Annotated in this window: 117 protein-coding genes and 1 pseudogene (1 of these 118 running past the window's edge); 82 read left to right on the forward strand and 36 right to left on the reverse strand. The window is 42.8% G+C overall.

The features are described from left to right. Positions 1-354 precede the first annotated feature (354 nt). The 15 genes from DBX26_RS00815 to DBX26_RS00885 all read left to right on the forward strand — a co-directional run bounded on the left by DBX26_RS00815 (position 355) and on the right by DBX26_RS00885 (position 16,766). Positions 355-873: a porin family protein gene (locus tag DBX26_RS00815; protein ID WP_162889649.1), complete on the forward strand. Its 519-nt coding sequence runs from the start codon at positions 355-357 to the stop codon at positions 871-873. A 68-nt stretch (positions 874-941) separates the two neighbouring features. Next, complete coding sequence (locus DBX26_RS00820; protein ID WP_118117495.1) at positions 942-3,620, forward strand: SLBB domain-containing protein; 2,679 nt, start codon at positions 942-944, stop codon at positions 3,618-3,620. A gap of 142 nt (positions 3,621-3,762) precedes the next feature. Beyond that, on the forward strand, positions 3,763-4,746 hold the full coding sequence (locus DBX26_RS00825) for a Wzz/FepE/Etk N-terminal domain-containing protein (protein WP_118117497.1): 984 nt from the start codon (positions 3,763-3,765) through the stop codon (positions 4,744-4,746). Between the two features lie 96 nt (positions 4,747-4,842). Continuing rightward, positions 4,843-5,751 (forward strand): sulfate adenylyltransferase subunit CysD, encoded by a 909-nt coding sequence (gene cysD / locus DBX26_RS00830; RefSeq protein ID WP_118119727.1) that lies wholly within the window; start codon positions 4,843-4,845, stop codon positions 5,749-5,751. A 43-nt stretch (positions 5,752-5,794) separates the two neighbouring features. Next, positions 5,795-7,525, forward strand: coding sequence for an SLC13 family permease (locus DBX26_RS00835; protein ID WP_118117499.1), 1,731 nt, complete (start codon positions 5,795-5,797; stop codon positions 7,523-7,525). 19 nt (positions 7,526-7,544) lie between these two features. Then, the gene (cysC, locus tag DBX26_RS00840; protein ID WP_118117501.1) at positions 7,545-8,192 is read left to right on the forward strand and encodes an adenylyl-sulfate kinase; all 648 of its coding nucleotides are present in this window, start codon (positions 7,545-7,547) and stop codon (positions 8,190-8,192) included. A 357-nt stretch (positions 8,193-8,549) separates the two neighbouring features. Next, on the forward strand, positions 8,550-8,780 hold the full coding sequence (locus tag DBX26_RS00845) for a hypothetical protein (RefSeq protein ID WP_118117503.1): 231 nt from the start codon (positions 8,550-8,552) through the stop codon (positions 8,778-8,780). Positions 8,781-8,807: 27 nt separating this feature from the next. After that, the gene (locus tag DBX26_RS00850) at positions 8,808-9,470 is read left to right on the forward strand and encodes a hypothetical protein (protein WP_118117505.1); all 663 of its coding nucleotides are present in this window, start codon (positions 8,808-8,810) and stop codon (positions 9,468-9,470) included. Positions 9,471-9,475: 5 nt separating this feature from the next. Further along, positions 9,476-10,888 (forward strand): sulfate adenylyltransferase subunit CysN, encoded by a 1,413-nt coding sequence (cysN, locus tag DBX26_RS00855; protein WP_118117507.1) that lies wholly within the window; start codon positions 9,476-9,478, stop codon positions 10,886-10,888. Between the two features lie 18 nt (positions 10,889-10,906). Beyond that, positions 10,907-12,178, forward strand: a complete 1,272-nt coding sequence (locus tag DBX26_RS00860; RefSeq protein ID WP_118117509.1) for a flippase — start codon at positions 10,907-10,909, stop codon at positions 12,176-12,178. A 135-nt stretch (positions 12,179-12,313) separates the two neighbouring features. Further along, a complete protein-coding gene (locus tag DBX26_RS00865) occupies positions 12,314-13,465 on the forward strand; it encodes a hypothetical protein (protein WP_118117511.1) in 1,152 nt (383 codons plus the stop codon). Then, positions 13,455-14,234 (forward strand): hypothetical protein, encoded by a 780-nt coding sequence (locus DBX26_RS00870; protein ID WP_118117513.1) that lies wholly within the window; start codon positions 13,455-13,457, stop codon positions 14,232-14,234. The genes DBX26_RS00865 and DBX26_RS00870 overlap by 11 nt, the downstream gene beginning before the upstream one ends. Continuing rightward, a complete protein-coding gene (locus tag DBX26_RS00875) occupies positions 14,235-14,888 on the forward strand; it encodes a sulfotransferase family 2 domain-containing protein (RefSeq protein WP_118117515.1) in 654 nt (217 codons plus the stop codon). 133 nt (positions 14,889-15,021) lie between these two features. Further along, the gene (locus DBX26_RS00880; RefSeq protein ID WP_118117517.1) at positions 15,022-15,906 is read left to right on the forward strand and encodes a glycosyltransferase family A protein; all 885 of its coding nucleotides are present in this window, start codon (positions 15,022-15,024) and stop codon (positions 15,904-15,906) included. Further along, positions 15,903-16,766, forward strand: a complete 864-nt coding sequence (locus DBX26_RS00885; protein WP_118117518.1) for a beta-1,6-N-acetylglucosaminyltransferase — start codon at positions 15,903-15,905, stop codon at positions 16,764-16,766. The genes DBX26_RS00880 and DBX26_RS00885 overlap by 4 nt, the downstream gene beginning before the upstream one ends. 40 nt (positions 16,767-16,806) lie before the next feature. Here the strand turns inward: DBX26_RS00885 and DBX26_RS00890 are convergent, their stop codons facing one another. Both DBX26_RS00890 and DBX26_RS00895 read right to left on the reverse strand, forming a co-directional pair. Next, positions 16,807-17,616, reverse strand: a complete 810-nt coding sequence (locus DBX26_RS00890) for a glycosyltransferase (protein ID WP_118117520.1) — start codon at positions 17,614-17,616, stop codon at positions 16,807-16,809. Position 17,617: 1 nt separating this feature from the next. Beyond that, positions 17,618-18,625, reverse strand: coding sequence for a sugar transferase (locus DBX26_RS00895; protein WP_118117522.1), 1,008 nt, complete (start codon positions 18,623-18,625; stop codon positions 17,618-17,620). Positions 18,626-19,599: 974 nt separating this feature from the next. On the opposite strand from DBX26_RS00895, the gene DBX26_RS00900 reads away from it, so the two are divergent. The 18 genes and pseudogenes from DBX26_RS00900 to galU (DBX26_RS00985) all read left to right on the forward strand — a co-directional run bounded on the left by DBX26_RS00900 (position 19,600) and on the right by galU (DBX26_RS00985) (position 41,017). Further along, positions 19,600-20,736 (forward strand): polysaccharide export protein, encoded by a 1,137-nt coding sequence (locus DBX26_RS00900; RefSeq protein ID WP_118117524.1) that lies wholly within the window; start codon positions 19,600-19,602, stop codon positions 20,734-20,736. A 75-nt stretch (positions 20,737-20,811) separates the two neighbouring features. Then, entirely contained in the window at positions 20,812-21,255 is a 444-nt protein-coding gene (locus DBX26_RS00905; protein WP_118117526.1) for a low molecular weight protein-tyrosine-phosphatase, read from the forward strand. 89 nt (positions 21,256-21,344) lie between these two features. Further along, the gene (locus tag DBX26_RS00910; RefSeq protein WP_118117528.1) at positions 21,345-23,510 is read left to right on the forward strand and encodes a polysaccharide biosynthesis tyrosine autokinase; all 2,166 of its coding nucleotides are present in this window, start codon (positions 21,345-21,347) and stop codon (positions 23,508-23,510) included. 396 nt (positions 23,511-23,906) lie between these two features. Further along, complete coding sequence (locus DBX26_RS00915) at positions 23,907-24,905, forward strand: NAD-dependent epimerase (protein WP_118117530.1); 999 nt, start codon at positions 23,907-23,909, stop codon at positions 24,903-24,905. A gap of 212 nt (positions 24,906-25,117) precedes the next feature. Next, positions 25,118-25,810, forward strand: coding sequence for an acylneuraminate cytidylyltransferase family protein (locus DBX26_RS00920; RefSeq protein ID WP_118117532.1), 693 nt, complete (start codon positions 25,118-25,120; stop codon positions 25,808-25,810). After that, complete coding sequence (locus tag DBX26_RS00925) at positions 25,810-26,853, forward strand: N-acetylneuraminate synthase family protein (RefSeq protein WP_118117534.1); 1,044 nt, start codon at positions 25,810-25,812, stop codon at positions 26,851-26,853. Before DBX26_RS00920 ends, DBX26_RS00925 begins: the two co-directional genes overlap by 1 nt. 6 nt (positions 26,854-26,859) lie before the next feature. Further along, positions 26,860-27,978, forward strand: coding sequence for a UDP-N-acetylglucosamine 2-epimerase (gene neuC, locus DBX26_RS00930; protein WP_118117536.1), 1,119 nt, complete (start codon positions 26,860-26,862; stop codon positions 27,976-27,978). Between the two features lie 1,093 nt (positions 27,979-29,071). Then, positions 29,072-30,136: a glycosyltransferase gene (locus tag DBX26_RS00935; protein ID WP_162889650.1), complete on the forward strand. Its 1,065-nt coding sequence runs from the start codon at positions 29,072-29,074 to the stop codon at positions 30,134-30,136. Positions 30,137-30,139: 3 nt separating this feature from the next. Further along, positions 30,140-31,198: a glycosyltransferase family 4 protein gene (locus DBX26_RS00940; RefSeq protein ID WP_118117540.1), complete on the forward strand. Its 1,059-nt coding sequence runs from the start codon at positions 30,140-30,142 to the stop codon at positions 31,196-31,198. A gap of 515 nt (positions 31,199-31,713) precedes the next feature. Next, on the forward strand, positions 31,714-33,240 hold the full coding sequence (locus DBX26_RS00945; protein ID WP_118117542.1) for a polysaccharide biosynthesis protein: 1,527 nt from the start codon (positions 31,714-31,716) through the stop codon (positions 33,238-33,240). A 372-nt stretch (positions 33,241-33,612) separates the two neighbouring features. After that, complete coding sequence (locus tag DBX26_RS00950; protein WP_118117544.1) at positions 33,613-34,743, forward strand: ISAs1 family transposase; 1,131 nt, start codon at positions 33,613-33,615, stop codon at positions 34,741-34,743. Between the two features lie 242 nt (positions 34,744-34,985). Next, positions 34,986-35,471 carry a serine O-acetyltransferase gene (locus tag DBX26_RS00955; RefSeq protein WP_118117546.1) on the forward strand — a complete coding sequence of 162 codons (486 nt, stop codon included), beginning with the start codon at positions 34,986-34,988 and terminating at the stop codon, positions 35,469-35,471. Continuing rightward, positions 35,468-36,508, forward strand: a complete 1,041-nt coding sequence (locus tag DBX26_RS00960) for a glycosyltransferase family 52 (RefSeq protein ID WP_118117548.1) — start codon at positions 35,468-35,470, stop codon at positions 36,506-36,508. The genes DBX26_RS00955 and DBX26_RS00960 overlap by 4 nt, the downstream gene beginning before the upstream one ends. A gap of 66 nt (positions 36,509-36,574) precedes the next feature. After that, the gene (locus DBX26_RS00965; protein ID WP_118117550.1) at positions 36,575-37,684 is read left to right on the forward strand and encodes a glycosyltransferase; all 1,110 of its coding nucleotides are present in this window, start codon (positions 36,575-36,577) and stop codon (positions 37,682-37,684) included. Beyond that, a complete protein-coding gene (locus DBX26_RS00970; RefSeq protein WP_118117552.1) occupies positions 37,681-38,802 on the forward strand; it encodes a hypothetical protein in 1,122 nt (373 codons plus the stop codon). The genes DBX26_RS00965 and DBX26_RS00970 overlap by 4 nt, the downstream gene beginning before the upstream one ends. Beyond that, positions 38,802-39,617: a glycosyltransferase gene (locus tag DBX26_RS00975; RefSeq protein ID WP_118117554.1), complete on the forward strand. Its 816-nt coding sequence runs from the start codon at positions 38,802-38,804 to the stop codon at positions 39,615-39,617. Before DBX26_RS00970 ends, DBX26_RS00975 begins: the two co-directional genes overlap by 1 nt. 111 nt (positions 39,618-39,728) lie before the next feature. Continuing rightward, positions 39,729-40,103, forward strand: a pseudogene (locus DBX26_RS25580) (UDP-glucose 6-dehydrogenase); the annotation flags it as partial. Between the two features lie 32 nt (positions 40,104-40,135). Continuing rightward, a complete protein-coding gene (gene galU / locus DBX26_RS00985) occupies positions 40,136-41,017 on the forward strand; it encodes a UTP--glucose-1-phosphate uridylyltransferase GalU (RefSeq protein WP_118117555.1) in 882 nt (293 codons plus the stop codon). A gap of 401 nt (positions 41,018-41,418) precedes the next feature. Here the strand turns inward: galU (DBX26_RS00985) and DBX26_RS00990 are convergent, their stop codons facing one another. The 6 genes from DBX26_RS00990 to DBX26_RS01015 form a co-directional block, all read right to left on the reverse strand. Next, positions 41,419-42,030: a hypothetical protein gene (locus DBX26_RS00990; protein WP_118117557.1), complete on the reverse strand. Its 612-nt coding sequence runs from the start codon at positions 42,028-42,030 to the stop codon at positions 41,419-41,421. Then, complete coding sequence (locus tag DBX26_RS00995) at positions 42,027-43,190, reverse strand: DUF3596 domain-containing protein (protein ID WP_118117559.1); 1,164 nt, start codon at positions 43,188-43,190, stop codon at positions 42,027-42,029. Before DBX26_RS00995 ends, DBX26_RS00990 begins: the two co-directional genes overlap by 4 nt. A 260-nt stretch (positions 43,191-43,450) precedes the next feature. Beyond that, positions 43,451-44,737 carry a hypothetical protein gene (locus DBX26_RS01000; protein ID WP_118117561.1) on the reverse strand — a complete coding sequence of 429 codons (1,287 nt, stop codon included), beginning with the start codon at positions 44,735-44,737 and terminating at the stop codon, positions 43,451-43,453. Then, a complete protein-coding gene (locus DBX26_RS01005; RefSeq protein ID WP_118117563.1) occupies positions 44,734-47,529 on the reverse strand; it encodes a site-specific integrase in 2,796 nt (931 codons plus the stop codon). Before DBX26_RS01005 ends, DBX26_RS01000 begins: the two co-directional genes overlap by 4 nt. Continuing rightward, positions 47,522-49,069, reverse strand: coding sequence for a hypothetical protein (locus DBX26_RS01010; protein ID WP_118117565.1), 1,548 nt, complete (start codon positions 49,067-49,069; stop codon positions 47,522-47,524). The genes DBX26_RS01005 and DBX26_RS01010 overlap by 8 nt, the downstream gene beginning before the upstream one ends. Before the next feature lie 19 nt (positions 49,070-49,088). Then, the gene (locus tag DBX26_RS01015) at positions 49,089-49,562 is read right to left on the reverse strand and encodes a hypothetical protein (protein WP_118117567.1); all 474 of its coding nucleotides are present in this window, start codon (positions 49,560-49,562) and stop codon (positions 49,089-49,091) included. 1,917 nt (positions 49,563-51,479) lie between these two features. Between DBX26_RS01015 and DBX26_RS25395 the strand changes: the two genes are divergently transcribed. Together DBX26_RS25395 and DBX26_RS01035 are read left to right on the forward strand one after the other, a co-directional pair. Further along, positions 51,480-51,644, forward strand: a complete 165-nt coding sequence (locus DBX26_RS25395; protein WP_162889651.1) for a hypothetical protein — start codon at positions 51,480-51,482, stop codon at positions 51,642-51,644. A gap of 346 nt (positions 51,645-51,990) precedes the next feature. Next, positions 51,991-52,308 carry an MbcA/ParS/Xre antitoxin family protein gene (locus tag DBX26_RS01035; RefSeq protein WP_162889652.1) on the forward strand — a complete coding sequence of 106 codons (318 nt, stop codon included), beginning with the start codon at positions 51,991-51,993 and terminating at the stop codon, positions 52,306-52,308. 271 nt (positions 52,309-52,579) lie between these two features. Here the strand turns inward: DBX26_RS01035 and wecA are convergent, their stop codons facing one another. Beyond that, positions 52,580-53,665, reverse strand: a complete 1,086-nt coding sequence (wecA, locus tag DBX26_RS01040) for a UDP-N-acetylglucosamine--undecaprenyl-phosphate N-acetylglucosaminephosphotransferase (protein WP_118117575.1) — start codon at positions 53,663-53,665, stop codon at positions 52,580-52,582. Between the two features lie 219 nt (positions 53,666-53,884). On the opposite strand from wecA, the gene DBX26_RS01045 reads away from it, so the two are divergent. Both DBX26_RS01045 and galU (DBX26_RS01050) read left to right on the forward strand, forming a co-directional pair. Continuing rightward, positions 53,885-55,051 carry a nucleotide sugar dehydrogenase gene (locus DBX26_RS01045; RefSeq protein WP_118117577.1) on the forward strand — a complete coding sequence of 389 codons (1,167 nt, stop codon included), beginning with the start codon at positions 53,885-53,887 and terminating at the stop codon, positions 55,049-55,051. A gap of 64 nt (positions 55,052-55,115) precedes the next feature. Next, the gene (gene galU, locus DBX26_RS01050) at positions 55,116-55,985 is read left to right on the forward strand and encodes a UTP--glucose-1-phosphate uridylyltransferase GalU (RefSeq protein WP_118117579.1); all 870 of its coding nucleotides are present in this window, start codon (positions 55,116-55,118) and stop codon (positions 55,983-55,985) included. A gap of 48 nt (positions 55,986-56,033) precedes the next feature. Here galU (DBX26_RS01050) and DBX26_RS01055 read toward each other — a convergent pair whose 3' ends face one another. Next, positions 56,034-57,383 (reverse strand): MBL fold metallo-hydrolase RNA specificity domain-containing protein, encoded by a 1,350-nt coding sequence (locus DBX26_RS01055; RefSeq protein WP_118117581.1) that lies wholly within the window; start codon positions 57,381-57,383, stop codon positions 56,034-56,036. Between the two features lie 356 nt (positions 57,384-57,739). On the opposite strand from DBX26_RS01055, the gene DBX26_RS01060 reads away from it, so the two are divergent. Then, positions 57,740-58,381 (forward strand): YrbL family protein, encoded by a 642-nt coding sequence (locus tag DBX26_RS01060; RefSeq protein WP_118117583.1) that lies wholly within the window; start codon positions 57,740-57,742, stop codon positions 58,379-58,381. Between the two features lie 95 nt (positions 58,382-58,476). Here DBX26_RS01060 and tpiA read toward each other — a convergent pair whose 3' ends face one another. Beyond that, a complete protein-coding gene (tpiA, locus tag DBX26_RS01065) occupies positions 58,477-59,247 on the reverse strand; it encodes a triose-phosphate isomerase (protein WP_014230647.1) in 771 nt (256 codons plus the stop codon). A 263-nt stretch (positions 59,248-59,510) separates the two neighbouring features. On the opposite strand from tpiA, the gene DBX26_RS01070 reads away from it, so the two are divergent. From DBX26_RS01070 to DBX26_RS01080, 3 genes are all read left to right on the forward strand, one after another. Then, positions 59,511-59,858, forward strand: a complete 348-nt coding sequence (locus DBX26_RS01070) for a 5-carboxymethyl-2-hydroxymuconate Delta-isomerase (RefSeq protein ID WP_118117586.1) — start codon at positions 59,511-59,513, stop codon at positions 59,856-59,858. A gap of 126 nt (positions 59,859-59,984) precedes the next feature. Continuing rightward, complete coding sequence (locus DBX26_RS01075) at positions 59,985-60,899, forward strand: glycosyl transferase family 90 (protein ID WP_118117588.1); 915 nt, start codon at positions 59,985-59,987, stop codon at positions 60,897-60,899. A 116-nt stretch (positions 60,900-61,015) separates the two neighbouring features. Next, positions 61,016-61,441 (forward strand): DUF805 domain-containing protein, encoded by a 426-nt coding sequence (locus tag DBX26_RS01080; protein WP_118117590.1) that lies wholly within the window; start codon positions 61,016-61,018, stop codon positions 61,439-61,441. 75 nt (positions 61,442-61,516) lie between these two features. Here DBX26_RS01080 and DBX26_RS01085 read toward each other — a convergent pair whose 3' ends face one another. From DBX26_RS01085 to glpX, 3 genes are all read right to left on the reverse strand, one after another. Continuing rightward, positions 61,517-61,867 (reverse strand): DUF3135 domain-containing protein, encoded by a 351-nt coding sequence (locus DBX26_RS01085; RefSeq protein WP_118117592.1) that lies wholly within the window; start codon positions 61,865-61,867, stop codon positions 61,517-61,519. 157 nt (positions 61,868-62,024) lie between these two features. Then, complete coding sequence (locus DBX26_RS01090) at positions 62,025-62,639, reverse strand: metalloregulator ArsR/SmtB family transcription factor (protein WP_118117594.1); 615 nt, start codon at positions 62,637-62,639, stop codon at positions 62,025-62,027. A gap of 130 nt (positions 62,640-62,769) precedes the next feature. Continuing rightward, positions 62,770-63,777, reverse strand: a complete 1,008-nt coding sequence (gene glpX / locus DBX26_RS01095; protein WP_065297622.1) for a class II fructose-bisphosphatase — start codon at positions 63,775-63,777, stop codon at positions 62,770-62,772. A 347-nt stretch (positions 63,778-64,124) separates the two neighbouring features. On the opposite strand from glpX, the gene zapB reads away from it, so the two are divergent. Continuing rightward, positions 64,125-64,367, forward strand: coding sequence for a cell division protein ZapB (gene zapB / locus DBX26_RS01105; protein ID WP_014230654.1), 243 nt, complete (start codon positions 64,125-64,127; stop codon positions 64,365-64,367). A gap of 73 nt (positions 64,368-64,440) precedes the next feature. Here zapB and rraA read toward each other — a convergent pair whose 3' ends face one another. From rraA to priA, 7 genes are all read right to left on the reverse strand, one after another. After that, the gene (gene rraA / locus DBX26_RS01110) at positions 64,441-64,983 is read right to left on the reverse strand and encodes a ribonuclease E activity regulator RraA (protein ID WP_118117598.1); all 543 of its coding nucleotides are present in this window, start codon (positions 64,981-64,983) and stop codon (positions 64,441-64,443) included. Positions 64,984-65,059: 76 nt separating this feature from the next. Beyond that, on the reverse strand, positions 65,060-65,977 hold the full coding sequence (locus tag DBX26_RS01115) for a 1,4-dihydroxy-2-naphthoate polyprenyltransferase (RefSeq protein WP_118117600.1): 918 nt from the start codon (positions 65,975-65,977) through the stop codon (positions 65,060-65,062). A gap of 254 nt (positions 65,978-66,231) precedes the next feature. After that, the gene (hslU, locus tag DBX26_RS01120; protein WP_014230657.1) at positions 66,232-67,563 is read right to left on the reverse strand and encodes an HslU--HslV peptidase ATPase subunit; all 1,332 of its coding nucleotides are present in this window, start codon (positions 67,561-67,563) and stop codon (positions 66,232-66,234) included. Between the two features lie 23 nt (positions 67,564-67,586). Then, on the reverse strand, positions 67,587-68,138 hold the full coding sequence (gene hslV / locus DBX26_RS01125) for an ATP-dependent protease subunit HslV (protein ID WP_014230658.1): 552 nt from the start codon (positions 68,136-68,138) through the stop codon (positions 67,587-67,589). A gap of 153 nt (positions 68,139-68,291) precedes the next feature. Then, the gene (locus DBX26_RS01130) at positions 68,292-68,837 is read right to left on the reverse strand and encodes an SPOR domain-containing protein (RefSeq protein ID WP_014230659.1); all 546 of its coding nucleotides are present in this window, start codon (positions 68,835-68,837) and stop codon (positions 68,292-68,294) included. Positions 68,838-68,998: 161 nt separating this feature from the next. Beyond that, a complete protein-coding gene (gene cytR / locus DBX26_RS01135) occupies positions 68,999-70,006 on the reverse strand; it encodes a DNA-binding transcriptional regulator CytR (protein ID WP_118117602.1) in 1,008 nt (335 codons plus the stop codon). Positions 70,007-70,341: 335 nt separating this feature from the next. Next, on the reverse strand, positions 70,342-72,546 hold the full coding sequence (gene priA / locus DBX26_RS01140) for a primosomal protein N' (protein WP_118117604.1): 2,205 nt from the start codon (positions 72,544-72,546) through the stop codon (positions 70,342-70,344). 297 nt (positions 72,547-72,843) lie between these two features. Here priA and rpmE point away from each other — a divergent pair, with 297 nt between their 5' ends. From rpmE to rplQ, 29 genes are all read left to right on the forward strand, one after another. Further along, positions 72,844-73,065, forward strand: coding sequence for a 50S ribosomal protein L31 (rpmE, locus tag DBX26_RS01145; RefSeq protein WP_014230662.1), 222 nt, complete (start codon positions 72,844-72,846; stop codon positions 73,063-73,065). Between the two features lie 458 nt (positions 73,066-73,523). Further along, entirely contained in the window at positions 73,524-73,835 is a 312-nt protein-coding gene (gene rpsJ / locus DBX26_RS01150; RefSeq protein WP_004410492.1) for a 30S ribosomal protein S10, read from the forward strand. Between the two features lie 14 nt (positions 73,836-73,849). Continuing rightward, entirely contained in the window at positions 73,850-74,479 is a 630-nt protein-coding gene (rplC, locus tag DBX26_RS01155; protein WP_014230663.1) for a 50S ribosomal protein L3, read from the forward strand. 17 nt (positions 74,480-74,496) lie between these two features. Continuing rightward, positions 74,497-75,099, forward strand: a complete 603-nt coding sequence (gene rplD / locus DBX26_RS01160; RefSeq protein WP_014230664.1) for a 50S ribosomal protein L4 — start codon at positions 74,497-74,499, stop codon at positions 75,097-75,099. Next, positions 75,096-75,398 (forward strand): 50S ribosomal protein L23, encoded by a 303-nt coding sequence (gene rplW / locus DBX26_RS01165; RefSeq protein ID WP_004398471.1) that lies wholly within the window; start codon positions 75,096-75,098, stop codon positions 75,396-75,398. Before rplD ends, rplW begins: the two co-directional genes overlap by 4 nt. Positions 75,399-75,413: 15 nt before the next feature. Further along, the gene (gene rplB / locus DBX26_RS01170) at positions 75,414-76,238 is read left to right on the forward strand and encodes a 50S ribosomal protein L2 (RefSeq protein WP_014230665.1); all 825 of its coding nucleotides are present in this window, start codon (positions 75,414-75,416) and stop codon (positions 76,236-76,238) included. A 21-nt stretch (positions 76,239-76,259) separates the two neighbouring features. Next, complete coding sequence (gene rpsS, locus DBX26_RS01175; protein WP_004394525.1) at positions 76,260-76,538, forward strand: 30S ribosomal protein S19; 279 nt, start codon at positions 76,260-76,262, stop codon at positions 76,536-76,538. Between the two features lie 10 nt (positions 76,539-76,548). Beyond that, entirely contained in the window at positions 76,549-76,881 is a 333-nt protein-coding gene (gene rplV, locus DBX26_RS01180) for a 50S ribosomal protein L22 (RefSeq protein ID WP_014230666.1), read from the forward strand. 18 nt (positions 76,882-76,899) lie between these two features. Then, positions 76,900-77,598, forward strand: coding sequence for a 30S ribosomal protein S3 (gene rpsC, locus DBX26_RS01185; protein ID WP_014230667.1), 699 nt, complete (start codon positions 76,900-76,902; stop codon positions 77,596-77,598). An 11-nt stretch (positions 77,599-77,609) separates the two neighbouring features. Beyond that, positions 77,610-78,020, forward strand: coding sequence for a 50S ribosomal protein L16 (gene rplP, locus DBX26_RS01190; protein WP_005379577.1), 411 nt, complete (start codon positions 77,610-77,612; stop codon positions 78,018-78,020). Further along, positions 78,020-78,211: a 50S ribosomal protein L29 gene (rpmC, locus tag DBX26_RS01195; protein ID WP_005379576.1), complete on the forward strand. Its 192-nt coding sequence runs from the start codon at positions 78,020-78,022 to the stop codon at positions 78,209-78,211. Before rplP ends, rpmC begins: the two co-directional genes overlap by 1 nt. Beyond that, entirely contained in the window at positions 78,211-78,465 is a 255-nt protein-coding gene (rpsQ, locus tag DBX26_RS01200; protein WP_005379575.1) for a 30S ribosomal protein S17, read from the forward strand. The genes rpmC and rpsQ overlap by 1 nt, the downstream gene beginning before the upstream one ends. A gap of 163 nt (positions 78,466-78,628) precedes the next feature. Beyond that, a complete protein-coding gene (gene rplN, locus DBX26_RS01205; RefSeq protein WP_004410450.1) occupies positions 78,629-79,000 on the forward strand; it encodes a 50S ribosomal protein L14 in 372 nt (123 codons plus the stop codon). Between the two features lie 13 nt (positions 79,001-79,013). Next, complete coding sequence (gene rplX / locus DBX26_RS01210; protein WP_014230668.1) at positions 79,014-79,331, forward strand: 50S ribosomal protein L24; 318 nt, start codon at positions 79,014-79,016, stop codon at positions 79,329-79,331. 24 nt (positions 79,332-79,355) lie between these two features. Continuing rightward, positions 79,356-79,895: a 50S ribosomal protein L5 gene (rplE, locus tag DBX26_RS01215; RefSeq protein ID WP_005455660.1), complete on the forward strand. Its 540-nt coding sequence runs from the start codon at positions 79,356-79,358 to the stop codon at positions 79,893-79,895. Between the two features lie 17 nt (positions 79,896-79,912). Continuing rightward, positions 79,913-80,218, forward strand: a complete 306-nt coding sequence (gene rpsN, locus DBX26_RS01220; protein WP_004745888.1) for a 30S ribosomal protein S14 — start codon at positions 79,913-79,915, stop codon at positions 80,216-80,218. Positions 80,219-80,247: 29 nt separating this feature from the next. Continuing rightward, a complete protein-coding gene (rpsH, locus tag DBX26_RS01225) occupies positions 80,248-80,640 on the forward strand; it encodes a 30S ribosomal protein S8 (RefSeq protein WP_005450567.1) in 393 nt (130 codons plus the stop codon). A 13-nt stretch (positions 80,641-80,653) separates the two neighbouring features. Continuing rightward, positions 80,654-81,187 carry a 50S ribosomal protein L6 gene (gene rplF / locus DBX26_RS01230; RefSeq protein ID WP_014230669.1) on the forward strand — a complete coding sequence of 178 codons (534 nt, stop codon included), beginning with the start codon at positions 80,654-80,656 and terminating at the stop codon, positions 81,185-81,187. Between the two features lie 9 nt (positions 81,188-81,196). Next, positions 81,197-81,550 (forward strand): 50S ribosomal protein L18, encoded by a 354-nt coding sequence (gene rplR / locus DBX26_RS01235; RefSeq protein WP_005435088.1) that lies wholly within the window; start codon positions 81,197-81,199, stop codon positions 81,548-81,550. Between the two features lie 14 nt (positions 81,551-81,564). Next, complete coding sequence (gene rpsE / locus DBX26_RS01240) at positions 81,565-82,068, forward strand: 30S ribosomal protein S5 (RefSeq protein WP_004745894.1); 504 nt, start codon at positions 81,565-81,567, stop codon at positions 82,066-82,068. A gap of 7 nt (positions 82,069-82,075) precedes the next feature. After that, positions 82,076-82,252 (forward strand): 50S ribosomal protein L30, encoded by a 177-nt coding sequence (rpmD, locus tag DBX26_RS01245; protein WP_000201159.1) that lies wholly within the window; start codon positions 82,076-82,078, stop codon positions 82,250-82,252. A 5-nt stretch (positions 82,253-82,257) separates the two neighbouring features. Then, a complete protein-coding gene (gene rplO / locus DBX26_RS01250) occupies positions 82,258-82,692 on the forward strand; it encodes a 50S ribosomal protein L15 (RefSeq protein WP_005383155.1) in 435 nt (144 codons plus the stop codon). 20 nt (positions 82,693-82,712) lie between these two features. Next, entirely contained in the window at positions 82,713-84,047 is a 1,335-nt protein-coding gene (gene secY, locus DBX26_RS01255) for a preprotein translocase subunit SecY (protein ID WP_014230670.1), read from the forward strand. A gap of 38 nt (positions 84,048-84,085) precedes the next feature. Continuing rightward, positions 84,086-84,199: a 50S ribosomal protein L36 gene (rpmJ, locus tag DBX26_RS01260; protein ID WP_000868186.1), complete on the forward strand. Its 114-nt coding sequence runs from the start codon at positions 84,086-84,088 to the stop codon at positions 84,197-84,199. A gap of 149 nt (positions 84,200-84,348) precedes the next feature. Then, positions 84,349-84,705: a 30S ribosomal protein S13 gene (gene rpsM / locus DBX26_RS01265; protein ID WP_005383154.1), complete on the forward strand. Its 357-nt coding sequence runs from the start codon at positions 84,349-84,351 to the stop codon at positions 84,703-84,705. Positions 84,706-84,723: 18 nt separating this feature from the next. Then, positions 84,724-85,113 carry a 30S ribosomal protein S11 gene (gene rpsK, locus DBX26_RS01270; RefSeq protein WP_001118870.1) on the forward strand — a complete coding sequence of 130 codons (390 nt, stop codon included), beginning with the start codon at positions 84,724-84,726 and terminating at the stop codon, positions 85,111-85,113. Between the two features lie 27 nt (positions 85,114-85,140). Beyond that, the gene (gene rpsD / locus DBX26_RS01275; RefSeq protein ID WP_014230671.1) at positions 85,141-85,761 is read left to right on the forward strand and encodes a 30S ribosomal protein S4; all 621 of its coding nucleotides are present in this window, start codon (positions 85,141-85,143) and stop codon (positions 85,759-85,761) included. Between the two features lie 24 nt (positions 85,762-85,785). Next, positions 85,786-86,778: a DNA-directed RNA polymerase subunit alpha gene (gene rpoA, locus DBX26_RS01280; protein WP_014230672.1), complete on the forward strand. Its 993-nt coding sequence runs from the start codon at positions 85,786-85,788 to the stop codon at positions 86,776-86,778. A gap of 26 nt (positions 86,779-86,804) precedes the next feature. Then, positions 86,805-87,185: a 50S ribosomal protein L17 gene (gene rplQ, locus DBX26_RS01285; RefSeq protein ID WP_005383141.1), complete on the forward strand. Its 381-nt coding sequence runs from the start codon at positions 86,805-86,807 to the stop codon at positions 87,183-87,185. A gap of 169 nt (positions 87,186-87,354) precedes the next feature. On the opposite strand, the gene DBX26_RS01290 is transcribed toward rplQ, so the two are convergent. After that, positions 87,355-87,831, reverse strand: coding sequence for a DUF2780 domain-containing protein (locus tag DBX26_RS01290; protein WP_014230673.1), 477 nt, complete (start codon positions 87,829-87,831; stop codon positions 87,355-87,357). 144 nt (positions 87,832-87,975) lie between these two features. Continuing rightward, on the reverse strand, positions 87,976-88,596 hold the full coding sequence (locus DBX26_RS01295; RefSeq protein WP_014230674.1) for an FKBP-type peptidyl-prolyl cis-trans isomerase: 621 nt from the start codon (positions 88,594-88,596) through the stop codon (positions 87,976-87,978). 230 nt (positions 88,597-88,826) lie between these two features. On the opposite strand from DBX26_RS01295, the gene DBX26_RS01300 reads away from it, so the two are divergent. Further along, positions 88,827-89,426, forward strand: a complete 600-nt coding sequence (locus tag DBX26_RS01300) for a LysM-like peptidoglycan-binding domain-containing protein (RefSeq protein WP_118117607.1) — start codon at positions 88,827-88,829, stop codon at positions 89,424-89,426. A gap of 89 nt (positions 89,427-89,515) precedes the next feature. Here DBX26_RS01300 and DBX26_RS01305 read toward each other — a convergent pair whose 3' ends face one another. After that, complete coding sequence (locus DBX26_RS01305) at positions 89,516-89,977, reverse strand: GNAT family N-acetyltransferase (RefSeq protein ID WP_118117609.1); 462 nt, start codon at positions 89,975-89,977, stop codon at positions 89,516-89,518. Between the two features lie 146 nt (positions 89,978-90,123). On the opposite strand from DBX26_RS01305, the gene dbpA reads away from it, so the two are divergent. Then, a complete protein-coding gene (gene dbpA / locus DBX26_RS01310) occupies positions 90,124-91,503 on the forward strand; it encodes an ATP-dependent RNA helicase DbpA (protein WP_020335808.1) in 1,380 nt (459 codons plus the stop codon). Between the two features lie 54 nt (positions 91,504-91,557). On the opposite strand, the gene DBX26_RS01315 is transcribed toward dbpA, so the two are convergent. Next, entirely contained in the window at positions 91,558-92,130 is a 573-nt protein-coding gene (locus DBX26_RS01315) for a Crp/Fnr family transcriptional regulator (RefSeq protein ID WP_020335809.1), read from the reverse strand. 117 nt (positions 92,131-92,247) lie between these two features. Then, positions 92,248-94,209, reverse strand: a complete 1,962-nt coding sequence (locus DBX26_RS01320; protein WP_162889653.1) for a bifunctional 2',3'-cyclic-nucleotide 2'-phosphodiesterase/3'-nucleotidase — start codon at positions 94,207-94,209, stop codon at positions 92,248-92,250. A gap of 263 nt (positions 94,210-94,472) precedes the next feature. Between DBX26_RS01320 and cobA the strand changes: the two genes are divergently transcribed. The 5 genes from cobA to cysC (DBX26_RS01345) all read left to right on the forward strand — a co-directional run bounded on the left by cobA (position 94,473) and on the right by cysC (DBX26_RS01345) (position 100,374). Further along, on the forward strand, positions 94,473-95,348 hold the full coding sequence (gene cobA / locus DBX26_RS01325) for a uroporphyrinogen-III C-methyltransferase (RefSeq protein WP_020335811.1): 876 nt from the start codon (positions 94,473-94,475) through the stop codon (positions 95,346-95,348). Positions 95,349-95,406: 58 nt separating this feature from the next. Further along, positions 95,407-96,315, forward strand: coding sequence for a sulfate adenylyltransferase subunit CysD (gene cysD, locus DBX26_RS01330; RefSeq protein WP_014230681.1), 909 nt, complete (start codon positions 95,407-95,409; stop codon positions 96,313-96,315). An 18-nt stretch (positions 96,316-96,333) separates the two neighbouring features. Continuing rightward, positions 96,334-97,764 carry a sulfate adenylyltransferase subunit CysN gene (gene cysN, locus DBX26_RS01335; RefSeq protein WP_014230682.1) on the forward strand — a complete coding sequence of 477 codons (1,431 nt, stop codon included), beginning with the start codon at positions 96,334-96,336 and terminating at the stop codon, positions 97,762-97,764. Positions 97,765-98,007: 243 nt separating this feature from the next. Next, a complete protein-coding gene (locus tag DBX26_RS01340; protein WP_118117613.1) occupies positions 98,008-99,732 on the forward strand; it encodes an SLC13 family permease in 1,725 nt (574 codons plus the stop codon). A gap of 24 nt (positions 99,733-99,756) precedes the next feature. Further along, positions 99,757-100,374 (forward strand): adenylyl-sulfate kinase, encoded by a 618-nt coding sequence (gene cysC, locus DBX26_RS01345; protein ID WP_065301901.1) that lies wholly within the window; start codon positions 99,757-99,759, stop codon positions 100,372-100,374. A 90-nt stretch (positions 100,375-100,464) separates the two neighbouring features. Here cysC (DBX26_RS01345) and DBX26_RS01350 read toward each other — a convergent pair whose 3' ends face one another. From DBX26_RS01350 to DBX26_RS01380, 7 genes are all read right to left on the reverse strand, one after another. Then, positions 100,465-101,370, reverse strand: a complete 906-nt coding sequence (locus DBX26_RS01350) for a TIGR03899 family protein (protein WP_118117615.1) — start codon at positions 101,368-101,370, stop codon at positions 100,465-100,467. Positions 101,371-101,852: 482 nt separating this feature from the next. Then, complete coding sequence (locus DBX26_RS01355; RefSeq protein WP_065299078.1) at positions 101,853-102,350, reverse strand: DUF3299 domain-containing protein; 498 nt, start codon at positions 102,348-102,350, stop codon at positions 101,853-101,855. A gap of 4 nt (positions 102,351-102,354) precedes the next feature. Then, entirely contained in the window at positions 102,355-103,614 is a 1,260-nt protein-coding gene (locus DBX26_RS01360; protein ID WP_118117617.1) for an ABC transporter permease, read from the reverse strand. Then, complete coding sequence (locus tag DBX26_RS01365; RefSeq protein ID WP_020335818.1) at positions 103,611-104,339, reverse strand: ABC transporter ATP-binding protein; 729 nt, start codon at positions 104,337-104,339, stop codon at positions 103,611-103,613. Before DBX26_RS01365 ends, DBX26_RS01360 begins: the two co-directional genes overlap by 4 nt. Before the next feature lie 52 nt (positions 104,340-104,391). Then, the gene (locus DBX26_RS01370) at positions 104,392-105,066 is read right to left on the reverse strand and encodes a DUF2796 domain-containing protein (protein ID WP_118117619.1); all 675 of its coding nucleotides are present in this window, start codon (positions 105,064-105,066) and stop codon (positions 104,392-104,394) included. 107 nt (positions 105,067-105,173) lie between these two features. Continuing rightward, entirely contained in the window at positions 105,174-105,497 is a 324-nt protein-coding gene (locus DBX26_RS01375; protein ID WP_118117621.1) for a DUF2607 family protein, read from the reverse strand. 146 nt (positions 105,498-105,643) lie between these two features. Further along, positions 105,644-106,195: a YtfJ family protein gene (locus tag DBX26_RS01380; protein ID WP_118117623.1), complete on the reverse strand. Its 552-nt coding sequence runs from the start codon at positions 106,193-106,195 to the stop codon at positions 105,644-105,646. 279 nt (positions 106,196-106,474) lie between these two features. Between DBX26_RS01380 and DBX26_RS01385 the strand changes: the two genes are divergently transcribed. Then, entirely contained in the window at positions 106,475-106,678 is a 204-nt protein-coding gene (locus DBX26_RS01385; protein ID WP_014230692.1) for a DUF1107 domain-containing protein, read from the forward strand. A gap of 83 nt (positions 106,679-106,761) precedes the next feature. Here DBX26_RS01385 and msrA read toward each other — a convergent pair whose 3' ends face one another. After that, a complete protein-coding gene (gene msrA, locus DBX26_RS01390; protein WP_020335821.1) occupies positions 106,762-107,400 on the reverse strand; it encodes a peptide-methionine (S)-S-oxide reductase MsrA in 639 nt (212 codons plus the stop codon). 175 nt (positions 107,401-107,575) lie between these two features. Between msrA and DBX26_RS01395 the strand changes: the two genes are divergently transcribed. The 3 genes from DBX26_RS01395 to DBX26_RS01405 are packed head-to-tail and all read left to right on the forward strand — an operon-like array spanning position 107,576 to position 113,568. Beyond that, positions 107,576-109,291 (forward strand): autotransporter assembly complex family protein, encoded by a 1,716-nt coding sequence (locus tag DBX26_RS01395; RefSeq protein WP_065300419.1) that lies wholly within the window; start codon positions 107,576-107,578, stop codon positions 109,289-109,291. Beyond that, positions 109,288-113,193 (forward strand): translocation/assembly module TamB domain-containing protein, encoded by a 3,906-nt coding sequence (locus tag DBX26_RS01400; RefSeq protein ID WP_118117625.1) that lies wholly within the window; start codon positions 109,288-109,290, stop codon positions 113,191-113,193. Before DBX26_RS01395 ends, DBX26_RS01400 begins: the two co-directional genes overlap by 4 nt. Before the next feature lie 27 nt (positions 113,194-113,220). Beyond that, complete coding sequence (locus tag DBX26_RS01405; RefSeq protein WP_020335824.1) at positions 113,221-113,568, forward strand: gamma-glutamylcyclotransferase; 348 nt, start codon at positions 113,221-113,223, stop codon at positions 113,566-113,568. Between the two features lie 146 nt (positions 113,569-113,714). Here the strand turns inward: DBX26_RS01405 and ppa are convergent, their stop codons facing one another. After that, the gene (gene ppa / locus DBX26_RS01410; RefSeq protein ID WP_014230697.1) at positions 113,715-114,245 is read right to left on the reverse strand and encodes an inorganic diphosphatase; all 531 of its coding nucleotides are present in this window, start codon (positions 114,243-114,245) and stop codon (positions 113,715-113,717) included. Positions 114,246-114,359: 114 nt separating this feature from the next. Next, positions 114,360-115,343, reverse strand: the 3' portion of a protein-coding gene (gene fbp, locus DBX26_RS01415) for a class 1 fructose-bisphosphatase (protein WP_020335825.1). It continues 30 nt past the right edge of the window; only the last 984 of its 1,014 coding nucleotides appear in the window; the start codon falls outside the window, past its right edge; the stop codon is at positions 114,360-114,362.

Raw genomic sequence — 115,343 nt, forward strand, 5'->3', positions numbered from 1 at the left:
CAACGAAATTGTCTTTTACTATAACCCAACCCATCTACACCTTCTTTACTAAAAGCGAGCATCCCATTCTTACATTATGGTCACATTCGCCCCCTTGCCGTTTAATGTCTTTACATGCATAATTTGACAGCTTTGTTTTGATCTTTAGATCATGATTTTTGGGTTTAAATTCACAAAAAATTGGCTTAAATAACAGTATTTCTATCAATAAACCGAATAGAATAAATCGGTAATCAGCGAACAGTGGCTAACGCGTAAGTGCCGCAGGGCGGTAGCGTGGAACGCGAGAGATGTTTAACAGGCCTTACTGCTCGCATTTGCACAGCGGTAGGTCGATACCTAGGGAACAATTACGTGATTAACAAACGACCATGGCTAGGGGCGTTGAGCGCAATCAGTTTAGGCTTGTGCTCTTTTTCTGCCTCGGCTAATTTTTATGCTGGTGCTTTATTGAGTTACTCTAACGCCGAATATCACCACTCCTCCTCATCTTCGGTAGCTGAAGGAAGTCCTTTTCTTCTTCAAGCGCAAGCTGGCTACTTCTTCAATGATTATATTGCCTTAGAAGCCCGCTATGGTACTTCTCTCGAACGAGATAGTGGCCTAGCAGTCGATAGTATTGCAAGCGGCTTCGCCAAGTTTAATATTCCAGTTTCTCAGCGAGTCGCCCTATATGGGCTAGCTGGTTACTCCAGTGTGCAAATCGATCAGCAGAATGTTGGATCTGGTAAAGATCAGGGCTTCAGCTTTGGTATGGGAGCACATTACGCTCTCGATAAACAAAGTGCTGTTGTCTTTGAGTTTATTGACAGCTTGGCTGAAGATAAAGTCCGTTTGAACGGAATCTCACTGGGCTTCCAGCACCGATTTTAATTAAAGACCTAGTGCCTAGGTCATTGTGTCTAGGTTTTTCACTTCATTAATATTTATAGCGATTGATCATGCTTAAAGGATATTTCTCCATTGCGGTTTGTGTATTGGCCAGTATGTTTGCGCCATACACCTTGGCGCAAAACCCAACCCCAGAACAGCTTCAAATGTTTAAGAGCTTACCAGTCGATCAGCAACAAGCATTGGCAAGTAAATATGGTATTACTCTGCCTTCAGGGGCCTCTCAATCAACCAGCTATGAGAATCCACAAGTCATTGAGCAGCGTCCACAAGCGGCAGCTGATATGGACAGTGAGCAATTTGATTGGCTAAAGCCTGATGAAGAGCAAAAACTGAAACGTTTCGGTTTGGAGTTATTTGCTGGCTCACCAAGTACCTTTGCTCCTATTAGTGACGTCCCTGTTCCTGCTGACTATACCATTGGTGCAGGTGATGAAATTGTGATCCAGCTATTCGGTAAAGAGAACACTACTCATCGTCTGCGTGTTAACCGTGCGGGAATCATCAACTTCCCATCGTTGGGGCCGGTACAAGTCGCTGGCATGAGCTTCTCTGAAGTACGTGACTCACTTAACCAACGTGTACAGGAACAGATGATTGGTGTGCGTAGTGATATCTCTCTTGGTGAAATGCGTACCATGCAAGTATTTGTCATGGGTGATGCGTACAAACCGGGCGCGTATACCGTGAGTGCACTCTCGACGATTTCTCAAGCGATTTACTACAGTGGTGGCTTTGGAGAAAGTGGTGCACTGCGTAATATTCAGTTGAAACGCGATGGTAAAGTGATTCGCAATCTAGATATGTACGATCTGCTGCTAAAGGGTGATGCTCGTAACGATGTACGCTTAATGCCGGGTGATGTGGTATTTATTGGTTCGGTTGCACAAACCGTTTCAGTTGACGGCGAAGTAAACCGCCCTGCGATTTATGAAGTAAAACCGGGTGAAACCTACAAACAATTAATTCAAATGGCGGGTGGTTTTACTGCTAATGCCTTCTTTGAAAAGATCGATATAAAACGTTACGGTACTGAAGGTAGCCGAGAAGCATTAACGCTGAACTTTGTGAATTCCCAAGACCAACAAGCGAAAGTTAAAGTGGGTGATGAAGTCAACGTGCTGAAGAAAAGCGAAGAGTTAACTCGATACGTTCAAATCGAAGGTGATGTGCGCCATCCTGGCTTTGTGGAATGGAATAATGGCATCCGAATCGCCGACTTATTCCAATCGGTTGACTCGTCGTTTAATTCAACTGCAGATGTAAACTACGCCGTAGTCGTTCGAGAAATCAATCCTCAACGAGATATAGAAGTACATCAAGTTAACCTAGCCAAAGCGATTTTATCACCGGGTAGTAAAGATAACCTGCAATTAAAGTCTCGCGACCGAGTTCTGGTCTTTAACCGTTTTAATAATGAAGACTTAGATAATTTTGCTGAGGACGATGTTGTAACCAAAGCAAAAACACTAGAAGAAGCTCAATCACAAGCGCAGCAAGATCTTAAACAAGAGCAAGATGTCTTAAATCCTGTGGTTGCTGTGACGGCGATAGATAGCAACTCAAAAGCCAACACTCGACAAACTAAGATCATTTTCCGTGGTAAAGAGATTACGAAAGAAGATTTTGAGGCAATGAAGCAAAACACTCGACGAACTTTGCTTGCGCCTGTACTTCTACAACTCCAGCAGCAGTCTAAGCTCGGCTTAGCTCCGCAAATTACAGAGGTGTTTGGCGAAGTAAAACATCCGGGGCGATATCCAATTACGCCACGAATGACCGTCTCAACACTACTAGAAGCAGCTGGTGGATTAACTTACAACGCATTTACTATCAATGCGGAACTTGCTCGAACGGTGGTTAATAGTGTCGATGAACGCGCTTATATTGATGTAGAACGTATTGACCTACGTAAAGCAATTCAGGGTAGTACTGCTGACGATGCGATTATTGCAGGTCGTGACCGTTTGAACATATTAGAAAAGCCAAGTGTGAAACTACAAAGCACAGTCACTTTGCAAGGTGAAGTTCGTTTCCCTGGTACTTATACAGTTCGCCAAGGAGAGACGCTAGGCGAGCTACTTGAACGAGCGGGTGGTCTTACCGAGTTTGCTCACCCTCAAGGGGCAATATTTACTCGTGAAGCACTTCGATTACAAGAGCAGAAGCTACTTAACGAGTATGCGGCTGACATGCGTGCAGAAACAGCCAAGAAGACTTTTCGTGCCGACAGCAACTTAGGTTCTGTTATTTCTGACCCAGATAAAACACTGAAATTTGTTGAGGAAGCTAGTCGCAGCAAAGCACTTGGCCGTATGGTCGTTCAACTCAATCGTATTATAAAAGATGAGCGTTCCGCAGACTTTATGCTAGAAGACGGTGATTTCTTATTTGTTCCCACATTCCGCAACACAGTATCGATTATGGGCGAAGTTCAAGTTCCAATTACTTATCTGCTAGATAGTAAGTTAGAAGTTGAAGATTATTTAAATAAAGCAGGTGGTGCGAAAAAACAAGCTGATGAAGACCGTATATTCGTCGTCCGTGCAGACGGTTCCGTCTACAAGCCAACATCAGGGTACTGGTTTGGTAATAACAATGAAGAACTAAGTGCCGGCGATACTATTGTTGTGCCTATCGATACAGACTACCGCGATGCTCTAAGTACTTGGACCGCTGCAACGCAAATCTTGTACCAAACAGGTGTAGCGATCAACGCGTTGAAATAAGTAGATCCTAGGTCCTAGGCATCTAGGATCCTAGGGCCGATTTATCGTAATCCGTAACTAAACTAATTTTCACCGATCCTATCTCTAGCACCTAGTTTTACCTAGGGTCTAGAATCTAGGATCCTAGGACCTTGTTATCCCTATGAAACCACAACCAAACTACTTACCATCCCCCACACAAACTCCCGATATAGCTGACGATGAAATTGACCTACGTGAACTTTTTAAAGCAGTTTGGAAGGGAAAGTGGATTATTCTTGCCACCACGTTTGTATTTGCTGTGGCTTCAGTACTTTATGCCCTAAGCCTACCAAATATTTACAAAGCGGATGCTTTGTTAGCACCAGCGGAAAGTTCAAGTACTGGTGGTTTGTCAAAAATGGCTGGTCAGCTTGGTGGCTTAGCTGCATTGGCAGGTGTAAATTTGGGTGGTGCTGAGTCATCCCAGACCGATCTTGCAGTTCAGGTTATGAAATCTCGTCAATTTATCGATGCTTTCATCAATAAACATGACTTATTTGTACCGTTAATGGCGGCTAAAGATTGGGATTTGCCTAATAATCAACTTGTTATGGATGATGATGTTTATGACCAGAGCACTGGAGAGTGGCTACGCGAACCTGAAGGCCTCCGCGGTTCTAAGCCAACAGCTCAAGAGGCTTTTGAAGTGTTTAAGGAAGAAATTTTAAGTGTAAATCAAGACAAAGATAGTGGTTTATACACAGTTTCTATTAAACACTATTCTCCTTATGTTGCTCAGCAATGGGTTGATTGGATGGTCGAAGATATCAATAAAGTGATGCGTGAACGTACCATTGCGGAAACGTCGCAAAACTTAGACTATCTCAATACCCAATTACTGAAAACGGCTGTAGCCGATATGCAAAGCACTTTTTACAAGCTCATTGAGGAACAAACAAAAAGTTTAATGCTAGCGGAGGTTCAAGAAGAGTTTGTTTTTAAAACAGTGGACCCGGCCGTTGTACCTGAACTAAAAGATGGACCTAAACGCGCACTTATCTGTGTATTGATTACTTTTTTGGGTGGGATGATTGGTGTTGCTGTTGTTTTAGTACGATTTGCATTTAGGAATGAAGATGTTGAGAACCTAGAACCTAGAACCTAGAACCTAGAATTCAAGAACAAATATCTTACTCAGTGCTATTTAGTTCACTGAATCTATAGATAAATTTAAACCATTAAAAAGTGTGAAATGATGAAAATATCTCCAGAGAGAATGACTCACCTAAAGCAGCTTGAAGCCGAGTCAATCCATATCATGCGCGAAGTTGCTGCGGAATTTGATAATCCAGTAATGCTTTACTCTGTAGGTAAAGATTCATCCGTAATGCTGCATTTAGCTAAAAAGGCTTTTGCACCAGGTATCCCGCCATTTCCACTGATGCACGTCGATACGACGTGGAAGTTTAAGGAAATGATTGAGTTTCGTGATTACATGGCAGAAAAATTGGGTATGAAGCTGATTGTCCATCAGAACCCGGAAGGGTTAGAGATGAACATCAACCCATTTGTTCACGGCAGCTCAAAACATACTGATATTATGAAAACTCAAGGCCTTAAACAAGCTTTAGATAAATACGGGTTTGATGCAGCATTCGGTGGCGCACGTCGTGATGAAGAGAAATCGCGTGCGAAAGAGCGAGTATATTCTTTTCGTGATGAACACCATCGCTGGGACCCAAAAAATCAGCGTCCGGAGCTTTGGAATATCTACAATGGTAAAGTTAACAAGGGAGAAAGCATTCGAGTATTCCCGCTGTCTAATTGGACTGAGTTAGATATCTGGCAATATATCTATCTAGAAAGTATTGAAATTCCGTCGCTATACCTGGCGAAGAAACGCCCTGTCGTAGAACGCGATGGTATGTTGATCATGGTAGATGATGATCGTATGGAAATAAAAGAAGGTGAAGTCGTAGAAGAAAAAATGGTGCGCTTCCGTACTCTTGGTTGTTACCCGCTAACTGGCGCTGTTGAATCAGAGGCAACGACGTTACCTGAAATTATTCAAGAAATGCTTCTCACAACGACTTCAGAGCGTCAAGGTCGCGCAATTGACCATGACAGTTCTGGATCTATGGAGAAGAAAAAGCGCGAAGGTTACTTCTAACTTGAAAGCTTTTTCAAAACAGCAGTAACAGAGAGTACATAAAGTGCCTTTTGAGCAGTGGGTCACCGGTGGGGCTCTTATTGTCCTCATTACATTGTTGGTTTGGGGGCGTATAAGAGCCGTTTACAGTTTTATTATTGTGACCGCAGCGTTGTACGTAACGGGCGTGATCGGCCAAAGCACAGTGCTGGGTAATGTGACGAACATATCGGTAATTACATTGATCATGCTTATGCTCTCGGCGCTTGTTTTAGAGCGGACGGCGATTCTTTTTTGGTTAGCGCCAAAAATAGCAGATGAGAACTATTATCGTACGTTATGTAAGCTCGGCCTAGCGAGCTCGTTAAGTTCTGCATTCCTTAACAATACCGCAGTGGTCGCAACGTTAATGGGGACGTTACTCAACAACCCATTCCATTCAGCTAAGAAGTTGCTTATCCCGCTGTCTTACTTCTCTATTTTAGGGGGGACACTCACTCTAGTCGGTACAGCAACAAATCTGGTGGTTAATGGATTAATACAAGAGGAGGAGTTACCTTCTCTTGCAATTTTTGACTTTTTACCCGTGGGCTTAGCACTACTGATTGGATGTGGTATCGCTATATTTGCTATCTCTCGCTGGTTACCTGATGGTGGAGTTCAAAAAACGCAGACTCACCAAGAGTATTTTATTGAAGCTGAATTAATAAAGGGCAGCTCTCTCGCTGGTAATTCCGTATTAAAAAATGGTCTTCGTTCTCTTAAGTCTCTCTTCTTAGTAGAAATCGTTCGTCAGGGAAGATTGATCTCTCCAGTTTCTCCTCATGAGAAAATGGAAGAGGGAGACAAGCTTATTTTTGTCGGTGACGTAAGAGAAGTCAGCCAACTGTCTAATATGAATGGTCTAGAACTTTTTAGCTCTGACGATTTCGACTTAGAAAAAAATCTTCAAGAAGTGTTAGTTAGCCCTGAATCCATAATGGTAGGGAAGACCATCAAGCAAGTGGAGTTTCGTTCTCGGTTTGATGCTGCAGTGGTAGCCATTTCGAGGCAAGGACAGGCAATATCGGGTAAGTTGGGTGAGTTAACTATTCTGGCTGGCGACAAACTGTTGCTGGCGACAGGCAGCGACTTTGATAAGAGGCCTAATCTCTCAAGAAACTTCTTTTTTCTTAGCAAGAGACAAGTTAATAAGCCTTTATCATTGCACCAAAACGTGTTCGGTATTATTGGCTTTATTACAGCTGTCGTTATTGCTAGCGCAACGCCACTCAGTTTGATTGAAACCTTGAGCGCTTATTTGTTGGGTTCGCTTACATTAGGGCTTATCGATGGTTCGGTATTAAGAAGACGCTTCCCATTCGAATTACTGGCTATTTTGGTGTGTGCGTTATCTATTGCGGCTGCGTTCAGTAAAAGTGGTTTATCTACTCAACTCGTTATGAGCACCAGCGCCATGCTTGAGTCAGTAAGCCACCACCATGCATTGCTGATGATCATATTGCTGACCATTTTGCTAACCGAAATTATGACAAATACGGCCGCCGCCGCGATTGTTTTACCTCTCGCTCTTAGTGTGTCATCTCATTTGCAAGTTGATTATATGCCTTTTGTCATGGCGGTAGCTTATGGGGCAAGCGCTTCATTTATCAGCCCATTTGGATACCAAACGAATTTAATGGTAATGAATGCTGGTGGTTATAAGTTTGTCGATTTTATCAAAGTGGGTTGGCTAATGACGCTAACTTATGTCGGGATTGCTTATACGCTTATTCCGATAATATTTCCTTTTTAGAACAGTGAATTGAATTAAGATGAGCTCTCCCTACGAAGTAAAAGACAATGAATCCGTGAGTAATGATGTCGTTTGGCATAATACGACGGTGACTCATGAAGATCGTATTCAATTAAAACAGCAAAAGCCGGTAGTGCTTTGGTTTACGGGGCTAAGCGGCTCAGGAAAGTCAACGGTTGCAAATGCGGTTGAAAGCAAGCTGCTGAGTTTAGGTAAACATAGCTATCTACTTGATGGCGACAATGTTCGTCATGGTTTGAATAAAGATCTTGGGTTTAGCGATAATGACCGTGTAGAAAATATCCGTCGCATAGGTGAGGTAGCAAAGCTATTTGTAGACTCGGGGGCGATAGTGCTCACCGCATTTATTTCTCCATTTATTGCTGATCGCGAGCAAGTACGCGACTTAATGGCAGAAGGCCAGTTTTTGGAAGTGTTTATTGATACGCCGCTTGAAGTATGTGAGCAACGCGATCCCAAAGACCTTTACAAAAAAGCTCGTGCAGGTGAAATCAAAAACTTTACTGGGATTGACTCCAAATATGAAGTGCCGCTCTCACCAGAAATTCATGTGAAAACCGCGGGCAAATCCGTCGAAGAATGTGCGGAGTTTGTCGTAGAACAACTGCTAGTGGAAGGGTACTTGGGTATTGAGGGAACAAAGTAAAGCATTATGAGTTATTGAAGGTTAATGCGCGGGTGTAGCTATCGTTTTAAAGCCAATTTGCTTAACTGTTTATGCTTCCTTGGTGTGGTTTGAGATTTGATGTTAAAGGGAGTTTATCTTCTATTTCTCACTCATCACCTAGGTAGTGGTCAACTTGGTTAAACTTATCCTAATTGACAAAGCTTGTACTGTTGATAACGAGTTGATTGGTTGATAAAGCTGTTTTCTCAAAGTAATGAACCTTTTGTCAAATAACAAATTTGGGACGGTTGATAAGTAGATATAGACCTGATGTATATTAATTTTAGCTAGAAAATCAAGATATAGTTGCATTGTTATTAAAAGGATGATTTGGAAATGAAACTCTTCTTGCATATTGGTACGGAAAAAACAGGTACAACGTCAATTCAAGAGTCTTTGTATCTTAACAAGGTTGAATTGATTAGTAGAGGCTTTTATTTCGTTCAAAGCGTTGGAATTAAAAATAATCGTGATCTTCCTCAAGTGTTTATAAATGTTAATAATAAAGATGATTACTTTATAAATAAAAAAATAAACACTAAAGCGGAAAGGGTTTTATATAAATAAAAGATATTGAAATCCTTCTCAGAAGAGATGGAAAATATTCCAGAAAATATAGAAAATGTTATTATTTCTAGTGAGCACTTTCAATCTAGACTAACAAAAATTAATGAGATAGAAGAACTTTATGACTTTTTGAAAATTTATTTTAAAGAGATAGTAATAATTTGTTATGTAAGGGAGCAATTTTCATATTTTTTGTCCAGTTACTCAACAAAAATGAAGTCTGGTAAGGTAATGGGAATTGATGAGTATTTTGAAAAATGCAATTCGTCTAACTTGTTTTTTAATCATTTTAATATGATAGAAAACTGGTCTTCTGTTTTTAATGAGGCTAAGTTTATAGTTAAAGACTTCAATAGAAGTAATCTTCTGGATGGAGATGTGGTGATGGACTTTTACTCTTTAATTAATATTGAAGAACCGTCATTATTTAAAAAATTAAATAACAAGTCAAATGAATCACTAAATAATAAAGGGCTCTATTTGGCTCTTTTGATTAATGTTTTGTTTAAATGCAGTAGCTTTCAAGTGAAAAACAAGTGGAGAGCATTTATACGGAGTCAATTGATTAATAAGTTAGTTATTATTCTTTTTAGTGGAAAAATAAAGGGCTATGATTATCTAAAACCATTGATAGAAGAAGAGTTCAAAGAAAGTAATCAATTATTGAAAGAAAAGTATTTTAAAGAGTAAATTTTATGTCACATAGTTCTGAATTAATCGCTACCGATATTGAAGCCTACCTAAAAGTCCATGAAAACAAGGATCTACTTCGCTTTCTTACTTGTGGTAACGTTGACGATGGTAAATCGACTCTGATTGGTCGTCTACTGTTTGATAGTAAGCTTATCTACGAAGACCAGATGGCGGCGATTGAAAAAGACTCGCAGAAGTTCAATACAACCGACGAAGCATTTGACCTGGCGCTTCTTGTAGATGGACTTCAGTCTGAGCGTGAGCAGGGCATCACAATAGACGTCGCTTACCGCTATTTCTCAACAGATAAACGTAAGTTCATCATTGCGGACACTCCTGGGCACGAACAGTACACTCGTAACATGGTTACAGGTGCTTCTACGTGTGATCTTGCGATTGTAATGGTTGATGCTCGCCATGGTATTCAAACACAAACTAAGCGTCATAGTTACATTTGTAGCCTGTTAGGTCTTAAGCACATCATTGTTGCTATAAACAAGATGGATTTGATGGAGTATAGCCAAGAGGTTTACCAAAAAATCAAAGCTGATTACCGTGAAATGGCAAAGAACTTCAATATTGACGATATCCGCTTTGTACCAATCTCAGCACTTAAAGGTGATAACGTAGTAACTCCGAGTGAAAACATGGATTGGTATCCAGGTGCGACATTGATGAAGTTACTGGAAACAGTAAAAGTTGACCAAGACAAAGATCTTGAGCACATGCGTTTCCCTGTTCAGTATGTAAATCGCCCTAACCTAGACTTTAGGGGGTTCTGTGGCACGCTTGCATCGGGTATTGTTCAAGTTGGCGACGAAGTGACAGCTTTACCGTCAGGTAAAACATCCCGTATTAAATCTGTTTTCACTCATGACGGCGAGTTAGAGACCGCTTATCCTGGCCAGGCAATTACCATTACTCTAGAAGACGAAATTGATGTATCTCGTGGAGATATGCTGGTTCATGTTGGCCACGAGCCAATTGTCACTAATAAAGTTGCAGCGCATGTAGTATGGATGGGTGAGAACCCGATGCGTACCCATAAAGAGTACATTTTCAAGTTCGCAACCAAATCATGCACAGGTAAAGTGACTGATATTGAGCATAAGATTGATGTAAATACGCTACAGCAGCATGCAGAAAATAGTGAAACACTGGATCTAAACGAAATTGCCTTATCTAGTATTTCATTAACGGATAAAATTGCCGTTGATACCTACAATACCCTCCCTCAAACCGGTGCATTTGTTGTTATTGACCGTCATACCAATGTAACAGTTGGCGCTGGTATGGTAAGCCAAATATCACAAAAATCAGGTGAACCTAGTCGCGTTTATTCTCAAGCTGAGAAAGAACTGAATGCCTATGTTCGCAAGCATTATCCTGAGTGGAACTGTGACGCTATTGAGTAACAATTTGAGTTTTATTCTATGTCACAACCAATAGTTAAGAAGTTCTTAGGTACAGCTGGGGTTCAAATCCTGGGGCGTGGTTTAACCGTTATTTTGGGTATCGTTCTTGCTCGGACTTTAGGACCGGAAGAATTTGGCCGCTATAGTTTTATTCTGTCGTTAATAGCAATAGCGGTAATACCTACCATAGCAGGCATGCCGCAGCTGTTAATCAGAGAGATCGCTAATGCGCAACTTGATAAACGATGGGGGGAGTTGAAAGGCATCCTAAATTGGGCAATGGGGTATATTGTAGCAGTCTCATTTGTTGTCATGCTATTGTTAGCTCTTGCTATAGAAGTAAAATGGATTCGCCCTGATATTGGCAATCTATTGTGGGTAGGTTTAATTCTAATTCCAATTCGAGGTGTTTTAGCGCGCCAAAATGCATTGCTGAACGGGTTACGTTTTCCAGTTTTGGCGCAATTACCTCAGGGAGTCTTAACTTCTTTCTTCGTATTAGTATTGGTTGGTTTTATACTACTTGTAGGTTTTCGTGTTGACGCATATTTTCTTCTTCAAATTCAGATTATTGCAAGTTTGATAGGCTTAATAATTAGCGCCTATTTCGTCAGTTCAAAAAAACCTAAAGAGATAAAGTCTATACCGGCAGAATACAATATAAAACAGTGGCATAAAACATTACTGCCATTTACATTATTAGCGGTTATTAGCACAATGAATAACGAGTTAGCTAGTGTCTTCTTAGGGTTCTTAGCTGATGAAGAGTCAGTGGCCTATTTTAAAGTTGCCATGCAAGGTGTCTCATTGCTTTCATTAGGCCTAGCTGCTATTAATACTGTCATAGGCCCTCAAATCGCTCGTTTTTACCGGCAAAACGATATTGAATCTACTCAAAAGATATTAACTAAAAGTGTACGTTTAAGTGTATTAACCTCAGTGCCATTTGCATTATTCTTGATTTTCTTTGGTGATAAGGTAGTTTCGTTTCTTTTCGGGAACGAGTATGTTTCAGCAGCACCTATTATCACTATATTGTGTGTCGGACAAATTATTAATGTAATGATGGGTTCTGTTGGACTTGTACTTCAAATGACAGGGAATGAGAGAGCTGCGTTGAAATACTTAATCATTAGTTTTTTTGTCACAGTTATACTATTGTCTATATTCGTGCCTTATTTTGGCTATATCGGAGCAGCATATTCTGTTGCTATTAGCATGGTTACTTGGAATATTCTTATGGGAATAAAAGTTTATAAGCAGTGTGGACTGCACACTTGGATAATGTAATTATTTAAGCTAGGTAAGAAATATCGATATTAAAATCAGCAAATAGTGTTTTATGATAAATGTTAACATTGCTCCTTTCATCTATATTCTAATTAAAAAGAAAAATTAAAACATATCGAATAATGGTATTTAAGCATGAACATGGTGTTAAAAAAATCTAGATTAGGTATAAATGTTCAATATGTTATTACGTTTTTCGTGATATTTTTGATCTTTACCCCTTATGGTAATGAAATTGAAAGTGGTACAACTGGAATTGGAATTCTTCATGATTTGTTAATTTTGTCGGCTATGATATTTGCTATATTGGCAAATAAGGCAAAATCAATATTCCCGAAAGAAATAGTAATTCATCTGCTTTTTTTTCTAATAGTGATTTTTTGTTGGATTGCTTATTTCGGGGTTGATAACATTACTGATGTACGCTCAGTATGTGTGAGTTTTGTTTTCTGTTTTCTATTTATATTCTCACTACCAAAAAAAATAGATTTAACGAAATGCATTGAACTTCTAATAAAAGTAAACTTGTTTTTAATATATGTTCAATTTTTTATTCTAATTGTTTTTAATAAGCATGTAGACCTGCATCAGATGCTTTATCCATGGTCACGAGATACATATTACCCAACATTTGCTGGGCTCGTAAGACTAACAGGAATTCATATGGAGCCTGGCGTATATGCTACGATTCTTACAGGCCTGAATGTTTTATTAGCTATTCATACATATAAACCGAAGCTAATGTATCTAACAATTATTAGCTTGCTATTGACTGTTTCGATATCCGGGATGATTTATGCTTTTATCTTATTGTTAATTGTACTGATTAAAAATAATAGCATGATCAAATACTTATTAACTTCCATTTCTTTGTCGATTATACTTACAGTTACCTATTTTTCTCCAATAGGAGAGTACGTTCAAGCTAGATCGAAAAGAATAGAAAGCAGTACAGACTATAGTGTTAGTTACAAACAAGAAAATATTAAGTATATCTTGGAAAGAGACATAGTTGATACACTAGTTGGGACGGGTTATAGAGCTAATGAATGTGAGAAATGTAATTACATAAATAGTAATGGTTTCTTGTTTGGCACATTTTTTTTTCATGGTGTTATAGGTGTAATGTTGATTTTTCTTCTTTACATATATACTTTCAAAATACCTATTTCTAAAGTTGGAATTTTATTCATTGCATTTGTTTCAATTCAAAGATATGATCTTGGTTATTATTTTATATGGGGACTTGGTATAATGAACTATATTTTGGTAAAAAATGAAAAGTAATAAACTGGTCTATTTGGTTTCTACAAACAGTAGAGACATATCGAGCTTGCTTAATAAAGTTTACGAGGAAATATCCACTAAAGAAAATATAGAATTTGTGATATCTATACAGTCTGATTTTTCTCTTGATTATAAATTTAATGTTGAAGGCTTAACTCTATTAAGATGTCATGGCGATGGTTTGAGTGCAAATAGAAACTTTGTATTGAGTTATTTTCAAGCTAACTATAAAAACTCTTATGGAATTATTACGGACGACGACGTGGATTTTAATCATAGTTTGACCTATGATTTAGTTAAAGAGTCATTCTCAAATAATTCAGCGGATATAATTACAGGTAAAATAAAAATTGACTCAAATAATGACTATAAAACTTATAGGAAAAATGGTCATCAACATAACCAGAGGAGTATAAATTCAGTTTCTTCAATTGAAATTATTGTAAAAAGTGATATTGATTTTCCGTTCTTTGACGAAGAGTTTGGGCTGGGTTCAAAATTCAAAATGGGCGAAGAGGCGATTTTTTTAGGTGATTGTTTAAAAAAAGGGCTGAGTGTTTTTTACTCTCCTATCAATTTATTTTATCATCCATACGAATCTACCGGAAAAAGTATCGATGAGAATTGGTATCTTGCAAAAGGAGCCTTTTATAAAAGACGTTATGGCTTTTTTTGGGGACTTTTCTTACTTGTAAGAGTAGCTTTTAAAATGAGGTCAAATATATCAACCTCTGGGTTTTCTAGTATGATTAAAGGGTTTTGTAGTTAAATGTTAAGAAAGGTAGTCCTTAAACAGTTATTAAGTTCTTTTTTTAAAAAAAACAGTGTTTATAACATTTATGACAAAAAAGAAATTATTTATATACATGTACCAAAAGTTGCGGGGACAAGTATTTGTGATGCGTTATATGGTGAGGACCCATGGCACTTCTCTGCGGAAGAGTTAAAACTAATTAATGCTAAAAAATTTAAATCCTATAATAAGGTTGTATTTGTAAGAAATCCAATAGAAAGGCTTATATCTACCTATCTATATTCTAAAAAGCATATTGAAGAAAATCCAAATACGTCTATAAGTTTTATGAAAAACTGTCTTTCTTTTGATGACTTCATTGAAAAATACTTAAATCAAGATTTAGTTGATCATCATTATTTTTTCTGGACTCAAGATAAATATGCTGGAGAAGATGTAGACTTTATAGGAAAATTTGAAAACTTGCCAGATGACTTTGATCGTCTATCAGAAAAATATAGCATTAAGGCTGTATTGCCTCATAAAAATAAAAGCCAATTTAAAGAAAGCAAGTTAGGTATTAAAAAAAGTAACTTTAAAAAAATTATCGAGCTGTATAAGATTGATTTTCAAAGGTTTGATTATGATGTTCATTCGGACAAGATTTATTTTTTTGATTCTAGTGAATAAGAATAAAGTAATGCAATTTTTATAAATTCTCATTCTGCAGCTTAAAGATATACCTTTAACTTTTTCGTTTCTGGTTAAACCGCACCGACAATAATGTTTTGATTTTTATGATAAATTATAGGCTATAATTGAAATGTACTCAGTAGTTATTACGACAAAAGATAGATTAGATTACTTATTCAGGTGCGTTAAAAGTATATCAGAATCTACTTGCCTTCCATATGATGTGATCATCGTCAATGATGGTGGAGAAGAAGTAGATTCTGGAAAATTTTCTTCTTTTGATTTAAATATTAAAATAATAAACAACATGAAATCAAGAGGTGCTAATTATTGTCGTAACCTTGGTGTTGCTAATTCAGAAAAAGAGATAGTTTTTTTTCTAGATGATGATGATGCAGTTGAACCTGATTCATTTGAAAGTAGAATGAATGTTTTTGAATTATCACCTGAAATTGGCCTAGTATATACTGGTATTAAAATTGTAAAAAGTAATGATTTAGATTCTATTAAACGAATAGTAAAGCCTGTAGACTCAATTAACTATACATATGATTTGTTTTTAAAGGGGAATGTTATTGGCTCAACTTCTAGAGTAGGTGTCAAGAAGGCATACTTCAATATGGTTAAAGGGTTTGATGAGTCGTTAACATGCCTGCAAGATTACGATTTATGGATAAGTATGGCTTCAGTTTGTAAATTTGCGCATGATAACCAATCTGGCGTATTATATACAATACATGACAATGGTAATCAGATTAGCTCTAAATACAAAAACTATTTATTGTCTGGTACCTATCTTTTCGATAAGCATGTAAAGTCGAAAAATAACAAAGTGTTAAGCGACGCTTTTTTTTCTAACGTTTATACAAGAGTTTCGCTCTCTGCTGCATCAACTTCATTTTATTTGCAAGCATACTATGCTTTTAAATCCTTTTTTATAAAGCCTAATTTAAAGTCGTTTATACTAATGTTATGTCCTAAATTTATATTGAAAAAGGTTTATCCATTCGCATGAGTAATAATGTATTTTTGTTAATGCTTCATAAAGATAGCGAACATGTCCGTTGTTTGATTAATTTACTATCTTCAAATTCTGATGTTTTTATTCATGTTGATAAAAAGTGTGATAAAGCATTAGATGCTTTAATGAATTGGTGCAAAATAAACGACTTTAAATACAATGTTATCTTTATTAAAGAGCGAATCCCTGTATATTGGGCTCATTCATCTCAATTACTTGCAACGTTAAATCTTATTAAGGAAGCAAGAAAGTTCAATAGCTATGATTACTTTACATTTTTAAGTGGTGAATGCTTCCCAATCCGTCGTTTGGAAGAATATGATGACTTTTTAAGAAAAAGCAATGAAACCAACTTTCTTGCGTACTCGGATGCGTCTAAATTTCATAAGCGTATTACGATGCATCATTGGGGGATGAAAATTGGATTATATAAAAGTAGTGTATTAGTGAGGAAGCTATTTTTTGTGAGTTCGTTATTTACTAATTTGATAGTTAAACGTCAAGGACCTCTACAAAAAATGAAATTTTATAAAGGTTCGTCATGGTTTACTCTACATAGGAACTTTATTGATCATGTAATAAAAAGCTCTAACAACACAGAGTTAATGAGAAGTATTGAATATACGAGTTGTGTTGATGAGATTTTTTTTCATACATTGCTTAAGAACTCAAGTTATAAAGACAAGTTGTTAGAGAATAACCTCAGGTTTATACGTTGGTCGAACAAATCGAATAGTCCAAGAAGGTTAAATATCAGTGATTTAGACTGTTTTGGAACAGCGTTTTTTGCCAGAAAACTTGATGTGTGTGATGGATCAGAGCTAAGTAATAAAATATTGAGCATACACAAGTAATAGTTTTCACCTGATTAGGTTGAGCTGTTTACCACCTTAACTATCGTAAGGCAGTGCGATAAATGTGGCTAAGAATGAATGCAGGTACAATTCGAGTAAGTGCCCTAGCAAAAAAGTACAACGCGACTTTAGGGCCTTTAGCTAAGTTCAACTGGTACATAATACGCCCCATCGCTAACTCACTCATTGCATATGGTAGGCCACGACGTCTCTCTAGCATGCCATTACCAACCCTAGCACTTACTAAGGACTCTTGTATGTTACTTATTTTGTAACCTTTGGCCTGTAGGCGTAACCACAAGTTATAATCTTCCATATATAGGTGATGCTTATAACCACCAACTTCTATTACTGCATGTTTTCTAAATATTGTTGCCATGTGATTCAATGGGTTTCTTCTTAAGCTGTACTCAAGAATATTTTCTCCACAGGGAGCTTTTTTTATTCTACAAGGTTTATTTGGGTCACTTTCAAATTCATTTACATTCGAGCTGATAGCATAGATTTGAGGGTTCAGATCCATATAGCGAACTTGTTTCTCAAATCTGTCAATATGATTAACATCATCTGTGTCAACACGAGCAACTAAATCGTGGCAACAAGCCTCAAGGCCTATATTTAGCGCTTTACCTAGTCCAACGTTTTTTTCGAGAATAATTTCTTTAAAAGGAAGCTTAGTTTTCCAACGAGCAATTACATCATATAAGCTATCGGTAAGTGGACCATCATGCACAATAACGATCTCATCCGCTTTTAAACTTTGGTGCGATAGACTCTCAAAGCATAGCTCTAGATAACTAGGATCTTCTTTATGGTATAACGAGCACAAAACTGAAAAACTGGAAGTCATATTACCTACCCATCCCAAACAAAACTGTTTTTACTGTAAGAAATAGAATCTTTATTTCCATCTTCCAGTTCTGATGTTTGATGTAAAAAACGTCGTATTTATGCTTCCAAACGGCATCCTCAATAGACGCTCCGTAAGGGTATTTTACTTGAGCAAGACCTGTTACTCCGGGTTTAACCGCGTGACGGAAACGGTAGTATGGAATCTCCTTTTCTAATTCAGAGATGAATACTTCGCGCTCTGGACGAGGACCTACCATAGACATCTCGCCTTTCAATACGTTTATTAGCTGAGGAAGCTCGTCAATTCGAGTTTTACGAATAAAGTTGCCGACTTTCGTTACACGAGCGTCATTCTTAGTCGCCCATTGGGCACCATTCTTTTCTGCATCGTTGCGCATCGAGCGAAACTTAATAACTTCAAACTCTTCATTGTATTGACCAGTACGGCGTTGCTTAAAGAAAACAGGCCCTGGTGATTCTAATTTAATGAGTAATGCTGTAATTAGACCTATAGGAATAGCAATCCAAGCAAGCATGAATACAAATAAGAGATCGATTGCTCGTTTTTGCCAACTGTTCTTACGGTTAGAAAGGATAGAAAAAGCTTTTTGGTGTAAGAAATAGCCGCTATGTAAGAGCTCTGTTTCCGTATAACCTAGGGATGAATCCAAGTAGCTGACTAGAGGTTCAACCCACGCCCCGAGTTCTGTTGCTGCAACTAAGAATGCCTGCTGCTCTTGAGTTAAATGTGAGCTTTTGAAGTGACAAAGCGTCTTACTTTTAAAGTCCCTGATAGTGTAATTGTTTACTTGAGCATTTAATTCTGGGTGTCGTTTTAAGACCCTAGCGATCTTTTCCTCATCTGGTTTAGGGCAGTAGATGTAAATACATGATTCCAGATGCTTAGAGGTTGTACTCGAAAAATTAGCATTTGCTTCGATAGAATCGCTCGCTGGTAACTCCAACGCATCTCTTTTCTGAATTGTATCGCTGATCGTATCGGTCATATTAATAATTATTTATTAGTTGGTTAGCCAAGCTTAGTAACGTAAACAACAAATTATAGTTTATTTATTGTAGTAATTGTACTTCATATCAACTCTGTTTTAATCGTTTAAGGCACACTTTTCAACCTTAAAATAGAACTTCTTTTCTAAAGTTTTTGAGTCGATATCCATCCTACAACAACTTATGGTTCACATCATCGACTCAACACAATAAATCTTAGAGTAGATGAAGGAGAGGCAATAGCAAGACAAGCCGGCTAATCAGCTGCACAAAATCAAATTTAAATACAAATGATAGGAATTAATCGCAATTGAAATAATTTATCAGTTAAAAAGTTTAATCTGGGTAGACTAAATATGGTTTGGATAGTGGTCGATATCATCGGAGGTGGCTCCTAAGTACCTTACCCATATACAAATACCTAAATACCAATTTCTATCTCATTTTAAGAGTGGAACTAGGATCTACATTTCTATACGAGTTAGAAAAGGTGTTGTGATCTTGAGCTGAATATGGATAATGTTTGCGCTTGAAAACTATAAGAAATAGGCGCTATTTTTCAGCGTCTTAAAAACAGAAACGTCAGTAAAACTCAAACCCAACTTTGATATTGGTGGTGAGTTTAGCGCTATGTGGTTTGCGTACAGCCAATGGGCGGTAGCGTCTCAAGAAGTTTACATGCTGAATATTTACACATGGAACCCGTGTAAACAAGCTTGACCCTAGTGTTTTTACATTATTTTGAAAAATATCAATTAATGTAAATTCTTGGTAAAATTTTCGATGAGAACTAATGCAAACTACCTCCTTCATTTAAACCCCATTACTTATGGCTCGTCTTGAAGACTCTTTTCGATGAGCTTCAAAAAATTAGATGGCTCTCAGCCGTGCCTTTACTTAACTATAGCTGATGTTGGTGTATTTTCTGTAAGATCACCTACTGATACTCTTCAACTCTTGATGATTGGCTTACATGGAACTGAAATCAAAATTATTGCTAGTGATGCTAGCTCCCACCTTGTTAGTCGGCTGTACCTTGCCCGGCTCGCATCTGTCTCCAAACGGTGAAAACGTTGTAACTCTTATTGAGGATAATCAGAAGGCTGACATTTCCGAAGTCGTTAATCTGCATACTCTCAATGCTAAAACAGTCGCTACCTACGGTGGAATGACCAACTTTTCTTCTAAAGCCAACTCTGAGCTTGATCAACAGATTGCCCAATATGAATATCGAGTAGGGGCGGGTGACATCCTTAACGTGACGATCTGGGACCACCCAGAGCTAACCATTCCTGCGGGTTCTTACCGAAGCGCTTCAGAGGCTGGTAACTGGGTACATGCTGATGGCACCATCTTCTATCCGTATATTGGCGTAGTTAAAGTGGTAGGAAAGACAGTACGCGAGATTCGTGCTGATATTGCTGCTCGCCTAGCGAAGTATATTGAAAGCCCTCAAGTAGATGTTAACGTCGCGGCGTTTCGCTCTAAAAAAGCTTATGTGACAGGTGAAGTCGGCCAGCCGGGTCAACAAGCTATTACCAATATCCCACTAACGATATTAGATGCAGTGAACCGCGCTGGCGGTCTAGCAGAAAACGCTGACTGGCGAAACGTCACTTTAACTCGAAACGGCGAAGAGCAACCAATTTCTCTTTATGCCTTAATGCAGCGAGGTGATTTAACCCAAAACCGTTTGCTAGAAGCCGGTGATATTATTCATGTCCCACGTAATGATGGGCAAAAAGTCTTTGTTATGGGCGAAGTAAATAGCCCTAAGCTACTGAAAATTGATCGAGCTGGAATGAGTTTGACCGAGGCATTGAGTAGTGTCGGAGGTATCGACCAGCTTTCAGCAGACGCTACAGGTGTGTTTGTGATACGCACTTCCGACAACAAGTCAGAGCGTATGGCCGATATTTACCAGTTAAACATTCAAGATGCATCCGCGCTTGTGGTAGGTACTGAATTTAATCTCAAGCCTTATGATGTGGTTTACGTGACTGCTGCGCCAATTACACGCTGGAACCGCGTTGTCACTCAGCTTATCCCAACAATCTCTGGCTTTAATGAGCTGACAGAAGGGGTGTTACGAGTTCGAAATTGGCCATAGAGCAAAAGTGGTACCAGGTCCCACCCGACTTGGTACCGGATTATTCTAGACCTTTTTTCACGATAGGCGTGATTCATGTTTAACAAGATCTTAGTCGTGTGTGTTGGGAATATTTGTCGTTCTCCAACAGGCGAGGCGATTCTCAAAAAACTATTACCGAATAAAACGGTAGATTCTTCCGGCATTGCCGCCCAAAAGAGTGGCTTAGTTGGTAAACCAGCAGACTCTATGGCCCAGCAAGTTGCTGCTAAGCATGGTGTGGATTTAACAGACCATCAGGCTAAGCAACTCACCTCGGAGTTGTGTGCTCAGTATGATCTCATTCTTGTAATGGAAAAAGCGCATAAAGAAGCGTTGACCGAGATTGCGCCAGAAGCCCGAGGTAAAACGATGCTATTTGGTCAGTGGATTGGGCAAATTGATATCCCAGACCCTTATCGTCAGAGCAGAGAGGCATTTGATCACGCTTACAAGCTTATCGAAGAATCTGCTCACTCTTGGTCGGCAAAGTTGAAATAATACTTACCTCTCCGAATTAAACCCTTAAGGTTATCTACCCAATTGTTCCACCAGGAGCGATTGTTTAAAAATAAGAATTAGCATCGATTATGACAACACCACAACAAAGACCCTCTGCTGAAGCCGCTTCCGACGTAGTGGATTTAGGTAAGCTGTTTGGCATCTTATTAGACGCGAAATGGACCATCTTAGTCACCACCTTTTTATTCGCAGTCGGAGGGGTAGCTGTCGCTCTCCTATCTACGCCCGTTTATAAAGCAGACTCACTACTACAAATTGAGTCTAAAAATTCAGGCGGAATTGGCTCATTGGTTGGAGACATGGGTGAACTCTTCGCCCAAGAGTCTTCTGCCACGACAGAAATAGAGATCATCAAATCACGTATGATCTTAGGCGATACGGTTGATAAGTTTAACTTAACCACAGTGGTTACGCCTGATTACTTTCCTGTTATAGGTAAAGGCTTGGCGCGTATGTCGGGTCAAGTTAACCAGGTTGCGGTCAGCCGTTATGTGACGCCTGACTTTGCAATGGGCTTAAAACATCACTTACTGTTGATAGACGCTGAAAAGCAAACTTATCAGTTAATTCGTGAAGATGATCAGGTGGTCTTGGAAGGAGAAGCTGGCAAGTTGGCTAAGAACAATGGTTATGTGCTGTTTGTCACTTCAATCCAAGCTAATAGTGGTCAAGAATTTAACATCGCTAAGCGTAGCCGTTTAGATGCGATTGAGTGGCTAAAGCAAAACCTTTCGATTAGTGAGCGTGGTAAGCAGACTGGAATACTGCAACTAAGTTTTACGGGTGAAAACCGTGTCCAAATCACCGACATCCTGAATCATATTAGTCAAACTTACTTCCTACAAAATGTAGAGAGACAATCAGCAGAAGCCGAAAAAAGCTTGGTTTTTCTAAAAGAGCGTTTACCTGATATCAAGAACAGTTTAACGACTGCAGAAGATTCGCTGAATCAATTTCGTCAGGCCAATGAATCTATAGATTTAGGCCTGGAAGCTCAGTCGACGCTGAAAGTGATGGTTGAGCTTGAAGCTCAGTTAAACGAACTAACCTTCAAAGAGAGCGAGATTAGCCAGCGCTTTACTAAAGATCACCCAGCGTACAAATCTTTATTGGATAAGCGAGTAACGTTGCTAAGTGAAAAAGAGCGCTTAAACCAGCAAATTCAAAAGTTACCAAAAACTCAACGCGAAGTACTGCGCATGACGCGTGATGTTGAAGTAAACCAACAAATTTACATTCAGCTGCTCAATAAAGTTCAGGAGCTAAGCATTATAAAAGCGGGTACAGTGGGCAATGTACGTATTCTTGATAACGCGCAAGCTTATGCTAAACCTGTGAAACCGAAAAAACCGCTAATTGTTGTGTTAGCGATTTTAGTGGGTGGGATGCTGAGTGTTGCATTTGTACTCGTTAAGGCTGCACTCCATAAAGGTGTGGAATCACCGGATGAGATCGAAGCTATCGGTTTGGCGGTATACGCTAGTGTCCCAAAATCAGTGTTGCAACTTGATATAGCCAATAAAGCTAAACGTAAAAAGCAAATCAAAGACCAGTCATTACTAGCAGAAATTAATCCGGCTGATCTTTCTATTGAAGCACTACGCGGGCTACGCACCAGCCTCCACTTTGCAATGATGGAAGCCAAAAACAACGTATTAATGATCTCTGGTCCAGCGCCAGGTATTGGTAAGTCGTTTATTTCAACTAACTTTGCTGCAGTGACAGCAAAAACTGGTCAAAAAGTATTGCTGATTGATGCGGATATGCGTAAGGGTCACTTACAACACTCGTTAGGAGTGAGTGCGGAAAATGGCTTATCGGATCTATTAAGCGGCAAAATTGATACCAACTTAGCAGTCAAATCTACCACATTTGAGAACTTGGACGTTATTACTCGTGGTCAAATACCGCCAAACCCTTCAGAGTTATTAATGCACCCTCGTCTTAAAGAACTAGTTGAATGGGCGAGCCAAAACTATGACTTGGTGATCTTCGATACTCCACCAGTGTTAGCCGTAACAGACCCAAGTATTGTCGGTGCTTTTGCGGGTACGACCCTAATGGTGGCCCGTTTCGGTCAAAACACAGCAAAAGAAATAGATGTCGCTCGAAATCGCTTCGAGCAATCAGGCATTGAGGTGAAAGGTGTTATCTTTAACGCAATCGAGAAAAAAGCTTCAAGCTCTTATGGCTATGGATATTACAACTATGAATATTCAAGTAACAAAGCTTAATAGATTGAACTGCATTTAAGATGAAAAAGAAGGCCTATTGGGGCAGGGTAGCCAAAATAGGCCAAATCAAGTAATTACAGGCGGTTAGTGAAAGCTGACTGTCTCAAAATGAATAAAAACTGTCTCAAGCTCATCCGAAGTCTGAGATGAAATGTAGAAAAACTTCACGATTTAAAGTGAAGAATTTTACAGACTCTTCTCTAAAAAACGCTTCTATTTAACACAATGGGCATGCGGCAATAAACACAGATAACAAAAATCAATAAGAAAAATGCTGGCTGCAATCGTTGGGTTTGATAACGCCAGTACGCTTTCTGTACGTGTCTCGTGTTGAACAATATAAACCATTATATGTCCCTTACGTCTAGGGGGATTTAGGTTGTCTAGGAAAATAATATGAAATACTTAGTAACAGGCGCTGCTGGATTCATTGGCAGTGCGGTTGTCGAGCGCCTGACAGAAATGGGTCACGATGTCGTTGGTATCGATAACATTAACGACTATTATGACGTTAACTTAAAGTACGCTCGGTTAGAGCGAATCGAACACCCTCTATTTAAGTTTATCAAACTGGATATTGCTGACCGCGTGGCGATCCCAGAGCTATTTGCCAGTGAGCAATTTGATCGAGTTATCCACTTAGCCGCGCAGGCTGGTGTACGCTACTCCCTGGATAATCCGCTTGCTTATGCAGATAGCAATTTAGTGGGACACCTAAATATCTTAGAAGGTTGTCGCCACAATAAAGTGAAACACCTCGTTTATGCTTCCTCCAGTTCTGTTTATGGTCTAAATGGAAAGGTGCCTTTCAGTACCGATGATTCTGTCGACCATCCTATCTCTCTATATGCTGCGACCAAAAAATCTAACGAGTTGATGGCGCACACCTATTCCCACCTTTACGACATTCCTACAACCGGATTACGTTTCTTTACTGTTTACGGTCCATGGGGGCGTCCGGACATGGCGCTGCTCAAGTTCACCCATAAAATCGTGAAAGGTGAAACCATCGATATTTATAACAATGGCGATATGCGTCGTGATTTCACTTATATCGATGACATCGTGGAAGGCATCATCCGAATTCAGAATGTTACTCCTCAAAAGAACAGTAATTGGACTGTTGAAGATGGTTCCCCGGCAACTAGCTCTGCACCCTACCGTGTTTACAATATAGGCAATGGTCAACCAGTGAAACTGATGGATTATATTCATGCATTAGAAGAGTCTTTAGGAATTGAAGCGAAAAAGAACTTTATGCCGATGCAACCTGGTGATGTATATCAGACCTATGCGGATACCACGGCTTTGTTTGAGGAAACAGGGTATCAACCTGAGGTAGATATTCGCGAAGGGGTTGCTGAGTTTGTTAAGTGGTACAAAGCTTTTTATTAAGATGAGGTTCGGTGGTGGTTTTATTTATTCATACTATGAAAAATAGTGTACCTGATTTTTACATATGAGGGCACTAGAATTTATTAAAAGTAAATAAAATTAACGCATTAAATTTGATTGATGTGATATGCCTCTCCCGAAATAGATAAAACTGTCTTGGAACGGTTTTTCAGTGAGATATAAATGAGTATTAGTTCATCGGAAAATATTACATGTGTAACAAGCATATTGCTCTAATTACGGCAAGAGGTGGCTCTAAAGGGCTGCCGAGAAAAAACATACTCCCGGTTAATGGTAGTCCACTCATTGGATGGACAATTCAAGCTGCCCTTAATTCTTCTCTAATTAAGCGTGTATTTGTTTCGACGGATGATGATGAAATTGCAGCAGTTAGTTTAGAGTTTGGTGCTGAAATAATTCCGCGTCCAGACGAATTAGCATCAGATACAGCAAGCAGTATTGATGTGGTGGAACATGCTATTGAATGGTTAGAGGGGAATAATATCCCCTGCAATTGTATGACATTGTTGCAACCAACATCACCGCTACGAACAACAAATCATATAGAAGAAGCACTAAATCTTTTTCAAATAAAGAATGCTCACTGTGTTATCAGCGTTTTCGAACCCTCCCATACCCCGATTAAGTCCTATATAGAACGTGAGGATGGAGCAATTGAAGGATTATACAGTGATGAAGCGCCGTACATGAGAAGACAAGACTTACCTCGTGCATTTCAACCAAATGGCGCAATCTATGTCTTTTCTGTAGAAGAATTTAAACGTAACAACCACTTCCCACGAACCAATGTATTCCCATACGTGATGTCAATATCGGATTCTATTGATGTAGATACGATTGAAGACTTAAAAGTGGTGGAGCAAAGATTGAAGGAACTTAAGTAATGACAAATCCGGTATTTGAGATTTCTGGACGTAAGATTGGTCTAGATTATGACCCACTGGTTATCGCCGAAATTGGGATCAACCACGAAGGCTCTTTGAAAGTGGCATTTGAGATGGTAGATGCTGCTATTGAAGGTGGTGCACAAGTGATTAAGCACCAGACACATATTGTTGATGATGAAATGAGCGGTGAGGCAAAAAGTGTTGTTCCAGGCAATGCTAATGTGTCTATTTACGAAATTATGAAGCGCTGCGCTCTTAATGAAGAAGATGAAACTAAGTTGAAAGAGTATGTGGAATCAAAAGGTGCGATTTTCATTAGTACCCCATTTTCACGTTCTGCAGCATATCGTCTTGAGCGTATGAATGTTCCTGCTTACAAAATTGGTTCAGGTGAGTGCAACAACTATCCATTACTTGATCTCATCGCAAGTTTTGGTAAACCGATTATCTTGAGTACTGGGATGAATTCTATCCCTTCAATTGAAAAGGCAGTAAATATTTTTCGCAAACACAAAACCTCATTTTGTTTACTGCATACTACCAACTTATACCCAACTCCAGATAATCTAATTCGGATAGGTGCGATGGAGCAACTTCAAGAGGCTTTCCCTGATGCTGTAGTGGGGCTTTCTGACCATAGTATTGATAACTTGGCTTGTTTAGGCGCAGTGGCGGCAGGTGCTTCAGTTCTTGAGCGTCACTTCACAGACAGTAAAGATCGTCCAGGTCCAGATATTGTTTGTTCTATGGATGCAAAGGATTGTGCAGAGTTGATTGCTCAGTCTAAGCGTATGGCACAAATGCGTGGAGGTAAGAAAGAAGCGGCAAAAGAAGAGCAAGTGACAATTGACTTTGCTTACGCAAGTGTCGTGACTATTGCTGAAATCAAAGAAGGAGAAGAGTTCACGCGTGACAACCTGTGGGTAAAACGTCCGGGCACAGGAGACTTTTTAGCGGAAGATTATGAGTCGCTTCTAGGGAAAGTAGCGACACGAGCAATTCCTGAAGATATTCAATTGAAGAAAGAATACGTTAACTAAATAAAAATGAAGAAGATATTATTTTTAACAGGCACTCGTGCTGACTTTGGAAAGTTGAAGAGCCTTATTCAAAAAGTCGAAGAGCACTCAGAGCTTGAAGCACATATTTTTATTACTGGAATGCATATGATTGCAAAGTACGGTATGACTGCTAACGAAGTAGAAAAGGCAGGCTTTAAATCACTTTACAAGTACATTAACCAGAATGGCCATGATTCGATGGATATTGTCTTGTCTAAAACAATTCAAGGCCTTTCAGATTACGTAAAAGAACTTCAACCCGACATGATTGTTGTTCACGGTGACCGCGTAGAGTCTATGGCAGGTGCAATAGTAGGAGCGCTAAATAATATACTAGTTGCTCATATTGAAGGCGGTGAAGTTTCTGGGACCATTGATGAACTTATTCGACATTCGGTATCGAAGATGTCCCATCTACATTTTGTCTCTAATGAAACGGCTAAATCTCGACTACTTCAGTTAGGCGAGTCTGATTCAAGTATTTTTGTAATTGGTTCTCCTGACTTGGACATCATGACCTCCCCAGACTTACCAACACTTGATGCTGCTAAAGATCGATATGCAATACCTTATGATGATTACTCGGTGTTTATGTATCATCCTGTGACTACAGAAGTTGATAAGCTGCAACAGAATATATCAAATACTGTTGATGCTCTTCTAAAAAGTAATGAGAACTTTATCGTCATTTATCCTAATAATGATCACGGTTCAGAGATAATCATTAATGAATTAAGCCGCCTTAAAGATAATAAGTGCTTTAAAATATTCCCAAGCATCCGGTTTGAGTATTTTTTGACTTTACTTAAAAATGCTAACTTTATGATAGGCAACTCCAGCGCTGGGGTCCGTGAAGTCCCATTTTATGGTAAACCATCGATAAACCTAGGCTCTAGACAAGATAATCGTTCAAATGCTAAATCGATTTTCAACATAGCTGAAGATTCAAAGAAAATATTAGAGACGATATCAATAGTGAAAAATATCTCTTTTGATGTAGAAAGAGAATTTGGTTTTGGGGATAGTGATGATCTTTTTATTCATGCTTTAGAGAAAAAAGATCTTTGGACAGTCTCAAAACAGAAAAAATTTATTGATCTATAAATAAATATAGAATTAAATATTTGCTTAGCCCCTTTTTTATATAAAGATTTTATTTCTTATGCTGGTTATCAACTAGTTATTGTTAAATTAAAAGTATAAGTACTATTATAATATTTACATAAATTAGGGGCTTGAGTCATCCCCAAATATTAATTCTCCTATTAAATTTAAAATAGAAATAGTCATGGGTATTTAAGCCTAATTATGTAGTAAGTCTTGATTATGGACTCATTTTATAATCATTAATTTAAGAGTGATTATAAAAAATCATGAGATTATAGCTCAGATGTTAACCTATATTAATTTTAGAAGTTATATTTTATAATTAGATTATTATTCACAACATTTAGCTCCTTTCTAGCCGATTAACATTATCTGTTAAAAGTTTGACGTTATGTTGGTCATTCTATATTCAATTATTGTAGCTTGTGAAAGATATATAGATTGTTCTCAAGCCCATTTATAGTTTATTTATTATATGAGTGTCGGTGTAATACACTGTAATCGACGACGTCTATAAGACTCGATCCTCCGACTTCGATTAGTAAATTATTGTAGGATGAGTGATGCTAGTAAGTTGGCTGACAATATGTACTATCGATAGAAAAATGGGCTGACAAGAATGCCCCGAATTGATAACTGCATTTTCCACTAACAATCGAGTAGTACACGTACAAATAAAGACAATAAGTAAATTGAATGAGATCACTGTAATATCAAGACGGGTTTATCTATTAGAGATAAATAGTTCTCCTATTTTAAATTGGTGCTATAGGGTATAAAAATAAATAATACTTAGATTAAATTTTCTGTGGCCAAAAAACTAAAATTTTCCAATAAGTGATGTTTTCGTTATTCATATGGTACTAACGGACACTAAATTAAACAATGGATAGAGTAAAATAAGAGGGACTGAAATCTATTACCAAGGTTGTTATACTTGTTAATATAGATAACTAATACAATTATGAACATATTGATATATATAAATAACTTAAAAGGTACGGGTGGCCCAAGGGTTATGCTAAATCTCGCCAGGGGATTTGTAAATCGAGGACACAAGGTCACCATAATTGTCGATGATTTAAACTCTATGGCATATGATATCCCAAATCAAATTGAAGTTTTAAAAATTGAAAATGGTAGAATATTAAAATTAAATTCTAAGAATGAAGGTTTTACAGAGAAAAAAACTGGGATAAAAAATAAACTTCGAAAAAATAAGATCTTAACCAAGGTATATGGATATTTAAGGCGAAAGATTCTAGATGTTAATAACTATATAAAGTTTGATAAGAAAGAGTTTGAAAGTAACATTAAGCAACTCTCTCCAAATGTTATTATAAATAATAATGTGATAAATAAACATTATTACCATGATGTTTTTGAATCTGTTTGCCCTTCTATTATATGCCTTCACTCGGCACCAAAATACCTATTTAATTCAAGGGGTGTTTCGTTAAGAAAAGCAGAGAAACTATTTAAAAATAGACATTGTGTTGCTGTGTCAAAAGAATCTGCAACAGAGTTAAAAGATATGTTTCCAAGTGTTAAAAGCTCGTCTAGTATTTATAATATCATAAGTAAGGAGTCAATATTAGACGAGGCAAATATAATATTAAATCGAGAAGTACCAAAAAAATATATTATATATGTAGGTACGATATGTGAAAGAAAAAGAGTTGACAGAATTGTGATGTCGTTGACTCATCTTGATGAGTCGGTGTCTTTAGTTATCTGTGGAGAAGGACCGTTAAAAGATCAGATAAAGACACTAGTTGAGAGCCTCCATCTTGAAAGCCGGGTTTATTTCTTTGGTTTTATTAGGTCACCATTTTATCTCATCAAAAATGCAGAATGCTTGGTTTTATCAAGTGACTCTGAAGGGTTACCAACTGTTTTGATTGAGTCATTAATGTTAAATACACCAGTAGTGTCAACTGACTGTAAGACCGGACCCAAAGAAATAATGACAGGAAGTATGAGGCAGTTTTTAGTAGACATGCAAAATGAAAAAGAGATTCCCCGTATAATTGCAGAAAAAATAGTGGCGGCCTCAAGCTTAACCGGTTTGGATTATAATAACTTCTATGCCCCTTTCACCCAGAAAGTGGTTGTGTCAGATTGGTTGGATAAATTTAAAGAAATTGGTGTTTGATTAATGAATGTCTGTATTTTAACTACCTCATTGAGAAAGAAAAGTGGGCCAAATAATGTTATATACAACTTGGTCAAGGAGTGGTTTAGCTTAGGTTGTGAAGTTACGATTATTTCAGTTAAACCATTTTCTAAAGAAGAGTCTGAACGATTTAAAGACCTGTCATCATTGTATTCGTTAGAGTTAGAAAATAAAGCATCACTCATATCAGCCATTAAAAAATATATCCGTTTAATAGAAAGGTTTAATTTCGATATTATAAATTCTCATGGACTTATACCTGATATAATAAATAAGCTTTCTTCTAATAAGGATACACCTCCAGTTATCAGTACTCTTCATAATCATCCTAAAAAAGACTATGCATTTAACTATGGTTGGTTTCAAGGCAGTATTATGGCCTTTATACACAAAGTAGTTCTTTCAAATGAAAACGTTATTACAGTGTCTAAGGAAGGAGCGGACTATCTATCTAGCAAAGCAACATTTATTCCCAATGGAGTATTGAGTCTAAATTATAATAAAGTTTATAGTTCCTGTTCTAAAAAAACGAAACTAGTATTTTGTGGACATATGAACAGCCGAAAAGATCCTAAAACCTTCTTGGATGCTTGTAAAATCCTAATTAGGAGTGGAATGGATTTAGAAGTCAAAATCCTTGGTGATGGTGATTTAAGGCAGGAACTGCAGAATTTATACCCTGAATTTGAGTTTTTTGGTTTTGTTAAACATTCAGATGTAATAAACCATTATCTAGATGCTGATATTTTTGTTATGTCTTCTAAGGCTGAAGGTATGCCAATGGCTATGCTTGAAGCATTGAGTGTTGGTTTACCTGTCGTAGTTTCAAACATACCATCCCTTAGTTATCTTATTGATAATTATAACATAGGGAGATCTTTTGGGGTCGGTAATGCAAGCGAATGCGCAGAAGCAATTAAATATGTTGTAGAACACTATGAACTTTATGAACCAAAAAATGAATTCGATAGGCACTTTTCTAGTGAAATAATGGCAAAGCGATACCTAGACTATTTTTCTAATTTATTAGATGTAAAGTAAGTTTTCAGGATATCAGCCGATCAAGAAGCAAAGAAAAAGCATGTGTTATATATATGCATGTCATGTTTAGCTTTGAACACCATCACTATTGGACTTAAGAAAGTAAACGTAATTTAAATCAATCAAGTTAAATATCCGTATCTAATAATGTAGTCATTTCTAATTTATTAAAGACTATTGATAAAAAACTAAGGCTGAGGTTAAGTTACAGATATTAGGTTACAATAATTTATGCTGTGTTTTATGGGCAGGGAGTTTAACTATCATAGCTAACACCTTTTCGACGAAAAATAGCCTATTACTTTATAAGCCAAAGTTATTGTAAAAATAATTAAATAATAGTAATTCTTAATTTATTTTTAATTGGTTGATATAAAGGTTTTTTAGTTGCCATTAATATTATTGTCTGCCAGATAAGATAGCGTATAAAGAGGCAGATTACCTTTTTGTGGTGAAGAGCAAGATATTGGGAAACCCTTCTCCAGGTAAAAAATCTATCTATATGAGGTTGAAATTTGCGGTTAAGTAAGCAGATCTATATAAATGCATTCTTTACTATTGCAACAGCCAGTTTTGCGTTTGTAATAAATAAGAGCTTTGTTGTTCATTTAGGTATGGATAATCTTGGTATAATGAAGCTGTTCACGCAGTTAGTTGCCTATTTGAACTTGGCGGAATTGGGTGTTGCTACAGCTTCTACCTACGCTCTATATCGGCCTATTGAAGAAAATGATGATGCAGCAATAAGCCGAATATTATCAACAGTTTCCTTTTTTTATAAGAAAGTGGCAATCTTTGTACTAATTGTTGGCACAGCTGTAGTATTTGTCCTTCCTCTTCTTCTTGGGCAGGTAATTGTGGAAGGAGAAGTTTATGTAATATGGATACTCTATGTCGTAAATGTTGCTTTATCTTACTCATACGCAAAGTTTGTTATACTATATACTGCTAATCAAGAATATGGCTATGTTCGATTGGTTCAAGGAGTATGTGTATTATTTTTTAACATTTTAAGACTAGTGGCAATAATATACTATAAATCTTTTGTAGCATTTGTAATATTCTATTTGTTAGAAAATACAGTGATCTACTTCATATTCCGGTCTAGGTTTATAATAAATTATAAGCAAGTGACAAATGTTAAAGAGAGGCAGTTAAGTATTTATCGTGATATGAAGAATATATTTTGGCATAAAATTGCAGCCTTAGCTGTTTATAATACAGACCTTATTTTACTCTCAATTTTTACTTCTTTATCTGTTGTTGCAATATACTCTAGTCATATTATGGTTGTTAATATGGTAGCGATGTTGGTGGGTATCGTTATTCCAGTGCTATCTCCAAGAATTGGAAAGTTTATCGCCAAAAATAAAGGTAATAACAGAAAGATTTTCTTGAGATGGAAGTGCTATAACTTGGTTTTATTTTGTATAGGATTGGCTCTTTCTATTACTACTTATAATTCATTCACTCCATTTATGAATATATGGATGGGGCCGGAATTTGAGTTGTCAAAGTTTACTGTAGCCTTAATAGTGATGAATTTATTCTTTAAATTAACTAGAGGAATAACAGAATCATTCAAATCTAATTATGGTTTTTTTGACGATATATATGTTCCCGTTTTAGAGTGCTTTGTAAATTTAATTTTATCATTATTATTGGTTAATATAATGGGATTGAATGGTGTAATTATTGGTACCTTAGTTTCAAATATTATAATTGTTCTAATACTCAAACCTTGTTTAGTTTTTGAAAGGTGTTTTTGTATTTCGTGGACTAAGTATATAGGATTGATTAGCTGGTATATATTACTTTCAATACTGTCTTTGTTAATATTCTCTCTATTAGATTCTTCATTCGAATATAATTTACCTAGCCTTGATTGGCTTCATTGGTGTCTTAATGCTATGAGAAATATGCTGCTAGCAACGTTCAGTATTACTGTTGCATTTATGTTTGATAAAACCTTTAGAGTTTCAATAATAGAACCATCATACAGCTATGGAGTGAGATGGTTTAAGTCCTCCACTACTAGCTAATATATAATAAGTTTATATGTACTTTTACGTTTGACGTTATGTGTATCAAATTTTGGTTAATTATTTAAAGTTTTGAAGGAAGCGAAGATATTGAATGCTTTGATTAAGCTAATTTAGATTGGTTTCAGTCAAAAAGCTAACTTAATCTTCCATTAGGATTGTGGGTAGGAGTATGTGTCCATGTCATACTTGAATGAGGCTAGTTGTTAAAACAGGGCAAGATCATGAAAAACCCTTATGGAATAAGGGGTCAGCACAAGTAAGAATTACACCCAAAGTATAATGAATGCATCGAAATAGTAACAAAATTAAGGATCGATTTGACGATCATGTTTAGTCGTGATCATATACTCTCTTTTGGGAGTAAATCAGATGACTGGAGCAAGCTTGTTAGAACATATCTCGGTAATAAGTGACCCTCGCCAATCATGGAAGGTTGAACACAAACTGACAGATATCATTTTCCTTATGGTTGCTGCTGTCATTGCTGGCGCAGAAGGGTGGGAAGATATCGAAGACTTTGGTCAAGATAACCTTGATTGGCTCAGGCAATATGGTGACTTTGAAAATGGAGTCCCTGTTCATGACACCATAGCAAGAGTTATTAATCTTATCTCAGCCAAGCAGTTGCAGCGCTGCTTTGCCCAGTGGATGAAAGACTGTCATGAGGCGACTGAAGGCGAAGTTGTCGCAATCGATGGTAAGACGCTCCGCGGTACCTACAACAAAGACAAGCGTAGTGGAGCGATTCATATGGTTAGCGCTTTTAGTGCTGCTAACAAGATGGTGTTGGGTCAGGTAAAAACAAGCGAGAAAAGTAATGAGATCACAGCGATCCCCGAGCTGCTGGAGCTCCTATCTATCAAGGGTTGCTTAGTGACTATCGATGCGATGGGTTGCCAAAAATCGATTGCAAATAAAATAATTAGGAAAGAAGCCGATTATCTCTTAGCGGTTAAAGACAATCAAAAAAAGCTTAACCATGCGATGAACGAGATATTTAACGCGACCATGTTGAACTCATTTGAGGGCGACAAGATTGTCGTTCAAGAAAAGGGGCATGGACGTACAGAAACACGCCTTTGCCTTGTGGAGCATAACGTTGACTTACTCGGTGATTTGGCTTTTGAGTGGTCTCAACTAACAACGCTTGGTGTAGTTGTTTCAATTCGACAAGAGGGTAATAAGCCAGCGGAGACAATGCAGATAAAGCATTATATTAGCTCAGCTAAATTGAGCGCAAAAGAGTTGCTAGAAGGGACGCGCTCGCACTGGAGCATCGAGAATCAAATGCATTGGCGTTTGGATGTTGGCTTTAATGAAGATAATTGTCGAATCAGGCGAGAGCAAGCGGGAGAGAACTTCGCGGTTATCCGTCATGCGTCGTTAAACCTGTTAACGGCAGAGACAAGCTTTAAAGCAGGCATTAAGCGGAAACAGAAGAAAGCGAATCGAAGTAACGCTTATCTTTCCAAAGTCCTTGCGGGGCAAGGGGCTTCGTAATCTTACCCTGGTTGTTAAAACCAGTGAAAAACCAGTGAAAACAAGTTAATAATAATTTTGCAATGGCTCGACACATAGAGTTTATTCTTATGACAGAATAAATACTTCAAATCAATTATAAAAAGTAATCATAAAAGTGAAACAGAAATAACTCTTATCTTTTTAAAAAATTTCCGTTATCGTTCTTTATCTATCAATGCATTATTCTAATATTATCTCTTTGCCAATACAGACAGGTTTATATGTTAAAATTTAAAAGTGCTATCTCATTAATAATTTTCAAGCCACCACATGAAATAGTAAAAATATATTATTCTATTATCGAATTCTTCTGTTCAAAAGGTTTTTATAGATTAGCTTATTATATGTCTAAAAGATGTATGAGGAATTATGCTGTAGAGTTTTGTTTAGGAGCTAAAATTGATTCCTCAGTAGTATTTAAACATCCAATTGGGGTAGTTATTGGTGGACAAGCAATTGTCAAAAAAGATGTTATTATTCACCAATTAGTAACTATTGGTGCTAAGGATATTGATCAAAAAACTAAGTCTGGGGTCATATCTACTCAGGTTATTGAAGAAAATGTAGTTTTAGGTGCTGGATCCAAAATATTAGGCAATGTGACAATAGGTAGAAACTCTATCGTAGGCGCTAATGTTGTAGTTACAATCGATATTCCGGAAAATAGTATTGTTTATAGTCATAATAAGTTTAAGAGAATTAGATGAAACCAAGTTGTAAAAAGTTAATCGTTTGCAGGCATTCAAGAGATTTATTAATAAGTTTAACTGAATACTATCTGAATGATAACTCAGATTTATTAGTATTTATTAACGATCGTCTTCTACCTAAGAGTGTAGTTAGTTCTTTAATGCTCAGTCAGAAGGGTATGGAACGGGTGTATTTTTTTGATGAAAGTATTAAAAAATCAAAAAATAGAATGAATTATGGCTATAACAAGGTTCGCACTTACTTGAGGAAGTCCGCCTTTTTATTAAGGTTACATTTGACACGAGCATATAAAATAGCGGTGATTTTTTCTGATGCAGACGTTGAATTTAATCTCTTGAAATTGTTTTCTATCCAATTCTGGTTATTCGAACATGGAACTGTCAACTATCTTGAACCTAAAAAACCTAAACTAGGTATTATTTCTTATTTTAGAAAGCTTTTATTCTATAGAGAAGCTACTTATGGTTACTATACAGATATTGATAAAATTTTTCTTTTTAATCCCGATCATGCTCCTAAATCCATAAGGAGCAGAGTGTATAATATTAATTTGAAGGAAAAATTTGGAAGTATAGATTTAAATAGCAGAATGATGATTAATTCTATATTTAATCAGCAAGAATTTTTCGATGATACTATAAATAATTGTACTGTGTTAGTCACGCAACCTTTATCAGAAGATGGAATAATATCAATGGATAAGAAGTTGAGTATATATAAAGATATAGTATCTCAACTAAAACGGAATAATGAAGAGGTCGTAATAAAGCCCCACCCTCGTGAGGACTCAACAGTTTATGGCTCGCTAGGTGTTAAAGTATTAAGTAATGTCGCGCCGTTTGAACTATACGAACTTAACGGTGTAAGATTTAAAAAAATAGTAACTATATACTCATCCGTATGTGAAACTATATCTTATCCAACAGAATTAACATTTCTAGGAATAGAGTATTCTACGGAGTTAAGAGATTCTATAAACCAAAATAAGCCTGCACATTCTATTTTTACCAGTGATTACTTCAAAAGAAATTAAACTTAGGTAAATGTGCTTTCATAATTTATATTGTTCGTTCTGTTTCTTTATTATTGGGTTTAAATAATGATTATGAATAAAAAACCTAAGGTTCTTACTTATAACCTGAGAACCTCAAATGTAATTGGTGGTGTAGAAGAGCTAATTAGACAATTACATACCTTAAGTTTGAGCAAAGGGTTCGAGGTAGAGGAAGTGTGTCAGTATGAAGTAGAGGGGGGGGCTCCTAAGAAACATCATAAGTATAATATAACAATTTTACAGAAAGCTTTCCGGACAAGAACCCGATTTACAAAATTACTAGAACGATTATCTATTTATAAATACTTCTCTTTGTTTAAACATTCTAAAGGGAATATATTATTTGTCTTTGTTCCTGGGGTGTTATTGTTTATTCCCGCGAAATTTATAAAGAATAATCACATTGTTTTGGTTCAGACAAATAGTATTAGTAAAATTTTCAATACATTAGCAAAGTTAGCAATGAGAATACACAAGTCCAGAATTGATTCTATTTGTGTTTACACAAACCTGGACAAACAAAAGTTGATTGAAAAATACAATGACTTAAATATCAATAATATATATGTTATCCCACGGGGCTGTAAGATAGATCCTATTGAAAGTGAAAAGAAAATTAATAAGAAATTAGTAACAATAGCACGAATAAGCGAGGAGCAAAAAAACTTTATAGGTATGATTAAGGCATTTTCTTTACTTCCCCACGATTATTCCTTGGATATATATGGTGTTGGAAGTGACTTAGAAGTAGAACGCTTATTAGCTAATATTAGCGGCCATCCCAGAATAAGATTTTGTGGAATAGCATCTGATATTAAGGAAACTCTAAAAGAATATGGAGTATTTTTGTTGACTTCTCATTACGAAGGATTTGGACAAACGCTAATCGAGTCTAGGAGTCAAGGGGTGCCCATTGTTGCTTTCAATACGTTTGATGCTCTAGATTGGATACTAAAAGATAATAAGTGCGGAAAATCAGTACCATATGCAGACTATAAAGCTTTTTCTGAGGCAATTCTGGAAGTTACTGCCAGTGAGAACACTTACGCAGGTTATAGCAAACATTGCATACAATATTCATCAGAAACAGATATGAAATTAGTTAAAGAAAAGTGGTCTAGATTATTAAACAGATTTTGCACGGATAAAGTATGATTAGATTGTTAACCATAGATGATTATCTTATATCACTTTTATTTTTTATTTCATGTGGATTTTATACTACTTTATTTGGTTTTTCTCCTGTATATATATTATCTTTACTAGCTGTATTTTTTTCATTCTATTTAGTCTTGAAAAGGTTTGAGTTTATATTTATAAGAGAATCGTCTTTATTGTTTTTTTCTTTTTTACCTTTCATTTTGGGACAGTTTTTTCGCTCTAATGAATTAAGTAATCCTATAAATGTTAACTATATAATATCAATATTATCTTATATTTTTGCAGCGCAAGTCATATTTAGGCTTGGCTTGAAACAATATTTAAAAGTTATTCGTGTTGGAAATTTATTTTATTTTATTCTTCTTTTTTCTGAGCTTTTTTATCGACTAAGTCACCCTTCGGATATGAAAGACATGCTTGAGGCTAGTGATGGTCTGGTATTTTACGCGTATAAAGCTAGCTCTTTTATGTTTAAAGATTCGAACGCGGTAGGAGTTCTAGTTTTATATATTGTTTTTTTTAATGAATTCGTGTTTATGCATTATCGAAAACATTTCAGTTTTAAATATATACAAATATTTAGAGTATTATCAATAATACTAGTGATCGGTACTCTATCTCGAGCTGCAATAGCGTCCGGTATAATAGGGTATGTTTTTTTACTGTATTTTACTTATCCATCATTTAGGTATATTTTCCGCCTACTTTTGCCATTTGTTTTTTTTAGTATAATTATAACTTCCATTAATCTTGTTACTGGAGATAGTAGCGGCAAGCACAAGGTTGCGGAATTTGAACATATGTTTCAATTTCTTACTTTTGAAAATGTTTCTATTTATGATTACTTTTTTGGTATTGGTTATGGCTTTGGAAATGAGTATACCCCAACTTATATTCATACTTTGCCTGCGAAACTAGTAATTGAAGGTGGGGTGTTATCATCAATTTTTGTGTTTGGTTTTTATTTCTTGGTTATTTTAAGAGATAAATTATCTTTGGTGATGCTTGCTCCTGTTTTTATTTGTTATTTAAGTTTTTCTGTATATGTGTTTGTCCCTTTTTCTTTGATTTTCATATGTATGTTGCAATATAAGTATTATAGGATTGTTTAATGTATTCTGTTGCTGTTTTAATGTCAGTTTATAGTAAAGATAAGTTTTTATATGTAAAGCGTGCAGTCGAAAGTATTCTTCTTCAGGAAGATTGTAATGTATCTTTATATATTTATTTGGATGGTGATGTATCAAATCAAGTTTCTGTTTATCTTGATGACTTATATGCACGTAATGATATATATCTATATAAAGGTTCAAAAAATAAAGGCCTTGCTACTCGCCTAAATCAATTAATTGAAATTTCAATGGAAGGGGAGTATGAATTCTTCGCAAGAATGGATGCGGATGATATTTCTTTTCCCAATCGATTGTTTAGACAATGCTCGTTTTTGTCTAACAATGATTATGTTGATATTGTAGGAAGTAGTATAGTTGAGATAGATAAAAACGATGTCAAATTATTTACTAAACGTATGGAATCGGAACATTCACTTTTAAAGAAAAATCTAGTTACTAATTGCCCTCTCTGTCATCCAACTGTTGTGTTTACTCGTCGCATTTTTGAATCTGTTGAAAATCGTTATCCATCTCATTTGAAAAATACTCAGGATTATTATTTATGGGTTGATTTGATGTCTAAAGGGTATATTTTTTCTAATATCGAAGACCCCTTGTTATATTTTAGAGTGGACGATGATTTTCATAGTCGTAGAGGTTTGAAGAAAGTAATAAACGAGGTGAAATCACGCTTCTATGCTATTAACCGAATGAACTACCATAGCTTCCGTAATTACCTATACATATTGTGTTTGATTGCATTGAGGTTGTCTCCTGTTCACTTGAAAAAATTTGCTTATAAACATTTAAGATAGGCTTAACTTTTTAAAATAACCATTGACGACACTAACTTTACTTAAATGATAATCACGTAGGTATTAATGCAATATTGGTGGTAATCACCTTATACTAATGCATCTACTTTTTTACCAAAAGACACCAATCAGATTCCCGGTAATTACTCGCTAGTAAAAAATAACATTATTGGTTCCATCGCGGGTTTTATAACAACACGTAACTCTAAACGTGTCGGTATTTATTGGCTTGTAATGAAATTCGGGTCTGATAATTTCCGTGCATCTTCGATTCAAGGGGTGATGAAGCGTTTGAAAGCGAAAGGTATTGAAGTGGTGGTTTAAGAACCATTACTGAAAGAGAGAACGTTTTTCAACTCGCTGGTTCTTACCGATCTGGGGTAATTTAAGTCGGCTCGTGATGTGATTGTATCTAACCGTATGGTGGATGAAATAAGCGATGTCGCAGAGAAGGTTTATACTCGCGATTTATTTGGCAAAGACTAATACAAAAAACAAACAATTGGTTAGAAAAAATTATGATTAAAAAATGTCTATTCCCAGCAGCAGGATACGGAACTCGCTTTCTTCCTGCGACGAAATCCATGCCCAAGGAAATGATGCCTGTGGTGAACAAGCCGCTGATTGAATACGGCGTGGAAGAAGCGATTCAAGCGGGTATGACCGATATGTGCGTGGTTACTGGTCGCGGTAAGCACGCATTAATGGATCACTTCGATAAGAACTATGAACTCGAGCATCAAATTAGCGGTACCAGCAAAGAATCCCTGTTAACGGATATTCGCTCACTGATTGATACTGCAAGCTTTACCTATATTCGTCAAAGTGAAATGAAAGGATTAGGGCACGCGATTTTAACGGGCCGCCCATTAATCGGTGATAATCCATTCGCCGTAGTATTGGCTGATGACCTCTGTGTTGATCCAGGCCGAGGTGTTTTGGCCCAAATGAAGGCGTTGTATAATCAGTTCCGCTGCTCAATCATTGCTGTGCAGGAAGTACCTGAATCAGAAACCCATAAATACGGTGTGATTTCTGGTGAAATGATCAAAGACGATTTATTCCGTGTGGATGACATGGTCGAAAAACCGGAAGCCGGGACGGCGCCGAGTAATTTGGCGATCATCGGTCGTTATATTTTAACGCCAGATATTTTTGATCTGATTGAACAAACCGAACCTGGCAAGGGCGGTGAAATCCAAATTACGGATGCGCTGCTGAAACAGGCGAAATCTGGCTGTGTGTTGGCGTATAAATTTAAAGGTCAACGTTTCGATTGCGGTAGTGTGGAAGGCTATATTGAAGCCACCAATTATTGCTATGAAAACATTTACAAGCAGCCTTCGGCAATGACGTCTCAGAAAACTGAGCAAAAGGTGCTTGACACTGAAGTCGCCTGATTTTATTCAGAGCACCGACCTAACGGTTGGTGCTCTCTCTTCTTATCTCCTTCCTCTATCCTTTCTTTTTGTTGGCTATCGGAGCTCGCTGCGCTTCTTTTCGCAAAGTTACCTCTGTTTTTGAGGGATACCGCCATGCTAAATTGAAACCCCAATCGTCAAAACCCTTGGTAATGATCGTTGGTGATCCTATTTTGCCTTTGTTTTACAGGGTATTAGCTTAGCGTCCGTCTCAGCAGTGAGACGATATTGAGACACTTTTCTGAGGTTATTGTTTTCTCCCCAATAGTGACAGAGCCCCAACCGTGATATAGCGGTTGGGGCTTTTGGTTATTTAGGTGTAAGTGTTCACCAGTAAGTACTTAATTTATAGACCTTTGGATATCACTATCACTTCGGTTTTATGAAGGATACCAACAATGCCAAAATTGATATCCCAATGCCTTGAAGGGTAAAAATGATTTCTCACTGCAAACCACCACCCATTGAGTTTCCACATCAATGATGATGACCAATTGTTCGCCATACCCGACGAGTCGATCAGGGCAGTAGGACTGCTGCTCCATCGCCAGGCTCATGGCCTGAGTCAAGCGAAGGTGTTGTAGCCACAAGTCTCCCTGATTGACCGGATATTCTCGGCAGCAACATGACGCCGATGCGAGCCAAAACTTAATCAGCGGCAAATCGGGATAGCGCTGATGTAACTCAAGATCAAAATAGCAATGACTCTGAGATCCGAAACATGCGGTCACATGGTCACTGAGTGCATGAAACAAAGCGGTATCGCTTCGGTATTGCTGCCAGCATCGCTGAGCATAAAGCGACAAACTATCTTGTAAAAGTGCCGAAGGATGCAAATCAAAGGGCGCTTCGGACTGCCACCAAATCCGCTGTACATCCTGAGATAACCCACCTAATGCCATGATGATCAGCGTATTGTCGTGAGCATTTTGAAAATCAAGCAAAGTATTCAGTTTATCCCATTGTGCTTCAAATGAGAGGCCATCATTCATAGAAACCCCTCCTTCTTCATCAATTCATTAAACGCACTGCCATCGCTTCTTGACGCATTGGCGACATAGGGCGCGTACACTTTGAATAATAAGCGGGTATCGCTGTGGCCAAGCATGTGAGAGATATAAAGCGGGTTTTCGTGTGCGGCGATATGAAGCACGGCGGCGGTATGTCTGGTTTCATAGGGACGTCTGCGTCTAAGCCCGGCTTTTTCGAGGGTCGGGTACCAAATCTTCTTACTGATAAAGTGGGTGTCGAGCGGTTTTCCTTGTTGCGTGAACACAAAGGGGGAGTCATCCGTTTTTTGCGCTTTTAGGCGGGTGAATACCTCCAATAGGGTGTCACACATTTTAAGCTCTCGGCGTGATTTCGGGGTTTTGACTTCGCCCAGTTCGCCATTAACCATGTTCTGACGAACACGAATGAGGCGGTGGTCAAAGTCGATGTGCTCCCAGTGCAGGCCATGAAGTTCACAGCTGCGGATCCCGGTCCAGAAACGGACAATAAAATAGTCGCGCCATTCGGCAGGTACTGTCACCAGAAAATGCTGAACCTCCTGTAGGGTCATCGGGTGAGAATCGGCTTTTTCTTCTTTGAGCGTTTTATAGCGGCGAAGCGGGTAGGTAAATTGATGCTCATCTGCGGCGAGGCCTAAAATGGAGACCAGCGGCCAGAAGATGCCGTTGATACGTTTATTTGAGAGCTTGCGATTGCCCTTGTCGTCCAGTTGGTTGATTAAGGTTTCTCGAAAGAACTCCACATTTGCTAACGTTACTTCATTAATGAGTGTATTACCAAAGGCGGGAATCAGATAACGGTCGAGGGTATTGCGCACCGTATTTTGATAGCTGCTTTTCCATTTGCCTTTTTGGCGGTCAAACCATTGATTGGCAAAATCATCGAAAAACGGATAGAGACGGTCGGGGTGTTTTTCTCGCTGCAGCGTTTCAAAGAGGGGCACTTTTTTGCTGTCGGGGAAATAGTCGCGGTACTGGAAGGTGTTGAGGTCAATTTCAGCATTCATCTGCTTGAGAGTAGCTTTGGCTTGACTGAGGTTTTTCGGTGTCGCCATCAGCTTCGTGCCTTCACGAAAGCGGCGACCATACAAATGAAGATCGAATTGAATGCGCCCGTTGGGGCGAATACGAATGTGAGCCATGGTGGCCTCCATCAGTGTGGGATCCATAAATAGATCTGTCCCTGACCGATGGAATTCGTTAGAATCGTGCCATCGGCTGGACTGGGTTTAAACGTCCTCGCAGCCGGTACGGGGTAGGGAGGTTGCCGCCTTCCTATCCCAACTGCTTATCTGATTTTCAAAGAGTGCATTTTTAGCCACTATTGGTGAAAATCTCATCAATTACCATATCAGGCGCTGGATATTTGTCCAGTATTTTTTGCCTTTCTCCCTTTAAGTTATTATTCGTATTCCCCCTCGTCAAAATTAAACAAATTGCCTTGTTGCTCTGGCGGAGTGGATGGGGTTTCCCCCTGCTTTGTCTCAATACTTTCAATCATCTCCAACACTTTATTCAGGTGACGTTCGTCTTTTTCGATGGCTATGGTGTCATACGGGAGTTTCTCTTCCAGAGAATAGTACACTCCCAGTTTCAGCTCGCCGTGGGAGGTTTCAAAAATATCTATCCTGGTATTTTTGGCTTCTAACGAGTTCTTGATCTGGATGTTATCTAAATCACGAGGTGAGAAGCGAAAGAGTGAGCCAGCATGATTTTCGTTGTTGCCGACTTCGAAGACGTGAATGGGATGAACAAACTCATAAGGTTTAGTGAGAAAGGCAATCGCCGCTTGGTTATTCCCTAAATAAAGCAGGGCATCATTGGCTTTTTTGATGCGCCCGTACTTTTTAAAGCAATGCTTCAATTCTTCTTTAAACGCGAACAGGTTCAGAGCGACGTATTTTAACGTGCGTATCGGGTCGGGCTTTTTATGATAGAAATCTTCGACCCCCGCTAAAGAGCTGGTTAACGTGCACTCTGGCGTTTTGAAGGTGACCGTCTCTCCCTGTTGGGCGATTTCAATCTCGTTACCACTGGTGAGGTGACAAAGCTCGGTCATTTGCTTCGTGGTCTCTGGTGTTAAAACCAGTGACACGGGCAGTGTTAAGCCCTTTGGAAGCGGTTTGTCTAAGACTTCACCTTGCCGTTGAGTTCGCATGCGCTGTTCTTCCATATTAAACTCAAGGTATTCAAATGGCACGTTTTCTTGGGCTTCGTAAACGATACGCTCTATGATCGCTTTGGACGTAGTGGTGGTGGGACGCTGCTGGTTATCCGTTAAATAGTTCAGATGATCGTCTGAAGCATCCCCGCACTGACACCGGCGAAGTGCCGCGGTTTGATATTGATCTTTGCAAAGCGCGGTCGTGTCGACCAATTCCACAAACATCACTCCAGAGGCGTGTATCTCGAATTCCAGTTCGATGTCCTGCCCTTCAACAAAATAATGGGTGAGCTGTTTAGCGAAGCTGCCATCGATTGAGAACTGTTTATCCTTTAATTGTGTTGAGTGTTCATCAAGAATGAACTGATACTCAGAGCAAAAGGGGGATTGCCCGCAGACAAAGGTTATCGTACTCGCCGTTTTATTGGTGAGTATGGTCACCACACAATCGGCATAGTGCGTATCGATACGCTCTGACAAGATTTGAAGAAGAGGGCGTTTGTTTGCTGGAATGATAATGTTCATAGTGTGGCCTTCTGTCGTGGTATGGATGCAAGAAATTGTTGAGTGAACATGAGAACCTGCTTTGAAAGCGGTAATTTTGGCTCAAAGACAATCGTGAGCGCCGTTTGTCCTAAAGGATGCTGACTGACGCGAACGGTTTCTTTGTTTTGTACATAATGCTGTTTAAGCAGCTCAGTTTGCCGCGCTCGGTTGAGTTTCCGATTCACCGAGAGTTCAAAACGACAGCTCAGCCATCGCCACTCTTTGTGTCGAAAAGCAGTCGTAAAAGCGCGCGCATTTTTCATGTTGCAAGCCAGCGTCATTCGAAGCGAGCGTCCATCATCGGACAATTCAACCGGTGGCAGATGACGAAGAGCGGTGCGCTGCTTTTTACTCATGGGTTGAATGTCATGTTGACAACCCTGACTCCAGATTTGACTGAGCGCGGCGAGATCGAGCGATTGATGGGCCATCATGGTTTTAAAGAGAAAGCCGAGTAACGTGTCGGTGCTGATGTGGATCGAGCGCTGCCAATCTCCAACATGATCGGGCGGCGGGGCATCATTGGGTTCCGGTGGTTTACCTAAAATAGCGGCGCATAAATCGGTGTCTGTGAGTTTAATGGTCTGACTGCGCTTCTCGCCCAGGGTTTTCTGAGCGTAATCGGCGCTTAGGAGTTTCAGTCGTCTTGATAAATCATTGGAGCGAGGAGACAGTCCCATCAGATAACGCAGTTCTGCGTGCGTATAGTCTCTGGCGATGTGCGGTTGGTGCGCCTGACTGATGATCGGAAGGAGCCAGTCAATGTCGTGTAAGTAAGACCATCGGGTTGTAGAATAATGCGCATGCCCAATTTGTTTACAGACTTCATCAAAGAAAATGCCATCATTCACCTCACTGAGCGCTCGTCCTTCCAGCCAGTAGTCAAAACGGGTGGTAATCACGCGATCCGACATAACTTCGTTTTCCAGACGAGTATGACCTCGAGTTTGCTCCGGGGTACGACTGACAAAATGCAACACCTGAAACATCAACAGATGAACGCCGGAATGACGAAGGTGGTGAAACTTCATCTGCGGCCCAAAGTGCATTTTCAGCGCACGCGAGACAGGCAAGAAGTAATAGAGTTGACGGGAATGGTATTTTTCTCCTTCAAACCCTAACAAGGGACGGTCCGGTGACGCGCTTTGTTTGATGAATAAGAGCACCTGGAACAGTTTGCGATACTGCTTGGGAATGGTCGTATACACTGTGCGAGACTGACCACTTTTGGTTCGCTCTTTTGCGGTATGCTTGATGGTCAATGTCAGTAACCCCGTTTTGGGCACAAACTGAACATCTTGGCAACGAAGGCGCAGGACTTCACCCCGGCGAAGCATGCCGAAAAAGCCGAGAAGCGTAGCCATCACCGCAAATAAACTGCGAAACGGATGCGTTGTATTGCTGGCGATGAGGGTTTGGATAAGGGTATCTAACTGCGTTAAATCCAAGCGAACCGGACTTACCGAAGGCGGCATGGTCGGTGGTGCGAAGAGTGCCAGATCAATGTTGTCCGTTTGCTCCTGAATACTGAGAAAGCGCAGAAAATACACAAAGATTTGCTGGAGAGACTCCGTTGAGAGCGAGTCATACACCGTCTGAGCCCAGGCGTTGATCGCCTCTTCGTTGATGGCATCCGCATAAGACAGTGGATAGGCGTCCAGGATACTTTCAAGGCGAGTGTATTTGATGATGGTGTTGGCGGCCAGCGTCGTTTTTTTCACCCCGCCGTCCCTGATTAACTGATGCGTATAGTCATACAACAAACGTGGTAACAGGTTCTTCTCGTCCAGGGTGGGCGCACCGGGGAGCGGTTTTGATGAGGAAGACGCTTTGATCAAATCGCGATGAGGCCAGGATGTTTTGCCGTTGGATGCTGTTAGGCGCTCAAACCAATGCATGTCCCAGTCAATCGCATAAATATCGGATGGCTTGAGTGTCGACGTTTGATGCTCGCGGGTTAGACTGACATGCCGCTCAGGGATGGCGAGATCTTTGATAAGCAGTGGCGGGATACGGTGGCGGACATACCAACTGATTTGAAAGCGTCGTGACCAGGTGAGCTGATCCGCAGGTGGCAGAGCCTGGCCTTGTAACCACTGTGTCAGTCGTTGATGAAGGTGGTGTTCACTCAGCGGAGTGGGGGATTGCGCATAATAGTCACTGAGTAAGCGATAGCTCATCAGTGGGAGATGGTAATGCGTATCGCGAGATTCTTCTTTTTCAGAGGTTCGGTGGAGAACCCGAAGACGAGGCACGCCGTGTTCTACGACAATCGACGTGGGATCGCTAAGTAATTGAGAAAGGTGAGACAAGGACAAGGGTGCCACCTCAAAGCCAATCATCAGGGCGATGAACGCCGGAGACAGTGCCCCTCGAGTGTTTAGGTAGTGCGTTTTTTGCCGCTGATAGCAGGCCAATACCTGCTGCGCGCCTTGTAACTCGCCAGCAATGGACGCAAACCACGCATAGTCGGTGTCTCGAATGCCGGGCTGATGCGCTTCTGGTAGTGCCCAATGGCAGGCATCCTGAAGGTAAAACAAGATATCGTTAAGGGCTTGTCGGTAGTGTTTTTGTTTACCCGTGGGCACCACTTTGATCTGCTTTTCAATCGGCGCAATATCGGCCTTGTCGAGGCGCCGCACTTGATGATCAACAATCGACCATCGATTGAGGACCCATTGTAGATCTTCAAGCGCAGAGCACGCTTGTCCGACGTGCTCGAAATGTCGGTGTATGTCCTTGGCGAGGGTCTGGGTGATGCGGTTAGACATAGGGAAGCTCCTTTAAATGGAGCCCGGCCGCATAGTGATTCAGATAACGCTTCATTGCCTCTGCGGTCTCGGGAAAGATCATGTCACTGCCCAAATGTTCGCCGAGGGCCTGGTGTCCCATCAGACGGTCGATGTCCTGGTCGAGCAATCGCGTCGAGGAGACATGATTGACGGCACTTTGCGCAAAAAAGTGACGCAGTTGGTAGGGGACCACCCCAGGCCAGTGTTGATGCATAAACTGGCGTAAGGCGCGGCTGGATAAGCGCTCAGGCTGTCCGTGTTCATCGAGGCAGAACCACAGTTCGTCTAACGCCGGGGACGAGCCCCACATCGCGCGCACCGCCGACTGCAGAGCTCGGTACTGCTGAATTTCATGCTGAAGCGGCTTGCTCACCATGATTTGCCTCAGGCGTCCTTTGTCGTAGACAAAGCCAATATCGCCGCCCGAATAGTAGTGAGCTAACAGACTGATCCCATGCGTTGGGCGCGTCCCCGTCAGAAGGATGAACAGCAACGCGAGGCGATAGGTCGCGGCATTGTAATAGGCGACCCACTGCTTTTTACTGGCGGGAGGAGTGGGTTTCAGGGCTCGGACATGAGTAAATAAACGATCAAAGAAACGGATGACGGCATTGATATCTAAGTGGCGCCTGCTGCCCAATGGGAGCGCCGGGCTACGGATGTTTTGATGGCTGCCATTGGATGTCTCTAACACGGTCTGGGCGATCCGCCCGGAGATCGTGAGGTATGGCGCTAACTTGGGATGCTCGGCCACCAAACTGATGGCGTGATGACCAATAAAGACGTCAAAGTGTGGCGATAAGTTGGTATTTCGGGCCGCTCTGATTAGGCGGGACAAGTAGCGATTGTGGGCATCAAACAGTTTATATCGGACTCGGTCACTGTCGCTATGTTGATAGCTTTCGGCGTGTTTATGATGCCTTCGGTTCGGCGAGACGAGTTGGGCTCGGGGTATCGCGGTGAGGGTATTGTCCACGAGGGCACAATCAATCAGATATTGATGAAAGACGTCTTTTCGGACGCGCGGATAGTCAAGAAGTGGGTCAGGGGTTCGCCATTTTTTGCTCATGAGGTGAAACAGGCGCGCTTTAGCTTTACGACTAAGCAAAGGCGTCTCATACCGCTGCCCGCTGATCCAGGGTTGGAAAAACACATTGAGATACGTCGGAAAAGGTTGCCATAAGTACTGTGTCATCTTTCCGTCATGATAGCCCTGCGCGTATTCCGCCCACGAGAACGCCCCATCCTTGTAGGTACGCAAGGTATGCGCTCGGCATGGCGTCGATCCGGCGATTTTGACAAGATCGGGGATGTCACTGGGATGATGAATGTCGGGCCAGGCTTGCGTGAGCCAAAGAAACAGCGCGACCCCCGTCATGGCGGGGCGGTCGTTCGGATCTTCCCGAGCCAGTCTGCGCAGCAGGATCGCCAGTGTCGTGGCATGAGCCAGCGCATCGGGATAGCGTCCGCCAGCGTTCTTTTGGCGATTGTCTCGGGCTAACTGCTGAAAGGGTACCATCACTATCTGCTCCTCGTAATTATCGAAAGGCCGAAGGGGAACAGCCCGCGAGCGCGGCGAGGGTTCTTTTCGTGGGAGAAGGGATGGCCAGGGCTTTGAACTGACGCAGGCGCTGGTGGATATTTTGGGCCTGATAAGCCTGTGTGGAGAGCACCAGAGCTGGGGCAAATAACAGAAAACTGCTGAGGGCGTCTTGGGCTTCATCGTCATCATACATCAGTAAGCTCACCACCAGATCGGCGCGGTGTGGATGCGCCCTCAATCGCTCCAGAAAGGCAATGGGCATGAGGCTGTGGTAATGCCCAGTGGAGGAGGGCCGCGTGACGGGGATCGGGTGACAATCAAGGAGGCGCTGTAGGTGGTGAACGGAGATAGCGTCGAGCGATGGCGTTTGCGTTAACTGGAAGCGATCGTCTTGCGTCAATGCATGGAGTAAGGGGTGCATCTGAAGACGCAGGGTGGGGAGTCCCATTTTCTTTAGTTTTGGTCTCATAAGTTCGCTCGCTTTCCTTGTCAGTGAAAATACAGTCAGTACAAAACGGTCGGTGAAAGACACTCAGTGAAATACGTAAACTCTACATATTGTGTATTATTTGCTGGTCTGATCGACATATGGTGCTTCCGTGCGTTTTTTAATCATAATCACATTTATGAGTCTGTTGAAAGCGTTTTGGATTAACCTCTCGTTTATTATGAAATTTTTGCAATGATTCTCTCAAAAACAATAAATGGATGCAGAAATGTTCAAAAACGTTGACGGAGTCAAAGTGCAATTATTCGGGGGCATGATCGGCGGGCACCGTCTCAACGTGCCGTGAGAAGAGCGGCTTGTGTCTCATGGTCTCTTGGCCACTCTCCCTGTGATCAGCGTCAGCCCAGTGATGGCGGGGCTTTTAGCCCAATAGGCGGCACTCTTTTTATTTTAATTTAAGTTCCTGTTTCTATAGATTTTAATTTGATCGAAAACGTCTCATGTCCGTGATCCTTTCGATCAACTGTCTCAGGTGGTTTTTTATACCGTGCTGTCTTGGCGATGGTTAAGTAGGGTTAAAAAGCCTTAGGGCATCGAAGGAAAAACGGTAGTATAACGAAGAGATGAAAGTCGTATGGAGAGAAGGTGTCATGAGCAAAGACTTGACAGCCTATGGAGTGCCACAGGTAAAAAGACCGAAAGTAAAAGCGACTAAGCAGTTAGCCTTGAGTGGGATTTGAGTCGGGACCACCTCTGATCTTAACCTGAGCACGTGCCGAAAGAAGCGCGCCGGTGGCAACCTGAACCCAAAATAGGGGCCGACTTTCCGTTTTGGCAAACCGACCCCAAAATGTGGGCTGAGTTTGAGGCCTGCTTAACAGATCCCAAAATATGGGCTGAGATTGAAGTCTGCATAAGCGATCCCAAAATATGGGCTGAGTTTATAGGGCGTAAACTTGAACCCAAACCTCCCTTTTAGCAAGTAGAACCCTATTTACTAGTCGAGTACAGAAACCAGAATTAGCGTAACCATAAGAACCTATCCCTCTAATAAGGTTTAGGAATTGCAGGGAAAGAAGTAATCACCTGATTGTTAGTCAAGTGTGTGTCATACAATATGACCGCCATAGGAGTCGGATATAGGAGCCAATATCCCATTTACCCCCTCACTCCGGGAACCGGATATTGAGCCAATATCCCTTGAAACATTAGCGTATGGGAACTGCATATTGGAGCCAATATCCCTTGAAATATTAGCGTATGGGAACTGCATATTGGAGCCAATATCCCTTGAAACATTAGCGTATGGGAACTGCATATTGGAGTCAATATCCCTTGAAACATTAGCGTATGGGAACTGCATATTGGAGTCAATATCCCTTGAAACATTAGCATATGGGAACTGCATATTGGAGCCAATATCCCTTTAAACAACAGCATATGGGAACTGCATATTGGGCTCACCATCAGATCGACGGTATAGGAAATAGGGGCTGATTAAGTTTGTCGTGACGAATACTGTAGCAACAAGTTGTCAATATACCCCCTCTGTTCACCCAGGATGCTAATGAACATCGTCAGGGGGACAGTAAAGCGAATAGTGGCGATAACCTAATGATAATTTGATTTGAATGCTCATAATATTCGCATCATATTATGATTGGAATAGAGGGCGTATTCGAATCAAAGGAGTCAAGGAACATGTGGATTTGGGAACAACCGTCATGGCCACATTTTATTTGGGATGACAGGTTCATCGAACCGCTGGTTTGAACCAAGAGACTCAATCTGGGCATTTTAATTGGCAAGGTGTCGTGTCAGCCGATGGTGGCCGTAGTACCAGATATTTCCTCTTGGTGACGGTTATCGGATCCTATCATCTCAGCTTTTAAATCTAAGTAGGTTCGGTTATCGTTAAGGTAATGAAGGGGGGAGATTATGTTGACTGTAGCAGCGAATAAAACAGAGAATATCAACGTCGATAACGCCATCAAACGTATGCAGAACCATGCCAGTAAAAGCCGTTCATCATTTGGTAAAGCGTTAAAAGTAAAAGCGCCAAATTCCGTTTATGGACGTATTGCTGGACCAGCAAAAGCATAGAGAGTTTAAAGATATAACAAGGAAACGCATTTCGTGTGCGGTGACGAGTGTTAGTCACCAATACCTGGTAGGCAAAGTGGTCAGGCTTATCGAGCGTCCTCGGTGGGCCCACTTTGCATATACGCCAAGTTCAAATAGATGCCATGACTTCTGCTCAGACAGTCAATAACAACTCAATGAAAAAGCAGGGATACCCGAGGCTTTCAACATGAATGTAAAGCGACGAACCGAGTGCTGCAAGCATTCTTTATTCCCATTGCTTGTCTCAGATCAGACCTAACATTGGGGCAAATAACTCGTTGTGCTATAAATTATCTAGTGTCATTTTTAAAGTGAGAACTGGATTGTGAGCAAAAAACAGTGGGCAGAAGAAGATCGGGTTGAGGGAGGGGCTCCCTGCAATCCACATGCTGATGCAATGACTCAAGGAACTGATTGTGAATTGGGTGTGAGGCATTCTGAAGTGGGATCAGTGCTGACGAAATTTCCAGGGCTAAAATCTGAAATCGAAGCGGTTTTTTGTTCAGCAGAGTTGGGGATTGAGTGGTTAACCTCACCTATTCCTGCATTAGGAGGCTCAACCCCGATAGAAGTGATTCAAAAAGGTGATTTGAACTTAGTCTTAATGACGCTAAATAAAATTAAGTATGGGGATTATTCATAAGTATATCCCCTAACCTGTACAGAGTCAGCCAGTCCCGAGTGGGGTCACCATCCATTCTACGCCAGTACTGATAGATGATATTTGCTATCGTGTACGTTCTGGGCTGCCATGATGAACTTATTTATGTCGAGTAGTCGGCAGCTGTTTCCAAGTATTGTCCTTCTCTGAACCTCATGCCACGCGCCACTGACAAAAGTGTTGGATGGACGACCGTGCTAGTTGCCGCCCATGCCGTGAGCAAATCAGGTAGTGTTACTACTAATATGAGGGATCAGCGTGCGTTTACATCATGAGCCATTTCGAGCTCTTTTTTCCCCATCATGCGGCGAACCAGACTAGTCACGCGCCAAATGTGCGTCAGAACATAGAAATAAACCGCAAAGAGTGCGATGAACGAATAGAACATCACCGGCTCACTGATGTTCTTAAACTCACCATAAATACCAAACAAGGCAAACAGAGATGCTAGGAAGCAAATTGCTGCAAGCGTCTGGCGTGAGTTAAACCCAATACGTTGGAATATGTGGTGAAGGTGCTCTCGGTCAGGTTTGAATGGTGAGTCTCCACGGCGGATGCGACGAACCATAATGGCGACCATATCCATCAGTGGGAAGCCAATGAGCCATAGGGCTGTGACTGGGCGGATCAATGGCTCAGAGCGGGTTTGGCTAGCCGCGAGTAGGACCCAAATGATGGTAAAGCCCATTAGCATACTGCCGGCGTCTCCCATAAACACTTTGCGTTTACGGCCAAAAATACCGAGATTCATCATAATATAAGGTAACGTAGCAACCATCAGCACAAGGCAGAAATAGCCTAAGCTGTGGTGGCCATTGACTTGCAATAGAAAGGCGATGGAAGCTAAAGATACAATAGAGAGCCCGCCTAACAGGCCATCAATACCGTCCACCATATTAAAGGCATTAATAGCGCCGATCACTGCCAAAATGGTAATCACAGGGCTTACGATGCCTAAAGACACGTCGCCAAAGCCAAACATATTGCCCAAGTTGTGTAGGTCAATACCGTAAACGTACATCATTATCACCGAAAGGACGGCCTGTACGAACATTCGAGCTTTAAAGTTTAAGTCTATTTTATCGTCTATTGCGCCAATCAAAGTCAGAATCGCAATACAAGCTAAGTAAACCTCGCTGTGTTGAACTGCTTCAGGCCGAAACGCTAAGTATTGCGCTAAAACGAGACAAATTGAAATGCCACCAACCAAGGGGATTGCTCCATTGTGGAGCTTTCTTTTGTTCGGTCTATCCACCAAACCGATCCTTTTGGCGAGTTTTCGCATTAAGAAAAGGGTGACAAATGAAGAGAAGAAGATAGCACTTAGTTCTAACAACATGATTTAGCCAACGTTTGTTTAATAGGTTTTGTTTTTTTTTTGATTGTGTGATTTTACTTCAAACAGCTCATAGACTAAAGAAGATTTGACACTTTATTGGTCATTTTTTGACAGTCTCGATCTTGACATTTGTATCATTTAAGCTCAAGAGTTTCAGGCTAGTCCAACTTTTCAAATTCTGATATTCTCCAAGAAGAAAAAGAAACCAAGGATTTATCAATGAAAATTGCAGTTGCGGGTACCGGCTATGTAGGGCTTTCCAACGCCATGCTGTTGGCGCAGAACCACGAAGTTGTCGCGTTGGATATCATTTCAGAAAAGGTTGAGTTACTAAACAATAAGCAGTCCCCGATTGTGGATGCGGAGATCGAGGGGTTTCTCGCGAACAAGCAACTTAATTTTGTCGCCACGACAGATAAAGAAACTGCTTATCAAGAAGCGAAGTACGTGGTTATTGCCACGCCAACTGATTACGACCCAACGACGAACTACTTTAATACCTCTTCGGTAGAAGCCGTGATTAAAGACGTAATGTCAATTAATCCAGATGCCGTGATGGTCATTAAGTCGACGGTACCGGTGGGTTACACTGCTCGTATTAAGCAAGAGCTAGGCTGCGAGAACATTTTCTTCTCACCAGAGTTTTTACGCGAGGGTAAAGCGCTTTACGACAACCTACACCCATCTCGTATTATTGTCGGTGAGCGTAGTAAACGTGCCGAGACATTCGCAAGTTTGTTAGTTGAAGGTGCGGTAAAAGAAGACATTCAGGTACTGTTTACTGATTCAACAGAAGCAGAAGCGGTTAAACTTTTCTCAAACACTTATTTAGCGATGCGTGTTGCGTATTTCAATGAGCTTGATTCTTATGCGGAAGCGCATGGCTTAGACGCACGTCAAATTATCGAAGGTGTGGGTTTAGACCCTCGCATTGGCAATCACTACAACAATCCATCGTTTGGTTACGGTGGTTATTGTTTGCCAAAAGACACCAAGCAGCTTCTTGCAAACTATCAAGATGTACCAAATAACATCATTGGTGCAATTGTAGATGCAAACCGCACGCGCAAAGACTTTATTGCAGAGTCGATCATCAAGCGTCAGCCAAAGGTCGTCGGTATTTACCGTCTGATCATGAAGGCTGGCTCTGATAACTTCCGTGCTTCTTCTATTCAGGGGATCATGAAACGCATCAAAGCAAAAGGCATTGACGTCGTGGTATATGAGCCTGTTCTGCAAGAAGAGGAGTTCTTCAACTCTCGTGTCGTAAAAGACTTGAATGAGTTCAAACAGACTGCTGATGTGATCGTTTCAAACCGTATGGTAGAAGAACTGGCTGACGTCGCTGATAAAGTCTATACACGTGACCTGTTTGGTAGCGATTAATTTCAATTTTTCTTAAAGCTAAAGGCTCCTTCTGTGGAGCTTTTTTTTCAGTTGGTAATTAAAAATGATAAAAAAATGTCTATTCCCAGCAGCGGGTTACGGTACACGTTTCTTGCCTGCTACTAAATCTATGCCAAAAGAAATGATGCCAGTGGTCAACAAACCACTCATCGAGTATGGCGTCGAAGAAGCCATTGAAGCAGGCATGGACGGCATGTGTATTGTGACAGGCCGTGGCAAGCACTCGCTGATGGATCACTTCGATAAAAACTACGAATTAGAGCATCAAATCAGCGGAAGTAGTAAAGAAGTACTGTTAGATGATATTCGTAGCTTGATTGATTCAGCGAGCTATACCTATATTCGTCAGCGTGAAATGAAAGGCTTGGGCCATGCTATTCTGACCGGGCGTGAGCTTGTGGGTGACGAACCGTTCGCCGTGGTATTGGCCGATGACCTGTGTGTTAACGAAGACAAAGGTGTGCTGGCGCAGATGGTTGACTTGTACAAGCAGTTCCGCTGTTCGATTGTTGCCGTACAAGAAGTCCCAGAAACAGAGACGCATAAGTACGGTGTCATTGCCGGTGAGATGATCAAAGACGACATCTTCCGCATCGACAATATGGTTGAAAAGCCAGAGCCGGGCACCGCACCAAGTAATCTGGCGATCATTGGTCGCTATATTTTGACTCCTGATATATTCGAATTAATTGAAAATACTGAGCCGGGCAAAGGTGGCGAAATTCAAATTACGGATGCGCTGATGCAGCAAGCACAAAACGGCTGCGTATTGGCGTACAAGTTTAAGGGTCAGCGCTTCGACTGTGGTAGCGTAGAAGGTTACATTGAGGCGACAAATTACTGCTTCGAGAATATTTACAACAAACCTTCGAAAAATCAGGTTGAAGACGTACCCGCAGTAAAAGTGGCTTAATTACGTTAGGGCCCAGGTACTAGATTCCTAGGCCCATAACCTCCACTATCAATAAACCACCGTAAATCCTTTCTTCTCTAATTCCTTCCCCAATACTTGTTGGGCTTCATCTTCCCCATGAATCAAATGAATGGCTGTTGGTGTTGTGGGAATGCCAGTAATAAACTTGAGTAAATCACTTTTGTCTGCATGGGCGGAATAACCAGAAATAGTATGAATCTGAGCATTAACTTGGATTTCTTGAGCATCTATCTCAACCTCTGAATTACCTGATTGTATCGCCTCGCCTAACGTACCTTGAGCTTGATAACCTGCGAATAGAACGTCGTTTCTTTCATCTGGAAGAAGGGCTTTCAAATAGTTGACGATTCTACCGCCTTCACACATTCCGGAAGCGGCCACAACAATGGCGGGTTCATCAGTTGAAGCGAGTCGGTTTACTAAGGCTTTATGCTCTGTGTGACTTTCCACTGTAATACACTGGTCGAAAGCAAGTGGATGGCGTTGATTGTCTAATCTTTGCTTTGCTTCCTGACTCCATAAGGTTTTAAAACGTCGATACGTTTTTGTCACTTCTTTTGCTAGAGGAGAGTCTAGGATGATGGGTAATGACGATGCCAATTCATGCTGGTTAATCAATTGCTCTATATCAAATAGCAGCTCTTGTGTTCGACCGACACTAAAAGCAGGGATCAGAATCACACCACCATCTTTTAACGCATGATCAATGATGTCGTTTAAACGCTTTGTACGTGTCGCAATGTCTTCATGTTGTCTATCGCCGTAGGTGGATTCTATAAACAGGTAGTCCGCGCGCTCTGGCGATTGTGGATCAGGCAAAAGTGGCGTATTCGATGGCCCTAAGTCACCGGAGAAAACGACAACTTCATTATTTGAGAGTTTAAATTCGACATAAGCAGAACCCAGTATATGCCCTGCAGGTTGGAAGCGGACATGTGCGAGAGCAGGGAGTTCTACCCACTGCTGATAATCACAAGATTTTAGCTGTTTTTTAATGATATTCAGTACTTGTTGGCGCTGGTGGTAGTTTAAACCGAGTTGCAGTTTCAAGCCGTCTTCAAGCATTAAGGGAACGAGTTCCGCCGTTGCTTGAGTGCAATATATTGGTCCTTTAAAACCAGAGGCCAGTAACCATGGCAGCCGGCCAATATGATCTATATGAGCGTGAGTGAGAACGAGAGCCTTTACCTGCTCGGTAGGAAACTCGATGTTCAGTGAGGCATTGCGTCCACCAAAGCTGAGATCCTTGCCTTGAAAGAGTCCACAATCAATCAAAATACTGCCGTTTGTTAGCTGAAGTTCATGACAGGAACCGGTAACGGTGTGCTTTCCGCCATGATGGATAACACTGGCTATGTCTGATATTGGTGTCGTCATGCTTTCTCCTTATCTATTCAGCTTAGGCGAGCAGGCAGTGAAAGAGTAAGACTCGTGACTCAGTAAATTGGATGTAATTGGTTGGAAAAGCGCTGAAATGCGATTAAGTTAGCATCAATAAACACTTTCATAGAGAAGAGCGGCGAAGATTGAGTTTGCTTTACACTCTTTGAGGTGTTCGACAACAGCCCCAGAATAAACCTCTATGATCTGGCTTATCTTCTAATATCCGAGCGACTCGTCACAGTTTCCAAGTTCGTGATACAATTAGCATTAAGTTCAAAGAGTTCCTCTCGTAAACACAACGTAAGCGCTTTTTGCTATCGATTACAAGAGAAAACATGTAAAGGTTAAAGATGCAATCAGATCATGAATTCCAAAACTGGACGGTTATCGGTAAAGGTGCAGAGCGAGTTTGTTTTCAAAACCCTTCCAATCCTGCTCAATGTGTGAAGTTGAGCCAGAAAGACGCTGCGAAGCAAACCTATCGAGAAATTGAGTTTTTTGAGCGACTAAAAAAGAAAAGCGTTCAGTTCACGCATATTCCAGAATTTTTGGGGAAGGTGACAACAGAGACTCAAGTTGGCTTTAAGCAGCAAGTGATTTTGGACGAGGACCTGTCAGTTTCATTAAACCTTGCACAATATATTGTGCAGCAAGGGAATGAACTCGATATCGATCATTTGCTGCTGGAGATTCGAATTCTAAAAGATTACTTGATCGAGAGCCGAGTTATACCAAGTGATTTAGTGTTGACTAACTTGCTGGTGAGGCAGGCTGAAGGGGCTATTACACTCTATTTGATTGATGGATTTGGTAATACAGAATTTATTCCGGTATCGGACTTTATCCCTTACCTAATGCATAAAAAGATTAATCGTAAGTTTAAGAAATTTCTAAGGAAAAACTTGCACGTTTTCATCAAGAAGAAAAAAACAGTTGAAGAGTTAGAGGCTTACGGTAAAAAAATCGATAAGTTTGAAGACCTGTACCTTTGAAGGTGTTTTATTTGGTGGGTGACGGTTTTGAACCGAGATAGAGAAAGGGATGCATGATGCATCCCTTTGTTATTTTTACTTGTTTAAAAACAAAATTAAGCTTTTGCTGCTGCCGCTGCTTTAGCGATTGCTGCGAAGCTCTTCGCGTCTAGAGAAGCACCACCAACTAGAGCACCATCGATGTCTGGTTGTGAGAAGTATGCTTCTGCGTTTTCTGGTTTAACAGAACCGCCGTATTGGATGATTACTTGCTCAGCAACTGCTTCGTCTTTCGCTGCGATTAGTGCGCGGATAGAAGCGTGGATGCGTTGTGCATCTTCAGCTGTTGCTGCTTTACCAGTACCGATTGCCCAGATTGGTTCGTAAGCAATGATTGCGCCGTTTAGAGCTTCAACGCCGTAAGCGTCGATAACTGCGTTGATTTGACGAGCACATACTGCTTCAGTTTCGCCTGCTTCGTTTTGTGCTTCAGATTCACCGATACAGAAAACTGGCGTTAGGCCGTTTTCTTTTAGGAAGTTAAATTTCTTCGCGATGAACTCGTCTGATTCGTTGTGGTAATCACGACGCTCAGAGTGGCCGATGATGATGTGAGTAGCACCGAAATCTTTCAACATTTCTGGAGACATGTCGCCAGTGAAAGCACCGCTGTTGTTTAGGTCAGTGTTTTGCGCACCTAGAATGATCTTGTTACCGCCTTCTGCGATTACGCGCTCAGCTAGATCGATGTAAAGTGCTGGTGGAGCTACTGCTACGTCAACACCTTCAACGCCTTCAAGCTCAGCGTTAAGACCAGTTAGCAGCTCAGTTACCATCGCTTTGCTGCCGTTTAGTTTCCAGTTACCCATAACTACAGGACGACGCATAGGAATATCTCCGTATTATCTATTAATGATTAATGTAAAAAATCTACGAAAGAATATAACAGAATAATTTGAACAGATCATGATTGGTATCATGTCTTGTTCGGCTTTGTACATCTGGTCAGCGTAGCACTTGTTTCTGTCAGTTCTATCAAAAGCAATCGATTGGTGATCACGTAGACAGAATGATAGTTCATTCCTCGGAAATTGCAGCTTGGATTGGTATTACTACGCACTGGATTTTAATGTTGTAGAAAGGAATCAAAATGCCAAATTTGGTTTTAGAGTATTCGAACTCAGTGGAAGAGCGCGTCAACGTTCAAGGTTTACTAGAAGATTTACATAGAGCTGCGTTGGATTGCGGGCTTTTTGAATTGGCATCAGTGAAGTCAAGAACACTCCGCTGTCATAACTGGCTAATAGGTGAAGAAGGCGACAGTCTGGATTTTATCCATGTAAACTTTGAGTTACTGGAAGGAAGAACGTCAGAACAAAAACGAGCGTTATCCCGAGACTTAATGGTTGTACTTCAAGAACAAGCCAGCCATGTTTACAGCCTAACGGTAAACATTCGCGATATGGATGTGGAATGTTTTCAGAAAGTGGTGAACTAACGACCATCTTCTTCTGTTAACTCGCTGCGTGGTGACCTTTCTCACGCAGTGAAGCCTTAGTTCATCTACCCCTAGTTTTGTGATTCTGCTAACCTATTGCACGGCATTGACTTCTAGGTCTATTTAATGAAACTTTTCTACTATCTTAACAACTTACTACTCAACGTCGTTCCGTCCTTTGTTTTTCAACGGCGTAAAGCTCAATTAGAGCGCCATTTTGAACAGGATAAAGACGCGATTCAGGCTCGTGTTGATTATTACTGTAAGCCGAATGAATTGCATGAGTTACCAAGTGATGCTATCACGCAACACACCTATCAGCGTCGTGGCAAGAGTGCTTATTTCTATGACTTAAAGCAGTACCTGCACTATTTTCCTAAACACCTTAAGTTCGCGTACTACTTTGGCGACCACGTAAAAGTCGAGCCACAGCCAACTCTGTATAAAGCCAGGCCGACACAGGGTGACAACTCAACGTCGGTGTTGTTTAAGTTAGATAAAATGCGCCACTTTCGTTTTATTGAAGACAAAACAGAATATCTGGATAAGAAAGATATGGCGGTTTTCCGCGGCGCTGTGAAACAAAAACATCGCATTCGTTTTATGAACGCCATGTTTGGCCATCCACTGGTAGATGCGGGTCAATCAAACCCGTCTAAAGAGCACCCTGAGTGGAAGCAGCCGTTTATGTCCATTGAGGAGCAGCTGCAATATAAATTTCTCATTTGCCTAGAAGGGAATGACGTGGCTTCTAACTTAAAATGGGCGATGTCTTCAAACTCAGTCGTTATCACGCCGAAAATGCGATTCGAAACCTGGTTTATGGAGGGGGCACTTAAGCCGGGTGTACATTATATAGAAGTTAAAGATGATTGGTCTGACTTTGAAGATAAGGTCAATTACTACTTAAAGAACCCAGCTGAAGCCAAGAAAATTTTGGATAATGCCCATGAGCATGTTGCGCAGTTCCAAGATAAAAATAGAGAAGACCTTATCTGTATCAAAACGTTGGAAAAGTATTTCTCTATCACTAATCGCTGATTTTTATTGATATTTTAAAACATGAAGGCTCGTCTGCTCTATGCTAGTAGTAAAGACAAACTTTTAGGCTACCAGTGCTATTTGAATGACATGTTTATTTTTTTGGGTAATTGCGAATGCTAACTAAAGAGCTACTGTTTTCTTTCCGAGGGCGCATCGGGCGTAAAACGTTTTGGATATGGAACATTGTCTATTACGTTTCTATCTTAGGTTTTGGCGTGGGTATCAATCAGCTGTTTCCCGCGTTTTCTCACCTTCTGCTGCCTATTTTTCTTTTGGTCATGCTTATTCCTGATCTCGCGATTACCACAAAGCGCTGGCACGATCGTGATAAATCGATTTATTGGTTAGCGCTGAATATTCCTTTGGTTTTAGGTCGGCTCGCTACACCAATGACGAGCCCAGTTTCACAAGAGTCGGCTACGCCGCAACTGTTCATTGCTTCTATATCTTTAATTTGTGGCGTATGGATTTTGGTTGAATGTGGTTTATTAAAAGGAACGAAAGGCCCTAATCAGTACGGCCCTGATCCTGTCGGATAAATGATGCTGCTCGCTAGGACGACGAGTGAGCGTATTGGTAAGTTTAAGGGCGATTATTACAGGATCCGAGAGTCATCAATAATAATCGTCATTGTCCCTCATCGACCTGAACTGAACCACATTACGTGTCTTTTCAGGTTGTGGTGCTCCTTGCAACGCTTCTCTGAACTTCATCACTTGTTTCTGTAGTTCATTCATCAATACCACGTTGACATGGTTTGGGTTTTTACAGTTGTTGATCACTCTGTCTATATGGCTCTGCTGCGCCCAAAGTCGTGGCTGCATGCTTTTCGATGCGCCTTCTATCATTTCGCGGGCCTTATCTTGTCGGAATTGCTCAAAAGCTTCCGGGTCATCTTGTGCCATTTGCATCAGTTCGTCGAAAGAGGGCAGAGTTTGCGGTTTGTGAGTACGCAGATTGGCCATCATTTGTCTCCAAATCCATGCGGATAGTTACACTTCGATATTAAAAGCGTATATCACGGAGAAGAGGAGAACGGCAAAATGACTCTGTAGTCTCAGATATAAGAGAGCGGTTTTATAGATAAGTTCTAGGAAGGAACTGCGTGATTCTAATCATTGCCTACGCTTGAATACGGTATACGCAACGTCGCTGGCCGCTAATGATATGCTCAGTGCGTTCCACACGAGTTTCATCGCCAAGTAGTGCTTGGAACACACTTAGCTCTGACTGGCAGAGACTAGGACAACGTGTAGCAGCTTTACAAATAGGGCAGTGGTTCTCAATTAAGATAAAACCGTGCTCATCTTGCTCTAGTTCTGCCATGTAGCCTTCTTGTTCTCGTAATGAGACCAGCGTTTTCAATTTGCTTTCCAGCGTGTCACATTCATCAAGATGTTGACGATAGTTTTGTAACGTGAGCTTTTCGCGCTCAGAGGTCACTTTCTCGAGGCCATCTTTACCAAAGATGTGTTCGACCGCTTCGATGAATTGTACGGTAAGTTCACCATGGCGATCGGCAAATTGCTCATGGCCTTTTTGAGTAAGAGCCCAGTGCCTGGTCGGGCGACCGACTTTGACTTTGACGTCGTAGATAGACAGGATGCCATCATCTTCTAAACCTTGAAGATGCTGACGTGCACCCATGGTGGTCATTCCAAGTTCAGAAGAGAGTTGTTTTGCCGTGACAGAGCCATCACGCTTAACGATTTGCAATATCCTATCTACGGTTTTCATATTCCCACCATTTATATGTCATGACATATTATGCGCGATAGGTTTTGTAAAGAAAAGTGTTGACTTAGTTTTGGTGAGATAAGCGAGATACTAGGGCCGTTTATCCAGGCCCTAAAATCTCTGATACTTATTAAAGAATAATATCGCGCACTTCTTGATCTTTACGTTCTAAGTAATGGATCGACTTGATGCGACGGATGGTGCGGCAGCGACCACGAATAAGCAGGGTTTCTGTTGTCGCGATATTGCCTTGGCGAGTAATGCCTTCTAGCAGATCACCTTTGGTGATGCCTGTCGCGGAGAACACAACGTTGTCACTGCATGCCATGTCTTCCATTTTTAACACGACGTTTGCTTTCACACCCATCTCTTCACAGCGTTTTAGTTCTGCTGCGCCGTAGATGCGGTTTTCTTCTGTATTACCTTTTACTTCATGACGAGGAAGTAGACGGCCATGCATGTCACCATCTAGTGCACGAATGACCGCCGCAGAAACTACGCCTTCTGGTGCGCCGCCAATGCAGTACATGACGTCCACTTCGCTGTCTGGCATACAAGTCAGGATTGAAGCGGCTACATCACCGTCTGGCACAGCAAATACGCGTACGCCCATTGCCTGCATTTCTGCGATCACTTTGTCGTGACGAGGCTTAGCCAGCGTGATCACAACTAAAGTGTCTAGAGTTTTGTTCAGCGCATTGGCGATGTTCTCTAGGTTTTCTTTTAGTGGCTTTTCTAAATCGATAACGCCTTTTGCACCTGGGCCAACCACCAGTTTTTCCATGTACATGTCAGGCGCTTTAAGGAAGCTGCCTTTTTCACCGGCCGCAAGAACCGCTAAAGCATTTGATTGACCCATGGCCGTCATGCGTGTGCCTTCGATAGGATCGACTGCAATATCGACTTCATCGCCACCAATACCCACTTGCTCACCGATGTACAGCATTGGTGCATCATCGATTTCACCTTCGCCAATAACAATTTCACCGCTGATTTCTGTTTTGTTCAGTAGTGTGCGCATAACCTCAACGGCTGCACCGTCCGCTGCGTTTTTATCGCCGCGACCAAGCCATTTATAACCAGCCAGTGCTGCACCTTCAGTAACACGGGAAAATGCCATTGCTAAATCACGTTTCATGATGTCTCCAAGTAAGCAAGAGGGAAGAAGAATTTGCGCGGCGATTTTACCATAACGAGTGTTAAACGTTTGCGTTTTTGCCGAGCTTTTACTTTGGTTAAGTTGAATTTGATCAATACTGAGTGCGTTTTTCTCGTGGCGAGAGGCAAATACCTTGCTCAAAAATGCTTCGGTGATCAGAAAAGTCAGCATTTAGTGAGATTGCGCCGGTTTTTTAACCGAATGATGCAAAATATCGAATATAGTGAGTGTTTCTCGTCGCAACGCTGAGTAGAATGAACCTCATATAGGTAAGGTGCGCGCCTGTCTCGTGCATCATCCCAACGGAACAACATAGGTAGGCCAAGATGTCTTTTGAAGTATTAGCACAACTAGAATCTAAAATTCAAACTGCAGTTGACACAATCACTCTTCTTCAAATGGAAGTTGAAGAGCTGAAAGAAGATAAAGTAAAGCTAGAAGCACAAGCAAACGAGCTTCGCACGCAACGCGAAGAGCTTGAGCAGAAAGCTGAGCAAGCACAGCAAGAGCACGCGCAGTGGCAAGAGCGCATTCGTGCACTACTTGGCAAAATGGAAGAAGTGGAATAATTCTACTTTTCTGTCCAGAATTGAAAACACCCGCTATAAGCGGGTGTTTGTGTATTTGGTGTAGGGAAAAGCGCTAAAGCCTAGGATCTTGTTCCTCTAACTCTTCTTCCTCAACTTCCTCGTCCAGTTCTAGGTCGATATTGAGCGGTTCTGGAGACAGAATGATGCCAGTGCTGTCCGCGTAAATGTAGTCTTCTGGTAGAAAGCTAACGCCGCCAAAGTTCACAGGTACGTCGAGTTCACCTATACCCTGGCTAGATGCGCCGACAGGAATAGAGGCGAGAGCCTGAACGCCAAGGTTCATATCTTCCAGTTCGTCGATTTCACGAACGCAGCCGTATACGACAATGCCTTCCCACTCATTTTCTTCTGCGATGGTTGCGATTTCTGCGTCGACAAGGGCTTTGCGTAAGGAACCACCGCCGTCAATTAGCAGCACGCGACCTAGGCCATCTTGCTCTAACGTTTCACGGATCAGCGAATTGTCTTCAAAACACTTGATGGTGGTGATTTGTCCGGCAAAGGAAGCGCGACCGCCAAAATTACTGAACATTGGTTCAACCACATCTACCTGCTCGAGGTAAATATCACAGAGTGCTGAGGTATTGTATTCCATAGCGTACCTTTCTAAACAGAAACTGGTTGTCTTTGAGTATATCTGGGCATCAAGCCAATGCAATGACAATCCTTTTTTAACTTGCCAGAGTTTGAGCTACCACAATTGTTGCAAATAAAACGTTGGTAACCAGCGAGCATTTTACGATCACTGGCATCATAGGTGCGATCTGTGCAGGCTTTTCGGTTTCCCAAACGGCTTTGCCATGATGGGCGACAAAATAAATGCTTAATAAGAATGGCAGACTGATCCAAACCGGTTTGTCCTGAATAAGCAGGTAAACAGCGAAAGCGAGAATAGCGCCACCTAATAAGATGAAATGGTACTGCTTGGCCTTTTGTTGTCCCAAGCGTACGGCTACGGTTCGTTTTCCACACTCACGGTCGTTATCAATATCACGCATGTTATTGATATTAAGAACGGCGACGGCCAGTAAGCCGCATCCCAAAGCGGGTAAGAATAGGGTGGTATCGACATGTCCGGTATGCAGGAAATAGGTGCCGGATACGCCAAGTAAGCCAAAAAACAGAAAGACAGAAATATCGCCCAGTCCGACATAACCGTACGGTTTGCTGCCCATGGTGTAGGCAATGGCGGCAAGGATGGCAAGAATACCCAATCCGATGAAGGTGAGAATACTTTCAAGAGAGCTCAAAGAGTAAAACACTAAGATCAGGCCGGAAATGACGGTTAGCACGATGTTGAAGCCAATTGCCTGCTTCATTTGCTCTTTCGTTACTGCGCCAGACTGTAAAGCACGCAGTGGACCAAGGCGTTTTTCATTGTCGGTTCCTTTTACTGCGTCGCCATAATCATTGGCCAGATTGGAAAGGATCTGTAACAGAGTCGCGGTGATAAACGCCATCAAGGAAATAGGCAAAGAGAATTGATCTGCAGCATAAGCAAGCACACTACCAGTAAGAATAGAGACTAATGCCAGCGGTAATGTTTTGGGACGAGCGGCGTCGAGCCAAATCTGTAGAGATTGTTTCATGGATATTTCGTGCTAGTAACCGATGTGTCCAGTATAAGCATAAAGAAGCAGATGCGCTATTGACCTAAAGCAAGTCAAAGAGAGTCAGGAAGTAGAGGGTTGGTTGAAAAGCGAGGTTCTGGATTTTGAAGTATGAGAATAGCATTTCAAGTACGAGTGCCGGCGATTGCACAAATATACTGTTGTTGAATTGTCGTCGCAGAACCAAAAAGCCCAGAGACGGAATCTCTGGGCTTTGTTGATTAGAGTGCTTATTAAAGAATAAAGCGGCTTAGATCTTCATCTTCAATTGTATCGCCCAGACGAGCTTGCACGTAGGCTGCGTCAATCACAAACTTAGCGCCAGATTGCTCTGCTGCATCGTAAGAGATTTCGTCCATCAGACGCTCCATAACGGTATGCAGACGACGAGCACCGATGTTTTCGGTGGTTTCATTTACTGTCCATGCGGCTTCAGCAATTCGCGTGATACCGTCTTCAGTAAATTCAATGTCGACATCTTCTGTCTTCATCAACGCGATGTATTGCTCAGTCAGTGACGCTTTAGGCTCAGTCAGAATACGTTTGAAGTCGTTACTGCTTAGAGCTTCAAGTTCAACACGGATTGGCAGACGGCCTTGCAGCTCTGGGATAAGGTCAGAAGGCTTCGCGACCTGGAATGCACCAGAAGCTACAAACAAGATGTGGTCTGTTTTTACCATGCCGTGTTTGGTGGAAACAGTGCTGCCTTCAATCAGAGGTAGCAGGTCACGCTGAACACCTTCACGAGAGACGTCAGGGCCAGAGCTTTCACCACGTTTACAGATCTTGTCGATCTCATCAATGAAGACGATACCGTTGTTTTCAACGTTGTAAATCGCGGCTTCTTTTAGCTCTTCCTGGTTCACAAGCTTCGCTGCTTCTTCCTCGGCAAGGGCTTTCATCGCGTCTTTAATTTTTAGCTTACGTTTCTTCTTGGTATCGCCCGCTAGGTTTTGGAACATACCTTGTAGCTGGTTGGTCATCTCTTCCATACCAGGAGGTGCCATGATCTCGACACCCATTTGAGGCGCGGCAACATCGATTTCAATCTCTTTATCGTCCAGCTGACCTTCACGCAACTTCTTGCGGAAAATCTGACGAGTGTGAGAGCTATCATCGCTCTGTTCTGCTTGTCCCCAGCTGTCACGAGCTGGTGGCAGTAGTGCATCAAGAATACGCTCTTCAGCTTGCTCTTCCGCGCGGAATTTTACTTTTTCCATCGCTTGTTGATGAGTGAGCTTCACTGCAACATCGGTAAGATCACGGATGATGGTTTCTACTTCTTTACCAACGTAACCTACTTCAGTGAATTTGGTCGCTTCTACTTTAATGAACGGTGCATTTGCAAGCTTCGCGAGGCGGCGTGCAATTTCAGTTTTACCAACACCAGTTGGACCGATCATCAGGATGTTTTTAGGTGTAACTTCGACACGTAGGCTTTCTTCAAGCTGCATACGACGCCAGCGGTTACGAAGAGCAATCGCAACCGAACGTTTTGCTTTGTCTTGACCAATAATATGGCGGTTCAGTTCATGAACGATTTCGCGAGGGGTCATTTCAGACATATTCTTTCCTTAGTTCGTTACGATTACTCGGCTGGAGCGGCCAGCTCTGCAGTTGATTCTAGCTCTTCTACAGTGTGATTGTGGTTGGTGAATACACAAATATCGCCCGCAATGTTCAATGCTTTTTCTGCGATTTCACGGGCATCCAGATCTGTGTTCTCTAACAGTGCCGTTGCTGCCGCTTGTGCGTACGCACCACCAGAACCGATCGCAATCAAGTCATTTTCTGGCTGAACCACATCACCATTACCGGTGATGATTAAAGATGCGGTTTCGTCTGCAACAGCAAGTAGTGCTTCTAGCTTACGAAGCGCGCGATCACTACGCCAGTCTTTCGCCAGCTCTACAGCGGCTTTGGTCAAATGGCCTTGGTGCATTTGCAGTTTGCTTTCGAAGCGCTCGAAAAGGGTGAAGGCGTCCGCAGTACCGCCGGCAAAACCAGCCAGTACTTTATTGTTGTAAAGGCGGCGAACTTTACGCGCGTTACCTTTCATTACGGTATTGCCTAGAGATACCTGGCCATCACCCGCGATGACGACTTTATTATTTCGACGTACAGATACAATGGTAGTCACAGTCGACCTCTTAATTATTTCTCTTTGGAAGTAATATTGTATATGGGGGAGAGGAAAAGGGGATTCAAGGGGAAATTAAAGGATGGGGTTTCGGTGGAGTAGGTTTCTAGTGACCTAGGGCCGATTAAACTGGCCCCAGGTTGTACTCTATCGCTAGAAATTCTCTTTCCAAATCGCACACGGCTCGATTTTAGCGCGTTGCAATTTATGGCGATCTTTTTCTGCATCGCGCTTAAATTTGTATGGGCCTAGAATAATTCGGTACCAAGAGCTGCCTTCTTTCTTAACAATTTTGCTGGTTAAGCCCTGGAAAGCGATGGCGAGCTTACGCTCTTCTGCCTGTGCCTGGGTCTTATAAGCGCCACACTGCATGATGTAAGGGATTTTCGAGACTTGAATCTCTTTGGCGACCACTTCCACTTCGCGATTTGGGAGAGATTCTACGTATTCCCATTTTTCTTCGGGTGGGGGAGGTAAATCTGTCTTTGCCTTAGGTTTGCTGACCGGAGCCGTTGATTGCTGCACAACTTGTGGCTGAGGCTCTGGATCATTGTTTAGCAAATATAGCCCGTAGCCAAAACCACCCACTAGCACGATTGCCAGTAGACCACTACGCCAAGGTTTCTTTCTTGAAGGCTGTTTTTTTGTCGACTTTTTTGGGGTACCACGCCCCCTTCTTACATAATCTTTGTTTGCCACGGTCATTTCTGGTCATCAAGAATTCTTCCAAATATGTTAATCCAGAACGAGTTGAGAAAACACCCTGTTTCTCTAATCTTGATAGATACATATAAAAAAGCAGCACCAAATGAGTGCTGCTTTTAATGGACAGAAACTTAACTGATCTTAGCGAGAAAAGCTTACGCTCGCTGAGGAGGCGCCGTACTTCCGCGCACAATCAGGTTAGTCTCCAGAAGACGAGATCCAGAATGCACATCGTGGCCTTTTAAAAGCTCTAACATCATTAGCATCGCTTGTCGGCCAATCTCGTAGCGAGGTTGAGAGATAGTCGTTAACGGTGGATCAGAGTACTGCGCGAAATTGATGTCGTCAAAACCTACGACCGATAGATCTTGTGGTACACAGAAGCCGAGCTTCTTCGCTTCTTGAATGGCGCCGATTGCCATCGTGTCACAGTGGCAGAAAATCGCGGTTGGTGGCTCCGCTAGTTCCAGCAGTTTACGCACTGCTTTTGCACCGCCGTCAAAAGAGAACTCGGTGACAATACTGTATTGCGGGTCTTTATTTATCCCTGCACGACGCAGTGCTTGCTGGTAACCTTGTTGACGGAATTGGCACAATACCGCGGTATCAGGACCTGAAATTTGCGCAATACGTTTGTGGCCGAGCTGAGTCAGATAATTGACCGCTTCAAAGGCAGAAGTCAGGTTATCGATATGAACGGTTGGCAGTTCCAGCTCAGGCGCAAATTCACACGCCATGACCATTGGTGGCAGGTTTTTCTGCTCTGGCTTACTCACATCAAACGGTAAGTCAGTACCAAGTAGCAGCATCCCGTCTGCTTGCTTTGTAAATACCAAGTTTACGAATGAGCTTTCGCGTTTCTTCTGCTGGCCACTGTCTCCAAGTAAAACCAGGTAGCCGTGCTCCATCGCTGCATCTTCGATACCACGGATGATTTCGGAAAAGTAAGGGTCGCAGATGTCAGGAACGATCGTAACAATCGTCTTCGACTCATTTCGTCGTAAATTACGCGCTAATGAATTTGGTGAGTAACCTGCTTCGAGTATCGCGTCTTCAACTCTTTTTCTGGTTGAAGAGGAGACTTTCTCCGGATTCATTAATGCTCGAGATACCGTCGCGGTAGACACTCCCGCAAGCTGGGCAACATCCTTCATTGTCGCCATAGTGTTTTAACCTCTCAAATTGTTCGCCAAGGTGACGTTATTCCCTGTAGTGAAATTACTGTCATTGAGTACAGATAAATTCGCACTTTACCATCACATTTCTGGTGTTTATTTGCCGAGTAAAGTACGTCTTTATTACCAGAACAACAATTCAAATTTGGGGAATCGCTATGGTGTTCATTTAAAGTCTTTTTCTGCAAAGCACTAAAGACTTTACTAATTGGGATAGTCTATTCATTTCTATAGCGAAAGTTACGGTCTGTTTAACAAAATCCACAATGACAACGTGACGTGTATCACATTAAAAGGTAATTCATTACATAGCTAAACGTTTGCTAGCTGAGATCCTGTGGTTCTATGTCTAAATTCCAACGTACTTTCTTGGCATTAGGTAACAACTCAATAGCAGGTTTTGCACTGGTTAATAACTTTTGCATTAATGACCGGTGTTGGGTTTGCAGCAAGAGTTGCCAGCGATATTTGCCCGCCCGTTTAGCCAAAGGTGAGGGGGTCGGGCCAAGTACCATACAAGTGTCGTCAAACAGTGGGTGAGACTCCAGCGTAAAACGAACTTGGCGCAGGAAGTCTTCGACTACCTCACTTTGGTTTGCCTCTGCTTTAAATAGAGTCAGGTAACTGTAGGGAGGTAGTTGCGCTAACTTCCGCTCCTCTAATGCGGTCATGGCAAAGTGGCGGTAATCTTTTTGCAGCAATGCTTGTAACAAACTGTGCTCGGGGTGGTGAGTCTGCAAAATTACTTCTCCAGGCTTACTCGCACGACCAGCCCGCCCCGCAACCTGAATGAAAAGCTGCGCGAGGCGTTCAGCAGCCCGGAAATCACTGCTGTATAAAGAGCCATCCACATCCAACAAGGCAACCAGCGTTACGTTGGGGAAGTGGTGTCCTTTAGCAAGCATCTGGGTACCAATTAAAATCTGGAACTCACCTTTACGAATCGATTCAAGGGCATCTTCTAAGCTGCCTTTACGGCGGGTGCTGTCTCTGTCGATACGAATGGCTTTGTATTCTGGGAAGAGTTGCGCCAATTGATGCTCTAACTGTTCTGTGCCAACACCGACCGTTACTAACTGAGTGGAGCCACATCCCTGACACTGATGAATTACAGGTTGCTGTGAGCCGCAATGATGGCAGCGTATTTCGTTACTGTATTGATGGAAGGTGTAGTAGGCATCACAGCGCTTACACTCGGCTATCCAGCCACATTCATGGCACATTAGTGCAGGGGAGAAACCTCTGCGGTTAAGAAACAGCATTACCTGATTGCCCGCTTTTAGGTGTTTACGCATTTCAGCAATCAGTGGCGCAGACAAGCCGCTTTTTAAATATTGACCTTTCACGTCGAGCACTTTATTTGTGGTCGGTACCGCAGAGCCTGCACGCTGAGTTAGTGTCAGGTGATGATATTTACCCGTCAACGCATTGTGCAGCGTTTCAAGTGCCGGAGTCGCAGATCCCAACACAATAGGCACTTGCTCTTTGTGCGCACGCATTACAGCAACATCACGAGCGTGGTAGCGCAAACTGTCTTGTTGTTTATATGAAGAGTCGTGTTCTTCGTCGACAATAATAATGCCGAGATCAGCAAATGGCGCCAGTAGGGCGGAGCGTGTCCCAATGATAATTCCAGCCGCTTTATCACGAGCCGATAACCAAGCGTTTAAACGTTCGGTATCATTTAATCCTGAGTGGATAACATCAACAGGGACATTGAAGCGGTGCTTAAAGCGGTTGATGGTTTGTGGTGTCAGGCCAATTTCTGGCACCAGAACTAACGCTTGTCGTCCTTTTTCCAACACCGGCTTGATCAGATTGAGGTAAACCTCGGTCTTACCAGAGCCTGTTACGCCCTCTAGTAAATAGCAGGCAAAACCACTTTGGCTATTGACGCTGGCGATGGCTAACGCCTGCTCATGGTTAAGTTTGGGTTTGTCGACGTCGTTTTCGACTTGCTGAGGCCAGTTTGAAATCGTTGGCATCTTCTCAATTCGCTCAATCCAACCTTTCTCTTCGACCGATTTCAGCACTGTTGAGGCGATCTCTTGCTCTACAAATTCTTGGTGCGGTACGGCTCCGTCTACCAGGATTTGCAGAACTTTTTGTTGCTTCACGGCCCGACGATCAAGCCCTTGCATCAGTTTGTCTTTACCCGCTTCGGTGATCTGCCATTCCTGCAAGGTGGCAAAATCGGCTGGTTTTCCTTTTCTCAGCGCGGCTGGCATCGCATTGTGAAGCGTATCGCCTAATGGATACTGATAAAAATGGCTACACCATGTGAGCAATGAATACAGCTTTTCTGACCAGATAGGTTGTGAGTCCAATACGGCTTTAATTGGTTTAAGCTGCTCTTTAGGAAAATCAGAGTGATTCACCATCGCAGTAACGATGCCGACTAAGGTCTGGCGTCCAAAAGGTACGGAAACGCGCCCACCAATGATCGGGAACAGGTGCCCCGGGATGGCATAATCAAACTGTTTGTCGAGTGGAACGGGTAATGCCACTCTGGCAATGGATGGACGCATAAAGTTCAGCTGTAATATAAAGAGGGAAAGGAGCTTAGAGTCTATTAAAGTTGGAATGAAAATTCGAGTAAAGCTCACTGATCTCAGTTCAAACAGGCGATGAGCAGTAGACTGGCTAAAAAAGTGGCGAAAAAATTGCCAAATGTGTTGATCCCATCAGTGCGATTCATTAGTATATCGCGCCTTGAGATATGGCTTCAGCATTATGCTGATGCGGTATCGCACTTTTGATATTAATTACGTGTGGTGTGCGGCTTAGACTCGTATAGCGACACGGCCTACTATTGAGGTTATCCCATGAAAGCTGGTATCCACCCAGAATACAAAGCAGTACAAGCTACTTGTTCTTGCGGCAACTCTTTTGAGTTCAACTCTACTCTAGGTAAAGAGTCTATCCACCTAGACGTATGTGACAAGTGCCACCCATTCTACACTGGTAAGCAACGTATCGTTGATACAGGCGGCCGTGTTGATCGCTTCAACAAGCGTTTCGGTGCACTATCAAGCGGTAAGAAATAATAGCAACTGCTATTACGATTACAGTTTAGAAAAGGACGCTTCGGCGTCCTTTTTGTTTATGGTAACACTGGCTGGTGGTAGTAAATCAGTGAGTTAAAAATTGTCTCGATTATTTTTCACTCAATGCTTGCAACCTAAAATGTGATCTGTATAATGCAGCGCACTGGTTAAGCCAGTTGTGAACCAATGAGCAGTGAGGAGCTAATAAATCCAAGGATTTATTAGGTAATGTAGACTCAGCTTATGTTCGCGGTTAATACAATTAGCTATCTTTTCTTCGGAAAAACTATCCCCAAAGGTGACTTTGGTATGTAGGGATAGTTAATCGAAAATTAACTGACAATGCGTCCTAATCTTGGATGCTACGGTTTCACATAAATCAATCGGCATTCTCTCGTCTTGACGAGTTTGAGTGGCGATATTGTTTGTGTAATTTATTTAATTTGGAGCTCTGTCTCATGCAGAACCAACGTATCCGTATCCGCCTAAAAGCTTTCGATTACAAACTAATCGACGCTTCTACAGCGGAAATCGTTGAAACAGCTAAGCGCACTGGCGCACAGGTTCGTGGTCCAATCCCACTACCAACTCGTAAAGAGCGTTTCACAGTTCTTATCTCTCCACACGTTAACAAGAAAGCACGTGACCAGTACGAAATCCGTACTCACAAGCGTCTAATCGACATCGTTGAGCCAACAGACAAAACTGTTGATGCTCTAATGCGTCTAGACCTTGCTGCGGGCGTTGACGTTCAAATTAGCCTAGGTTAAGGGAGATTAGAAGAATGATTGGTCTAATCGGTCGTAAAGTGGGCATGACCCGCGTATTTACTGAAGACGGCGTTTCTATCCCAGTAACTGTTGTTGAAGTTGAAGCTAACCGCGTTTCTCAAGTGAAAACTCTAGAAACTGACGGCTACGCTGCAATCCAGGTTACTGCTGGTGCAAAGAAAGCTAACCGCGTAAACAAAGCTGAAGCAGGTCACTTTGCTAAAGCTGGCGTTGAAGCTGGTCGCGGTCTTTGGGAATTCCGTTTAGAAAACGGCGAAGAGTTTGAAGTTGGTTCTGAACTAACTGTTGAACTATTCAACGAAACTAAGAAAGTAGACGTTACTGGTACATCTAAGGGTAAAGGCTTCCAAGGCGCTGTTAAGCGTTGGAACTTCCGTACTCAAGATATGACTCACGGTAACTCATTGTCTCACCGTGCTCCTGGTTCTATCGGTCAATGTCAGACTCCAGGTCGCGTATTTAAAGGCAAGAAAATGGCAGGTCACATGGGTGCAGAGCGTGTAACGACTCAAAACCTAGAGATCGTACGTGTTGACGCTGAGCGCAACCTGCTTCTTATTAAAGGTGCAGTCCCAGGCGCAACTGGCGGCAACGTGATCGTTAAACCAGCTGTTAAAGCATAACGTCTCAGGAGTAAGTAATGGAACTAATGGTTAAAGGTGCTGATGCACTAACTGTTTCCGAAACTACTTTCGGACGTGAGTTTAACGAAGCTCTTGTACACCAAGTAGTTGTTGCGTACGCAGCAGGTGCTCGTCAAGGTACTCGTGCTCAAAAAACACGTTCAGAAGTTTCTGGCGGTGGCGCTAAGCCATGGCGTCAAAAAGGTACTGGCCGTGCGCGTGCTGGTACAATCCGTAGCCCAATCTGGCGCTCGGGTGGTGTTACTTTTGCTGCGAAACCACAAGATCACAGCCAAAAAGTAAACAAGAAAATGTACCGCGGTGCTATGAAGAGCATTCTTTCTGAGCTTGTTCGTCAAGAGCGTCTAATCGTTGTTGATAACTTCTCAGTTGAAGCACCAAAGACTAAAGAGCTAGTTGCTAAGCTTAAAGAGCTTGAGCTAACTGACGCTCTAATCGTGACTAGCGAAGTAGATGAGAATCTATTCCTAGCGGCTCGTAACCTATACAAAGTTGACGCACGTGACGTTGCTGGTATTGATCCAGTTTCACTAATCGCGTTCGACAAAGTTGTAATGACTGCTGAAGCAGTTAAACAAGTTGAGGAGATGCTAGCATGATCACTGAAGAGCGTATCCTAAAAGTTCTACGTGCACCGCACATCTCTGAAAAAGCAACTATGGCAGCTGAGAAAGCGAACACTATCGTTTTCAAAGTAGCTAAAGATGCAACTAAAAAAGAGATCAAAGCAGCTGTAGAAAAGCTATTTGAAGTTGAAGTTAAGTCTGTAAATACTCTTATCACTAAGGGTAAGACCAAACGTCAAGGTCTACGCCAAGGTCGCCGCAGCGACGTTAAGAAAGCGTACGTTACTTTGAAAGAAGGTCAAGATCTTGACTTCGTTGGCGGCGCGGAATAACAGGAGTAGTTAAAAATGGCTATTGTTAAATGTAAGCCGACTTCCCCTGGTCGTCGTCACGTTGTTAAAGTTGTTAACGCTGACCTACACAAGGGCAAGCCATACGCACCTCTTCTAGAGAAAAACTCTAAGAATGGTGGTCGTAACAACAACGGTCGTATCACAGTACGTCATATCGGCGGTGGTCACAAGCATCACTACCGTGTAATTGACTTCAAACGTACTAAAGACGGTATCCCAGCGACAGTTGAGCGTCTTGAATACGATCCAAACCGTAGCGCAAACATTGCTCTAGTTCTTTACAAAGACGGTGAGCGTCGCTACATCCTAGCACCTAAAGGTGTTGTAGCTGGTGATGTTGTTCAGTCTGGTGTTGATGCACCTATCAAAGCTGGTAACACTCTACCAATGCGTAACATCCCAGTAGGTTCAACAGTACATAACGTTGAACTTAAGCCTGGTAAAGGTGGTCAGCTAGCTCGTTCAGCTGGTGCTTACGCTCAAATCGTTGCTCGCGACGGTACGTACGTAACTATCCGTCTACGTTCTGGCGAAATGCGCAAAGTTCTTTCTGAAGGCCGTGCAACAATCGGTGAAGTTGGTAACTCTGAGCACATGCTACGTGAACTTGGTAAAGCTGGTGCTACTCGCTGGCGCGGTGTTCGTCCAACCGTTCGCGGTGTGGTAATGAACCCGGTTGATCACCCACACGGTGGTGGTGAAGGTCGTACTTCTGGTGGCCGTCATCCAGTATCTCCTTGGGGTATGCCAACTAAAGGCTACAAGACTCGTAAGAACAAACGCACTGACAAGTACATCGTACGTCGTCGTAACAAGTAATCTATTTAAAGAGGAATCGCCATGCCACGTTCTCTCAAGAAAGGTCCTTTTATTGACCTACACTTGCTGAAGAAGGTAGAGAAAGCGGTGGAAAGCGGAGACAAAAAGCCTATTAAGACTTGGTCCCGTCGTTCAATGATCATCCCTACGATGATCGGTTTGACCATCGCTGTCCATAATGGTCGTCAGCACGTACCAGTATTTGTAACTGATGAAATGATCGGTCACAAACTGGGTGAATTCGCACCTACACGTACTTACCGCGGTCACGCTGCGGATAAGAAAGCTAAGAAGCGCTAAGGAGTAGATAATGGAAGCAATTGCTAAACATAACTTTGCTCGCATTTCGCCTCAGAAAGCTCGCTTAGTTGCGGATCAAATCCGTGGTAAATCTGTTGACCAAGCTCTAGAAATTCTAACTTTCAGCAACAAAAAAGCTGCTGAACTAGTTAAGAAAGTTCTTGAGTCTGCTATCGCTAACGCGGAGCACAACGAAGGTGCAGATATTGACGATCTGAATGTCGCAAAAATCTTTGTAGATGAAGGCCCAACCATGAAGCGTATTATGCCTCGTGCTAAAGGTCGTGCGGATCGTATCTTGAAGCGTTCAAGCCACATCACTGTTGTTGTAGCAGATCGCTAGAGACTAGGAGAGTAAGCAATGGGTCAAAAAGTACATCCTAATGGTATTCGTCTAGGCATCGTTAAGCCTTGGAATGCTACATGGTTTGCTAACACCAAAGATTTCGCTGACAACCTAGACGGCGACTTCAAGGTACGTCAGTTCCTTACAGGTGAACTGAAAAAAGCGTCTCTATCACGTATCGTTATCGAGCGTCCTGCTAAGAGCATCCGTGTGACTATTCACACTGCTCGTCCAGGCGTTGTTATCGGTAAGAAAGGTGAAGACGTAGAGAAGCTACGCGCAGCTGTAGCTAAAATTGCAGGTGTACCAGCGCAAATTAACATCGCTGAAGTACGTAAGCCTGAACTAGATGCGCAACTTGTTGGTGACAGCATCGCGTCTCAGCTAGAGCGTCGTGTTATGTTCCGTCGTGCTATGAAGCGCGCGGTACAAAACGCAATGCGTCTAGGCGCTAAAGGTATCAAAGTGGAAGTAAGTGGTCGTCTAGGCGGCGCTGAAATCGCACGTTCTGAGTGGTACCGTGAAGGCCGTGTGCCTCTACACACTCTACGTGCTGACATTGATTACGCAACTTCTTCGGCTCACACTCAATACGGTGTGATCGGCATTAAAACTTGGATCTTCAAAGGTGAGATCCTAGGTGGTATGCCAGCAGCTAACGCTGTAGAGCCTAAAGGCGACAAGCCTAAGAAGCAGCGTAAAGGCCGTAAGTAAGGAGTCGACAGATGCTACAACCTAAACGTACTAAGTTCCGTAAGGTTCAGACTGGTCGTAACCGTGGTCTAGCTAAAGGTACTGATGTAAGCTTCGGCGAATTCGGTCTTAAAGCTGTTGGCCGTGGTCGTCTAACTGCTCGTCAAATCGAAGCGGCACGTCGTGCAATGACACGTCACGTTAAGCGTCAAGGTAAAATCTGGATCCGTGTGTTCCCAGACAAACCAATCACAGAAAAACCACTTGAAGTTCGTCAAGGTAAGGGTAAAGGTAACGTTGAGTACTGGGTAGCCCAAATCCAACCTGGTAAGGTTATGTACGAAATGGGTGGTGTACCTGAAGAATTGGCACGTGAAGCGTTCCGTCTTGCGGCACGTAAACTGCCTTTCAAAACTACATTTGTAACTAAGCAGGTGATGTGATGAAAGCACAAGATCTACGCGAGAAAAGCGTTGAAGAGCTTAACGCTGAGCTAATGAATTTGCTACGTGAACAGTTCAACTTGCGCATGCAAGCTGCAACTGGTCAACTACAGCAAACTCATACTCTGAAAGCTGTACGCCGTGATATCGCACGTGTGAAAACTGTTTTGACTGAGAAGGCAGGCGCATAATGAGCGAAGTAAAACGTACTCAACAAGGTCGTGTTGTTAGCGATAAGATGGACAAGTCTATCACTGTTGCTATCGAGCGTTTCGTAAAACACCCTATCTACGGTAAATACGTTAAACGTACGACTAAAGTACACGCACATGACGAGAACAACGAGTGTGGCCTAGGCGACACAGTTGAAATCGCAGAGTGTCGTCCACTGTCTAAGACTAAGTCTTGGACTTTGGTAAAAGTTCTAGAAAAGGCGAAGATTTAATCTCGTTAATTCTATGAAACTAAAGCGGCTCCAAAATATTTTTTGGAGCCGTTTATTTTTTGACTACCCAATCACAAAAAAGGGTGGTACAATTCGCGTCCCTTTTAAAGAGGCAGCCCGACCCGTGATGGGTCTAGTTATTAATATTTAGCGGAGCACTAACATGATCCAAATGCAAAGTATGCTGGACGCAGCTGATAACTCAGGCGCACGCAGCGTAATGTGTATTAAGGTTCTGGGTGGCTCTCACCGCCGTTATGCACATATCGGTGACGTCATCAAAGTTACTGTGAAGGAAGCAATTCCTCGCGGTAAAGTAAAAAAAGGTGATGTTCTGAAGGCGGTGGTAGTGCGCACCCGTAAAGGCGTACGTCGTCCTGACGGTTCTGTCATTCGCTTCGACCGAAATGCTTGCGTATTGTTGAACGACAATACAGAGCAACCAATCGGTACACGTATCTTTGGTCCTGTGACACGCGAACTTCGTGGCGATAAGTTCATGAAGATCGTTTCACTGGCTCCAGAAGTTCTGTAAGGAGCACGTAGAAATGGCAGCTAAAATCCGTCGTAACGACGAAGTAATCGTTCTTGCTGGTAAAGACAAAGGCAAGAAAGGTAAAGTAACTAAGGTTCTAGCAACCGGTAAAGTTATCGTTGAAGGTATCAACCTTGTTAAGAAGCACCAAAAGCCGGTTCCGGCTCTAGGTCAACAAGGTGGCATCGTTGAACAAGAAGCAGCAATTGATGCTTCTAACGTTGCAATCTTTAACGCAGCTACTGGTAAAGCTGACCGTATCGGTTTCCGTTTTGAAGATGGTAAGAAAGTTCGTTTCTTTAAGTCTAACGGCGAAACCGTTTCTAACTAATTAGAAGTAATTTGGAGTTCTACTATGGCGAAACTGCATGATTACTACAAGTCGTCTGTAGTCGCTGAACTGACCAAACAGTTTAGCTACACAAGCGTCATGCAAGTCCCTAGAATCGAGAAAATCACCCTAAACATGGGTGTTGGTGAAGCAATCAACGATAAGAAACTGCTAGAAAATGCAGCGTCTGATATGGCAACGATCTCTGGTCAAAAGCCACTTATCACAAAAGCGCGCAAATCTGTTGCAGGTTTCAAAATCCGTGAAGGCTACCCTATCGGTTGTAAAGTAACCTTGCGTGGCGAACGTATGTGGGATTTTCTTGAGCGTTTAATTAACATCGCTCTTCCACGTGTACGTGACTTCCGTGGCGTTAGCGCTAAGTCTTTTGACGGACGCGGTAACTACAGCATGGGCGTTCGCGAGCAAATCATCTTCCCGGAAATCGACTTTGATAAAGTTGATCGAGTACGCGGTCTAGACATCACTATTACGACGTCTGCTGGTACTGATGAGGAAGGCCGTGCTCTGCTGGCTGCCTTTAACTTCCCATTCCGTAAGTAAGGTGAAGGGTTACTGTTATGGCTAAAAATTCAATGAAAGCACGTGAAGCAAAACGTGCAAAGCTAGTAGCTAAGTTCGCTGAAAAGCGTTCAGCGCTAAAAGCTATCATTAGCGATGTAAACGCATCTGAAGAAGATCGTTGGAATGCAGTTCTTAAATTGCAATCTCTTCCACGTGATTCAAGTGCATCACGTCAGCGCAACCGTTGCAACCAAACTGGTCGTCCACACGGTTACCTACGTAAGTTCGGTCTAAGCCGTATTAAGGTTCGTGAAGCTTGCATGAAAGGCGAGATTCCGGGTCTTCGTAAGGCTAGCTGGTAATTGCCACTTAATCATTTGGAGTAAATCATATGAGCATGCAAGATCCGATTTCGGATATGCTGACCCGCGTTCGTAACGGTCAGGCAGCAAACAAAGTTGCTGTAAAAATGCCTTCTTCAAAGCTTAAAGTTGCAATTGCTGCACTACTAAAAGCTGAAGGTTACATCGTTGACTTCGCTGTTGAAGGCGAAGCAAAACCTGAGCTAGAAGTTACACTTAAGTACTTCCAAGCTAAACCAGTAATCGAGCAACTTAAACGTGTTTCTCGTCCAGGTCTACGTGTTTACAAGAAGAAAGATCAACTTCCTTCTGTAATGGGTGGTCTTGGTATTGCTATCGTTTCTACTTCCAAGGGTCTTATGTCAGACCGCGCTGCACGTAAAGCAGGTCTTGGTGGTGAAATCATCTGCTACGTAGCTTAATAAGGAGTAGACTATGTCTCGTGTTGCAAAAGCACCTGTCGCTATTCCAGCTGGCGTAGAGGTGAAACTAAACGGCCAAGAAATCACTGTAAAAGGTGCTAAAGGCGAACTAACTCGCGTTCTTAACGATGCAGTTGTTATCGCTCAGGAAGAAAACAACCTAACTTTCGGTCCTAAAGAAGGTGTTGTTAACGCTTGGGCACAAGCAGGTACTGCTCGTGCACTAGTAAACAACATGGTTGTTGGTGTTACTGAAGGCTTTACTAAGAAGCTAACTCTTAAAGGTGTTGGTTACCGTGCTGCTATCAAAGGCAACGCTGTAGGTCTAACACTAGGCTTCTCACACCCAGTTGAGCACGAGTTGCCAGCGGGTATTAAAGCTGAATGTCCAAGCCAAACTGAAATTGTGATCACTGGTGCTGACAAGCAACTAGTTGGTCAAGTTGCGGCTGACATTCGTTCTTACCGTCAACCTGAGCCTTACAAAGGTAAAGGTGTTCGTTACGCAGATGAAAATGTGCGTACTAAAGAAGCTAAGAAGAAGTAAGGTAACACTATGGATAAGAAAGCATCTCGCATCCGTCGTGCTACACGTGCACGTCGTAAGATTGCAGAACTGGGTGCGACTCGCCTAGTTGTACACCGTACTCCTCGTCACGTGTACGCACAGGTTATCGCGGCTAATGGCTCTGAGGTTATCGCAGCAGCTTCTACTGTAGAAAAAGCGATCCGTGAGCAAGTGAAATACACTGGTAACGTTGATGCAGCTAAAGCAGTAGGTAAAGCTGTTGCAGAGCGCGCTCTTGAAAAAGGCGTAACTGCAGTTGCATTTGATCGTTCTGGTTTCCAATACCACGGTCGAGTAGCGGCGCTAGCAGAATCTGCTCGCGAAGCTGGTCTGAAATTCTAAGGTAGGGTTGGAAGATGGCTAAAGAACAACAAGTTCAAGCGAATGATTTGCAAGAAAAATTAATCGCAGTTAACCGTGTTTCTAAAACGGTTAAAGGTGGTCGAATCATGAGCTTCACTGCACTAACAGTAGTTGGTGACGGTAATGGTCGTGTAGGTTTCGGTTACGGCAAAGCTCGTGAAGTACCTGCAGCGATTCAAAAAGCAATGGAAAAAGCGCGTCGTAACATGACTACGATCGCTCTAAACGAAGGCACTCTTCACCACCCAGTGAAAGGTCGCCACTCGGGCTCTAAAGTTTACATGCAGCCTGCTGCAGAAGGTACTGGTGTTATCGCAGGTGGTGCGATGCGTGCAGTACTAGAAGTTGCTGGTGTACACAACGTACTATCTAAAGCATACGGTTCTACGAACCCTATCAACATCGTTCGTGCTACGATCGATGCACTAGGTAGCATGAAGTCACCAGAAATGGTTGCTGCTAAACGTGGTCTAACTGTTGAATCTATTTCGGAGTAAGAACACCATGGCAACTATTAAAGTAACTCAAACTAAAAGCTCAATTGGTCGTCTACCTAAGCACAAAGCTACTTTGCGCGGTCTAGGTCTTCGTAAAATCAACCACACAGTAGAACTTGAAGATACTCCGTGCGTACGCGGTATGATCAACAAGGTTTACTACATGGTTAAAGTTGAGGAGTAATCAGAATGCGTTTGAATACTCTAGCACCGGCTGCTGGCGCGAAAACTTCTGCGAAGCGAGTAGGTCGTGGTATCGGTTCAGGCCTAGGTAAAACTGGTGGCCGTGGCCACAAAGGTCAAAAATCACGTTCTGGCGGCAGCGTTCGTCCAGGTTTCGAAGGCGGTCAGATGCCTCTGAAACAACGTCTACCAAAATTCGGTTTCACTTCTCGTAAGAGCCTAGTGTCTGCTGAAGTTCGTCTAGCTGAGCTAGCGAAAGTTTCTGGTGACGTAGTTGATCTTAACAGTCTTAAAGCTGCTAACATCATCACTAAGAACATCGAATTCGTAAAAGTTGTTCTTTCTGGTGAAATCAACAAAGCAGTGACTGTAAAAGGTCTACGTGTGACTAAAGGCGCTAAAGCTGCAATCGAAGCTGCAGGCGGTAAAATCGAGGAATAATCTCGAGGAACGAGGTACAGATGGCTAAGAAACCAGGACAAGATTTTCGTAGTGCTCAGAGCGGCTTAAGTGAGCTGAAGTCGCGCTTATTATTCGTAATTGGTGCACTTTTAGTATTCCGAGCAGGCTCTTTTGTGCCGATCCCTGGTATTGACGCTGCTGTACTTGCCGAATTGTTCGACCAGCAAAAAGGTACCATCGTAGAAATGTTTAACATGTTCTCCGGTGGTGCTCTTGAGCGTGCATCTATATTAGCATTGGGCATCATGCCGTATATTTCGGCATCTATTGTTGTCCAATTGCTAACTGTAGTTCATCCAGCGTTAGCTGAACTCAAAAAAGAGGGTGAAGCAGGCCGTCGTAAGATAAGCCAATACACACGCTACGGCACGCTTGTACTTGCAACCTTCCAGGCTATAGGTATTGCAACGGGCTTACCAAACATGGTCGATAATCTGGTTGTTATCAACCAAACCATGTTTACGCTTATTGCTACCGTAAGTTTAGTAACCGGCACCATGTTCCTAATGTGGTTAGGTGAACAAATTACAGAGCGTGGAATTGGTAACGGTATTTCGTTACTAATTTTTGCAGGTATTGTTGCTGGATTGCCTTCTGCAATCGGTCAAACAATCGAGCAAGCGCGTCAAGGTGAATTGCATGTACTTCTTCTGTTGCTAATCGCGGTATTGTCTTTTGCAGTCATTTACTTCGTTGTTTTCATGGAGCGTGGTCAACGTCGAATCGTTGTTAACTACGCGAAGCGTCAACAAGGTCGTAAAGTATTTGCTGCACAAAGCTCGCATCTGCCACTTAAAATTAATATGGCAGGTGTTATTCCAGCGATTTTCGCATCAAGCATTATCCTGTTCCCAGGAACACTGGCTCAGTGGTTTGGTCAGAACGGTGAGAGCAGCGCGTTCGGTTGGTTAACTGACGTGTCTTTGGCTCTTAGCCCAGGTCAACCGCTGTATGTAATGCTTTATGCTGCAGCAATTATCTTCTTCTGTTTCTTCTACACAGCGTTGGTTTTCAACCCTCGCGAAACAGCAGATAACTTGAAGAAGTCAGGTGCATTCGTACCCGGCATCCGCCCAGGTGAGCAGACAGCGAAATACATTGATAAAGTGATGACACGTCTTACCCTTGCAGGTGCACTGTACATTACCTTTATCTGTCTGATTCCCGAGTTCATGATGGTCGCGTGGAACGTACGTTTCTACTTCGGCGGTACATCACTACTAATCGTAGTGGTTGTAATTATGGACTTTATGGCACAGGTACAGACTCATATGATGTCTCAACAGTATGATTCTGTGTTGAAGAAAGCGAATCTGAAAGGCTACGGCCGTTAATCCGGCGGTAGACTCAGTTTCATTTACGGAGTTTAGCAATGAAAGTTCGTGCTTCCGTTAAAAAAATCTGCCGTAACTGTAAAGTAATCAAGCGTAACGGTGTCGTTCGCGTGATTTGCAGTGAGCCAAAGCACAAACAGCGCCAAGGCTAATTAGCAGAAATTTTTACTTGAAAACGAAGGTTAGGTCGAGTATATTCCTCGGCCTACCTTTTGCGTGCAAAAGAAGTAGTACTCCGCAGCGTATCCATAACGGGCTTTGCTGCGGCTAATTCTTTTATAGAAACACTTAGGAGTGAATAATGGCCCGTATAGCAGGCATTAACATTCCTGATCAGAAGCATGCTGTAATCGCACTAACTGCGATCTACGGCATCGGTAAAACTCGCTCTCAAGCTATCCTAGCTGAAGTGGGTATTGCTGAAAATGTTAAGATCAGTGAACTAACTGAAGAGCAGATCGATCAACTGCGTGATGGTGTAGCTAAGTACACTGTAGAAGGTGATCTACGTCGTGAAGTATCTATGAACATCAAGCGTCTTATGGACCTTGGCTGTTACCGTGGTCTTCGTCATCGTCGCAGTCTACCACTACGTGGACAGCGTACTAAAACCAACGCTCGCACCCGTAAGGGTCCGCGTAAGCCGATCAAGAAATAATCGGGAAGGTAGAGTACAATGGCTAAACAACCAACTCGCGCTCGTAAGCGCGTACGCAAGCAAGTTGCAGATGGCGTTGCGCACATCCATGCTTCTTTCAATAACACAATCGTAACCATTACTGACCGTCAAGGTAACGCTCTTGCATGGGCTACTGCAGGTGGTTCTGGTTTCCGTGGTTCTCGTAAGTCTACTCCGTTCGCTGCACAGGTTGCTGCTGAGCGTTGTGCTGAAATGGCTAAAGAATACGGCCTAAAGAACTTGGAAGTTATGGTTAAGGGTCCAGGTCCAGGTCGCGAATCAACTGTTCGTGCACTGAACGCTGCTGGTTTCCGCATCACAAACATCGTTGATGCTACACCAATCCCTCATAACGGTTGTCGTCCACCTAAGAAACGTCGCGTATAACGTTTCTAGGACAATTGGAGAAGAATCATGGCAAGATATTTGGGTCCTAAGCTGAAGCTTAGCCGTCGTGAAGGCACTGACTTATTCCTTAAGTCTGGTGTTCGCGCGATCGATACCAAGTGTAAAATTGATAACGCACCAGGTGTACACGGCGCTCGTCGCGGTCGTCTATCTGAGTATGGCGTTCAGCTTCGTGAGAAGCAAAAAGTTCGTCGTATGTACGGCGTTCTAGAAAAACAATTCCGTAACTACTACAAAGAAGCTGCTCGCCTGAAAGGCAACACTGGTGAAAACCTACTTCAGCTTCTTGAAGGTCGTCTTGATAACGTAGTTTACCGCATGGGCTTTGGTGCAACTCGCGCAGAAGCACGTCAGCTAGTTAGCCACAAAGCTATCCTAGTAAACGGTAAAGTTGTAAACGTTCCTTCTTTCAAAGTAGCGGCTAATGACGTTGTTTCTATCCGCGAGAAAGCTAAACAGCAATCTCGTATTAAAGCTGCTCTAGAAGTTGCTGAACAACGTGAAAAACCAACTTGGATTGAAGTAGATGGTGGCAAGATGGAAGGTACATTCAAGCGTATGCCTGAGCGTTCTGATCTATCAGCTGACATCAACGAACAATTGATCGTCGAGCTTTACTCTAAGTAAGGTTTAAACTAAAGAGAGGACACAATGCAGGGTTCTGTAACAGAATTTCTTAAGCCACGTCTAGTTGACATCGAACAAATCAGCTCGACTCACGCAAAAGTAACTCTTGAGCCATTAGAGCGTGGCTTTGGTCATACTCTGGGTAATGCACTTCGCCGCATTCTTCTATCTTCTATGCCTGGTTGTGCAGTGACAGAAGTAGAGATTGAGGGCGTACTTCACGAATACAGCACTAAAGAAGGCGTACAAGAAGATATTCTTGAAATCCTTCTAAACCTTAAAGGTTTGGCAGTGCGTGTGGCTGAAGGCAAAGATGAAGTGTTCATTACTTTGAACAAATCAGGCTCGGGCCCTGTGGTTGCAGGTGACATCACCCATGATGGTGATGTAGAGATCGCTAACCCTGAACACGTTATTTGTCACCTAACTGATGACAATGCTGAAATCGCTATGCGTATTAAAGTAGAACGTGGTCGTGGTTACATTCCAGCTTCTGCGCGTATCCATACTGAAGAAGACGAGCGTCCAATCGGTCGCCTACTAGTAGATGCTACTTACAGCCCAGTAGACAAAATTGCCTACGCTGTAGAAGCAGCTCGTGTAGAACAGCGTACTGATCTAGACAAGCTTGTTATCGATATGGAAACAAACGGTACTCTAGAACCTGAGGAAGCAATCCGTCGTGCAGCTACTATCCTAGCTGAACAATTGGATGCGTTCGTAGATCTTCGTGATGTACGTGTTCCTGAGGAGAAGGAAGAGAAGCCAGAATTCGATCCGATCCTACTGCGTCCTGTAGACGATCTTGAACTAACAGTTCGCTCTGCTAACTGTCTGAAAGCAGAAGCGATTCACTACATCGGTGATCTAGTACAACGTACTGAGGTAGAGCTACTTAAAACGCCTAACCTTGGTAAAAAATCTCTTACTGAGATTAAAGACGTACTTGCGTCACGTGGTCTGTCTCTGGGCATGCGCCTAGAAAACTGGCCACCTGCATCAATCGCTGAAGATTAATCGATACTAGTTAGAAGGATTAGGTCATGCGCCATCGTAAGAGTGGTCGTCAACTCAACCGCAACAGCTCACATCGCAAAGCGATGTTCAGCAACATGGCTAGCTCTCTAGTACGTCATGAAGTTATCAAGACTACTTTGCCAAAAGCAAAAGAGCTACGTCGCGTAGTTGAGCCTTTGATTACACTAGCTAAGACTGACAGTGTTGCTAACCGTCGTCTAGCATTTGCACGTACTCGTGACAACGAAGTAGTTGCAAAACTATTTAACGAACTAGGTCCACGTTTTGCTGCTCGTCAGGGCGGTTACACTCGTATCCTAAAAGCTGGCTTCCGTGCTGGTGACAAAGCTCCAATGGCTTACATTGAGCTTGTAGATCGCCCAGCTGCTGAAGAAGCTGCTGAGTAATCAGTTCGTAAGAACGAAAAAGCCGAGCGTTAGCTCGGCTTTTTTGTATCTGTAACTTTTCAAATAAGTAAAAATCTAAGCGCGTTATAACTTTTGTGACGTTAAGAAATTCACTCTAGTCTGAATATTGAATAACAACGCTTAGCTCTTATTACTTCGCAACTCTTACTTATTCACCAGACCATAAACCAGTTAAAGAGTCGAGCAAGCCTGTGCTTGCGCCCTGTTCGCTTAGGTATTGCAGAATAACTGGCGCAAACTGGCTAATCATCGAAGCATCAAGTCCAAGCGTATCAAATGCACTTTGTACCGCGCTTAGGCTTTCGACATTACCTAACAAGCTTTGTGCTCCACTCAGGCTAGACAGTCCAGGAATAAGGGACTCTAACTCACTGCTATTTTCACCAGACAGTTGGCTTTGTGCCAGCGCTAGTAATGCACTGCTGCCACCTGCAGCTTGTTCAGTGGATACTGGTAATTGACTTGTCAGCAATTCAGTTAATGGTGAAGACTCTGTACTTAAACTTTTACCGACCATGTCCATCAGTCCGCTCTCGTTACTTTTTTCTACTACTGAATCAAGGAAAGCATGTGCACTGCCGATATTCATCGATAGCAGTGCTAGAGTTAGGAGTGTTTTACGCATAGTACCTCCAACGGTTGAGCGTGTTTTTAATTATTAGGTCGTTAGAGTGACAGTTTATGTTTAAGAGAACAACGACTTTTAACTTAAACAAAAAAAGCGGCGCAAGAGCGCCGCTTTAGAAATCGTAATTGAAATGAATTTCAATTATAGGATGTCTAGTAGTTCTACTTCGAATACTAGTGCTGCGAATGGAGGGATTGCAGCACCTGCGCCACGCTCACCGTACGCAAGATCTTGTGGTACGTATAGTTTCCACTTAGAACCAACTGGCATTAGTTGTAGTGCTTCAACCCAACCTTTAATTACGCCCGTTACTGGGAACTCAGCTGGTTGACCGCGAGAAACAGAGCTGTCAAATACAGTACCGTCTGTTAGCTCACCGTGGTAGTGAACACGTACAGATTTGTCTGCTGTTGGGATTTCGCCAGTACCTTCAGAGATAACTTCGTACTGTAGGCCAGATTCTAGAACTTTAACTTCTGGGCGTAGAGCGTTGTCTTTTAGGAACGCTTCGCCGTCAGCTGCTGCAGCTTTAGCTGCTTCTTGACGAACTGCTTCAGCGCGAGTGTGTAGCTCTTGTAGCGCTTTGTTGATTTCGTCGATTTCAATTGCTGGCATGTCACCAACTAGTGCAGTAGCAATACCTGCTGCGATTGCATCAACGCTAAGACCTTCTAGACCAGAACCTGCTAGTTGCTGACCCATTTGCAGACCAATGCCGTAGCTTGCTTTTTGTTCTGCAGTTTCAAATTTAATTTCAGACATAAATGTCGCTCTTATTAGGAGTGTTAAAGGTCACAGGATATCAGTTTCGAGCTAAGGTTTAAATGATTGGCTCAGATTGTCTCGTCTGACCATTGAGGGTGTGACTTATCTCTTACTCCAAGTGAATTTTCTGCTAATTTAATCCAAATTCCATTTTACTTGAGTGAAAAACATATACTCTCCGCGCTGGTATTTTTATACTGGCAGTAAGCATTAAGGGGTCTATCGCAATGAATCGTCGCAGAAAGAAAAAGCAGCAAGTCGACTACGTCGAGTTGATCAAACAAAAATACGCTGCTATCGACTGGAAGCAGCCGTTCGACAAAACTAAGTGGTTAGAACGCGTACAGCCAGTTACTGCGTTTTGGCAACGTCTACCTAAATTCCATCAACGAGCATTGATGGTGTTGGTGCCACTGCTGCTTTTGATTCTTATTGTCCCGATGCCAAAGAAAACCGAAGAGTTAGCTGAGCAAACTCAGCCTGTTGATCATCAACGTGTTGCGATTAATTTGAACACCCAAAGTTTGAGCCAGCAACGCACGTCCCAGAACTCCGGTCCAAAGTCTGAAAATTGGAAAGAGTATCAAGTGAAGAATGGCGATACGCTCGCGCAGGTCTTCCGCAATAACCAGTTGTCTATGGCCGATCTCAGCTCGCTGGTCAAAATAGAAGGCAGCGACAAGCCACTGAGTCATATCAGGCAAGGGCAGTTGATTCGCTTTAAGTTCTCTGATGATGGTCAGCTTGATATGTTACAGCTCGAAAAGGGCGACCATTCGGTTATGTTCTTCCGCTTATCTGATGGAACCTTCGGACGCAATAAATAGCGATATCGGCTAAAAGACATGTTGTAAAAAAGACGCGCTCAAGTCGCGTCTTTTTTATTGGAAGATAGCGGGGAGGTAATTGTCTCGGTTTACTTCGTCGCGGCTTCTCTACGCATGTCGACATGTGGAATACCATCTTCAAGGTAGCTGTCTGAAATGACATTAAAACCGTGGCGTGAGTAGTACTCAATGAGGTGTTCCTGAGCGCCAATATCGATGGTTTGTTCCGGCCAAAGTGCTTCACACTGTGTTAATGCTTCTTCCAGCAGTTTATGACCTAAACCCCCGCCGCGAGCCGTCTTTTTAGTAACGACGCGACCAATACTGACGTTGTCGTAGGTTGTTCCAGCCTGTAATAAGCGAGCGCAAGCAACTAATTCATCATTGTGATAGCCGAGCAGGTGATAGACTCCGTCCAGTGTGTCTTTGCCATCTAGCTCCGGATATGGGCAGGTTTGCTCTACAACAAACACATCGACACGTAATCTCATTAGCTCGTAGAGTTGTAGTGTGGTCAGTTGAGCGAAAGGCAAAGTCATCCAGGTAAGCATTTCTCTATTCCGTTATTGATTTTGTGTTACTGACTTTACTCGGTTTTCTGCTAATACTCATTAACAATGGTTAATTTTAACTGGTCTTCCTGACAAATCTGGCGATAATGTGCCCTCTTTTTCATCCCACCTGAGGATATTCCCCTGTGAGCAAACAAACTTTTGACCACGTAGGGCTAAGCCCGGCGTTACTCGCGACGCTTGATTCAATGAATTACACCCACATGACGCCAATTCAGGCATTAAGCTTGCCGGCGATCCTGAACCAGCGTGATGTGATTGGTCAGGGTAAAACTGGCTCGGGCAAAACCGCTGCGTTTGGTCTTGGGGTTTTATCTAACCTAAATGTGAAGCGATTCCGTGTGCAGTCTTTGGTGTTATGTCCCACACGTGAACTGGCCGATCAGGTGGCGAAAGAAATCCGCACTTTAGGGCGTGGTATCCACAACATTAAAGTTCTGACATTGTGTGGCGGTATGCCAATGGGACCACAAATTGGTTCACTGGAGCATGGCGCTCATATTCTGGTTGGTACTCCTGGGCGTATTCTTGATCACCTTGAGAAAGGCCGAATTGATCTTTCTGAGCTCAATACGCTGGTACTGGATGAGGCTGACCGCATGCTAGACATGGGCTTCCAGGATGCGCTGGACGCTATCATTGATGCAGCGCCGAAAAAACGTCAAACGTTGCTTTTCAGTGCCACTTTCCCTGAAAAGATCGAGCAAATTGCCCAACGTATCATGCAGTCACCTGAGATGATCAAAGTGGAATCGACACACGATACCTCGAGCATCGCCCAGTATTTCTACAAAGTCGAAGGCTCGGAAGCGCGTGATGAAGCATTGGCAAACCTTCTTCTTACTTATCAACCTGAATCTGCGGTTGTATTCTGTAACACCAAAAAAGAAGTGCAGAGTGTGGCGGATGAGCTGCATCACCGTGGCTTCAGTGTGATTGATCTTCATGGTGACTTAGAACAGCGTGAGCGCGATCAGGCCTTGGTTCAGTTCGCGAATAAGAGCGTTTCTATTCTGGTTGCAACAGACGTTGCGGCGCGCGGCTTGGATGTTGATAACCTGGATGCAGTATTTAACTTTGAATTGTCTCGCGACCCAGAAGTACACGTGCATCGCATTGGTCGTACAGGCCGAGCGGGCAGTAAAGGTTTGGCGTTCAGCTTCTTTGGTGAGAAAGATGGTTTACGTGTTGCACGTATCGAAGAATATTTAGATATGGATATCCTTCCTGCGACATTGCCAGAGAAATCAAAACAACAGCCTTACCAAGCAAAAATGGTGACGATAAATATCGACGGTGGCAAAAAACAAAAAGTGCGTCCGGGCGATATCCTAGGCTGTTTAACCGGGAAAAATGGTATTCCGGGAGCTCAAGTGGGCAAAATTCATTTGTTCCCAATGCGTGCTTATGTGGCGGTAGAGAAGTCTGCGGCGAAGAAAGCTCTGCAAACCATCAGCACGGGTAAGATGAAAGGACGTCAGTTCCGAGCTCGTCTTCTTAAATAAGTATTTAATTTTAAGTAAAGGCTCTTCTATTGAAGAGCCTTTTTTGTTTTTTGCTTACTGGTTGTCTTTTGCTAACCGCGTTTTAATTCGGCTCAAACTGATGGCTGTGATCCCAAGATAGGCGGCAATTTGGCTATCGGTAATTCGTTGTTCTAAATCGGGGTAGTGCTGGCAGAACAACTGATAACGTTCTTCCGGCGAGTAAAGCAGCATAAAGCGTTCTTTGTGCTCTTTATTTAGCAACTGTGTTTCCAGCAGTTTGAGATAAATAGAATGCTTGTCTGAACGCCAACGGTGAAGTGTCTCGATAGGTAAGCAAAATAAACGACAGGCAGTGAGTGTTTCCAATAAATAGAGAGAAGGCTGGTTGTTGATGACGCTTTCGAAACCAATTACCCAGTCTTTTTCCCAATAGAATTCTTTACTGAATTCCTTACCTTGTTCAGTGAGGTAGCTAGCATGGCATAGTCCCTCGAGAATGAAATAGATATGCGAGCCAAATTCTCCCTGATTGCAGAGAATATGTCTGGTCGGCAATTCGAGTTCTTGCCCATGCTCTATCAGTTGTGCGGCTTCTTGTTCGGAAAAGCCATTTTTAGTCAGGTCAGAAAATACGTCGTTTGGCATCAAGGGGAGAAAAGTCTAAAAGTCGTTGATACATTCTAACGTTTCTTGCTCAACAACAGAAAGTCGCTTAATAAAAAAAGCGGCCCTGAAGAGCCGCTAATAGCTATAGAACCTTGATTACTGGTTCAGATTAATTTGATAGATTGCAAAGCCGATTTCATCGGTCGCCACTTGCTTCATCGGGTATTGCGCTTTGTCTTTGATGAACTTCGTTGCTTTATCACTTGGTGAAGTCTCAAAGCGAATATCCAATGGTTTGTCCGATTTAATTGGCGCGAATGACCAGTTGTTGTCTGCACTTGGTGTGACTTCGCCTTGTTCTTCACTGACTCGTGAAATATAAGCCGCCACGACCGAACGGTTTTCATCTGGTGAGTCAAACGCGATAAAGTCTGGCCCTGTACCTGGGAACGTGTTGCTGTATGCTCGATAGTTGTTGGTGGCGATAAGGAAGTCTTGTTTAGGATCGAGTGGTTTGCCGTTGAAAGTCAGATTCACAATACGCTGCGACTCTGGGTTTATCTCTTTACAGCTTGCATCATATTTAGGTGCTTTGGTTACATCGATTTGATAATTAACCCCATCAATCACGTCGAAGTTGTAGGTACGGAAATTATCCCAGTCAATCAGAGACTGAGGTTGGGTGTTAGCAACATCAATCTGCTTAAACTGACCAGCGCTACACTCTAACCATTCCTGAACTTGTTTGCCCTTCACTTTTAGCGCGACCAGCGTATTTGGGTACAAATACAGATCGGCAGCGTTACGGAAAGTCAGTTGACCTGATTCCACTTCCGTAAAGTTATTGGGATCGTTTTTACGGCCGCCGGCTTTAAATGGTGCAGCTGCACTGAGTACAGGAATGCCTTCTAAATCCGGGTCGCCCTGAATAAATCGTTCAACATAATCTTTTTGCGCTAAATTCACGATTTGGATCGTCGGGTCGTCCTGAACCAAAGACAGGAAGCTGTACATCACGTCATTCGCTTTACCAATCGGTTGATTAACGAATTCGCGAGTTCCTTTATGGTCACCTTCTAATGCCTTTACGATATCCGGGTCAGCTTCTGCCAAAGATGCCTTGTTGGCCTTATCAAAGATTGGACGTGCTTCAGATTGCCCGTCAACCACGTGCCATTTGTCATCTTTTTGTTTTAGGACCAAGTCCATGACGCCGACATGACTTCCCCAGCGGCCTGGCATCACCGCAGTTACACCATTAATAGTGCCATTCTTATTGTCTACACCTTGTAGGTTTTCAAATCCTTTTCCTGGGAAGACCGCATGAGAGTGTCCAAAAGCAATCGCATCAATCCCTTCAACCTGGGTTAAGTAGTAAACCGAGTTTTCTGCCCCGAGCTTATATGGATCTGTCGAAACGCCAGAGTGGGGGATGGCCACAATCACGTCTGCGCCTTCCGCTTTCATTTGAGGGACAAGCTTCTGAGCGGTTTCTTTAATGTCTTTGGCGAAGACTTTTCCTTCCAGGTTCTTTTTATCCCAGACCATGATCTGCGGCGGCACAAAACCGATGTACCCGACCTTGATTTGGTGCGTTTCACCATCTGTGTCTTTCATGGTGTAGGTTTTGATTAGATAAGGTTTGAACAAGTGCTCACCGGTTTCTTTATCAAAGACGTTGGCGTTGATGTAGGGGAAGTTGGCACCTGCGAGCGCTTTTTGCAAAAAGTCCAAACCGTAGTTGAATTCATGGTTACCGATATTGCCGACCTCATAATGAAGTTGGTTCATGGCTTTGTAGACGGGGTGAATTTCGCCATCTTTAATTCCTTTTGCCGCCATATAGTCACCCATAGGGCTGCCCTGAATGAGGTCACCATTATCCACTAACACGTTGTTTACGGATTCTGATTGAGCTTGTTTAACCAGAGTAGCGGCTCGGCTTAGACCAATTTGCTGAGACGGCTGGTCTTTGTAGTAGTCGTAGTCCATTACGTTGGTGTGAATGTCAGTCGTTTCGATGATGCGTAGCTTGATCGTGTCAGCCATTGCTGGTCCGGCAAGCGTTAACATTCCGCTCAAAACCGCGACGGAAATAGGATTAACAGCCAATTTCATTAGGTGCTCCAATTCAAGGGGTAAAAGATAAATGTAACGAAATTCTTTGCAACATGATGATTTAAGTGCAGAAAATTGTGAGCAAACGCATTTTACTGAACCCTTTTCATATAAAACGCCCGCTTTTTCACGCTTTTGAATGAGACCAAACAAAAACTTCTTAGCAGATTTTTGAATAAAAAATGAAATTTTAGAATTTCAGGTAATATAAACGCCCCGCCATAATGCACGCATACCAAAATCTATGGACGATGAGCAAACACATGGCAGCGAAAGATACAGTCACCACTTTTCCCACATCAAAGCCTCGTTTGGTTTCTGATAACCCAACGGCAGTGACAACGCGATTTGCAAAGCGATCACTGCAGCCTGGTGAAGTTGCACTCGTTGGTGCGGGTCCGGGTGACCCTGAACTTTTGACTGTCAAAGCACTGAACTGCTTACAGCAAGCCGATGTAGTTTTGTATGACTACCTTGTTTCTGAAGAGATCATGGCGTTGATCCCAAGCGATACTATCTTGGTTTGTGTTGGCAAGCGCGCTGGACACCATAGCGTACCGCAAGAGAAAACCAATCAACTGCTGGTAGATTTCGCTCAACAAGGATACCGAGTTGTACGAGTAAAAGGTGGCGATCCATTTGTGTTTGGTCGTGGTGGTGAAGAACTCGAAGTTCTGGCTGATGCTGGTGTGCGCTTTCAGGTTGTGCCTGGCATTACCGCGGCGGCTGGAGCAACAGCTTATGCTGGGATTCCTCTGACTCACCGTGATTACGCTCAATCAGCCATTTTTGTCACTGGCCACTTGAAAGAAGAAAGTGACGAGATGGATTGGTCGACACTGGCTCGCGGCAATCAGACTTTAGTGATCTACATGGGGCTGATGAAATCACACTATATTCAGAGTCAGCTTATTAAACATGGTCGCTCAGCCTCAACACCGATCGCTATTATCGAACGTGGTACGCAAATAGAACAGAAAGTATTTACGGGAGAATTGTCCCAACTGTCTGATTTATCGAAGGACGCTCAATCTCCTTCTTTAATCGTGGTAGGTGAAGTGGTGCGATTGTCTCAAAAGTTAGACTGGTTTTTGTCTAGTACTGAAATCAACAAAAGTGCTATTGCCAACTCCATATAATTTCAGTCCAAAGATTAGAGACGTAATGCGCCTTCAAGCTTAAAAGGAAATACAAAACATGGACCAACAACGTTTAACTCACCTTAAACAACTCGAAGCGGAGAGTATTCATATTATCCGTGAAGTTGCGGCTGAGTTTGGTAACCCAGTCATGATGTATTCGATTGGTAAAGACTCATCAGTGATGTTGCACCTAGCGCGTAAAGCGTTTTACCCGGGCAAAATCCCATTCCCACTTTTGCATGTCGATACGGACTGGAAATTCCGCGAGATGATTGAGTTCCGTGACCGTACTGCAGAAAAATACGGTTTTGAGCTTTTGGTTCACAAGAACCCAGAAGGTCTTGCGATGGGTTGTAGCCCATTTGTTCACGGTTCTTCAAAGCACACTGACATCATGAAGACTCAAGGTCTTAAGCAAGCACTAAACAAATACGGTTTTGATGCGGCTTTCGGTGGTGCGCGTCGTGATGAAGAAAAATCACGTGCGAAAGAGCGTGTGTATTCATTCCGCGATAAGAACCATACGTGGGATCCGAAAAACCAACGTCCAGAGCTTTGGAAAACCTACAACGGTCAGGTGAACAAAGGCGAGAGCATTCGTGTGTTCCCTCTATCAAACTGGACAGAACTGGATATTTGGCAATACATCTATCTAGAAAATATTGAGATCGTACCGCTTTACCTTGCTGACAAGCGTCCGGTTGTCGAGCGCGATGGCATGTTGATCATGGTTGATGATGACCGCATGGAAATTCAGCCAGGTGAAGTAGTAGAAGAGAAGAGTGTTCGTTTCCGTACTTTAGGTTGCTACCCGTTAACCGGCGCGATCGAATCCGAAGCCAATACGCTGACGGGCATCATTGAAGAGATGCTGGTGGCGACATCGAGTGAGCGTCAAGGGCGAGCGATCGACCATGATCAGTCAGGATCGATGGAACTTAAAAAACGTCAAGGTTACTTCTAAAGGATCTAAGGAAAGATAATGAACAGTGCAGTTGAAGCTCAATTAGCCGAGCTTGGTATCGAAGGCTATTTAACACAACACCAGTACAAGTCTTTACTTCGATTTCTGACTTGTGGTTCTGTTGATGATGGTAAGAGTACCCTTATTGGTCGCTTACTCCATGACTCAAAACAAATTTATGAAGATCAACTTGCGGCAGTGCACTCAGACAGCCAACGCGTAGGTACAACAGGTGAGAAGCCTGATTTAGCCCTACTTGTTGATGGTCTGCAGGCAGAGCGCGAACAGGGTATCACTATCGATGTAGCTTACCGTTACTTCTCTACACAGAAGCGTAAGTTCATCATTGCTGATACTCCAGGGCATGAGCAATACACTCGTAACATGGCAACAGGTGCTTCGACGTGTGATTTAGCCGTGATTCTGGTTGATGCACGTAAAGGCATTCTTGATCAGACTCGTCGTCACTCATTCATTTCAAACCTATTGGGCTTGAAGCATTTCGTTGTTGCAATCAACAAAATGGACTTGGTTGACTACTCGCAAGCACGTTTTGAAGAGATTCGTGATGAGTACCTTGAGTTCTCTGAAAAGCTGACCGGTGATATTGATATTCAAATCATTCCGATTTCAGCGCTTGAAGGCGATAACGTGGTCGACAAAGGTGAAAACCTGGATTGGTTTGAAGGTCCGTCACTGCTTGAGCTACTGGAAAACGTTGATATTGACCACGAGAAAGGCAGCGGTGAATTCCGTTTCCCGGTTCAGTACGTTAACCGTCCTAACCTAGATTTCCGTGGTTTCGCTGGCACGATTTCTTCAGGTTCAGTGAAAGTGGGAGACAAGATCAAAGCGCTTCCATCAGGTAAAACGTCGACAGTTGCACGAATCGTAACTTTCGATGGCGATATCGAAGAAGCACGCGCAGGTCTTGCAGTAACGCTGACTTTGAACGACGAAATCGATATTAGCCGTGGTGATTTGATTGTTTTAGAAAATGCTCAGGTAGAAACCACAAACCATCTTCTTGCAGACGTTGTGTGGATGACAGAACAGCCACTTCAACCAGGTCGTGATTACGATATCAAGATTGCGGGCAAGAAAACTGTTGGTCACGTTGAGACGATTCGCCATCAATACGACATCAACAACCTTTCTAGCCATAGTGCGGCTGAGTTGCCACTGAATGGTATTGGTTTGTGTGAGTGGTCATTGAACGAGTCTGTTGCACTTGATAATTACCAAGATTGTGCAGACACGGGTGGTTTCATCATTATCGATCGTCTGACTAACGTTACTGTTGGTGCAGGTATGGTGAAAGAAAGTCTGGCATTGGTAGAGCGTGATCTGACTGATATCTCTGCATTTGAACTGGAGCTTAATGCACTGGTTCGCAAACACTTCCCGCATTGGGAAGCTAAAGACCTAAGCCAATTACTTAAAAAGTAATTGCTATTCCTGAGCAGTGAAGGAGCCAATGTTGCCTCTTTTTCTGCTCAGGTTTTTAGCCCGACTGAGTTGCGAAATGCAGTCAGGTTCTTTCCCCCAGAAACCAGAATGCACGATGAAGTGTGAGTCATTCTGGCTTTCTTTTTCGCTTGCTTTGCTCTGGTTACTTATTTTCTCGCTCTGCAACATTTGATGTGCAGTCGCTGTTTTCGCCCTGTTCGGGCTATTTGGTAAGGAAAGGCTATGTGGGAACAAGGATTTGTATTAGCGATTTTGCTTGGCATTATCACTTGTTTGCTTGTCACGAAAATTAAGCCTAGTTATGTTTTTGCTGGTGCAGCCTTTATTTCGTTTCTAGCTGGTATGATGGATTTGACATCCATTGCCTCTAACTTTACCAACTCGTCATTACTAACCTTAGTGTTACTAATACTTGCGTCGTGTGCCTTAGAAAAAACGCTTCTTATCAGCTGGGTCAGTCGCAGTATCTCTGAAGGACACTTAGGTAGTGTTATCGCTAAGTTGGGACTCTCTACGGCGTTGCTATCATCGTTCACCAATAATACGGCTGTTGTTGTATCTCTGATTGGCGCTATCAAACGAAACCAGCAGCATGCGCCGTCAAAGCTATTAATCCCACTTTCATACGCGGCTATTTTGGGCGGCACATTGACCCTGATCGGTACGTCGACCAACCTCATTATCAATAGCTTCGTGGAAGATGCAGGCTTACCTAGCTTAGGATTTTTTACTCCGACGCTGATTGGTTTAGCGGTTCTGGCTGGTGGCTTACTGATTTTGATTCCTCTGAGCTACTTGCTGCCGAATTATGATGATCAAACTCAGGAAGATCTGCCTTATTTCCTTGAATCACGCGTTGAGCCGGGCTCGCCATTGGTTGGGCGTACGGTTAGCGAAAATAATTTACGAGCGTTACGTAAACTGTTCTTGGCAGAAGTCATACGCGATGGCGTTACTGTCTCGTCAGTCGGGCCTGAGTTTGTGCTTAATGCAAAAGACCGCTTACTGTTTTGTGGCGATGTCGAAAGTGTCGCGACGTTGCAGGAAATCCCTGGCCTGACGCTGTTTGGTCATCAGCACTTGAATGGACAAAACTTCCGAGAAGTTGTCGTCAGTTCTTCGGCTACTTTTTGTCATAAAACGCTGAAAGAAAGCCGATTTCGTGACCGTTTTGATGCGGTTGTTGTCGCTATCCGCCGTGGCCATGAGCGACTTGAAGGCGGGTTGGGCAGTATTAAACTCGCCCCGGGTGACACTTTAGTGTTGGTTCCGGGTAAGCGATTTGAATCTGAGCGTCGTGCGCATCGTAAAGAGTTTGTATTGGTGCATGATTTGGACTCGAGCGCACGTCTGGACGCAAACAAATCTTCTATCGTATTACTCGGTTTCGCAGCGGTCATTGGCTGTGCGTTACTGGACCTGGTGCCAATCATAAAAGGGCTGGCGGTTTACATTTTATCCCTGCTGGCATTTGGCATTGTGCAAGTTTCTGAACTTCGCCGACGTTTTCCGATCGACATTGTTGTGATTGTTGGCTCTGCGCTCTCGATAGCTCAGTTAATGATCTCCTCGGGGTTATCCGTCAGGATGGGTGAGATGTTTATCCAGGCCTTTAATGGCTGGGGCGTTTTCGGCGCGTTGGTTGCGACGTATATCATGACGCTGGTGTTAACTGAATTAGTCACCAATAACGCAGCTGCAGCGCTCTCTTTTCCTATCGGCTACAGTATGGCGATAGGGTATGGCGTCGATCCAATGCCATTTATTATGGCGGTACTGTTTGGCGCAAGTGCGAGCTTTATTTCTCCCTACGGTTATCAAACTAACTTGTTGGTTTACAGCGTAGGTAATTACAAATTGACCGATTATGTGCGAATTGGTGTGCCGATTTCTATTGTGTATTCCGTATTAGTACTGACACTGATTCCGGTCTTCTTTCCGTTTTAATTCCGATATTTACAAGGATACGTTATGACAGCCGACACCACGGTAAAAGATGAAAACATTGTTTGGCATCAGCACTCGGTTGATAAAAAGTTTCGAGCTGACTTAAAGCAACAAAAACCAGCAGTACTCTGGTTTACGGGCTTATCTGGTGCGGGTAAATCAACCGTAGCGGGCGCATTGGAAAATCGTCTTGCTGAACTTGGTTACCATACTTATTTACTTGATGGTGATAATGTTCGTCACGGGCTGTGCAGTGATTTAGGTTTTTCTGAGCAGGATCGTCGCGAGAATATTCGCCGTATCGGGGAGTTGGCTAAGTTGATGGCCGACGCAGGTTTGATTGTGCTGTCTGCCTTTATTTCTCCTCATCGAGCTGAGCGCCAACTGGTACGCGATCTATTACCGGAAGGTGAGTTTATCGAAGTGTTTGTCAATGCTTCTCTGGAGGTGTGTGAAGGACGTGATCCTAAAGGGTTGTACCGTAAAGCTCGCGCTGGGGAAATTCCAAACTTCACGGGTATTGACTCGGAATATCAAGCACCTGAAAACCCAGAAATAGATTTACCAGCGGGAGAAAAGAGTGTCGATGAGTTGGTAGATCTGTGTATCAATGACTTAAAGCAGCGTGGTGTGATCCGCTAAATAAGCATTTAGATCATGGGTGACTAAAAAGTCGTAAAAGTGTTTAAAGAGCTTTTGGAACATAGGTGACCAAAAGCTCTTAAAGCATAATTAAACGGTGTGGTCTACACGACTGTGTGATTCTGTATTTACAGTAAACTTATGATTTATAAGTGCGATTAATTGGTCGTAGTACTCTGTGTTAGGCTTGTTTCCAAGCAGCTTACACAGCTCGTTGCCCGTTAAGGTAAATCGATAATAAAGTAACCTTACTCCTTTGGTGTTGGCGTGGAGTGATAGGTTTTTACCTTGGTACGTGAGAATTAAGGGTGTTTCAACACTTATTTCTCCAGACTCGAGCTCGGCACTGTGCAGCAGTCCCGACTCAATTAACATCAATAAACTGGAGTAGGGGAGCTGGAACGTCCCCATGTTCAGATTGCTGGTGGTATCCCGCTTGCCAAAGCTGAAAATACCGTTATGAGCTTTATAACCAATCAACAACTTACGGCTGCCATCACCACCAAAGCTGCAAGCTAAAGAGGCCGCTCTTTGTAGTGTTTGTGCTTCTTTAGGTGACATATCTTTGAGGGCTTTAAGCGCCTTCATCGATGTTGAGCCGGGGTTCGTGACTTCACGTTTGAGTACCTGAGCCCATAGCTTTTGCATCGAACTGTTGTGAATATCCTGAGCCATGTCGAAAAAGCGATACAACCAATCCTGTTCCGGCTCGCCCGCAGTTTCGTCTCGGCAAGCACCGTGGGCCAATTTTAACACCTGTTCAAGGTTCTGTTGCCGTTGCTCCTGACGTCGTTGCTCGCGCAGCTGAGCTCTCTCAAAGGTCGATTGCTTCGGAGTATCGGCTTGAAGCAAGGCATCGAGCCCATAACTTTGTGCAATGTTTTGAATTCGACTGGCACTGTCTTTGATATAGCTGCTTTTCGTGTCGTTTTTAGGACGTTGCTGGGAGTTGGGCTGTTGTACCATTACGCTAGGTTGCTTTGCTGATTCTGCCATTTATGTTCCTACTCAGGTAGCGACGAGTCACGCTTGCCTCAATTTACATCTTAATCCGCTTAACGACCAGAAAGTGACTATCAAAATTTGATCAAATTAAGGCTATCCAAGATGATAACAAATTGTTAAAATTGTTATCGTTATTTTGGAGGGGCAATGAAGTTCTCGGAAGCAAGCAAACTGAAAAAGCACCTGTCGATAGCGTTTCTTTTGATTCTCTATGTGGGCGTTCTAGCGTACCTGTCTCGCTATATTATGTAACACCAATCTAAATAAGCATTTGCTTGTTCATTCGGGTGGAGATCACTGATAGCTGCGTTATATGTTTTGTCATTAGAATAACCAGTTACCGCAAGTTGTACTTTGACCTAAGCGATTTTTCCAGCGCAGAGCCTGACTACTTATTTATCCAGACTGGTATCTCTTCACATATGAAAATGGCGCCTAAGCGACGCCATGGGTTTACCTAAAAATTCGCGATATTACATATCGTCGTAACTTTCTATTTTTGTCCCTTCGATCAAATACGCTGTTTGAGCTAGCTCATGGCTAATGACTTCGGTTTTAAGCGTTCCGACCACGTAAACCACATCCCAAAGCTCCTGAACTGGTGCTCCTTCTGGGAACTTCACGTAAATGATTTGATTTGGTGGTGGCGGTGGGACGTGAATACATGCCCCGAAGTAGGGTACCAACAGAAACTCAGTCACTGTGTTGGCATCACCTTCTAGCGGAATGACAAATCCTGGTATTTTTACCAGACTGCCATTCAACTCTGTTCTTACACTGCCAATCTTAGATTGTTGTGCTGCGCCACCACTATGCTCTGACGCCGAAGGCATGCCGACACTATCAAACAGTTTCCGTTCTGATTCTGGAACCAGATCAAGCCAGTCGATCTTCAATGGCTCTTCACTCGCCATTACCGGGGCCGTAAAAGAAATCACCAGCAAGCAGCTAGCGAGTATTTTTTTCCACATTTGTTTATATCCTTATTGTCATTCCATCACTCAGAGATTGTCGATAAGCGCGTAGTGCTGGGATGAAACCAATCATAATACCAGCGCATTGGACAAAACCGAGTAGCATCCATTCATATGAAGAAAGAAAGCTTAGTGTCAGATGTATACCATAATGTTGCTGCATGATCGGTTGCAATAGAGCCAGAATGGAATAAAGCCCCGCAACTCCAGAGATAATACCCGCAGCGGTCAGTAAACTGGCTTCGCTTATCAATAGTGAAAACACATGGCGTGGTCTTGCGCCCATGGCACGCAGAATAGCCATTTCCCGGCGTCTCTCCTGCAAGCTTGTCAGCAGGCTGCTTAGCATGCCAAGTAACCCCGCTACGACGACAAAACCGGATACAGCCATCAACGCTTGCTCTGCGACGGACATCATTCCCCACAATTCATGCAGTGCAACGCCCGGCATGATGGCACTGAGCGGCTCTTGTGGGTAGGTATTGATTTGTCGTTGCAAGGCGAACGTTTGGATGCGTGATTTTAAACCGACGAGCATCGCCGTGATCTGCTTTGGTTGAAAGTCGACGGTTTTTAAAACTTCGGCTTTTGGCGCTGCCCCTAGATTCGCACCACTTTCCCAACCTACGTGAATGGCTTCGATCGCTTCTAAAGATACGTGAACGGTTTTATCTACTGGTGTCCCCGTTGGGGCTAAAATGCCCACGACTTTGAAAGGCAGATTGTCATGGCGGCTAAAGCCCACATCACTGATGCCATGAGCAATGATGATCTCGCTACCTATTTGGTAACCCAGTGCTTTAGCAACATCTGCCCCAATGACGGTTTCAAATAATCCATTGAACTCTCGACCTTTTTCGAAAGTAAGTGGTTGCTTACTTCCATACTTGAAATGCTCGAAGTAGCTGTGGTTGGTGCCCATGACACGAAAGCCTTTGTGGGAGTCACCCAGCGAAATTGGGATAGCCCAATCAACGGAGCGGTGCTGACTGAACTCCTGGTAGCTCTTCCAGTCGATGTTGTTGGTGGCATTGCCGATACGAAATACTGAATAAAGTAATAGGTTTACCTGACCTGAACGGCCACCAATAATTAGGTCGGTACCAGAAATCGTATTGGCAAAACTGTCTTTGGCCTGTGTTCGAATTCGCTCAACGCCAAGTAGCAAAACCACAGAAATTGCAACGGTCATCACGGTGAGAAATGCTGTCGCCTTACGGTTCATCAGGCTCTTCCAGGCGAGTGTCACTACCGCAGTCATGACAAACCTCCAGCGCTACTACATTGGTTAATATCAGGAAGGTTAATGGTCCGGTTGAATAGAGGCTCCAGAGTTGGATCATGGCTGACAAATACCAAGGTCGCGTTGACTTGATTGGCTTGCTCCATAAGCAGCTCAATAAAAGCCATTCTATTGTCATGATCCAAAGCGGAGGTTGGTTCGTCAGCAATGACTAATGCGGGATGCCCCATCAGAGCTCTGGCTGCTGCAACGCGCTGCTGCTGGCCGATACTCAATTCGGATACCGGACGCGAATGCAGGCTTTGTGGCAAATGCAGCCTTTCTAATAATGCCGAAGCTTGTTCAGCTAACGCCTGATTGTTGGCATTCGCTGCAATACGATTACGTCTGACTTTGCTAAATTGGCATGGAAGCAAGACATTTTCGATTACGTTGAGGTAAGGCAAAAGATTGAATTGCTGGAAAATATAGCCAATATGGTCCGCTCGAAATTTGTCTCTTTGGCTGGCAGACAGAGTCGATAAGTCGGTGTCGAGTACCGATAGAGAACCCGCACTCAATGTATTAATGCCGGTTAGCAGCGCGAGAAGCGTCGACTTACCACACCCGCTCGGTCCTTTGATGAATACATGTTCACCGGGCGTGATGCGTAAGTGAGGTATATCGATGGTAGCGATGTCTGAACTCGGCCAAATAAACTGGGCGTTATTGAGTTCAACAACGCTTGATATTGAATCAGTCATAGAAAGTTACCAAAGTAATAGCGTGTAAGTGGGTACTTACACGCTATGTGGTTTATTTGATTACGATTTCGGCGTTGTCTTTGTTCAAACTGGTCGCTGATTGCGTGGTATCCGTGAACAGGTTAACGCTGACTGATTCTGTATTTGGGAATTGATTGAACCAAGCTGTTTTGATTGTGCTCAGCTCGCTGACCTTTTCACAGTTGAAGCGGTACTGTGCTGAGAACTCTCCATGGCTGCTGTGTGCATCATGGTCGTGACCTTCGTGATCATCATGGTCATCGTGGTTCGCATGATCTGCATGATCATCGTGGTGTTCATGTTCGTCATCGTCACTGTGATCATGGTCTTTATGTTCATCATGATGTTCATCATGGTCATGACCTTCATGTTCGTCATGCGCGCCACCAAGGGTATGCTCTACATGTACATCTGCGATGTCACATTCCGCTTGTGAATTGATAGTAAAAAGGCTGCTGGTGTCTTCCAGCTTTGCGACCGCTTGTTTTAATTGCTGCTCTTGCTCTGCGTTCTCTGGAGCGTGTTCGAAACCAACCACATCGGCACCCGGAGCGGTGATTTCAACTAACAAATCTTTGCCGTCTTGTGCGATGTTAAACTCTACATGGCCATGCTCGTGCGCATCGTGTTGGCGATATTCTTCTGCCATTGCTGTAGTAGACAGAGACAAGCCGATAACAAGAGCCAAAGTGTGTTTAGATGGCATTTTATTTTCCTAATTTTGCGTCTATCAATTTGAATGATTATGCATCCAAATTGATACTAAGTCTTTTAATACATTATTAAAAATCGCGAATGTGCGAGTTAATAACACTAAATGGTTTGGGTTAATGAAACTTGAGCAAAATTAGGCGGTGCGCGGGCAGAACGGCGTATTTCTTCTAGGTGGAGTGAGTTTTCCACTACATCATGAAACTTGAGCCGAGTGTAAGTCTGGGCTGGTATGGTGGGTTGAGCTTTTGCCAGACCATGGTGAGTCCCGGCAAACATTTGACAGTGATGGTGCGTGTGATGCTCAGGCGTTACATCCATTTGATGAAATAGGCTGGCAAAATTCCATACGATCAGCAAAGCCGTACTGAAAAGTACAACAGTACGATAGCAATGTTGAATTGTTGTTTGCCTGGAGAGAACCATCATAGTGCCTGAGACCCAATTGAGTGTTATAATATAACACTCATTTTTGGTAAAAGTTCACTCTTTTGTCAGTTAAGAGAAAATTCAGACAATGCTGAGGAACGGACTCCTTGTACTTGCCGAAACAAGGAGCCTATTGGTACCAGTTAAATATTTTGCTTGATTAACTCAATCACTTGCGTGATCTCGTTTTGTTCTAAAGGTCCTTCTTTGCTGAAAAGCACTTTTCCTTGCTTATCCTGAACGATGATCGCTGAACTCTCTTGCTCTAATCCCCAAGCTTTTGCGACTAAGCCATTTTCATCCAATACCATTGATGACCAAGGAAATTCCTTCTTGCTGTCTTGTGCTGAAGACTTGACGAAGGAGCCTGTACCCCAAATCGCATCATCCTGATTGATGATGGTTGTGGTTTGGTAACTTTCTTGAGGAAACTTTGCGGCAGTAATGGCAGACATTAGCGGGGCGTTCATCTCTTTCGCACTGCTACGTCCTGCTATCGCCTGAATAACGCGTACTTTGCCCAGCATGTTTTGCGCAGCCCATGGTTGATACGCAACGCCTTCGCCCTGCATGACAATTTCACCATAAGCACCAACTCGAACGTCTGGAACATTTTCGCCGATGGTTAAATTATTTGCGAATGAAAGGCTTGGCGTCATAGCCAGCAGAAGTGGTAGGAGAGTCTTAATTTTCATATTGTTATATTCCATATATGTGAGAGCTTTATAACCAAGTCACCTCTGGATGATGGATACAATCAGACGAGCTTGGTTTATAGGAACCATCTGGATGTCGCCAGTATATAAGTAGAACAAGTAAAATTACAGCGAGCTTGTTAACATTTATTTAACGTTTGAGGTGGTGTAATATTGCGTTGTTTTTAGGATTTGCTAGAATGAAGTCGTTCGCAAATTGCGCTACAAGATTGTTAAGGATAGACAATCTGTACTTTCTCAAAGGAATTGAGGTGAATTATGCTACGTGAATTCGCGGTATACCGACCACTCCAGGTGGCTCGTTTTGTTAAGACGCTATTTAAAGGTCAGTTTTTCATCGCAGGCGTCGGGAACTTTGATTTTGATAATGGCAAGGTTCTTCTACCAGACGTGAAAGATCAGAAAAGACTCTCTGTGTTCAAAGAAGTGAACCAGGAGATCGCATCGTTGAAACTACGATGAGCAGGTTAAAAGCAAAGTTATGATAAGAGCGACTAAGGTCGCTCTTTTTCGTTAATAGCTGTTGATTTTAAGTTGTTTCTCAATCAGCTTTGTAAACTTGGTGGAAAGCACACACCTGTACCACCAAGGCCGCAGTAGCCTTCAGGGTTCTTCGCCAGATATTGCTGGTGGTATGTTTCAGCAAAGTAGTACGTCCCTGCCGGTTGGATTTCTGTGGTGATAGAAGCTCTTTGTTCTTCTTGCAGTGCTTGCTGGTACTGATGCTTTGAATGCTCTGCAATGTCTTGTTGTTCTTGCGAAAAAGTATAAATAGCGGAACGATATTGCGTGCCGAGGTCGTTCCCCTGACGCATCCCTTGAGTAGGATCGTGCTTTTCCCAAAATGCAGCCAGAAGTTGCTCTAGAGAGATAACTTGCTCATCAAATACCACTCTAACGACTTCAGCATGGCCGGTTTGCCCTGTACATACCTCTTCATAAGTCGGGTTTTTCGTGTACCCACCAGCGTAACCTACTGATGTTGAGATGACGCCATCCAGTTGCCAGAACAGGCGCTCCGCTCCCCAAAAACATCCCATACCTAATAGAATTTGCTGTTGGTTAGACTGCAATGGTGCCGTTAAACTGGATTGATTAACAAAATGAGTATCTTCAATTTGCATCGGCTGCTCTCGACCTGGTAGAGCATCTTCTATACTGATTAGTGTCTGTTTGTTGAGCATGCTATCTGTCCTTTAAATTTGTCTTAAATTTGCGAACTTTTCCCAGTTCGTCTTTATGTGAATACGGATTTACAAAGGCTGCGGTAAAGTTATGAATATTACAGACTTAGCCTTTAATTGGCGTTATTATGACACAAGTTTCTTTAATCTCACGAATCTCACGCATCTAAAACGCATGATAAAAAAAGCTCTCCCGATCATTGTTGTTGGCTTGTTTGCCTTTTCCCATAACGCCTCTGCCAAAGTATCTATTAAGCTACAAGGTATAGACGGCGCGTTAGAAGAAAATGTCAACGCTTATCTGACTTCGATTCCTGAAGAAGATTACTCGACTTCGTTGCGTTTTCAAGCCCGATTAGATGAAAGCATCACTGAAGCACTCAACGCGCTTGGGTATTATCACGCAGATATCTCATATTCTGTTACTGAAAATAATGATGAACTGATCATCAATATTGCAAAAGGCTTACCAGTCAAGATCAAAGTTATGGATGTCGTGATCACTGGTGAAGCGCAAGACGATGAAGCATTTGAAGCGCTTCTAGCGGCGTCTCCTTTAAAAGTTGGCCGGGTTCTGAATCAAAGCGAATACGATAGCCTCAAGTCAGGAATACGTAATTTAGCGTTGCAGCGTGGTTACTTCAAAGGGGATTATCTACTCAGTCGTTTGGAGGTGGTACCTGCATTCAATGAAGCGAACATTCGTTTGCATTATGACAGTGGTATCCGCTATCACTTTGGTTCCATCAATATCACTGGCAGCCAGATTTGGGATGAGCGCGTCGCTTCGTTAAGTCCTTTTGAGGAGGGCGAACCTTACTTAGTTTCGAGTGTTGGTGAGTACAACCAGAACTTGTCTAATACTGACTGGTTTTCGTCTGTATTTGTTGAGCCTGATCTGGCAATGCTGGAGGAAGGACGTGAGTTACCAGTAAAGGTTTCCCTTGCTCCGGCGGCCAAAAACCAGATAGAAACCGGTCTTGGTTACTCCACTGATACTGGCGTACGTGGCACGTTGAAATGGAAAAAGCCCTGGATCAGTTCCCGTGGCCACAGTCTAGATACCGCACTTTCCCTGTCCCAGCCGGAACAAACCATCACAGCAGGCTACAAAATACCGCTTGATGACGTTTTGCATGAATACTACCAGCTTCAATTTGGCTTAAAGCATTTGGACAACCGTGATACCGAAAGTCTAGAAACGAATTTAGCGGTAGAACGCCACTGGATCGTCGATGGTGGCTGGCGTAAGACTTTGTATATACGTCACTTGTACGAAAACTTCTCTCAGGGTCTACAGGAAGACGGTGTGCAGTTCTTGCTTCCTGGCGCAACGTTTTCACGTACAAGAAGTCGTGGCGGCAGCATGCCAATGTGGGGCGACAAGCAAACCATCACGTTTGAATATGGTGACCCGGCCGTTTTATCTGCGACCCGAGTCTTTCGCTTTTTGGGCCGAACCTCTTGGATCCGTGGGATTGGTGAAAACCATCGTGGACTTTTCCGCTTAGAAGGCGGCGCTAACTTTATGGATGAGTTTGATAAGTTGCCTCCATCGTTGCGTTTCTTTGCTGGTGGTGACAATAACATCCGTGGTTATGGTTATGAATCTATCTCGCCTGTCGATGAAAGTGGAGCGTTAACGGGGGCAAAATATATCCTGAGTAGCACACTTGAGTATCAATATCGTCTTACCGGTAACTGGTGGGGGGCGACTTTCTACGATATTGGTGATGCATTTGATGATACCCCCGTATGGAAAGCGGGTGCCGGGGTAGGTATCCGCTGGGCTTCGCCGGTTGGTCCGGTCAGCTTTGATTTTGCATGGGGATTGGATGACCCACAGAAGAACGAATTTCGTATCCATTTCTCATTGGGGCCTGAACTATGATGCAAAAGATGTTTAAGTGGACCAAATGGCTATCGCTAGGTTTGATTGGTCTTCTGTTGTTGATCATCATTTTAGTCTCAACAGTTCTCTTTACTCACCCTGGATTAAAGCTCGCCATATGGGGGGCAGAAACAGCCGTGCCACAATTGAAAGTGGAGAACGTCCAGGGCTCGTTATTTCCACGTTTTGCGTTGGAAAACGTCAGCTTTGTTGATGAAACACTGAATGTTGATGCGAAAGTTGAACGCCTGACCTTAGCGGTTAACTTTCGTTGTTTTTTCGACCCTAGAGTGTGTGTCGATGAGCTTTCATTGCAAGGCGTAAACTTCCAAATGCCGGAACTGCCACCTGCGAGTGACGAGCCAGAAGAAGAGACGCCTCCGCTGCGTTCAATCAGTACGCCAGTGCCTATTTTCGTCAACAAAGTTAGCCTTAATGATATCAACCTGAATGTTCTGGGTAATCAAGTTGATTGGCAGGATTTCACGACCGCGTTATCGATGCAGGGCGACCGCTTAGTCATTGCGCCAACAGCATTAAAAGAGATCAATGTTGCATTGGCACCAACGGACACCGAGCAAGCACCTACTGAAACTGATGTTGTAGAAGCCCAGACAGCCACAGCCGAAGGGGCTGAAAGCCAGGGGGATGAGTCCCAGAGTGCTCCAGTCGCGGGCACTGATACTGAAGTCGCTGATTCCCAGACCGATGCAACTAACGCAACGGATTCGGAAATAGTAAAAACAGCCGATGCAGAGCCGCAAGATATTGTTTTACCTGAAGTCTGGATTCCGTTGACCGTCGATGTCCGACGTCTCGATATTCATCACTTCAAGTTAGCTGGTGAAACGCCGGTTATTGTTCATCATCTCGGTTTGGTGGCGAAGGCGGGCCGTGATCGTGTTGATTTGCAAACACTTGAGCTCGACATGCCTGAAGTTGAGGCTACGCTGAGTACGCAAGTGACACTTTCTGCAGACTACCCTCTTAGTGCCCAACTGGATGCGCTAGTGAAACATGCCGAAGCGAAAGGACAGAAGTTGTCGCTGTCAGCATCTGGCTCAGCAGGCGACTTATCGCTGCAGGCAACACTGTCTGAACTGACTAAAGCCGAAATCCAAGCCAAAATTCAGCCACTGAAAGTGCAGTTACCGTTTGATGTAACCCTCAACAATGTCGAAGCTCAGTGGCCTTTGTTGGGAGAAAGTGACTATCAGGTTGCTGTACCGAGTCTTACCGCTAAAGGTTCGTTAGAGGGCTACGAGGTGGCGCTGGAAACTAAAGCATCTGGTAAGGATATTCCTGCGGTAGATGTGGCGCTAAACGGAAAGGGCACCCTAGAGCAAATTGATCTGGAAAGTCTTGTGGTGAAAACCTTAGGCGGCGAACTGTCGGGCAAGGTTATGGCTAACTGGGCGGCACCAATCAACTGGCAAGCCGATCTCAACTTACAACACATCCAGCCGGGTCTTCAGTGGCAGGAAGCGGAAGGGGACATCAGCGGTAGCTTATCAACCTCTGGGTCGCTGACGGAGCAGGGCGGCTGGCAGGTTAGTCTTCCTACCCTGGATATTGATGGTGTTTTACGTGGTTATCCACTGAAAGTGAAGGGGCAGCTAGAAGCATCTGATAAAAATGGCAAAGCCGAAGATATCCAGCTTACCACTCAAGGTTTAGTATTGGCTCATGGTCCTAACCAGTTGAGTGCCAAGGGTAAGATCGATAAACAAATCTTGATGGACGTTGAGGTTAACTTCCCTGATTTTGCGAAAAGTGTGCCTGATCTTAGCGGCAATATGAACGGTAAAATTGCGGTACGAGGCAGCTTAAAAGAGCCGAACATCAACCTGGATCTTGCCGTCAATAAAGCGAACTGGCAGCAGTTAGCCAAAGTAGAAACGGTCACGCTGAAAGGGGATGTTTCACCGTTACCCGTACCAAAAGCTAACGTGAGCTTAGTAGCAAATAACATTAACTATGACGGCATCAAGGTTGATAGCGCTGACCTCAATGTCTCAGGTGATGAAAAGCAGCATCAACTTACCTTAGATGTGGCCTCGGATATCGTCTCAACCAGCCTGGAGATTCAGGGCGCATTTACTCAGAAGCCTGAAATGATCTGGGACGGTGCGCTAACTCGTTTGTCGCTTGATACCATTCAAGGGCCTTGGGCACTGGAGAAGTCGACGGCAGTGAAGGTCAATATCGACAAGCAGATCGCGGATGTTCAGGCACACTGTTGGTTACAAGCTGATTCAAGTGTGTGTTTATCTGAAAACATTAGTGTAGGCAAAAGTGGTGAGGCGAAGTTAGCGGTGAATAACTTTGACTTTAGCCAAACCAAGACACTATTGCCGGCAGAAACGAAACTGCAAGGTGAAGTGAACGCACAAGCCTTTGCTAAGTGGGCTCCAAACATGAAGCCTGAAGTGACGTTGAATGTCGATATGCCACAAGGCCAGGTGGAACAAGCGCTGGAGCAACCAATTACGGTTGGTTGGGAAAGTGTTAGCTTTAAAGCGGCGTTAGCAAAAGACAAGCTTGATGCTCAGTGGCTCGTCGATGTGGCGGATAACGGTGATCTATCCGGTAATGTGTCACTGATTAATGTCTCTGCTGAGTCTCCTGAGATCGCGGGTAACGTGTCACTTTCGACACTCCATCTGGATTTCTTAGCGCCATTGATTGGCGAATACAGCTTGTTTAAAGCCAATATGAATACCGATTTGGCGTTATCTGGTGATGTCATGCACCCTAGGGTGAACGGCCAGTTCCTGATTGACCAAATTAAACTGAACGGTGAAGTGACGCCAATTGATATCGACTCAGGTCAGGTAGAAATCAACTTTAAAGGCCATCAAGCTGACCTCAACGCTGGCATCAACACCCCAGATGGCAAATTGGAAATTACCGGTGATGCGGACTGGCAAGACCTACAGGACTGGCATACCAAAGCTCGAGTGTTCGCTAAAGAGCTGAAAGTAGATATGCCTCCGATGGTGAAAATCAAAGTTGAGCCAGATATGACACTTGAGGTGACGCCAAATTTAGCCAAAGTACAAGGTAATATTAATCTGCCTTGGGGTCGCATCGTCGTTGAAGAGTTACCACCAAGTGCGGTTGGCGTTTCGAGTGACGTAGTCATTTTGGATGAAAACTTACAGCCAGTTGATGACACTGTGGCAGTACCGTTTAATGTCGAAACTGATATTAATATTAAGATTGGCGACGATTTTCAGCTGTCGGCATTTGGTCTGAAAGGTGGTCTGAGGGGTAACCTCAATGTGACTCAAAAAGACAAAGGTCCATTTATTGTTGGTGAAGTTAACATTGTCGATGGTTCCTACCGCTCATTTGGCCAAGATTTGGTGATTGATGAAGGTAAAATCATGATGAATGGCCCAGCCGATGAGCCTTATCTGTCGATTTCTGCCATCCGTAACCCTGATAACACGCAAGATGATGTGACCGCAGGTGTTCGTGTTACTGGCCCTGCCTCTGACCCAAGTTTGGAGATCTTCTCAGATCCTGCTATGCCTCAGGCAAACGCGCTGTCCTACCTATTACGAGGTCAAGACATCGATGCAGAATCTGGTGGTAATGCCATGACTACTACCTTGATTGGCTTGAGTCTGGCGAAAAGTGGTCGTGTTGTCGGACAGATAGGTGAAGCCTTTGGTGTTCAAGACTTGCAGCTCGATACTGCGGGATCGGGTGATGACTCTCAGGTGACGGTGAGTGGTTATATATTCCCGGGTCTTCAGGTGAAATATGGTGTCGGTATCTTTAACTCTCTAGGTGAATTTACTGTTCGTTACCGATTAATGCAGGATCTGTATTTAGAAGCGGTTTCTGGTGTAGACAGTGCAGTTGATCTACTCTATCAATTCGAGTTTGATTAAAGCGTAACTCATAACTAAGGAGTGGTTATGCAGCATTTAGTCTTTGTATACGGAACGTTACGCAAAGGAGAGTACAACCATCACTACTTGAGCTCGGGGCAATTCCTGGGGCTGCATGAAAGTGATGCTCAATACACCTTGTATGATTTAGGTCCATACCCTGGGGTGTCTCAAGGTCACCAAACCATACAAGGTGAAGTCTATCTGATTGATGACGATACTCTGACAGCGCTGGATAAACTGGAGGATGTTCCGGTAGAGTACCGACGTGAGAGCATTAGCACACCGTTTGGTCAGGCTTGGATTTACATTTATCAGGATACCGAGCAGTTGACGGAAGAGATTGCATCCGGGGATTGGTGCCAAAGAGTATAGGTCGGCCGAGTGTCACTGCTGAGTCTTATCATGGCTACGACGTTAGTCGCATACTATGTTGGCGTACAAATCGACTGAAGCTTATGTGACGTTCAGGCATAAAAAAGAGCTGCGTATTTGCAGCTCTTTTTTCATTCTGGTCGCATTTATTTGTTTTGTGCGCGATCGTAAGATTCCAGGATTTCAGCTTTTGCGGCTTCCACGTCTGCCCAGCCATCAACCTTCACCCATTTACCGGATTCCAGCTCTTTGTAACGCTCAAAGAAATGCGTAATTTGCGCTTTCAGTAGCTCTGGGATGTCACCGACGTCTTGAATGTGCTCGTACTCTTTAGAGATTTTAGAGTGAGGAACCGCGACAACTTTAGCATCTTCACCAGATTCATCAGTCATTTTAAGCACACCAACAGGGCGGCAACGAATAACTGAACCTGGCATCAATGGGTATGGCGTCGGAACAAGTACGTCTACAGGGTCACCATCAAGAGACAGTGTGTTGTTCACGTAACCGTAGTTACATGGGTAGAACATTGGTGCAGACATAAAACGGTCAACAAATACAGCACCAGAGTCTTTATCTACTTCGTATTTAATTGGGTCTGCGTTTGCAGGAATTTCGATAACGACATAGATATCTTCAGGCAGAGATTTACCTGCTGGTACATGGTTTAGGCTCATTTGAAACTTCCTTTTCATTGAGGATGAGGGAACCTCATCTTATTACGATTTATTCGCAACTCACTTTAGCGACAAAAACACGGCAGGTAAACACCTGCCGCGTTGGACAAAGGTCTATTCGTCGCGATTCTTTTCAAGGAATTCTTCGACCTTACGTACCATGTTTTTTGAACCGACAAAGAACGGCACACGTTGGTGTAATTCTGTTGGCTTGATGTCCATGATGCGATTCACGCCGTCAGAAGCGATACCACCTGCTTGCTCGATTAGGAATGCCATTGGGTTGCACTCGTAAAGCAGACGCAGTTTACCTTGTGGATGGCTTTGCGTGCTTGGGTATAGGTAGATACCACCTTTTAGCAAGTTGCGGTGGAAGTCTGCTACTAAAGAGCCGATGTAGCGAGACGTGTATGGACGACCATCTTCAGGTACATTTTCCTGACAGTACTTGATGTACTTCTTCACACCAAGTGGGAAACGGATGTAGTTACCTTCGTTGATAGAATAGATTTTGCCTTCTTCAGGGATCATCATGTTTTCATGAGAAAGACAGAAGCTGCCGATAGAAGGATCGTACGTGAAGCCATTCACGCCGTTACCTGTTGTGTAAACCAACATGGTTGAAGAGCCGTAAATCACGTAACCAGCCGCAACTTGTTTGTGACCTGGCTGAAGGAAATCTTCTTCTGTTGCTGGCGTACCAATTGGTGATACACGGCGGTAAATTGAAAAAATAGTACCTACAGAAACGTTCACGTCGATATTAGATGAACCATCAAGTGGATCCATTAATACAACGTACTTGGCGTTTTGGTTGAGTTCTTTATTGAATGCAACCGCCTCATCTTCTTCTTCGCTGGCTACGCCACAAACTTGGTCACGAGCTTCAAGTGCCGCTTTAAACTTGTCGTTTGCATAAACGTCTAGCTTTTGCTGAGCTTCACCTTGGACATTCTCTGTGCCAACAGCACCAGTAATATCGCCAAGGCCAGCTGCATTAATTTCGCGGTTAACGATTTTCGCAGCTAAACGAATGGATGCTAAAAGAGATGATAGATCACCGCTAGCGTGGGGGAAATCCGCTTGTTTCTCGACAAT

It is taken from the genome of Vibrio sp. dhg (assembly GCF_003443775.1).
Taxonomy (GTDB): domain Bacteria; phylum Pseudomonadota; class Gammaproteobacteria; order Enterobacterales; family Vibrionaceae; genus Vibrio; species Vibrio natriegens.

Excerpts from the sequence above, each read along its gene's own strand:
- DBX26_RS00825 (WP_118117497.1), top strand. The coding sequence starts at position 3,763 with ATGAAACCACAACCAAACTACTTACCATCCCCCACACAAACTCCCGAT.
- DBX26_RS01380 (WP_118117623.1), bottom strand. The coding sequence starts at position 106,195 with ATGAAAATTAAGACTCTCCTACCACTTCTGCTGGCTATGACGCCAAGC.
- rpmC (WP_005379576.1), top strand. The coding sequence starts at position 78,020 with ATGAAAGCACAAGATCTACGCGAGAAAAGCGTTGAAGAGCTTAACGCT.
- rplN (WP_004410450.1), top strand. The coding sequence starts at position 78,629 with ATGATCCAAATGCAAAGTATGCTGGACGCAGCTGATAACTCAGGCGCA.
- rplQ (WP_005383141.1), top strand. The coding sequence starts at position 86,805 with ATGCGCCATCGTAAGAGTGGTCGTCAACTCAACCGCAACAGCTCACAT.
- DBX26_RS00905 (WP_118117526.1), top strand. The coding sequence starts at position 20,812 with ATGTTTAACAAGATCTTAGTCGTGTGTGTTGGGAATATTTGTCGTTCT.
- rpsK (WP_001118870.1), top strand. The coding sequence starts at position 84,724 with ATGGCTAAACAACCAACTCGCGCTCGTAAGCGCGTACGCAAGCAAGTT.
- DBX26_RS00875 (WP_118117515.1), top strand. The coding sequence starts at position 14,235 with ATGTTAAGAAAGGTAGTCCTTAAACAGTTATTAAGTTCTTTTTTTAAA.
- DBX26_RS01015 (WP_118117567.1), bottom strand. The coding sequence starts at position 49,562 with ATGAGACCAAAACTAAAGAAAATGGGACTCCCCACCCTGCGTCTTCAG.
- DBX26_RS01085 (WP_118117592.1), bottom strand. The coding sequence starts at position 61,867 with ATGGCCAATCTGCGTACTCACAAACCGCAAACTCTGCCCTCTTTCGAC.
- rplF (WP_014230669.1), top strand. The coding sequence starts at position 80,654 with ATGTCTCGTGTTGCAAAAGCACCTGTCGCTATTCCAGCTGGCGTAGAG.
- msrA (WP_020335821.1), bottom strand. The coding sequence starts at position 107,400 with ATGCTCAACAAACAGACACTAATCAGTATAGAAGATGCTCTACCAGGT.
- tpiA (WP_014230647.1), bottom strand. The coding sequence starts at position 59,247 with ATGCGTCGTCCTGTAGTTATGGGTAACTGGAAACTAAACGGCAGCAAA.
- DBX26_RS01010 (WP_118117565.1), bottom strand. The coding sequence starts at position 49,069 with ATGGTACCCTTTCAGCAGTTAGCCCGAGACAATCGCCAAAAGAACGCT.
- rplB (WP_014230665.1), top strand. The coding sequence starts at position 75,414 with ATGGCTATTGTTAAATGTAAGCCGACTTCCCCTGGTCGTCGTCACGTT.
- rraA (WP_118117598.1), bottom strand. The coding sequence starts at position 64,983 with ATGGAATACAATACCTCAGCACTCTGTGATATTTACCTCGAGCAGGTA.
- DBX26_RS01340 (WP_118117613.1), top strand. The coding sequence starts at position 98,008 with ATGTGGGAACAAGGATTTGTATTAGCGATTTTGCTTGGCATTATCACT.
- DBX26_RS01055 (WP_118117581.1), bottom strand. The coding sequence starts at position 57,383 with ATGACGACACCAATATCAGACATAGCCAGTGTTATCCATCATGGCGGA.
- rpoA (WP_014230672.1), top strand. The coding sequence starts at position 85,786 with ATGCAGGGTTCTGTAACAGAATTTCTTAAGCCACGTCTAGTTGACATC.
- rplO (WP_005383155.1), top strand. The coding sequence starts at position 82,258 with ATGCGTTTGAATACTCTAGCACCGGCTGCTGGCGCGAAAACTTCTGCG.
- cysN (WP_014230682.1), top strand. The coding sequence starts at position 96,334 with ATGAACAGTGCAGTTGAAGCTCAATTAGCCGAGCTTGGTATCGAAGGC.
- DBX26_RS00920 (WP_118117532.1), top strand. The coding sequence starts at position 25,118 with ATGTGTAACAAGCATATTGCTCTAATTACGGCAAGAGGTGGCTCTAAA.
- DBX26_RS00940 (WP_118117540.1), top strand. The coding sequence starts at position 30,140 with ATGAATGTCTGTATTTTAACTACCTCATTGAGAAAGAAAAGTGGGCCA.
- cytR (WP_118117602.1), bottom strand. The coding sequence starts at position 70,006 with ATGGCGACAATGAAGGATGTTGCCCAGCTTGCGGGAGTGTCTACCGCG.
- rpsJ (WP_004410492.1), top strand. The coding sequence starts at position 73,524 with ATGCAGAACCAACGTATCCGTATCCGCCTAAAAGCTTTCGATTACAAA.
- DBX26_RS00860 (WP_118117509.1), top strand. The coding sequence starts at position 10,907 with ATGTCACAACCAATAGTTAAGAAGTTCTTAGGTACAGCTGGGGTTCAA.
- DBX26_RS01305 (WP_118117609.1), bottom strand. The coding sequence starts at position 89,977 with ATGCTTACCTGGATGACTTTGCCTTTCGCTCAACTGACCACACTACAA.
- DBX26_RS00950 (WP_118117544.1), top strand. The coding sequence starts at position 33,613 with ATGACTGGAGCAAGCTTGTTAGAACATATCTCGGTAATAAGTGACCCT.
- cysD (WP_014230681.1), top strand. The coding sequence starts at position 95,407 with ATGGACCAACAACGTTTAACTCACCTTAAACAACTCGAAGCGGAGAGT.
- DBX26_RS00895 (WP_118117522.1), bottom strand. The coding sequence starts at position 18,625 with ATGACCGATACGATCAGCGATACAATTCAGAAAAGAGATGCGTTGGAG.
- DBX26_RS01080 (WP_118117590.1), top strand. The coding sequence starts at position 61,016 with ATGCTAACTAAAGAGCTACTGTTTTCTTTCCGAGGGCGCATCGGGCGT.
- DBX26_RS00935 (WP_162889650.1), top strand. The coding sequence starts at position 29,072 with ATGGCATATGATATCCCAAATCAAATTGAAGTTTTAAAAATTGAAAAT.
- DBX26_RS00865 (WP_118117511.1), top strand. The coding sequence starts at position 12,314 with ATGAACATGGTGTTAAAAAAATCTAGATTAGGTATAAATGTTCAATAT.
- rpsN (WP_004745888.1), top strand. The coding sequence starts at position 79,913 with ATGGCTAAAAATTCAATGAAAGCACGTGAAGCAAAACGTGCAAAGCTA.
- DBX26_RS01385 (WP_014230692.1), top strand. The coding sequence starts at position 106,475 with ATGCTACGTGAATTCGCGGTATACCGACCACTCCAGGTGGCTCGTTTT.
- rpmE (WP_014230662.1), top strand. The coding sequence starts at position 72,844 with ATGAAAGCTGGTATCCACCCAGAATACAAAGCAGTACAAGCTACTTGT.
- rpsE (WP_004745894.1), top strand. The coding sequence starts at position 81,565 with ATGGCTAAAGAACAACAAGTTCAAGCGAATGATTTGCAAGAAAAATTA.
- DBX26_RS01360 (WP_118117617.1), bottom strand. The coding sequence starts at position 103,614 with ATGACTGCGGTAGTGACACTCGCCTGGAAGAGCCTGATGAACCGTAAG.
- rpsM (WP_005383154.1), top strand. The coding sequence starts at position 84,349 with ATGGCCCGTATAGCAGGCATTAACATTCCTGATCAGAAGCATGCTGTA.
- priA (WP_118117604.1), bottom strand. The coding sequence starts at position 72,546 with ATGCGTCCATCCATTGCCAGAGTGGCATTACCCGTTCCACTCGACAAA.
- DBX26_RS00820 (WP_118117495.1), top strand. The coding sequence starts at position 942 with ATGCTTAAAGGATATTTCTCCATTGCGGTTTGTGTATTGGCCAGTATG.
- DBX26_RS00845 (WP_118117503.1), top strand. The coding sequence starts at position 8,550 with ATGAAACTCTTCTTGCATATTGGTACGGAAAAAACAGGTACAACGTCA.
- DBX26_RS01300 (WP_118117607.1), top strand. The coding sequence starts at position 88,827 with ATGAATCGTCGCAGAAAGAAAAAGCAGCAAGTCGACTACGTCGAGTTG.
- rplD (WP_014230664.1), top strand. The coding sequence starts at position 74,497 with ATGGAACTAATGGTTAAAGGTGCTGATGCACTAACTGTTTCCGAAACT.
- DBX26_RS00910 (WP_118117528.1), top strand. The coding sequence starts at position 21,345 with ATGACAACACCACAACAAAGACCCTCTGCTGAAGCCGCTTCCGACGTA.
- rplW (WP_004398471.1), top strand. The coding sequence starts at position 75,096 with ATGATCACTGAAGAGCGTATCCTAAAAGTTCTACGTGCACCGCACATC.
- rplR (WP_005435088.1), top strand. The coding sequence starts at position 81,197 with ATGGATAAGAAAGCATCTCGCATCCGTCGTGCTACACGTGCACGTCGT.
- rplV (WP_014230666.1), top strand. The coding sequence starts at position 76,549 with ATGGAAGCAATTGCTAAACATAACTTTGCTCGCATTTCGCCTCAGAAA.
- DBX26_RS00970 (WP_118117552.1), top strand. The coding sequence starts at position 37,681 with ATGATTAGATTGTTAACCATAGATGATTATCTTATATCACTTTTATTT.
- DBX26_RS01070 (WP_118117586.1), top strand. The coding sequence starts at position 59,511 with ATGCCAAATTTGGTTTTAGAGTATTCGAACTCAGTGGAAGAGCGCGTC.
- rpmJ (WP_000868186.1), top strand. The coding sequence starts at position 84,086 with ATGAAAGTTCGTGCTTCCGTTAAAAAAATCTGCCGTAACTGTAAAGTA.
- DBX26_RS00965 (WP_118117550.1), top strand. The coding sequence starts at position 36,575 with ATGATTATGAATAAAAAACCTAAGGTTCTTACTTATAACCTGAGAACC.
- DBX26_RS01315 (WP_020335809.1), bottom strand. The coding sequence starts at position 92,130 with ATGCCAAACGACGTATTTTCTGACCTGACTAAAAATGGCTTTTCCGAA.
- DBX26_RS00890 (WP_118117520.1), bottom strand. The coding sequence starts at position 17,616 with ATGACTTCCAGTTTTTCAGTTTTGTGCTCGTTATACCATAAAGAAGAT.
- rpsS (WP_004394525.1), top strand. The coding sequence starts at position 76,260 with ATGCCACGTTCTCTCAAGAAAGGTCCTTTTATTGACCTACACTTGCTG.
- DBX26_RS00915 (WP_118117530.1), top strand. The coding sequence starts at position 23,907 with ATGAAATACTTAGTAACAGGCGCTGCTGGATTCATTGGCAGTGCGGTT.
- DBX26_RS01365 (WP_020335818.1), bottom strand. The coding sequence starts at position 104,339 with ATGACTGATTCAATATCAAGCGTTGTTGAACTCAATAACGCCCAGTTT.
- DBX26_RS00955 (WP_118117546.1), top strand. The coding sequence starts at position 34,986 with ATGTTAAAATTTAAAAGTGCTATCTCATTAATAATTTTCAAGCCACCA.
- DBX26_RS00990 (WP_118117557.1), bottom strand. The coding sequence starts at position 42,030 with ATGAATGATGGCCTCTCATTTGAAGCACAATGGGATAAACTGAATACT.
- rplE (WP_005455660.1), top strand. The coding sequence starts at position 79,356 with ATGGCGAAACTGCATGATTACTACAAGTCGTCTGTAGTCGCTGAACTG.
- rplP (WP_005379577.1), top strand. The coding sequence starts at position 77,610 with ATGCTACAACCTAAACGTACTAAGTTCCGTAAGGTTCAGACTGGTCGT.
- DBX26_RS25395 (WP_162889651.1), top strand. The coding sequence starts at position 51,480 with ATGTTGACTGTAGCAGCGAATAAAACAGAGAATATCAACGTCGATAAC.
- DBX26_RS00975 (WP_118117554.1), top strand. The coding sequence starts at position 38,802 with ATGTATTCTGTTGCTGTTTTAATGTCAGTTTATAGTAAAGATAAGTTT.
- rpsH (WP_005450567.1), top strand. The coding sequence starts at position 80,248 with ATGAGCATGCAAGATCCGATTTCGGATATGCTGACCCGCGTTCGTAAC.
- DBX26_RS01005 (WP_118117563.1), bottom strand. The coding sequence starts at position 47,529 with ATGTCTAACCGCATCACCCAGACCCTCGCCAAGGACATACACCGACAT.
- DBX26_RS01405 (WP_020335824.1), top strand. The coding sequence starts at position 113,221 with ATGCAGCATTTAGTCTTTGTATACGGAACGTTACGCAAAGGAGAGTAC.
- rplX (WP_014230668.1), top strand. The coding sequence starts at position 79,014 with ATGGCAGCTAAAATCCGTCGTAACGACGAAGTAATCGTTCTTGCTGGT.
- wecA (WP_118117575.1), bottom strand. The coding sequence starts at position 53,665 with ATGTTGTTAGAACTAAGTGCTATCTTCTTCTCTTCATTTGTCACCCTT.
- ppa (WP_014230697.1), bottom strand. The coding sequence starts at position 114,245 with ATGAGCCTAAACCATGTACCAGCAGGTAAATCTCTGCCTGAAGATATC.
- DBX26_RS01000 (WP_118117561.1), bottom strand. The coding sequence starts at position 44,737 with ATGAACATTATCATTCCAGCAAACAAACGCCCTCTTCTTCAAATCTTG.
- DBX26_RS01075 (WP_118117588.1), top strand. The coding sequence starts at position 59,985 with ATGAAACTTTTCTACTATCTTAACAACTTACTACTCAACGTCGTTCCG.
- cysC (WP_065301901.1), top strand. The coding sequence starts at position 99,757 with ATGACAGCCGACACCACGGTAAAAGATGAAAACATTGTTTGGCATCAG.
- secY (WP_014230670.1), top strand. The coding sequence starts at position 82,713 with ATGGCTAAGAAACCAGGACAAGATTTTCGTAGTGCTCAGAGCGGCTTA.
- galU (WP_118117555.1), top strand. The coding sequence starts at position 40,136 with ATGATTAAAAAATGTCTATTCCCAGCAGCAGGATACGGAACTCGCTTT.
- hslU (WP_014230657.1), bottom strand. The coding sequence starts at position 67,563 with ATGTCTGAAATGACCCCTCGCGAAATCGTTCATGAACTGAACCGCCAT.
- glpX (WP_065297622.1), bottom strand. The coding sequence starts at position 63,777 with ATGAAACGTGATTTAGCAATGGCATTTTCCCGTGTTACTGAAGGTGCA.
- DBX26_RS01375 (WP_118117621.1), bottom strand. The coding sequence starts at position 105,497 with ATGGTTCTCTCCAGGCAAACAACAATTCAACATTGCTATCGTACTGTT.
- DBX26_RS01400 (WP_118117625.1), top strand. The coding sequence starts at position 109,288 with ATGATGCAAAAGATGTTTAAGTGGACCAAATGGCTATCGCTAGGTTTG.
- DBX26_RS00870 (WP_118117513.1), top strand. The coding sequence starts at position 13,455 with ATGAAAAGTAATAAACTGGTCTATTTGGTTTCTACAAACAGTAGAGAC.
- rplC (WP_014230663.1), top strand. The coding sequence starts at position 73,850 with ATGATTGGTCTAATCGGTCGTAAAGTGGGCATGACCCGCGTATTTACT.
- rpsD (WP_014230671.1), top strand. The coding sequence starts at position 85,141 with ATGGCAAGATATTTGGGTCCTAAGCTGAAGCTTAGCCGTCGTGAAGGC.
- DBX26_RS01060 (WP_118117583.1), top strand. The coding sequence starts at position 57,740 with ATGCAATCAGATCATGAATTCCAAAACTGGACGGTTATCGGTAAAGGT.
- DBX26_RS01395 (WP_065300419.1), top strand. The coding sequence starts at position 107,576 with ATGATAAAAAAAGCTCTCCCGATCATTGTTGTTGGCTTGTTTGCCTTT.
- DBX26_RS00850 (WP_118117505.1), top strand. The coding sequence starts at position 8,808 with ATGGAAAATATTCCAGAAAATATAGAAAATGTTATTATTTCTAGTGAG.
- cysN (WP_118117507.1), top strand. The coding sequence starts at position 9,476 with ATGTCACATAGTTCTGAATTAATCGCTACCGATATTGAAGCCTACCTA.
- rpmD (WP_000201159.1), top strand. The coding sequence starts at position 82,076 with ATGGCAACTATTAAAGTAACTCAAACTAAAAGCTCAATTGGTCGTCTA.
- cysC (WP_118117501.1), top strand. The coding sequence starts at position 7,545 with ATGAGCTCTCCCTACGAAGTAAAAGACAATGAATCCGTGAGTAATGAT.
- galU (WP_118117579.1), top strand. The coding sequence starts at position 55,116 with ATGATAAAAAAATGTCTATTCCCAGCAGCGGGTTACGGTACACGTTTC.
- DBX26_RS00885 (WP_118117518.1), top strand. The coding sequence starts at position 15,903 with ATGAGTAATAATGTATTTTTGTTAATGCTTCATAAAGATAGCGAACAT.
- zapB (WP_014230654.1), top strand. The coding sequence starts at position 64,125 with ATGTCTTTTGAAGTATTAGCACAACTAGAATCTAAAATTCAAACTGCA.
- cobA (WP_020335811.1), top strand. The coding sequence starts at position 94,473 with ATGGCAGCGAAAGATACAGTCACCACTTTTCCCACATCAAAGCCTCGT.
- DBX26_RS01290 (WP_014230673.1), bottom strand. The coding sequence starts at position 87,831 with ATGCGTAAAACACTCCTAACTCTAGCACTGCTATCGATGAATATCGGC.
- DBX26_RS00960 (WP_118117548.1), top strand. The coding sequence starts at position 35,468 with ATGAAACCAAGTTGTAAAAAGTTAATCGTTTGCAGGCATTCAAGAGAT.
- DBX26_RS01045 (WP_118117577.1), top strand. The coding sequence starts at position 53,885 with ATGAAAATTGCAGTTGCGGGTACCGGCTATGTAGGGCTTTCCAACGCC.
- DBX26_RS00880 (WP_118117517.1), top strand. The coding sequence starts at position 15,022 with ATGTACTCAGTAGTTATTACGACAAAAGATAGATTAGATTACTTATTC.
- DBX26_RS00925 (WP_118117534.1), top strand. The coding sequence starts at position 25,810 with ATGACAAATCCGGTATTTGAGATTTCTGGACGTAAGATTGGTCTAGAT.
- DBX26_RS01350 (WP_118117615.1), bottom strand. The coding sequence starts at position 101,370 with ATGGCAGAATCAGCAAAGCAACCTAGCGTAATGGTACAACAGCCCAAC.
- rpsQ (WP_005379575.1), top strand. The coding sequence starts at position 78,211 with ATGAGCGAAGTAAAACGTACTCAACAAGGTCGTGTTGTTAGCGATAAG.
- DBX26_RS01115 (WP_118117600.1), bottom strand. The coding sequence starts at position 65,977 with ATGAAACAATCTCTACAGATTTGGCTCGACGCCGCTCGTCCCAAAACA.
- neuC (WP_118117536.1), top strand. The coding sequence starts at position 26,860 with ATGAAGAAGATATTATTTTTAACAGGCACTCGTGCTGACTTTGGAAAG.
- DBX26_RS01370 (WP_118117619.1), bottom strand. The coding sequence starts at position 105,066 with ATGCCATCTAAACACACTTTGGCTCTTGTTATCGGCTTGTCTCTGTCT.
- DBX26_RS01320 (WP_162889653.1), bottom strand. The coding sequence starts at position 94,209 with ATGAAATTGGCTGTTAATCCTATTTCCGTCGCGGTTTTGAGCGGAATG.
- DBX26_RS01355 (WP_065299078.1), bottom strand. The coding sequence starts at position 102,350 with ATGTGGAAAAAAATACTCGCTAGCTGCTTGCTGGTGATTTCTTTTACG.
- DBX26_RS01295 (WP_014230674.1), bottom strand. The coding sequence starts at position 88,596 with ATGTCTGAAATTAAATTTGAAACTGCAGAACAAAAAGCAAGCTACGGC.
- rpsC (WP_014230667.1), top strand. The coding sequence starts at position 76,900 with ATGGGTCAAAAAGTACATCCTAATGGTATTCGTCTAGGCATCGTTAAG.
- DBX26_RS01090 (WP_118117594.1), bottom strand. The coding sequence starts at position 62,639 with ATGAAAACCGTAGATAGGATATTGCAAATCGTTAAGCGTGATGGCTCT.
- DBX26_RS00900 (WP_118117524.1), top strand. The coding sequence starts at position 19,600 with ATGGAACTGAAATCAAAATTATTGCTAGTGATGCTAGCTCCCACCTTG.
- DBX26_RS00995 (WP_118117559.1), bottom strand. The coding sequence starts at position 43,190 with ATGGCTCACATTCGTATTCGCCCCAACGGGCGCATTCAATTCGATCTT.